Here is a 115343-nt window from a genome sequence, read left to right on the forward strand (position 1 = left end):
GAAAAACAGCAGCATTTACTTTTTGCTTCGCATGATAAAAGCAACGGTTACCGTTACAACACAGCATTCGAAAACAACAAAATTTTCTATCAGGGAAATGTGCAGATCAATGATAAAAATGAAATTCAGGGTTCTGCAGGGTATATCAAAAACGGATTTGGAGCAAACGGATTTTATGCTGCGCCGGGAGATAAAAACTCAACGGAAATTGTTCAGACTACGTTTGCTAATCTTCAGTCTAATCATCAAATTACGGATAGCTGGAAAATTATGCCGAGAATAACATATCGTTACAATTATGATGATTACCGTTATTTAGGAAATTCAAATCTGGCTGTTGGAAGAAGTCAGCATTATACCAATTCTATTGCAGGAGAATTAAACTCTACAGTAAAATTATCTAAAGGAGAAATTGGTTTTGGAGCTGAATTTAGAAATGAAAACATCCATTCATCAAACATTGGAGATCACGATCGCGAAAATGTGGGACTTTATGCAGAATATAGAAGAAGTTTTACTGAAAAACTGGATGTAAATATCGGAACATATTTAAATTACAATTCAGATTACAAATGGCAGATTTATCCTGGAATTGATGCTAGTTATGCGATTACCGATGCATTTAAAATTATTGGAAATGTCGGAACAAGCCAAAGAATTCCGTCGTTTACAGATTTGTATTTGAAACAGACAGGAAATGTTGGAAACCCAGATTTGGATTCAGAAAATGCTTTTCAAAGCGAGATTGGATTCAAGTACAACAAAAGAGCTTTAAGCTTGAATGCCAATTATTTCTATAGAAAAATTGACAATTATATCGACTGGATGCGTAATCTTACCACACAGCCTTGGCAGAGCCAAAACACTGGAGATTTAAACACAAACGGAATCAATTTACGCGGAACTTACAGATTCGATTTCTCTAAAGATTCTAGATTAAATATTCTTTTGGCTTACACCTATTTAGATTCTGAATTCAAAAGTGCGCGTACAGAAACATATTCAAAATATGCAATTTCGTCATTAAAACATCAAATTACCAATACTATAGATTATCAGTTTAAAAATCTATCGGTTATGTTTGCAACTCGTTTTAACGAAAGAATCACAGGACCATCTTATTGGGTAAATGACTTTAGAGTAAGTCAGTCAATTAATAAATTTACAATCTTTTTAGACGGACAAAATATATTCAATGCAACTTATTACGAAGTAGGGGCAGTACCGTTGCCATCACGCTGGTTTACTTTAGGAGTAAAACTGGTTACTTTTTAAGAAGTAAATTTTCAAGAATTCAGATATTTTTTAAAAGCCTGTGAACCTTGTGTTTAGAGGCTTTTTTAGTTTCAGTATAATTCTAAAAAATGAATTAAAACGCATTAGAAAATTTATTTAACAATACAGAATCATGTAAAATTTTCGTTAAATGATATAATAGGTTGTGATTTAATTTGTTGAATTTTACTAACTTACGAATGAAATAATAATCGGGCTTTCAATTTTTGAGGGTGTAAAATTGTAGAAAATGGAAACAAGAAATGAACAAAACGATTTATTCCAAGATGGTATTGATCGTACTCAGGAATCAAACTGGGATCCTATTTTAGGATACCATATGTATTTTCCGAATGGCGAAAATAAAGAAGAATATGTAAATGAAAGTGACAACCCTATTCAGCACACCAATACAGGAGATTGGGGAGATGATAGCGATTATGAAGAACTGAGACATAAAGATAATTCCAATATGAATATTCGTACTTTTGGAAATGAAGAAACAAAAACAGATTAATTTTAAAAAGAGCGGAAAAATACTCCGCTCTTTTGCATATTAGACAGTAACTGATGTTATTCTTGTCAAACCGAAAAAAAGCCAAATTTTAAACGATTTGGCTTTTTTTATTTTTTAAACAGGCAATCGTGTTTTTATTTATATTTGAGAAAGAATTTAACAAATTTACGTTTCATTAGTAGCAAAAAACAGCATTAGAAATTTTTTCATCAAATATCTTAATGGAGCTAATACATAATCTAGACCTTTTTCAAACTGTTTTTAATTCTGCGCCAAATGGTATTGCAGTCTTGAAACCTTTGTATGGTAAAAAGGGTAAAGCTGGAGACTTTACGATATTATTATGTAATGCCTATTTAGTAAACTGGATCGGGAATTCGGATTATAAAAATAAAAGATACAGTGAAGTTTTTTCTAATGTAAACGGAACAGACGTTCTTGAAAAGTTTATTGAAACTTTAGAAACCAGTATTCCATCTAATTTTGAACAATGGTTTGGTACTGAAACCAAAAAACAATGGTTCCGTTTTACTGCCGTAGCTCAAGATCAATTGTTGGTGGTAACGATGGAAGACATCACCGAAAAAAAACAGGCAGAAACTGCATTGAATGAAGCATTGATTGATGCAGAAAAACAAAAAAGACTTTACAATTCTATAATAAACAGCACTCCCGATTTGGTTTATGTATTTGATCTTGATTATAAGTTCATTTATACAAACAAAGCTTTATTAACCATGTGGGGCAAAACAGAACAAGATTCTATTGGCCGCGGATTAAGAGAAAATGGCTATGAAGACTGGCATGCCGAAATGCATGAAAGCGAAATTGATGCTGTTGTGGCCAACAAAAAGCCAATTAGAGGAACAGTTTCTTTTCCGCATGCCGAATTAGGAAGACGAATTTACGACTATATTTTTGTTCCCGTTTTCAACGAAAAAGGTGAAGTAGAATGTGTTGCTGGAACCACAAGAGATATAACCGAAAGTAAACTGGCTGAAGAGAAACTGCAGCAAAATGAGAGCCGTTTCCGTAAAATGATTCATCAGACTCCAGCTCCGACTTTAGTACTTCGAGGAGACGATCTTGTTATTGAGCAGATAAACAGACATATGCTCCAAATGATAGGGCGAGGAGAAGAAATTATAGGCATGCGTCTGATAGATGTATTGCCAGAACTAGAAGGGCAATATGTGTGGGAACAAGTTCTAAAGGTTTATAACGAAGGAATTCCGTTTGATCAAAGCGAAGTTCTAGTGCCTCATAATCGGACAGGAGAATTGAAGAACTACTATTATAATCTGGCTTATCGACCTCTAATAGAAGAAGGAGAGATAACTGGTATGATACAAGTAGCAGTAGAAGTTACTGAGCAAGTGGTGGCACGCCAGAAAATGGAAGAAAGTGAAAACCGTTTTAGAGCCTTAATCAACGCTTCATCTGATCTGGTTTATCGCATGGATGCCGATTGGATGATCATGCATAATCTAGAGGGCGACGGAGAGTTGTCTAGTTCAGGAAAAAAAGGCATCAATTGGCTCGATAAATTTATTCACCCGAGTGATTTGGAGCGTGCTGTGCATCTTATTTCCAAATCGATAGTGGAGAAAAGTATTTTCGAAATGGAACACAGAATTATAAATGAAGATGATACTGTGAAATGGGTGTTTTCTAGAGTGGTTCCGATATTAAACGATAAAGAAAAAATTGTAGAATGGTTTGGTGCTTCAAGCGATATTACTTCGCAGAAAGAACTTCAAAATGTAATTGCAGAAAGCGAAGAAAAATTTAGGCAGCTTGCAGATCTTGTGCCACAAATTATCTGGACATCTAATCCAGAAGGATTTATAGATTATTATAACAGCCGCTGGTACGAATATACTGGTTTCAATGAACATGAATTTGGAGATTCAAGTTGGATGCCCGTACTTCACCCAGACGATGTTTCTTTAGTCTCAAAAACTTGGTATCAAAGTGTTCATGCAGGAACTTCGTATCAGATTGAGTTTCGTTTAAAAAATGCCAATACGGGAGAATACCGTTGGTTTTTGAGTAAAGCGCTTCCAATAAGAGATAAAGAAGGCGTAATTACCAATTGGTTTGGTACTTGCACTGATATTCATGAGCAAAAATCGATTACCGAAAAATTGGAGATTTTGGTGGCAGAGCGTACCAAAGAATTACAGCGTTCCAACGACGATTTACAGCAGTTTGCCCATGTTGCATCCCACGATTTAAAAGAGCCCGTTAGAAAAATCAAAACATTTTTAAGCCGTCTCGAAGATCATCTTAGCGAACAGTTAGACGAATCATCTTCAAAATATATTGAACGAATTCATGTTGCGGCAGACCGTATGTTTACTATGATTGACGGTGTGTTGGCCTATTCTAAAATCAATGCCGATTTGCAAAAAGCAACGGTTGTCGATTTAAATGAAGTGATTAAAAATATAGAAAGCGACCTTGAAATCGCGCTTCAAAAAACAGGAGGTAAAATTTACTATGAAGAGCTCCCTGTGGTTGAAGGAGCTTCTGTATTGCTTTATCAATTGTTTTATAACCTGATTAACAATTCTATTAAATTTGCTAGAGAAGAAGTGTCGCCCCAAATCACAATTAAAGCAAATGAACAAATTGAAGACGGAAGAAGAGTGGCGGTAATTACGGTAGAAGATAACGGAATTGGCTTTGAAGACAATCAAACTGGACGTATTTTTGAAACTTTTACCCGCTTAAATTCCAAAGATCGTTACGAAGGAACGGGCTTAGGTTTGTCTCTCTGTAAAAAAATTGCCGAACGGCATGGAGGAAGTATTAGCGCAACAGGAATTGCTGATAAAGGAGCAGTTTTTAGCATAACACTGCCATTTGAACAAAAAGAAAAAGACATTTAATTAAAACTATGGGGAAAAAGATAATTTTATTGGCAGATGATGATCAGGATGATGCAGAAATGTTTTGTGAAGCACTGGCAGATATAGATGAAAGTATTATTTGTCATTGTGCCGAAAATGGAAGCGAAGCGTTAAAATTACTCGAAAAACAAGAAGAAATTCCAGGGATTGTCTTTCTGGATTTGAATATGCCTATAATGAACGGGTGGGAATGTTTGAAAAGGCTGAAATTGAATGAGAATTATAAAGGAATTCCAGTCGTTATGATTTCTACTTCTTCACATAAAAACGATTTAGAAGCGGCAGCAAATCTTGGTGCTGTATGCTATTTTGTCAAACCAACTGATTTTAAGGATCTAAAAAAGGTTCTTGGATCGATTACTTCAAACCTTGATAAGGGATTAAAAAAAGCACTTTTCGATCTAGAAAAGAATAAATTTCTGCATGTGTTTACTGCTGAATAAGTAAAATACTTTGCTTTTCTATGAAAAAAAAGTATGAATTTCTTTTATAAAAAGGAGTTTGTAAATAAAAACAAATTTATTTTAATTTATTGATTTTTATAGCGTTGTGGTTTTATTAGCGCCATTTTTTTAAAGAAAAAAATAAAAAACACAAATTAAACTTGACTAATTCGGTAGAATTAATATATATTTGTGTCAGAAAAATTAAAAAATGATACTTATCCAGAAAGACTGAGGGAATAGGCCCATTGAAGTCTTAGCAACCTGTTGCCGAATAAGGTGCTAAATCCTTCCGCTTTAAGCGGGCAGATAAGAAAGATTTCATCCGAAAATCTGTTTAAGTTCATCCAATTAAAAATTATTAAAATGAAAGCAGAATCATTTTTATACGCCGGTTATGAGCTTATGAATTCCATTTTCGAAGAAAACAGCTTTGCCTTTTTCTAGCGAGAATAGATTAGTTCTACCAAATTTCCTTCTTTAAATAATTAAAATTCGCTAATGTCCTTTGGCATTGGCCAGAAATTCTTTTGTATAATCTTAAAAACTAAAAATAAAATGAAAAAAATACTATTGGGTTTTGCTTTGTTTCTTGGAGCCGTTCAAACTCAGGCGCAGGAAAGTAATTTACAATTAAAAGGAACTGTTGTCGATACAGTGACACAATATGTTTACTTGCAGAAGTTTCACAATAAAATGTTTACCACGATAGATTCAGCAAAGGTAAAAGACGGAAATTTTAGTTTTAAAACAAAAGTAAAAACACCAGAATTATACGGTTAAAGTGTCAATACAGAAAGCTCGCCTTTGTATGTTTTCCTTGAAAAAGATGCAATTTCGGTAAAACTGAGTCCAAAGAAATATTATACCGCTTCTGTAGTGGAAGGTTCGGCTTCTCAAGATTTATTCGAAACCTATAAAAAGAGCAAAGATGTAGAAATCAGCAAATTCATAACAGAAAATCCAAAATCTATTGTTTCTGCTTATGTATTGTACAGAAACTGGTCTTATAGATTAACGCCAGAGCAGATTACCCAAAACATTGCTTTGCTGGATAAAAGTCTTCAGAATACCACTTACGTGAAAGAATTAAAAGAATTGGCTATTGTTTTAGACGGATTAGCAGTAGGCAAAAAAGCCCCTGATTTTACAACCAATGATCCTGAAGGAAAACCAGTTCGACTTTATGACAATTTAAAAGGAGGTTATACTCTAGTAGATTTTTGGGCTTCATGGTGCGGTCCATGCCGAAGAGAAAACCCAAATATTGTAGCGGCATACAAAGAATTTCATGATAAAGGATTCAACATCGTAGGGATTTCTCTAGATAAAAAGAAAGAAAACTGGATTAAGGGAATTAAGGATGATAATTTAACCTGGACACATGTTTCTGACTTACTTTTCTGGAACAGTGCCGTTGCTAAATTATATGGAGTTAGAGCTATTCCTGGGAATTATTTAGTAGATTCTAAAGGAATAATCGTTGCTAAAAACCTGCACGGAGAAGAATTGCAAGCTACGCTAAAAAGGCTTTTAGAGAATAAAATTTAATAAAGAAATACGCAACCTTGTCATTCCGAGGAACGAGGAATCACACTAGAGAATCCATATAGAAAGTCGTCAATCTTTGTCGAGTTACGTGTGTGATTTCTCCTCCGTCGAAATGACAAAAAGAAGAATAAAACACTTGCAAATACAATTTAGTTAATTAAAATGATAAAGGAAATGAATGCTATTGAACCAACAACAAAACCAACAGAACCTGAGTGTTACTTCTCTAAGTTTAGAGAAAATATAGTAGGAATTGACCACACTTTCGAATCGGTTTACGGAGAACAAAATTTAGTTTATGCAGACTGGGTTGCCAGCGGAAGATTATACACTCCGATCGAAGATATCATGCTCAATAAAATTGGTCCAATGATTGCCAATACGCATTCACTTTCAAGTCAGACAGGAAAAACCTCTACTTATGCCTATCAGCATGCTAGAGATATTATTAAGAAATCGGTTAATGCAAATGAATCTGATGTTTTGGTAACTACAGGAAGCGGTATGACGGCAGCTTTATCGAAACTGCAGCGTATTATGGCGCTTCGAACAAAATCTGAAGAGGACAGACCTGTCGTTTTCATCACACACATGGAGCATCATTCCAATCAAGTTTCGTGGTATGAAACCAATGCCGAAGTTGTGATTTTGCCACCTGATGAGAATAATTTGGTTGACCCAAAAGTTCTTGCTGCAACAATTAAAAAATATGCAGACAGAAGTTTGAAAATAGGTTCATTTACAGCTTGTTCGAATGTGACAGGAATTATTACGCCTTATCACGAATTAGCCAAAATCATGCACCAAAATAACGGACTTTGCTTTGTAGATTTTGCAGCTTCGGCGCCGTATGTTAAAATTGATATGCATCCGAAAGATCCAGATGAACAATTGGATGCAATTTTCTTTTCGCCTCATAAATTTTTAGGCGGACCCGGAACCTGTGGTATTTTGGTTTTTAATGAAAAATTGTACCAATCTGATTTTCCAGATAATCCAGGCGGAGGAAATGTAAAATGGACTAATCCGTTAGGGAAATATTGTTACAGCGATGTAATAGAAGTGAGGGAAGATGGTGGAACTCCAGGTTTTCTGCAAGTTATTAGAACGGCGTTGGCTTTAGAATTAAAAGAGCAAATGGGGGTGGAGAAAATTAGGGAAAGAGAGAAAGAACTGCTTGATCTTTGTTTTTCGAGACTTCAAAAAGTACAAGGATTATCTATTTTAGGAGATTTAACCACAGAGCGAATTGGCTGTGTTTCATTTGTAATTGAAGATATTCATTACAATTTAATCGTTAGGCTTTTAAATGACCGTTTTGGAATTCAGGTACGTGGAGGCTGGTCGTGTGCAAGTACTTATGCGCATTATTTGTTTAATATCAACGAAAAGAAATCGGCAAAAATTACAAATGAATTATTACAGCGAAATCAGACCAATAAGCCAGGTTGGGTTCGTTTATCACTGCATCCAATTACAACCAATGAAGAGCTTTTTTATATTTGCGATGCGATTGAAAAAGTAGCCTTAAATTATAAAAAATGGAAAAAAGATTATAAATATAATCCGGTTTCGAATGAATTTGAGAATCCGGAAATTAAAGATACCATCGCAAGAGAAGTAAATGAATGGTTTAAGTTAGTTTAAGTATAGTTAGTTAAGTATTAAACCCGACAGGTTTTATCTCCAAGTTTCTGGACTGTCGGGTTTTTAAAACTATTTTAATTCTTCATTTTATAAATTTCAGAACCAGCAAGCAGAAAACATCCTAAACCATAATCTTCAAAATCGGGTATTTTATCGTAAGAAAGCGGTTGTCCGTCTTTAGGTTCTTTTCCTGTTGACTGCAGATAACCTAAAAAACCATTTTCGTGAAGACTTTCTGTTGTTATCGCTTTCCAAGCTTTTTCAATTACAGGTAAATACGTTTCTTTTTTTAGAATTCCGTTATTTACGCCGTATGCCATTCCATATACAAATAGTGCAGTTCCAGAAGTTTCTTTTCCTCCAAAATTGGTCGGATCATGAAGACTGACATTCCAAAAACCATCAGCTCTCTGAATCGGCACCAGCGCTGTCGCCATTGCTTTTAAATCTTTTACATATTGTTCTCTGTGAGGCGCATTTTCTGGAATTATAGTCAGTACTTTTGCTAAAGCGGCAATTACCCAACCATTTCCGCGACTCCAATAACAATTTTTACCATTCGGTTCTTTATACGGAGGATCAAAATCGGCATCACGCCACCATAAACCTTCTTTCGCGTTGTAAAGTCCATTGTCTCCGTGTTTATTTCTTGAATACATATACATATCATACATTTTTTCAAAATAGCGATTATCTTTTTCTAAAACACCCAATTTCGCAAAAACCGGCATTCCCATTTGTATAGCATCGATCCATGACCAATCATTGATTTGAGGGGTGTTGAGCAGCATATTGATATTTATTTTTGTATTTTTTAGTTTTTTCGATTCAGGCTCCAAATTATACAAATCAATATACGTTTGCGCGGCGCAGTAATTGTCGGCATTTCGAGTTGTGTTGCCACTGTTGAATCCCCATTTGTGAAATTCAGCCCAAGCGTAAGCATAATCATAATAGGTATCTTTTGGAAAAATCTCATGAAGCGCCATTAAACCTTCATAATAAACAGCGCGAGTCCAGATATTGCTTGATCTTTCCTTATTGGTTATAATCGTTTTTCCAGTGTCTGGCCATTTCTGCATAAAATAATCATTGGCAAGAATCATCTGCTTTAGAATTTGCTTCTTATCCGTTAAATCTTGTGCGGACAGACTTTTTATAGAAAAAATAGAAAGTGCGGAGAGTAATAGTAATTTCTTCATTTTTTATTTTTGGCTGTTAGTTTTGTTCTTTCAGAGGAGTTAGCGTTACAGGGCCTAAAAGTCCTGATAGCATCGGATTCCATTTTGTGGCATCAAATTTTTTGTAATCTTTATCCACCATATTTATTTCGTAGAAAATTTTCCATTCTTTACCTTTCAGCTCCATATCTCTAATTCTATTGGCAGGAAGATTGGTCACTTGAATTTTCAAGCTGTTCTTCCCTGATTTTAGATTTTTAATCTGCAGTTTATATGGAATTGACCAAAGTGTGCCGACAAATTCATCGTTGATCCAAATTTTTGCACTTTCGCGAACGTCCCCCAGATTTAAACTCCAGTTTTGTACTGAAGGGTTGGGATTTTCAAACTGAAGCGTATAAGTTGCAGAGCCAGAAAAAGCTTCAGCATCTGGATTTAATTTTGTCCACGATTCTAAATTAGAAACAACAGTACTTTGAGGTAATTTTGGTCCGCCTTTATCAAAAGTAATTTTCCAATCTCCTTGCAATGGAAATGTTTTAGAATCAGATTCATAGTAAGGCCATTTTTTTTGAGATGCGATTTTTTCTGTCTTTAAAAAGAAAGATTGGCCAGGCTCAATTTTTAGTTTTACAAATGTGTTGTGGTCTTTTTTATGGACAATGGCATTTCCGTATTCCTTAGTTAACGGATCTAAAATAAGGACTTCCTTATCTGCAATCTCAATCGGAATAAAATCATCTATTGTTTCTTTGGTATGATTGACGATATAATATATCTTTTCTCCGTCAATATCTCTTCTAATGAATTTTAATCCTGTATTTACAAGACTTTCGGGTTTAATATTTTTGTTTTCTAAAGCTTTGAAAATGTCTTCAGACGAAACTAGAGATTGGTTGTCTAATAGTATTTTTTTGAGCTTTTGTTCTCGATTTTTGTAATCATATAATCCAGGAACAGACTCAGGTAAACCTTCAAATATAACGCTCGCGCCTGCTTTTTTCAATTCAATTAATTTTTGAAGTGTTTCTAATGGCATTTTTTTACATACTGGAACAATTAAGGATTTATAACTTCCGCCAGATAAAATGATGTTTCCATTTACCACTTTAGCTTGAGCTATAAAATTGTCCGAAATAAAATCGGTGCTGTATCCTTTCTTGATCAGGTTTTTTGTGGTATCATAAAAAGAAGTTCCATGAAGCCATTCTGATAGTGAATGAATTTTGAATTGGAAAAATAAAGTTCCATTTTGGTATTTATCCCAGGCATCAAAAATCGGCCAGTACAATAAAATTTCGTTATCTGCTTTTCCTTGTTGTAAAAGAGATTGGCAATTTGAAATATAAGAGAACAGAGCGGGTGCATCTTCCCAAATTGTATTATTCGAATTAAAATTTACCGATGCATAAAATTGCCATCCTGGCCAAACGGCGCGGTCTGGAGAATAAGTCGATCCATGCAGAAAAATATGATTGACACCATTTAGCATTAAATCTTCCGCTTCAGGTTTGCATTGTGATAATGCCGTTTTAAAATGTTCTCTCAGCCAAGTAAACGTTTCCGACGATACTAGGTTTTTACCAGAAATATGAGCTGCAGACGAAGAAAATTTCAGCATAACAGGGTCAGCATCTCCTTCGCGAATGTCCTCTTTATCACGTCTCAAACCCGGAATATCAAACGGCATAGAGCCAAATGTTTCGCATTCTGGAATATCTGCAGAAGCATACAAATCGATTAAATTTCCTGGAGAACCATGTGCCTGAAGTTTTGTTTTGAAGTTTTTAGAATGTGCCCAGTTAGTCCAAGATTTATCAAATTTATTAAGCAGCAAATCAGAAATAGTCTGACGATAATCGCTTCTGACTCTGTTACCTTCTTCATTGTCGGTTTCATTCAATAAAACAGAAAGTTCTTTCTTTAAATCGTAACCACGCAAGTTTTTAAACTCATCAAAAAAGTTGGGAGTGAAATCGGTTCCGTAGACTTCAAAACTGTCATTAAAAATGGCTCTTATTTTTCCCTCTCTACCTTTGAAAGCATCATTAAACGGAGCAACATAAGCTTTTAAAGCTTCTGTGGAATAGTGATCTAGCGTATATCCGTTTCCGCCGGGAGCCGCTCTTTTTACCTGCTGTCCTGTTTTTCCGCTAAATACGGCATAGATGGTATAATCTGTCTTTTTTGCTTTCCAGTTTAGTAGATTTGGTTGTAGATTACTGGGTAATTTAATACTTGAACCTTCAAGACCTTTATCGTTTATATTTGTCTTTTTGTTTTTAAGATCATTTGTCAAATCAATAATAGATCCGTCATTTCCGTAGGCTACCACATACAATAATTCTGCTGGATTTTTCTCTTTGGCATTGACTATAATGTTTCGATTGAATGTTTCATTTTTTTTAACCTGATATTTTTCGACTATAAGTTTAGTTGCAGCATGATTCAATGTTACGTGCGATCCTCCATAAGGCCATCCAGTTCCTAAAACCATATCGACCTGCATTTTTAAACTATCTGAAACGCGTATGGTGTAATCTAACATGTCCAGCCATTTTGGAGATAAATAATCGATAAAGTTATTTTCTTCTCCTTTTACGCCATAGATTGGAGTGATTTCAACTCCGCCAATTCCAGCGTGATGAAAATCAATAAGGCTTCTTTTTAAGTTAGATTTATCTACTGCACTTCCCATCCACCACCAACGCGCCCAAGGCTGATTCAGGTTGGTAGAGTTTGGCCATGGGGATTTATTTTTTTCTTGCGAATTAGCCTGAAAAAAAGAGAAAAGCAATAGTGTTATTAAGCAGAATCTTTTCATTATTTATGCCGTATTTGACTTTTGTAAAAATAGTTTCTTTCCTACTTTTTAGGTTTAAAAAATACGATAGATTGTCTTGGTATTAAAGTAAAAGTAGAGGGAGCGATTTTAAAAGCTATCCTGTAGCATCCTGTTTTTATTTAAAAATCACTTAAAATTAAATGTGTAAAATTTACACTTATTTGTTGTGTAATTAATATTTTTTTATGCAATTAAATATTAATACTTCAAAAATAATTTAATAAAATTTTTGATCCTGTAATTTTTTATTTCGCAATGAATTAAAGCTTGTAAATCAGGTAGTTGTGCGTATTTTCTGTTAATCAAAACTTAAAATAAAATATAAGATATTGAAAGTTAACAGGATACTACAGGATACTGTGGAAAAGGCTTCTGGATAAATTTGAGTTAGACTAATTAACTAACCAAAACTAAATTTTATGAAAAACAAGCTTAATCTTTTGCTGACTATAGCCTTATTGGTACTGTTGTACTCATCGGGCTATGCGCAAGAAAAAACGGTTACAGGAACCGTTACCGATGCAGCTAAATTATCAATTCCGGGAGCCAACGTAATTGTGAAAGGAACAAGTCGATCAACGAGCACAGACATGGATGGAAAGTTTAGCATTGCTGCTGCACCTGGAGAAACTTTACTTTTTTCGTTTATTGGATTTGTAAAACAAGAAGTGAAAATTGGCGCTGCTACAAATTATACGATTTCTCTTGAAGCAGAAAGTGCCAACTTAAATGAAGTTGTTGTCATCGGTTATGGTACTCAAAAGAAAAAGCTCACAACTGGAGCTATTTCTGGAATCAAAACAGAGAATTTTACAGAGCGTCCAATTTCAAGAATTGACCAAGGTCTAATTGGTCAGGTAGCTGGGGTTCGTGTAAAACAGACTACGGGTTTGCCAGGACAGCCTTTTAGCATAGAAATTCGTGGAGCCGGATCGATTACAGCAGGAAACGAGCCATTGTACGTTATTGATGGATTTCCGATTTATACAGAAGGATCAAATAGCAACGGAACTTTCTCTAACGGAAGTCCGCTAGATAATATGAATCCTAACGATGTGGCTTCTATCGAGGTTTTAAAAGATGCGTCGGCGGCTGCAATTTATGGTTCGCGTGCATCAAATGGGGTGGTTATTATTACAACAAAAAAGGGTAAAAAAGGAAAACCGCAATTTACTTTTAATACCTATGGCGGTGTAAATAAAGAAGCAAATAGAGTAGATATGCTTTCTGCTCAAGGATGGATTGACAGAGCAAAAGTGATGATTGATTCGCAATGGGTTGGGTCTGGAATTGCAGGAGCTTCTGCAAGTCAAACAACGGCAGAAAGAATTGCAGCTTACAATGCAGTAAATCCTACTGCTCCATTAATACCAAGCAACTCAAGATATTATACATATTTGCATGATGACAGATGGGATATGCCTGGACATCCTGGTCTGGACTATATTGACTGGCAGGATAAAGTGTTTCGTACAGGAGAATTCAGCAATTATCAGCTAACTGCTTCTGGAGCTACAGATGCTGTAAACTACTATGTTTCTGCCAACTATCAAAAAAATACGGGATATATTGTCGGAACAGATTATTCTCTTTTTTCTGCAAGAGCAAATATTGACATTAAATTGTCAGAAAATTTTAAAATGGGAATCAACTTAGCGCCTTCTTATTCTATAAAAAATGATCCAGGTGTTGAAGGGAAAGATAATACACTTTTTAAAGCGCTTACTGCAACTCCCGTTTTTGAAAGCACAGAAAATGCTAAGGGTGAAAAGTATACAACGCGATATATGTGGGGAAGCAGTACGACAAATATGCTGAATGCTTTGGCAAGAACAGGAAGAAATTCGATGTATCGAAATTTAATTTCTGCATATGCTAGTTATCAATTTGCTAAAAGTTTTAATTTAAAAAGTACGATCAACTTTGATAACTCAGATAACGTTAACGAAAGTTATACGCCAAATGATGTAATTGCTAGTATTAGAGGAGCTTATAATACATATAGAAGACAAAATCTAGTTAACGAAAATACTTTGACATACGACAGAACTTTCGGAAGCCACAGTGTGAATGTTCTTTTGGGACAATCTTTCAACTCGTACGATATCACAAGATCTACAATGTCTTCTGGAGCACTTTACAATAGTTCAACAATTGAGACATTGCCTGCAGGATCTATTGGTTCTACTAATGCAGAAAAAAATACTTTGCTTTCATTTTTCTCTCGTATTCAGTACAATTTCAAAGAAAAATATATTATAGCAGGAAGTATTAGACGTGATGGTTCTTCTAAGTTTGGTGCAGACAGAAGATGGGGAACTTTCTCTTCTCTTTCGCTTGGATGGAGAATAAAGCAGGAAGCATTTTTGCAAGATGTAGATTGGCTAACTGAATTGAAATTAAGAGCAAGCACAGGTGTTAACGGAAGTAATAACATCGGAAGTTATGCACAATATGCCACTCTTGGAACTTTCAATTATTCTATTGGTGGAGCAGCTGCAGCTGGACAAGGGGCATCTTCTATTCCGAATCCAAGCTTGCATTGGGAGGAATCAAAAAGTGTTGACTTCGGATTGGATTTTGGTTTTATCAAAAACAGACTTTCTGGGACATTCGAATTGTATAGAAAAACAAACAATGAACTGCTGTTAAGAGTTCCAATTCCTAGTGATTCTGGTTTTCCAACATATCAAACCAATATTGGAGAAGTGCAAAATCAAGGATGGGAATTTGAGTTGAATTCATTAAACGTAAAAACGGGCAATTTTGAGTGGAGAACTTCTGCAAATATAAGCCATAACGAAAATAAAGTTCTGGCTTTAGGTCCAGATCAAAGTAAAATTGAAATTAGCAATTCATTTGACGGAGGTGTGCCATTTATCAAATTAGAAGTCGGTAAACCAATGTACACGATTTTCGGATTGAAACAAAATGGAGTTGTAACTCAAGCGGATATCGATGCTGGCGGAACTACAATTGGAGGAAATAAACTGGTTCTTGGAGATCCGAGATATGTAGATCAGAACGGAGATAAAAAAATCAACTCTGAAGACCGTGTTGATTTAGGAAATCCAACTCCAAAATATACTTGGGGAATTACAAATACCTTCAAATACAAAGATTTAGATTTAAGTGTTTTGGTTCAAGGACAAAATGGCGGAACAGTTTACGGATTAACAGGACGTGCTATTGACCGTACAGGAATGGGGTCTGTAGAAAATTCTCTAAGTGTTGACCCAGCAGTAAGAGGAAACTGGAGAACTTCTTTTGGATATCAAGCAAACTCAGACTGGTTGTATAAATCTGATTATGTGAGTGTGAGAAGTATTTCTATAGGATATAATTTAAGACAAGCCTTAAAAGGAATTTCTAGAATCAATAACGCAAGATTGTATGTAACAGGCGAAAACTGGTTCTATTGGAACAAGTACAGAGTTGGTTTCAATCCTGAAGCAGTAAATACTTCAGCAAGTTCAAATAGTGATTTCGCAGTGCCTGTAGATTATGGTGGGGCACCTTTAGCAAAATCATTGGTTATCGGACTAAACGTTAATTTTAATTAAAACAAAATGAAAAAATATATCTTCATAGCAGCAGGTGCTTTACTATTATTTGCACAATCATCTTGTACAGATCAACTGGATCAGCTGCCTTTGTCACAAGGTACAATCGAGAATTTTTATGCAACGCCAGGCGATTTTGTTCAGGCAAGAAATGCAACCTATTCAGTAGCTTTTCACGGACTTTCAGCATACGGTTACGCAAACAGGGTCTTGAATTTGAGTGAAACGCGTTCCGACAATTTGATGGCAACAACTCAAGCGTCACGTGATTGGGAAGGAATTAACAGCTTTTATACTTCTATAAGTTCTAACACTTATGTAAAAGAAGCTTATATGGCCAATTACAATGCCATTTATAAAGCCAATCAGTTACTGGAAAAAATTGCAGAAAAAGGAGATGAAATCTTTACCTCTCCAGCTGATAAGGCATCAATGGCAGCTGAAGCACGATTTTTAAGAGCATTTTGTTATTTCGATTTGTTAAGATGGTTCGGGCGTGTGCCTTTGATCGATAAAACAGTAACCGCTACAGAAGCGTCACAAATACCTAGAACTGAAGTGACAAAAGTATACGATTTGATCATTTCAGATTTACAGCTTGCAATTCCAGATTTGAGTCCATCTTATGATGCTGCTAACTTTGGACGTGTTACCAAATATGGAGCAAAAGCATTACTAGGTTTAGTATACATGACACGCTCAAGTCCCACGTACGGAATAGACGGTGCAATGCTTGGTCTAAATGAATGGGATAAAGCTTATAAAGAATTAAATGATATTAAATTGAGCGGTCTGTATACTTTTAGTACAGAATATGATCCAATTTTTAAATTAGAAGGACTTGCCAACAAAGAGAATGTATTGACAATTCCGTACACACAAAATATTTCGACTCCAGTAGGAGGTAACTTTATGGTAGAAGTGGGTTATGAGCCCTATTTTGCATCTGTAAATTTATCGGCACAAGGAGCTCTAGAGGCAAGACCAATTTCAAAAGGTTTGATGGATATGTTTGCAGCAACAGATAAACGTAAAATATTCGGTATTGCAACAAGTTATACTGTAGCATCTGGAACGTACAAAGGAAGTTATACACAACCAGTCTTTAAAAAATACATTGATCCTACAAGATACGGAAACGGCCGTGAAGACTGGGGAGTAGATTTTATGGTAACTCGTTATACTGATGTCTTAATGTTAATGGCAGAATGTACGCTTCATGGCGGCGGCGGAACTCAGGCAGAAGTTGACGATATTGTAAATAAAGTAAGAACAAGAGCAGGAGTTGCGGCAAATGCTTCAAATATTACTTTAGACCAATTGTTTGACGAAAGACGAAAAGAATTCTTCTCAGAAGGAACAAGATGGTTTGATTTAATCAGATCTGGAAAAGCCGTAACTATAATGAATGCCTGGAGACTTGCTGAAGATACGGAAAATAAAATCAGAACGATTGACAATAACTCTTTGCTGTATCCAATTCCATTGCAAGAGCTTTTGGCTGTTCCTGGACTTTATGATCAGAATCTTGGTTACGATTAATAATAAGCTTTAGAATAATGTTTTTGTTTTTGAAATTAAGCTGTCTATTCAGGCAGCTTTTTTTTCATTTTTTAGACTTATAATGAAAAGTTGCAAATGATGTAGATCGTTCAATTATTTTTAAATTTAAATGTAACTTAAAATCAATGCCAATGACTGGGTTAAAAAAACTTTTATTATTCTCCTTTGTTTTACTTGCAAAATTTTCGGCAGCGGCGCAAATAAAACTTCCTTCTTTGGTTGCCGACAATATGGTTTTGCAGCAGCAAACAAAAGTCAATTTGTGGGGATGGGCTGCTCCAAACGAAAAAATCAGTATTAAAATGGGCTGGTCTGATCTTCCTGTTGATGTTGTTGCCGATGCCGATGGAAATTGGAAAACAACAGTTTCAACGCCTAGTGGAAGTCAGAAAACATACGAGATTACACTTAATGCTTCTAATACAATCACTTTAAAAAATGTACTAATTGGAGAAGTTTGGTTGTGTTCGGGACAATCTAATATGTTTTTTCCTGTGGGAAGGGAAGAAGGGACTTGGAAAACCGGAGTTAAGAATTATGAAGAAGAAGTAAAAAATGCTGCATTTCCAGATATTCGTCTTTTTACCGTGGCGCTAAATGCTTCTCAAAAACCTTTAGAAGATGTTGTTGGAAGCTGGAAAGTATGTAATGCTGAAAATAGTAAAACTTTCTCGGCTGTAGCCTATTTTTTCGGAAGAGATTTATATCAAAAATTAAATGTGCCAATCGGATTAATTTCTACTTCTTGGGGCGGTACAAAGGCAGAAGCTTGGACGGCTCAAAATATTTTAGAAGAAGAAACGGCCTTTTTGCCAATACTTCAGGAAGATGCCAAAAATGAAAAAATCTATCAGGAAAAACTCGAATCATACTATTTGGCTTTAACCAATGAGCGAATTTCTGCCGCAAATGTGTCAAAAACACCATTAAAAAGGCCCAAAAAAGAACCCAATAAAACGTCTTATGTTCTGTATAATGCGATGCTGCATCCGTTGGTAAACTTTACCATTAAAGGCGCGATTTGGTATCAAGGCGAAAGCAATTCGGGAAAAGCCTATTTGTACAGAACTTTATTTCCTGCGATGGTAAAAAGCTGGAGAGACGAGTGGAAGCAAGGCGATTTTCCTTTCTATTACGTTCAGATTACCCCTCATAAAGGACAGAATGCAGCCATTAGAGAAGCACAATTACTGTCGCTAAAAGTAATTCCAAATAGCGGAATGGTAGTTACCACCGATGTTGGCGACGCGCAAAACATTCATCCAATAGACAAACAGACTGTTGGCTACAGATTGGCTTTAATTGCGCGTGCAAAAACCTACGGCGAAAACAAATTGGTTTATTCTGGACCAATTTATAATCACATGAAAATAAAAAAACAGAAAGCACAATTGTTTTTTGATTACGCAGAATCGGGACTAAAAAAGACGGGTGATGTCTTAAAAGAATTTGAGATCGCAGGAGAAGATCAAATCTTTTATCCAGCTGATGCTAAAATTGATGGAAAAACAATAATCGTTTCTGCTGCAAAAGTAAAAGAACCGGTAGCAGTGCGTTTTGCATGGAAAGCCGTTCCAGAACCCAATTTATTCAATAATGACAATCTGCCAGCTTCTCCTTTTAGAACAGACGATTGGGTAGAAGTTGAGAAAATTAAGAATTAAGAATAAGTAATCTGCTCAATCTGTTAGATCTGCGAGAGAATTTAAATAAAAAATAAAATGAATAGAAGGCAATTTATAATCGGGAATTCTCTAGCTGTTATGGCATTATGTCTTCCGTATTCGGCGAAAGCCTTTAATTTTTTAGAAAATCCCAAACTTTCAGATTTCGAAAAAAAACTAAAACCTGTCGGACGTGCTTTAGAGTTTGAAGATTATTACGTTTGGTGCAACAGTCCGATTGAAGGTCCTGACGGAAAAATTCATGTGTTTTTTTCAAGATGGAAAAAATCAAAATCGATGAGTGGCTGGATCAACGGTTCTGAAATAGCGCACGCTGTTGCAGACAAACCAGAAGGCCCTTATGAATATGTGAGCACCGTTTTGGCGCCAAGAGGCGAAGGTTTTTGGGATGCTACGACTTGCCATAATCCAAGCATTCATTTTGTAGATGGCAAATACGCGCTTTTTTTTATGGGAAATTCTAACGGAAAAATGAATACTAAACGTATCGGTTTAGCACTTTCAGATTCGCTTTACGGTCCGTGGGAGCGACCAGACGAACCTTTATTGCTTCCTGGTGAAAAAGGAGAATGGGACGATCTGCTGACTACAAATCCGTCTTTTTTAAAACATCCAAACGGAGAATATTGGCTGTATTATAAATCATTAGATACAGAAAATTACGAGCATCCGAAATTTCCAATAAAAGGAAATAGGAAATACGGGTTGGCAATATCAAAGTCGTTAATGGGACCTTATATAAAATATCCAAACAACCCGATTATCGATTTTTCTAAACTCGGAGACAATAAACAATGCGAAGATGCTTTTGTCTGGTATGAAAATAAAAAATTTAAAATGCTGGCCCGAGATATGGGCGTTTTCGGAATGGATTACGGTCTCTATATGGATTCTGATGACGGAATGCATTGGAATGCGCCTTTGATTTCCTATCAGCCCTTAAATAAATATATCAAGCAGCCCGAAGCGCCCAAACATTTAAACCGTTATGGTCGTGCCGAGCGTCCGCAGCTTTTGTTTCAAAAAGGAAAAGCAACCTATTTGTTTACGGCTTCGCAAGGAGGAAAATATGAAACCTCGTCAGCTTTTATTTTTAAGATAGAATGAAGCACAAAATGTTAAACAATTAAAGTAAAAAAATGGAAAATAATACAATTAGAAATGCTTTTACAATGCGATTGAAATCTGGCTTTGAGACAGAATACAAATTGCGGCATGATACTATATGGCCAGAACTTTTACAATTGCTTTCAGAAAGTGGCATACAGGATTATTCTATATTTCTAGACGAAGAAAGCGGTATTCTTTTTGGTGTTCAAAAATTAAACGCAGCATTTGACCGTTCTAAACTTTCCAGCCATCCTTTAATGAGAAAATGGTGGAATTATATGGCCGATATAATGGATACAAATCCAGATAATTCGCCAAAAGCAAATACGCTCACAGAAGTTTTTCATTTGGATTAACTTGTAAAAATTCATTCAACAAAAAAACTATTAATTAAATACTAATGAAAAATATTTTAAAGGTTTTAGTTTTCATCATTGGCTTTTTTCAAATTTCATTTTCGCAAAATTATGCCAATGATACATTTCCAGATGGAAGCCCGATTACCAATTGGTTTAAAGATTATACTAAAATTCAATTGAAAAATTTAGGGAAACAATACATCATTACTGATTTTGGTGTGGGTAAAGACAGCACTAAAATTCAGACCATTCAGATTCAGAAAGTAATAGACAAAGCAGCCGCAAGTGGCGGAGGAGTAATTGTGATTCCGAAAGGAGTTTATTTGAGCGGCGCTTTGTTTTTTAAACCCAAAACGGCTTTGTATGTTTCGGAAGGCGGGGTGTTGAAAGGATCAGATAATATTGCCGATTTCCCGATTATGCCTTCGCGAATGGAAGGGCAGAATCTAGATTATTTTCCAGCATTGGTTAATGCTTATGGAGTAGATAATTTTTCGATTTCTGGAAAAGGAACGATAAACGGAAACGGTAGAAAATATTGGGAGGCGTTCTGGGAGCGACGTAAAGAAAATCCAAAATGCACTAATCTTGAAGTGTCTAGACCAAGATTGGTTTTTGTGTGGAATTCAAACAACGTGCAGCTTCAAGACGTAAAATTGATTAACTCTGGTTTTTGGACAAATCATTTTTATAAATGCAATAATGTAAAACTACTGGATTTGTATATTTTCTCACCTCATATTGAGATTAAAGCGCCAAGCACAGACGCCATTGATATTGATATCTGCACTAATTTTTTGGTAAAAGGCTGTTACATGTCTGTTAATGACGATGCGATTGCTTTAAAAGGCGGAAAGGGGCCTTACGCAGATCAAGATAAAAATAACGGTCCGAATAGCAATATTATAATTGAAGATTGCAATTTCGGATTCTGCCATTCGGCATTAACAAATGGGAGCGAATCGATTCATAATAGAAATGTCATTATGAGAAATTGTAAAATTGATGGCGCTTCGCGAATGCTTTGGCTTAAAATGCGACCTGATACGCCGCAACGATACGAATATATAAGAGTAGAAGATATAAAAGGAAGTGCCAAAAATTGTCTTGCGATTTTTGCTTGGAAACAATTTTTCGATTTAAAAGGGCGTCCTGATATTCCGCTATCTTACGGAGATCATGTGACTTTAAAAAATATAGATTTGAAATGCGAGACTTTTTACGGAGTAGAAAATGATCCAAATGTTCGTTTGTCCAATTTTACTTTTGAAAACATGAATATCGAAGCAGCAAAAACAGCTGTAGATAAAAGTCTGATTAACGGTGTAACTTTTAAAAATGTGTATGTAAATAAGAAATTAGTGGAATAGTTTCGAATATATTATAAGTATAACAATCAAAATGGCTTCGGTTTTAAACGAAGCCATTTTTTTTTAATTTCTTCACCAGCTTGGATTTTTATTTTGCTACATCAAACTATTTTAGTCTATTTTATCCAGTCGCAATTTTTTATTTTTTTAATACATTCTGCTGCGGTTAATGCATTGAAGTCGGCACCTTTCATACCGGTATGCGTGTGATCTTTAGGAAAAAAAGCTTTTACTTGTTCCTTTCCAAGAGCTTCATATTTTTTAGCAATTTCATCACTTAAATCAATGTAAGTAACATTTTCTTTTGTAGCAATTTCTCTGGACCACTTAACATACGTATCAAATCGTTGTTCTACTTTGTCATTCGGCCATTCGTTTCTTGGAGTTAAACTCAAGACAATCGGAATTGCGCCTTTTTCTTTAGCCTCACGAATCATTTTTGAGATATACCAGCCAAATGTGTAAACTGTTTCCTTGGAACCGTCAGGACGCGTTATTTCTTGAGATTCATTGCCAATTCCTTTTAAAGAACCTCTAAACTTTTCCTTGTCAATTGCACCCGCATCATTATGTCCAAACTGAATCAGGACGAAATTTCCGGGCTGTAACTGATTTTTAACTTCTTCCCAAAGTCCTTCTGTAATAAAAGTTCTGGAGCTTCGACCGCCTCGAGCTTTATTGATAACTTCGACTCTTGCAGTGTCGCAATATTTAGGAAAAACAACACCCCAGCCCACAGCATCTGGACTTCCGTTATCGGCCATGGTCGAATCTCCAATTAAAAAGACTTTATTTTTGGAGGGAAAAACAATTTTAGGATTTTTTAAAATGTAATTTTTTAAAGTGTTTTTACTCTCTTTCAACTCATTAATAATTACCGAAGCCGACATGACAGCGCCTTTTGCCGAAGTATGCGTATGGTCTCTTTTGTAAAAATAAGTATCGGTTATTTTGGATTCGCCCAATTTTTCCATTTCAAGAGCCATCTTTTCATTTAAATTAATGAAAGTCACTTGCTCTTTTTGGGCAACTTGTTTTGCCCAAAGTCCATACGAATGATCATTTCTAGGAACTTTTCCGTCTTTCCAGTCGTTTCTCGGAATTGGCGAACACACAATCGGAATAGCGCCTTTTGATTTTGCTTCGCGAATTATTTTCTGAATATACCAACCATAACTATGTACGATTTCATGTTTTTTCGTCAGGATATTATCGATTTCCTGCGTTTCATTTCCAATTCCTTTAATCGTTCCGCGGGCGCGTAGACTATCGTTTATTGGCCCGTCGTCATTATGTCCAAACTGAATCAATACATAATCACCTTTTTTAAGTTTACTTAAAACTACGGTCCATAAATCTTTATCCTGAAAAGTTCGGCTACTCGTACCACCAAGCGCATGATTTTCTACATGAATTTTGGTAGTGTCCAAAAACTGACCAATAAAATCTCCCCAACCCCACAGTCCGCCATCGCCTTTGCCTTTTCCATTTTTTACAGTCGAATCGCCCACTGTATAAAGTGTAGGTTTAGAATCTTGTTTTGGAGTGAAATTAAAAAATAACACAGCCAGTAATAAAGTGAAAAGTATTTTAAATGATTTCATATTTTTTTTTAATTGTGAGTTGTGAAATGTGAGTTGTAAAATGGGCCTTCGACTCCGCTCAGGCTGACAATCGTTTTCATTTGTCAGGCTGAGCGGAGTCGAAGCCTTTATGGCAAAATCTAAAATCTAAAATCAAACCACAAATCCATTCTAATTCCATCGTCGCCTTTTTTGATTCTAATATTTGTAGGCTGACTTTGCGGACCTTGCTGTTCTAAAGGTTTAAAATCTCTCATAGCTGGAATTTCATACATAAAAGAGATATCACCTTCAGGAAAATCAGGTTGAGGATAACTTCCTGGAAAACCATTTTTAGGAAGATCTGGCGTAAATAGTCTCAAAAATAAATTATCAGATTCGCTGAAAACTTTAAAAGATGAATTACCTGCTTTTAAATTGGCTCCCAATAAATTGGCGTGATAACCTTTAAATTCTGGGTAGATGAGGTTTTCAAAACTTTCTCCTGTAATTGTATTATTGTAATCCTTTTGCCAAAAGCCGTAAGTTGTGCCTTTTATACGGTTTTTCCAAACACGATACGGACCTCTTCCAAACCACTTAATTCCGGTAACTTCTTTTTCAGGAAAGCTGAAAGTAATACCAAAAGCATTGATTTTATCTTCAAAAAAAGCACCATCAAAACCATCTCCGCCTGATGCATTTTTTAAAGCCAGCAATTCCATTTTTAATCTCCCATCGGCTTCCATAATCCATTTTATGGATGACAAACCACCAGAATAATTAACCTGACAGATTGCTTTTTCGTTTTCGTGCGATATTTGAATGTCTTTTAATTTGGCTTTCATACCAATCGGACGCGGACCATTTGTAAGCGGAATCACTTCAGATTTATTGCTGATTTTCTGAATTTCGCCAGTTGAGGCATCAATAACAACCGTTACCTCATTTCCTTTTAATGTAATTTCAGAATTGGTTTTGGTTACCGAAGCTTTTGTTTTTGAATTCTGAGTTGCTAAGAATTTAGAAGCATAAAATTTAGCCTTATGAATAGGCCAGGTCCAAGTGTAGATTTCCTTGTTGAACTGATTGAAAGCTGTAATAGATAAAATATCGCCTTCAAAGAAATTTTGAGGAACAGCAAATTTAATTTTTCTGCTTTCACCTGGATTAGTACTCGGAATTTCGATTTTACCAGAGCTTATTTCTTGAGCTGTTTTATCCGTATATAAAATAGTTGTGTCTGCTTTTAAAACTTTAAATTCCATTTTGCAGGAACTCAAATTACTGAATAAATAATCATTTGTAATTAAAAAAGAACCGTCAAAAGTATCTGTTATCTGTTTGGGCTGAAACTGAATTGGTGCCCAAATTTCTTTTACAGCAAAATAACTTCCTTCTTTTTCACGATGAGGTCCCAGAATTCCATCGGCTGCCAGAGAACCTTTAGAATCAAATTTTTGTTCGCCTTTCCAGTCAGAACGTTTTACCGCTTCGTCGAGCATTGCCCACATAAAACCGCCCGCAAACAAGGGGCTTTCTTTGTATCGATTCCAAAAATCTTCAAGCGCAGCGCCATGTCCGTTATCATAAGTTCCGTGCATGAATTCAGTTGGGAAAAATACATTTTCACCCGAATTAAAGCGATGCATTCCCGTTAAATACGTTGGATAATGATGCGTGTCCCAACCATTAAAATCGGCCCACGGATGGATCACAATTCTTTTCTGCGGATCATTTTCATCAAAAACTCTGTCGACTTCATAATTCCATCCGCCTTCATTTCCGTTATCCCAAATTATGACTGACGGATGATTTACATCTCTTGTAATCATTTCTTTGGCGAGTTTGGTTCCTGTTTGGGTGTCATAAGAGTTTTGCCAGCCTGCCAATTCATTCAAGACAAAAAGCCCAAGAGAATCGCAAACATCCAAAAAATGATCATCTGGCGGATAATGCCCACGAACAGCATTCATATTCATATCTTTAATCAGTTTTACATCAAGCTCGCTTATGCGTTTGCTTGTACTGCGTCCGCCTTCAGGCCAAAAAGAATGACGGTTAATTCCTTTCATGATAATTTTAGTGCCGTTTACGTAAATTCCGTCCTGTTTTTTGAATTCTAAAGTTCTAAAACCTATCTTTTTATGATATTCATGGATAGCGTTTCCATTTTGTTTTAAAACCAGTTTTAAGTCGTATAAATTCGGATTTTCGGGATTCCAAGGTTTAACGTTTTCCCATTTTACCGAAATAGTTTCTTGTATAGTTTTCGCTTTAAGCGGAAAATTAAAAACAGGAAAAGTTTCTTGATCACTTGATATGGATGCTTCTACGATTGTATTTTTTGAAATGTTCTTCAGATTCAAATCAACCGTAAGTGAACCGTCCATTTTTGGATTTACCGCAATATTCTGAATTTGAGTTTTAGGTGAAACTTCCAGCCAAACTGGACGATAAATTCCGCCAAAAAGCCACCAATCGGCTCTTCTTTCAGCATTATTTACAGATTTATTAGCAGAATGTTTCCAAACATGAACTTCTAAAATATTTTTAGAACCTAACTTTAAAAGAGACGAAATATCGTATTTGAATTCATAAAATCCGCCTTGATGAATCGGTCCTGCAATTTTCCCGTTGATTTTTACCTCAGTGTCGGTCATAGCACCGCCAAAAGCGATTAGAATCGTTTTATCTTTGTAATGGGATGGAACATCAAATTCATATTTATAAAAACCTTCTTCTTTGCTGGGCTCTTTCTGATTAAGTTCTTTGTACCAGCGTCCATAAGTGTATTCGCCAAAACCTTCCAATTCCCATTGCGATGGCACATTTATTTTTGTCCAAATTTTGCTGTTATTGCCACCGGTACAATAAAAATCCCACTGTGCAGGATGTTCAAAATCTAGTCCAGAAAGAAAAATTTTATCCGTCTTCTGGGCGTTGGCATTAAAAAGAAAAGCACTAAAAATAAGAAATGCGAGAATGTTTTTTGAAAGCCTGCTGTTCATACAAATTTGGGTTGGTTTGTGGGTCGTTTTCTTTTACCTTTTCTGTGGGTGGAAGAAATTATTATATCAAATCTAATTGTTCGTTTTAGATATTGTATCCTGTACTATGATGTTAAAAATTGTAAGATTGTTCTAAAAATTGGCGTTTTCTTTAAATTTCCAAAATCAGGTAGGTACAGGATACTATCCGATAAAAAAACAAAGAAATTGCAACTACATTATTTAATTGATAAAATAATAAAGGAAAAATTTTATTATTCAGATTTCAATAATTATCAATATGTTCAATTTTTATGAGAATTAAAAAACAAACTATTTGCACTTTAGCTGTCTTGTTTCTGTCATCGACTTTTTTCATTTTTGGACAGGAAAATGCTCCACTTCGTAAAATACATTATGTACCCGAAGGCAATAGTTTTGTTTTGAAAAACGGAACTCGAAAATTCAACAGAGCGCTTTATGGTTCTAATACCGCTTTTAGAGTTGAAACCGGAGACCTTCCTGAATTTGCGATGTACATGCCTGGTATGGGGGGCAATTTTAAATTAGCTCTCGTAAACGGAAAAGAAAGCAAATGGATAACTGAAGCTTCTAAAATTGATACGAGATATGTTTTAGGAACGATGCATTATACTATTGAAGATCCTATTTTAGAAAACGGAAAACTATTTGTAGACGTTGCTGCGTTAAAAGAAAGTGAAGGTTTTATAGTAAAAATATATGGTGAAAAACTGCCTAAGAAAATCAATTTAGTGTGGGCTTTTGGCGGTGCGACAGGAAAGAAATTTAGCCGTGACGGTGATATTGGTGCAGATCCTGAATCAGTTTTTTATTTACAGCCACAATATTGTCTTGGCAATAAGTATACTCTTAAAAAAGAATCTTTCGTTTTAGAATATGGTTCAGAAAGCAACCGACAAAAAACAGGAAATAACAGAACTTTAAACGGTTTTTTTCCCGGCTCAGAAGTTCATTTGGCTAATGCCGATTTGCAGAAAAACCCGCTGGAATTGTTTGATTCTAAAGCTGAGAGATTGTCTTTAATAACTGGAAAAGTGAATTCTGTTTCTGCAAAAGGTGATTATTGGCTTTTTGTTCCAGAAGTGTCAAAAATAAATTATAACCAAAAATCTATTGCTGAACTTTATAATAAAGCAGTTGATGAAACACATTTTTTAGCCAACAGAATTAAAGTAAAAACACCAGACGATTATATTAATACATTAGGTTTTGCGTTGGCAATTGCTTCAGACGGAATTTGGGAAAGTCCTGCGTATCTTCATGGAGCCATTGCGTGGAGGATGTATTTAAATGCGTGGCGTGGAGCTTATACGGCAGATCCTTTGGGCTGGCATGACAGAGCGAAAACGCATTTTACAAGTTACAGCAATTCTCAAGTAATTTCTCCAGAAAGCGGACCCGTAGTTTTTGATGAAGAAAAAAATCTGGCAAGACAAAAAGAAGAAATTGGCACATCGATGTTTAGCAGTGGATACATCAGCCGAAGTCCGAATAAAAATAATGTTGCGCATCATTATGATATGAATCTGGTTTTTTTTGATCAAATGTTTCGTCATTTTAAATGGACTGGTGATACTGCTTTTTTAAAAGAAATGTGGCCGACAATTGAACGACATTTAAATTGGGAAAAAAGAAATTTTGACCCAGACAATGACGGACTTTATGATGCTTATGCGTCGATATGGGCGAGTGATGCTTTGCAGTATAGCGGTGGTGGCGTTATTCATTCTTCTGCATATAATTATTATGCCAATAAAATGGTGGCAGAACTGGCAAAAAAAATAGGAAAAGATGATACACCTTATTTAAAAGAAGCAGATAAAATCTTAAAAGCGGTAAACCAGCAGCTTTGGATTTCGAAAAAGGGAATTTTCGCCGAATATAAAGATGCTTTAGGAAATCGGTTATTGCACGATTCCCCTGGCGTTTGGAGTATTTATCATACAATCGATTCCGAATTGTCAAATCCTTTTGAGAGTTATCAAATGCTGGATTATGTGAACAATCAGATACCGCATATTCCGATTTCGGCAGATGGATTGGATAAAAAAGATCTCTATGTAATCTCTACCACAAATTGGCAGCCTTATACTTGGTCAACCAATAATGTGGCTTTGGCAGAACAATTGCATACTTCGCTGGCTTTCTGGCAAGGCGGACAATCTGAAAAAGCCTATACGATGTGGGAAAGCGCGTTAATAGAAAGTATGTATTTGGGTGCTTCGCCTGGAGGTTTTGAACAGCTTTTGTTTCAGGATGCCATGCGAGGAGAATTGTACCGCGATTTTGCCGATCCAATTGGTATGGCGTCGAGAACTTTGGTTGAAGGACTTTTCGGTATCCAGCCTGATGCTATAAACGAGGTTGTGACTATCCAGCCAGGTTTTCCTGAAAAATGGAATACTGCCTCATTGGAGATTCCAGATATTTCAATTGATTTTAAAAGAGAAAATAAAGAAGAGAGATATTTAATTAAAAATCAGTTTGCGGCAAAAATGAATTTGAAATTGATTTTGAATTCGTCTTTTGAAAGTGTAGAAAGTATCTCAGTCAACGGAAAATCAGTTGCATGGAAATTAGTTGCTGAAAGTATAGGAAAAGTAAAAATCAGTATTGAAGTTCCTTATAATCCGAATTATGAGATTCACATTAAATGGAAAGGAGATGCTTTGGAAGATATTAAAACAAAAGATTTTTATGCAATTAATGAAACTTTAGAATTTAAAACATCAAAGTCGGAGATAATTTCTGTTTACGATCCGCAGGAGCTTTTAAAGGAAGTTTCGAAGGAAAATTATTCGCTTAAAGCGAAAGTAAATTCGGCTGGCAATAAAGTATTTTTTGTGAAATTAAAACAAGGAGAAATGACTTGGTGGAATCCTGTTCACCTGAATGTAAAAGCTGAAAAACAATCAGAAGAAAACAATATCAATTGGGATATGCCTCTGGATAAGACAGCAAAAACAGAAACAGTTCTACTTTCTTCATTTTTTAATGCAAAAGTCACCGATATTTTTAATTACGAATATTTGTCGCCAAGACCTAAAACAGTAACATTACAGCTCCCAAAACAAGGAATTGGAAACTGGTGTTATCCAAATGTGACCGTAAAAATAGATGATTCTGGCCTTCGAGAAAAAGCGAAACAAAATGGCGAAATAAAAATGCCAAATGGGATTACGTTTCAAACACCATCAGATGAAAATCAGAAGAATATTGTTTTCACATCGATGTGGGATAATTTTCCAGAAAGAATCAACATTCCATTAAACGGAAAAGCTTCACATGCTTATTTTATGCTAGCTGGAACAACAAATCCAATGCAGAGCCGAATTGTAAATGGTGAAATTACAGTAAATTATACGGACGGGACGTCGGAAATTCTGCAATTAAAAAATCCAGAAAACTGGTGGCCGATCGAACAGGATTATTTTATTGACGGAAAAGCTTTTACAACCGGTGCGCCAAGACCGCCGAGAGTTTATTTTAAAACTGGTGAGATTTCAAGAGATTTTAAAGATTTTAAAGCTATAAAAGGTTTCAGTAATTATGGAGTGGAAGGCGGTGCAGGAACAATTCTAGATTTGCCTTTAAATAAAAACAAAACTTTAAAAAGCCTCACTTTGAAAACAATTGCCAATGATGTGGTGATTGGTTTGATGGGTGTTACTTTAATTAGGTAATGTGTCAATTAGATAATGAGATAATTTATAGAATGGGGCTTCGACTTCGCTCAGCCTCACACGTAGAGAAACAAAGAAACAAAGTAAAAATGCCTTATCTGTCAGGCTGAGCTAAGTTGAAGCCAACTTGAAACTTGAAACAAAAAAAACTAACCTAAACTAACCACATGAAAAACTATCAGCTCATAACCATATTCTTATTTTCGATTTCGGCATTGGCGCAGAAAATTGATCGAAAGGCTTTGGTAGCAAGGCACAATGTTCAAATTTCGGCTATTGATACTTTGGCGTCTTTAACGGTCGGAAATGGAGCTTTTGCTTTTACCGTAGATGCCACTGGACTGCAGACTTTTCCGAAAACCTATCAAAACGGAATTCCGCTGGGAACGCAATCTGAATGGGGGTGGGATAGTTATAAAAATACAGAGAATTATAAGTTTTCTGAAACCTTAAGAGATTACAAACAATACGGAAGAGATATTTCGTATACGGTTCAAATTAAAGAGCCCAAAAGAAAAGTGGATGCTGTGAACTGGTTTAGACAGAATCCGCATTTACTGCAGTTAGGGAATTTGGGTTTTGAAATTACTAAAAAAGACGGCAGTTTGGCTCAATCGACTGATGTAAAAGCAATTTCGCAAAAGCTGAATGTATGGACGGGAGAAATTGAAAGTTATTTTGAAATTGAAGGAACTCCTGTAACAGTTTTAACAGCTTCGCATCAGGAAAAAGATGAAATTGGCGTAAAAGTAAAATCAGATTTATTGAAAGAGAAGCGTTTGAAAATCAGTTTGCGAATTCCGTTTCCAACTGGCGAATGGGCAGATATGGGAACGAAATATGGAGGAAAGCAGGATTATAAAAGCGAACTTATAGAAAAATCTAAAACCGAAGCCATTGTTACACATAAAATGGACAGCATTTCGTATAATGTGAATTTCAGATGGAAAGGAAATGCTAAAATCAAAAAAGCTTCTGATCATTATTTTGTGGTTGAAGCTTCAGATTCTAATACATTGGAATTAAGCGCGCTTTTTGCTTTGGCGGGAAATAAATCGGTTCAGAATTCTTCGTTTACCGACATTCAGAACAGCAGTATAAAAGGCTGGGAGAAATTCTGGAAAAGCGGTGCTGCCGTAGATTTTTCGGGCAGTACAGATAAGCGTGCCAATGAATTAGAACGAAGAATAATTTTATCGCAGTATTTGACAAAAGCACAATGTACGGGAAAAGTTCCGCCACAAGAAACAGGTTTAACCTATAACAGCTGGTACGGAAAACCGCACTTGGAAATGCATTGGTGGCATGGTGTACATTTTGCACTTTGGGGCCGACCAGAACTGCTGGAGAGAAGTCTCCCTTGGTATCAAAAGGTTTTTGATAAGGCCAAAAATATTGCCAAAAGACAAGGTTTTGAAGGCGCAAGATGGCAAAAAATGGTGGATGCAGACGGAAACGAAAGCCCATCATCTGTAGGGTCATTTTTAATTTGGCAGCAACCGCATTTTATAACCTATGCAGAATTAATGTACAGGGCCAATCCAACAAATTCAACGTTGAATTTATACAGCGAACGTGTTTTTGCGACGGCTGATTTTATGGCTTCGTTTGCTCATTACGATGATAAAAAGGATCGTTATGTATTAGGTCCGGGCGTAATTCCGGCGCAAGAACGTTTTAAAGCAATGGAAACGTTTAACCCAACTTACGAATTGGCGTATTGGAACTGGGCTTTGAAAACTGCTATTGCATGGAAGAAAAAGCTCAATCAGAATGTGCCTGAAAAATGGGAAACGGTTTTGGCTAAGTTATCTAAACTTCCTGTGGCAGATAATGTGTATCTGGCAACAGAAAGCGCTACAGATTCTTATACTAATCCAGAATTTAAAACCGATCATCCCTCTGTACTAGGAACTTTTGGAATGCTTCCTGAAACGTCTCTTTTAGACAAAAAAATCATGAAAAACACTTTTGATCTGGTTTGGAATACTTGGTCTTGGGATAAAACTTGGGGCTGGGATTTTCCGATGACAGCCATGTCGGCCGCAAGATTAAACATGCCAGAAAAAGCTGTAGATGCACTTTTTATGAATGTAACTACTAATACTTATTTGAAAAACGGACATAATTATCAAGCAGAAAGATTAACGCTTTATCTTCCGGGTAATGGAGGTATTTTAACAGCAGTTGCCATGATGTGTGCCGGTTGGGATGGATCGACAGAGCAAAATCCAGGTTTCCCAAAAGATGGCACTTGGAAAGTGAAGAGCGAAGGATTTAAAAAGATGTTTTAATTAAGAGACAGAGTTGCAAAGAGACAAAGGTTTTTATGGTGGCGTGAAAAAAATCTCGCAAAGTCGCCAAGATGCAAAGTTTTTTTACTATATAAATTATATAAGAGATTTTAAGTTTTCTCTTAATTGAACTTATATAGTTTAACTCTTAAACTTAAACTTTGCGTCTTTGCGAGAACTAAACCTTGCGCACTTAGCGTAAACCCTTGCGCCCTTTGCGGTTAAATTTTATAAGCAGTAAATTATGAAGAATAAAGCCTTTTTAATACTATTCCTTTTTGTAAGTCTGAATATATTCAGCCAGAGACAAATGGAAAATCTTGATCGCGGTATAATTGCGATAAAAAACAAAGGTCAGGTTTTTATCAGCTGGAGGTTTTTAGGAACAGATTCTGATGATCTGGCTTTTAATTTATATCGAAAAAATGGCAGAAAAAAAGCAGTATTATTAAACGATAAACCGATTACAGGAGCAACAAATTTTATTGATTCAAAAGCCGATTTGAATGTTGAGAATATCTGGTTTATAAAAACGGTTTTAAACGGAAAAGAATCAGATGCGCCAGGAAGTTTTACGCTTTCTGCCAATGCTTCAGACAAACAATATCTCTCGATTAAACTGAAAGAAATTGAAGGATATATTGCTAACGATCTTTCGGTTGGTGATTTGGATGGCGATGGACAATATGATTTGGTTGTTCATATGACGGGAAAATCGCATGATAATTCACAGGTGGGCATTACAGATCCGCCTATTTTTCAGGCTTATAAGCTCGATGGAACATTTTTATGGCAAATTAATTTAGGAAAAAACATTCGCGAAGGCGCACATTATACGCAGTTTATGGTGTATGATTTAGATGGCGACGGAGTTGCAGAATTGGTTTGCAAAACGGCGGACGGAAGTGAAGACAGTGAAGGGACTGTTGTTGGCGATGCTTCAAAAGATTGGGTTGACCGAGATTCGAATTCGAAAACCTATGGTAAAATTTTAAAAGGGCCAGAATATCTGTCGGTTTTTGAAGGAAAAACTGGAAAACTGATTACAACTGTAGATTATATTCCGGAACGTGGCGATTTAGCAGGCTGGGGCGGAAATGGCGGAAGTGGAGGTAATGATACTAAAGGAAACCGAATGGATCGTTTTTTGGCTTGCGTGGCTTATTTAGACGGCGTTCATCCAAGTGTGGTCATGTGCCGCGGTTATTATGGAAGAACGGTTTTAGCTGCCTGGGATTTTAAAAATAAAAAGCTGACTTCTAAATGGGTTTTCGATAGTAAAAATGCTGAAAATCCATATTCTGGAATGGGAAATCATAATCTTACTGTTACTGATGTTGATAATGATGGAAAAGATGAAATTATCTACGGATCGATGTGTGTTGACGATAATGGACAAGGTTTGTACACAACAGGCTTCAGGCATGGTGATGCCATACATGTTTCTGATCTTGATTTGGATGTTCCAGGTTTAGAGGTTTTCAATATTCATGAAATCGAAAACAAAACAACGGGTCCAGGCGTAACGTTTTTTTCTGCAAAAGATGGAAAAGTTTTATTTACAGATTCTCTTGACGGCGATGTCGGCAGAGGAGTTGCCGACAATATTGACCCAACTAGAAAAGGCGCACAATGCTGGTGGTCGGGCTCTCCGTATTTGCATGATATGAAAGGAAATGCTATTGGAAAAGCGCCAAGTTCTACTAATTTTTTAATTTATTGGGACGGCGACACTTCCAGAGAACTTTTAAATTCGAATTATATTGATAAATACAATGTAGGAAGATTGTTCACGGCTGAAGGCGCGGTTTCTAACAACGGCACAAAGTCGACTCCAGGACTTTCTGCGGATATTTTGGGAGACTGGCGCGAAGAATTAATCTTGAGATCTGAAGATAATAAAGAGCTTAGAATTTATTCTACAACAATTCCAACCAATGTTCGCCAATATACTTTAATGCACGATCCACAGTATCGTTTGAGTATTGCTTGGCAGAACGTAGGATATAATCAGCCGCCGCATACGAGTTTTTATATGGGGTTTGGAATGAACCCAGCTCCAAAACCCAACATTGTTTTAATCTCCTCAAAAAAATAAAATTTAAAAAGAAGATAGTTCTTAAGCGTACTTTTTTGATTTTAAAATGAGCTAAGATTTTTAGTTCCCTACTAATTGTTTTTTTCTTATGATCCCTTAAAATTGTTTCATCTTATAAAATGAAACAATTTTAAGTGTTTGTATTATAAAGTGTTGAATAATAATTGTTTAAATTTATACGAAAATCATAATGCTGGAATAGCAGAATCCAAAATAACTATCGTAATTTTTCCGCCTAGCTAAAATTTAATTCTCTCGAAAGTTCTGCTAAATATTAAAGAATGTTGATTGCAAATTTCCAAAAAGTGCAAAATTAAATCAATATAATCTTATGAGCTATTGGCGGTTTAAAGTTTTTCGTTTAAAGCATTTAGCTCTTTTTCTATTGAGCTGCTGTCTCCATGTAAGTTTTGCGCAGCAGGATACCAGCAGTCTTGCATCTGCAAAAAAAATAAGACTCGATGAAGCCATTTTATTGGGCATTAAAAATAATCGGCAATTAAAACTGGCCAATGCCGATTTGGCTATTGCTAACGAAAATGTCAGTCAGGCAAAAATTGCAAAAGCGCCAAGAATCAGTTTAAATGGTGGATACAATTATATTGGAGATCCTAAACTTTATGAAGGATTTTATGCTAGAAATGTAACCGTAGATTATTACGATCATCAGGCCTTTGCCAATATTGTTTCTTCACTTCCAATTTACGCTGGGAATGCCATTAATACGAGAATTAGTCAGCAGGAATTAATTAGTGAAATGCAGGAATCTGCCGTAAAAATGACAGAAGCCGATGTCAAAAATGCCATTACAGAACAATACTTTACACTCGAAAAATTATACCGACAGATTGAGGTTACGAAACAGAATATTATCAATACCGATATTCGAATAAATCAGCTAAAATCGCGTGTAAAAAATGGTCAGAACCTAACAAGTGATCTTTTAAGAACCGAGTTGCAGCAATCTAATTTTAAGGTTTCAGTTTTTAGAAGTACTAATACCATTCAGCTGATCAGCAATTATTTGGATATATTAATCGGTTTTCCGACCAATACGATTTTGAAACCTGAAGTGGCAGAAAGTATGATTCCGACAGAAAATATGAATCTGCAGGAAAGTTTAGAAGAAGCATTTCAGAACAGAGAAGAAATAAAACGGGCAGGAATAAGAATCAAATTATCGGAATCATCACTGAGTTTAACCAAAAGCGGATTTAAACCGAACTTAAATGCAAACCTGATTTTGAATACAGAATATCCCGCGCAATGGCCCAATTATGTAAACATTCTCAATTACTGGGCGGCAGGACTTTCTTTAAACTGGGATATTTCGAGTTTTTATAATTTGAAACATCGTATAAGCGGTGATAAACTGGAAATTGATAAAAGTAATATCGCTTTAGAAGTAACGAAAGATCAGATTACTACAGAAGTGAAAAATGCATTTGTCAGATATGCCGAAAGCAAAGAAAATATCAAAACCTACAAAAAAGATGTGGAGCTGTCAATGAGCAATTATAAAATTGTGAAAAGCCGTTATGACAACGATTTTGCCTTAATCAGCGAGATTGTAGATGCAGAATTGCAATTAAATAACTCTAGAATTTCACTTGTAAACGCCAATTTAGATTTAATCATTCAATATTACTCACTTCAATATGCAATGGGCAAACTTTAAAATTTTTTGTTATGAGCGAAGCAGATACACAAAATGTAGCGGTTCAGAAAAATGAAAAAAGAAGAAATACAATTCTCACGATATTGTCTTTTGTTTTTTTAATTGCAGGAGGCTTGTGGATTTTAAGTCTGTTCTTCGATTTTAGTTCTTATGAAACCACCAATAATGCTCAGGTTGAAGCTTACATCAATAATGTTGTGGCGCGTGCTACAGGACATATTAAAGAAATACGATTTGAAGCCAATCAGATGGTTCATAAAGGAGATACGTTGGTTGTTTTAGACGACGAAGAATATATTATTAAAGTCAAACAAGCAGAAGCGGATTTGGCTATAGCCGAAGGAAATCTGCATTCGCTGCAGCAAAATATTACGACTTCGATTTCCAATCAAGCTTCGGGAAAAGAGAAATTGGCTGGAGATTTGGCAAGTTTAGAAAAAGCGCAAAAAGATTATCAGCGTTTTAAGAATATGTATGCCGATTCGGCCGTAACACGGAATCAGTACGATCAGGTTATTTCCAAATTAAAATCGGAAGAAGCTTATGTGAAAGCCGGTAAAAAAGGTTTGGATGCCAGCAGCTCGATTACGAAGCAAAGTTCAATTAATCTTGAAGCGGCCACAGCAACCGTCGCTAGAAAGAAAGCAGATCTTGATGCTGCAAAACTTCAATTGTCATATACCGTTATTATGGCTCCAACGAGTGGTTTTGTGGGAGAACGAAATTTGTCTATTGGCGAATTAATCAATGCCAACCAAACCATTGCGACTATTGTGCTGAATGAAAAATTATGGATTACGGCCAATTTTAAGGAAACTCAGATAGAGAAAATAAAACAGGGACAAGAAGTAACCATTACAATTGATGCCTTGGATGGAAAGGAATTTAAGGGGAAAGTTGCTGGTTTTTCTCCTGCTACGGGAGCTAAATTTTCAATGGTAGAACCAGATAATTCAACTGGAAATTTTGTCAAAATCACCCAGCGAATTCCGGTTAAAATTGAATTTGAAACTCCCACAAAAGAGCTTCAGGAAGTTAGACCCGGAATGAATGTAACAGTTGATGTAAAAAAATAAAAGATGTTTGCAGGAAAAAAAGGAAGCGTTTTTACACTGACAGGATTGTATATCCTGACGATTCCTTTTTTTAACGGACTCAATGTTACGACTTATGATAATTCGCAGATATTAGGACATTTCGGACCTTCAACAACTGCTTTTAGTTATGCGGTTTATGTACCGATTTTTGTCATGTTGGCTTTTTTGCCTTTAGGATTGAAATTAGGGAAACAAATCAAGGTTCGCACCATGATTTTATCCGTTTCATTTTTGTCTTTGCTTTTCAATACAGCTTCATTGTTTGCGCCAACAATTGCTTGGTTTGTTGTATGCCGATCTCTTTTAGCAATGGTTTCGGTCATCGGAATATTTGCTTCGATGGTGCCAATTTTATTAAAATACAATCCTGCTCTCAATATGGCTTTGATGTACGGAATTTTTCAGTTCATACAAAAAGGAAGCCAGCATTTGTATCAATATTTGGGAGCGCATTTTGTAAGTTTTCATAATTGGACGTTTGGAATTTATTTCCTGAATGTCAACTTTTTAATCTGTATTATTCTAGCTTGGTATTTTTACAAAGCCGATGTGGCGCCTTTAAAAACCAAATTCCAATTTGATTGGAGAGGCTGGATTATCTTGATTTTATTTTTTGCGATTATTCTTTTTTTATGTGCAGAAGGACAGACTAGAAATTGGTTTAGTGATCCTAAAATAACGCTGGCTTTTGCAGTTTTATTGATTGTAGCAGGAATCTATCTGCTTCATGTTCGTTTTACGGCAGAACCTTTAATCAATCCAGATGTTTACAAATTTAAAAATGTAATTCCTGGCGCCTTTTTAATGTTTTATATCGGATTAATAAATGGAACAGGAAGTGTTGTAACAGGCTATATGACTAATATTTTAGGTTTTGATCCTGTTTTGGGAGCGGTAACACATCTTTCGCTTTTGATTGGATTATGCATCTCGATTCCGCTTTCGACTTATCTTTTATACAAACGCATTTATCTGGCTACGATTTGGGTAATTGGTTTCGCTTGCTACGGAATCTATCATATTATACTTTTTTTCAGATTTTATCCAGGAATAGATGCGTCTGATTTTTATCTGCCTTTAATTTTTAAAGGTTTAGGAATGGGTTTTCTTTTTCCTGTTTCGCTGCTTTACATTTCAGAGGGAATTCCGCCGTTTTTGAGCACATCGCGCATGATGACTGGAATTATTGCTCAGGCTGTTTTTGCTTCTTTACTTGGAGGCGCTGTTTTAGGAACTTTTATTTCGAACATGAATCTACAGCATAAAACAGGTTTAAGTCAGCAATTGAGTCCGATAAATAAACAAGCCGAACAGCAGCTGGAAAACTCAAAAAGGCAATTTTTATTTATGGGATTATCAGATGCTGAAGCGCAGAAAAAAGCAGAGAAGAGTCTTTCAAATCAGACTTCTCAAGCTTCTATACTATTGGCATACAAAGATATTTATCTCGTCATGTCGGCAGTTTGTTTTCTGCCCATTTTTATAATCCTGCTTTTCAAACTTTGGCGAAGACCAATTGGAAGGGTAGAAGTAGAGCCGATACCGATTTGAGGGTGAAGAGTAAAGAAGTAAGAGTAAAGAAGCAAGATTGGAGATTTGAGAGAAGAGAGTTTAGAAATATTGGAGAAGAAAGAAACAAGTTAACGATTTGAATTATATTATGATAGCACAAAAAGACCGTTTTTTATATCGTTTTTGGACGCAAGAGAAAGGACTCAGTGGTATGCTGATTCTGTTGTGTATAATGCATTTTATTGTGATTCCGTTTTTTGGCGGTTATACGCGTTTTATGGTTGCGGTTAATATATTTTGGATGCTATTTCTTTTTGCAGGAATTATAGCTTTATCAAAACATAAAAAACAAGCTTTTCTCATTTCCATAATTCCCTTTCTATTTATTATAACACAATGGATTAATTATTTTGAACATAATATTTTTATTCTATTTGCCGATTTAATTCTCTCAGTTGCGATCATGCTGCTTTTGATCACTTTGGTTTTAATAAAAGTTTTAGAACCTGGTCCTGTAACCACTTATCGCATTGTGGGGTCAATTGTAGTGTACATGCTTTTGGTTCACTTTTGGTCTACGCTTTATTTGTTTCTTTTCCAGCATATAGAAGGTGCTTTTCAAATAGCAGAATCAAATTTTTCGAGTAATAGCGATCAGGCTAGTTTTATGTATTTCAGTTATGTCTGTATTACTTCTACGGGTTTTGGCGAGATTGTGCCTCTTCATCCTTTGGCTCGATCTTTAGTCCAAATCGAAGTGCTAACGGGCGTTTTATATCCTGTAATCTTAATCGGAAGACTGGTTTCTGATGCCAATTTTGCTACTAATAAGACTGGGAAGAATCAAGATTAGAGAAGAAAGAGTAAAGAATAAAAAGTAAAAAGTAAAAAGTAAAGAAGTTAGAGTAGAAATTTATAGAGAGAATTCATTAACAATTCACAATTGACAACTCACAATTACCATTCACCATTAAAAATAATAACCATGAAAACAACCAATTCGACTAAAAAGAAAGAACTCTTTGATACTATTTTGCAGTTATTTTTCATTTTTCTCCTTGTAGGATTTTGTCTTAAATTGCTGTTGCCTTTTTTTATGCCTATAGTTTGGGCTATTATATTATCTGTTGTGTTTTATCCGTTGTTTAATTCGCTGCAGCGAATATTAAAAGGACGTAAAGCATTGGCATCGGTTGTTATCACTGTTTTGATTATTGCTATTATGGTGTTGCCTTTAATTTATTTTTTGAAAGCGGCAACGGGGAATTTTTTAGAATTGAAAAGCAGTTTTGAAGCAGGAACCCTAAAAATTACGCCGCCGGGAGCTTCGATAAAAGAATGGCCAATAATTGGCAAACCACTTTATGAATTTTTACTTTCCTTATCTACAGATTTAGAGCAGAGTGTTATTAAATATCAAGATCAGATAAAAGAATTGTCTTCTAAAATTATGGCAAGTATTTTGAGCTCTGGTGCAGCATTTCTTCAGTTTATTTTATCAGTTATAATTGCTGGCGTTTTATTGGTATCGCCAGGTGGTAAAACTTTCTTTATGAAATTCCTTAAGAAAATTGCAGGCAGTGAAGCAGAAGGAATTATGACTATTTCGGTTTCGACTATTTACCAAGTGGTTAAAGGTATATTGGGAGTTGCGGTTATTCAGACTATTATTCAGGCAATTGGGTTGTTTATGGCAGATATTCCGTATGCAGGAATTTTGACTTTGATCTGTTTGATATTTTCTATTTTACAGATTGGGCCAATTATAATTAACATCGGAGTTATTATTTATCTTTTTTCAACTGGAGATTCTGGTTATGCTATTTTCTGGACTGTTTTTTTCATCATCAGCGGATTGTCAGATAATGTCCTAAAACCGTTACTATTAGGAAAAGGCGCTCTCGTGCCAATGCTTGTTATTTTCCTTGGTGTAATTGGTGGTTTTATTATGTCGGGTTTCATAGGATTGTTTGTTGGGCCAATTGTGTTTTCAATAGGATATAAATTGTTCGTAGCATGGCTGGATGATAATCCAGAACCTGTTGCCGAACCCGAAGAAGATATTGAGATTGTTTAAATTGTTTATTGTGAAATGTGAAACGTGAAATGATACTTCCGTCTTACATTTCACATTTTACATTTCACATTTCACAATTAAAAGAAGTATTTTTGCAGGATTATAATTCTAGCAAATGAAACGTTCCGGTACAGCAGATCTTCCTTTACATTATGGGCATGTTCCATTATGGCTTGCTGAACGAATGTCTAAATTGGGTCTTGCTATCGTAGAAACGATTGCAATGGAATTTTCTACTGCTGAAGTTATAAGTAAATTGAGCAATCCTTTCTGGTTTCAGAGTTTTGGTGCGGTTATGGGAATGGATTGGCATTCGTCTGGAATTACAACTTCGGTACTTGGAGCACTAAAAAAATCGGTTAATCAGCATTCAAAAGAACTCGGAATTTATATCTGCGGAGGCAAAGGGAAATACTCTATGGCAACGCCGCAAGAACTGTTATTTGTTGGTGAAAAAACTGGCCTTGACGGAATTAATCTGGCCAGCTGTAGCAGACTTACCGCCAAAGTGGATAATACAGCCATTCAAGACGGATTTCAATTGTATCAGCATAATTTTATCGTCGACAATAAAGGGCAATGGGCTGTAATTCAGCAGGGAATGAATCCGAATTCTAGAAATGCCAGAAGATATCATTGGCATTCGCAAGATTTAAAGTCTTTTATAAACGAACCGCATACTTTTATTTATGGCGAAAATCAAGGCGCCATTTTAAATCTTACAGCAAATGCTGCCACAAAATCTCGTGAAGGTATTTTAGAATTGGTAAAAGAATCACCAGTCAAAATCATAAAAGAAATGCAGCACCTTTCTATGCCCGCACATCACGATGTGAGAATGGAAGATGTGAATATGAAAAGACTGGGTGCCATGCTTTGGGCTACTCACGAAAACAAACCGGAAGATTTTGAAGAGTTACTGCTCTTAAAAGGAATGGGACCAAGAGCTTTGCAGTCTTTGGCTTTGGTAAGCGAAATCATTTATGGAACTCCAACACGATTTGAAGATCCAGCCCGTTTTTCATTTGCTCATGGTGGAAAAGACGGACATCCGTTTCCTGTTCCCGTTAAAATTTATGACGAAACAATCGATACGCTGCAAAGAGCTATTAATCGTGCTAAAATTGGGAATAGCGACAAACTGAGCGCTATTCAAAAACTATCTGAAATTTCAAGAAAAGCAGAAGAAAGTTTTACTCCAAATTCTAATTTTGATGCTTTAATTCAGAGAGAAAGAGAAGAATCGCATAAATACGGAGGAAGAACCGTTTTTGGCGATGCAAAACCTCCCAAAAAGAAACCTATAAACCCAAACAATCAGCTGGAATTATTTTAAAGAATCATAATTTTCTATCTGCCTTAAGTTATATAAAAAATCAATAATGTCACAAAACGAAAAATCAATTTATACCTTACAATTCATTTTGCTTTGTTTGAGTTCTTTACTGTTTTCATCAAGTTTTAATATGATGATACCCGAGCTTCCAAATTACTTAAGCAGTCTTGGCGGAGCAGAATACAAAGGACTTATTATCTCATTATTTACATTAACAGCTGCAATTTCCCGTCCGTTTAGCGGTAAGCTTACCGATAAATGGGGACGTGTTCCTGTTATGGCAATAGGTTCTTCGGTTTGTGTTGTATGCGGATTTTTGTATCCAATTTTGAGTTCTGTTTCAGGATTTTTGTTACTGCGATTGGTTCATGGTTTTTCAACGGGGTTTAAACCAACATCAACATCAGCTTATGTGGCAGATATTATTCCGCAGCACAGATGGGGTGAAGCACTCGGAATGCACGGATTGTGTTTTAGTATTGGCGGAGCAATGGGGCCAGCATTAGGCAGTATGATTGTGAATGCTTATGGAATGAATGCAATGTTTTACAGTTCGTCGTTTCTGGCTTTTTTATCGATTATTATTGTTTTTAATATGAAAGAAACGTTGGCGACAAAAGAGAAACTCAACAAATCTATGTTTTATATTGGACGAAATGATATTGTTGATAGAAATGTGTTTCCAGCCGGAATTATTACTTTTCTTTCCTACACCGCATTCGGTCTTATTCTAACTTTAATTCCAGATTGGAGCGAACATTTAGGCGCAACGAATAAAGGATTGTTTTTCACAGCTTTTACAGTAGCTTCGGTTATGGTTCGTTTTGGCGCAGGAAAAGTTTCCGATAGGCATGGACGCCCAAAAGTAATCATGGCTGGATTAATCATAACTTCAATCGCACTTTTTGTAATAAGTGCAGGAAGAGATATCAATATGTTATTAGTCGGAGCTGGAATTTACGGCGTCGGCACGGGTATTTTGTCACCAGCAATTAGCGCATGGACTATTGATATGAGCAATCCGGAACATAGAGGAAAAGCGGTCGCCACTATGTATATTTCGATGGAACTCGGAATTGGTTCTGGCGCTCTTTTAGGAGGAACTTATTATAACGATCAAATCAACCGTATACCGCAAATTATCAGATTTGATATCTTGGTGTTAGTTCTTGGGATTGTATATCTTACGTATTGGGCGAGAAATAAAAGAAGAATTAAAGCGTAATTCTAGTGCCTTATTCTTTTTGAATGCCCAACTGTACTTTAAATTTACCATAATAAGGATTGTCGGCCATTAGAGAATGTCCGATGATTAAAATGTGAGTTCCTTTCTGTTTAAGAGGTATTTTCAAGTCCATTCCAAAAGGGCCGTCTGACGTTTTATCAGGAAAAAGAATTTGATTAAAACGAATATTTCCTTTTCCTGCATCTGGAATTATTTGAGCGTTTAATTCGCCCAAATCTTCATTTTTAAATTGAATGTATACTTTTGAATTTAGAGAATCTATATGGCCTTCTGCTGAAAACACATTTGCTTCATTCTTAAAATTCATAGCAATAGTGTCGCCTATTTGTTTATTCTCCTGCTTTTTTTCTTTTTGGACAACAGGTATTGGTGATTCAGCAGGAACTTCTTTGTTTTCCTTTTGCTGACATGAAAAAAAGAAAATGGAAATTAGAAGTACTGACAAATTTTTCATAACAGTATTTTTAGCTTAACATTTCAAAACTTCCAGGTTTTTCTTCGTTCTTATCGTATTCTCCTGCAAGATTTTCATTTGAATCTTCTTCTTCCCAGTCATTTTCATCATACTCTGAGTGAAAGTCATATTCAAGATTATCTTCCAATTCTCCAAGTTCTAAGTTGTAATGATTAGAAGCGGTCAGCCTATTGGTATAATCGCCATCTAGATAATCATCGTAATTTAATAATAGCTGTTCCTCATAAGAATTCATTTCAAATCCAAATTCTTCTGACATGTAATTTTCTGATCTCATATAAATAACTTTTTAATAGATGAATAATCATATCTAATGCTTCAATTAGATTATTCTAAAATTACAGCTTAGACTGCTAGTTGTTTTATATAATTTTCTTACAGTCTTGTCAAATTTTCATCTAACATGATATTAAGTTATAAAAAAAAGACAGGAACTAAAATTTCCTGTCTTTTATAAAGTAATAATTGAATCCGTTTTCAAGGTTTAATTATCAAAGAAATAAACAATCAGCATTTTACATGGCTTCGAACTTTTGTTTAAAGGCACGTGTTTTAATCTTCCATCAAAAAACAGAGAATCTCCTTCTTTTAAAGTATAGGTTTCGTTTGCTATAAGATAATCTACTTCTCCAGATAAAATATACTTGTATTCATAGGCATCAGTTGTAACTTGATCTCTGTAGCTGTTAGGTTCCAAAGTCAGAAATACAATATCGACCGTTGAATTTTTTATGGTGCGCGTTAAAAAACGTTCGTATAAAAATCCGCTAGAACCTTCTTTTTGAAACTGATCATAATCGTCTTTTCTTTTTATAATAACCAATTCTTCTTCTTGGCTGATATCTTTAAAGAATTCGCTGAGGTTAATCTGTAAAGCCGTTACTATACTTAAAAGAACAGTTAGCGACGGAATACTTCTTCCGTTCTCAATCTGCGAAATCATTCCTTTTGTGACCCCGCTTAAATCGGCAAGTTCCTGTAACGTAAAGCCTTTCTCGGTTCTATATTGTTTGATGCGTTTGCTAATCTCTAAAATTACAACTCCTTCCATGTTTAGTATAAGTATACAAAGTTTATTTTAATTAAACATTATTTTACCTTTTGTTTACATATAGTAAACAAAGGTATAGTAATATTGCACTGTAAAAATAAACAAAAAATATGGAATTAATTGTATTTGACATGGCTGGTACTACAGTCCAAGACGAAAATAAAGTTGGCTTAACATTACAGACTGCTTTAAAAGAATTTGGTTATGAATTTTCTATCGAAGAAATCAATGTTGTAATGGGATATGAGAAACCAGTTGCCATTTCGATTTTAATAAATGACGAAAATGTAGATGCATCTTTAATAAATAAAATTCATCAATCGTTTGTAGAGAAAATGATTGCTTACTACAAACAAAGCAACGAAGTTCAGGCTACGCCAAATGCTTATGAAACCATTCAGTATTTAAGAAACAACGGAATCAAAGTAGCTTTTGATACCGGATTTTCTAGACCAATTGCCGATGCGATTTTCGAAAAATTAAATTGGAAACAAGGTGTTGATTTTGATTTCAGCATTACTTCAGACGAAGTAGAACATGGACGTCCTTATCCAGATATGATTTTCAAAGCAATGGAACATTTTAATATTTCTGATGCTTCTTTGGTTGGAAAAATAGGCGATACCATGTCTGATCTTCAGCAAGGAGAAAACGCAAAATGCGGACTTGTGGTTGGAGTTACAACTGGAGCTTATAGCAGAGAAGAACTTCAAAACTACTATCACAATTATATTATTGATAACCTCTCAGAGTTAAAAAACAATCTTTAATTTTTTAATAAATCATGAAAACATTCCTGTATGTTGTTATTGCATTGATCTTTGGTTCTTCGTACGCACAAGAAGTTAAAGGTAAAATTAGTACTGAATCTGGACCATTATATCCGGCTTCCATTTTGATTGTAGAAAAATCAAAAACAATAACCAATGACCGTAATGGTAATTTCTTTATAAAATTAGAACCTGGAGTGTACCATTTAGAAATCTCGAGCGAAAATTATGTTGCAAAACATATTTCGGTAACGGTTTCTAATAAAAATGTTGATTTAGGAAATGTAATAATAGGACAGGAAGAAAAGTTAGATGAGGTAGTTTTAGAGTATTACACTAGCGGAGAGAAAAAGGCAATAGAAATGCGCCAAAAATCTAATGCGATTATGGATGTCGTAAGTGCAGATGCCATGGGCAAGATGCCAGATATAAGCGCCGCAGAAGCGGTTCAGCGAATTCCAGGTGTGAGTATAGATCGAGATCAGGGAGAAGGAAGATATGTTACCGTAAGAGGTACGCCGTCTCAATGGAGTTCGGCAACTATAAACGGTGATCGTATGCCAGCAGCAAAAACTTCGGGAGATTTATTAGGAAATCGTACCGTTCCGATGGATTTATTGCCAACAGAATTTCTGGAATACATTCAGGTAATCAAAGCCATAACTCCAGAATATGAAGGTGATGCAATTGGAGGAACAATTAATTATATTCCGAAATTTTCTCCTAAAAAAGAAACGCTTCGTATTACAGGAAGTATTCCGGTGAACTTGCGTGCCGATGATAAAGTAGGTTTCAATAGTACGGTTTTGTACGGTAACCGATTGTTTAATAAAAAGTTTGGTTTTTTAGTAATGTCCAATTACAATCGCCGTACTTATTCTACAGATGATTATGAAGTAGTTTATGGAAATGAATTGCATAACGTAAACACGCTTGATGTGCGAAATTATCAGGGTGTGAGAACCAATACGGGATTCAATGCTGCGACAGATTTTCGTTTCAACAAAAGAAATAAAATCTATGCAAGAGGCTATTATAGTCAGTTTTTGGACGAAGAAGACAACAGAAAAACGATGCATTATTTTAATAAAACAACGAGTAATGCGGTTTTAAGATGGAGTACAGTAGACTATTTGTTTAAAAATTATGGAGGTGAATTTGGATACGAAAGCAAATTGACCGACAAATTGAAAATGAATGCAAAAGTAGCCGCATATACCTCGTGGGCTGGCTACAACGGACCTTCGTCTGCAACTAAAAACGATCGTGGTTATTATTACGGAAACTGGATTCAAACTGTTAAATATGACAATTTGGTTAAGGTGGATGGCAAAGATTATAAGTTTCTTCAAGGAGACGGACCAGCAGGTTATGTTGGTGATCCAGCAAACAACATTCAGCCGCATTTTGCTACGGCCTACGATCCAGAAAAATACTATTTGGACAGATATGTGACTTCGATTCGTAATGTGGAAGAAAAAGACAAAGTTGCCGCTTTAGATTTTGATTATGATGCCAATGAAGATTTAAAAATCAAATTTGGAGGAAAATTTAGAGATAAAAGAAGCACTTACGACTATCGTTACATTACTTGGATTTACGATACAAAAGCACCGAAAGCGTATTTAAATCAATGGGAAAGAGAACCTTTTCCGACGAATAATTGGTTTCCTGAGCTCAACAATACTTACGATAATTTGAAATTCAATTATCCAACAGAACGTTCTTTTATTGATCCAATGGGAAATCCTGCGATTGCAAAAAACTTAAAATATAATTATCAGGATGCCACAAACTCAAGTTATGCCACAGGTAATTATGATGCAACCGAAAAAGTTTGGGCAGGTTATGCGTCTGGAGAATGGGATATAAACGAAGATTTCCGTTTTGTTGGCGGTATTCGTTACGAAAATACAGCAGTAGATGCCAAAAGTTATGAGTTTAATGATATTACAAAAGTCGTTACGCCAGTTTACGGAACTAAAAATTATGGAGCCTTTTTGCCAATGGCACATTTAATTTACAAACCGTCTAAAAAGCTAGATTTGAGAGCGGCCGTAACCAGAACATTTGCACGTCCGGCTTTTAACGAATTAAGTCCGAGCACCAGAGTAAATCCAGATAATCATACTGTGGTAGAAGGAAATGTGGATTTAAAACCTACTTTTTCTTGGAACTACGATGTAATAGGAAGTTATTATTTAAACAAAAGCGATTACATAACAGGAAGCGCATTTTATAAAGATTTGTCGGATCTGATTTATACACAATCGCATGATGAAATTAGAACAGTTGGCGGTGAAACGTTCTTATACAAAGTCTCAAAACCATTAAACTCTGATAATGCCTTTTTATACGGATTTGAAGTTGGTTTTAATAAAAAGTTTTCTGAATTGCCTGGATTTTTAAGCAATTTTAGTTTAAAAGGAAATTATACTTTTACCAAATCTGAAACCACATTGGAAGGAAGAGGAAATGAAAAAATCGGATTAATGAATCAGTCGCCAAATATTTTCAATGCATCGCTTATATACGAGTATAAAGGATTTGCAGCACGACTAGCAGCCAATTATCGTGAAGCATTTTTAGTTGAGATTCGTGATAATCCAGGAGCAGACCGATATCAGGATAAAGATTTTCATTTGGATATGAACCTTTCGTACACGACGCCAAAGAATATTACTTTTTTCATTGATTTAAATAACCTTAACAATCAGGAATTACGATATTATCATGGTGTAGTTTCAAGGCCAGAACAAGTGGAATATTACGGGTTAAGAGGCCGATTAGGAGCAAGTTATAGATTTTAATATTCAGTAACATACAGATAACATTCAAGCAGTAATATTGCCTATTTTATATTAAGATGAACAGAAGACGTTTTGTAAAACAATCAATGCTGGGGATGATGCCGCTGCTGTTCCCTTCGCCATTTTTATCGCTACTGAATTCAGGTGAAAAAAAATATTTTATTCACGGAATCGCTTCAGGAGATCCAACAGAAAATGCCGTAATAATCTGGACGCATATCAATACTAATTCTATTGGAGATTGTACCGTAGAATGGCAAATTTCGACCGATAAGAATTTTAGAAAAGACATTCAAAAAGGTTTTGTTGCCACCTCACAAGAGAAAGATTATACGGTAAAAGTTGATGTTTTGGGGCTTAAAAAAAATCAGACTTATTATTACAGGTTTATTTATGAGAATGTTATTTCTGATGTAGGAGTTTGTAAAACGCTTCCAGATTCAGCTGTAAAACCTTTGCAGATTGCGATAATAAGCTGTAATAATTATGAGGATGGTTATTTTACTTCTTTCCGTCATATTGGAGAGAATCCAAATATCGATTATGTTTTTCATTTAGGTGATTATATCTACGAGTACGGAACAGGAGAATATTGCAACAAAGTTTTTTTAGAACAAAGCAACAGAATAAATGATCCGCTTCATGAACTCGTTACGCTGGCAGATTACAGAAAAAGATATGCTCTTTATCGTAAAGATAAAGAGCTTCAAAAAGCACATCAGCATAAACCTTTTATCTGTATTTGGGACGATCACGAATTGGCTAACAATGCGTATAAAGACGGTGCCAAAAATCATCAGAGCAACGAAGGAAAATGGACAGACAGAAGCGCGGCAGCGATGCAAGCTTATTTTGAGTGGATGCCCGTAAGAGCAAAATCGGCTGAAGAAATGATTCGCTCCATAAAAATCGGAAACGACGCTAATTTCATTTTTCTGGAAGAAAGATTAGATGGAAGAGACAAACAGCTTATGAGCAATGATCTAGGCAAACAAAGTCCAGACCGAAAAATGATTTCGTACAAACAGTTTAAATATTTATCTGACGAATTAAAAAATAGCAATGCCCGTTGGAATTTTCTGGTCAATCAGGTTATGTTTACGGGGTATAAAAGCAAAAAAGAAGAATCGGTTAAAGAAGAAGATTGGTGGACAGGTTATCCGTATCAGCGAAATAGACTGATTGAAGTTTTTCAGGGATTAAAAAATCCGCCGATTATTTTAACGGGAGATCATCATCAAAGTCATGTTTTAGAATTGTATGCAAAAGATGAGTTTTCAAAAGAGAATTTTGCAGGATGGGAGTTTTTAACGCCTTCGATAACTTCAAAAAATGACGATCGCCTTTCTGAAGAAAAGATAATCAAGAAAAGTGAAATGCTTTATAAATTAAATCCGCACATGGTGTACAATAACATCTCGGCTCACGGCTATTTTATTTTGAATGTGGCGCAGAAAGAAATAAAAATAGATTACAAATTCAACCAAGATATTCTGCTGCCAAATAGTGGAGAAAGAAATGGACCTCAATTTAAAATTGATAATTTAAACAACTTAACAAAAAATGTGTAATTCATGCGTAATGCTGTTTGATGACAGAGAAAGAAGTATTCTTCCTGAATTTACAGCACTTCCTGAACTTAAAAAGGGAGAAATTTTAGTAAAAAACAAATACGCAACTTTATGCGGAAGTGATTTGCATACTTTTACAGGAAGACGAAAAGAACCATCGCCAATAGTTTTGGGTCATGAAATTGTGGGCGAAATTATAGAAATGGCTTCCAATGAACCTTTTTATGATTTGAATGGAAATGTCTTAAAATTAGGAGACATCATTACTTGGACGATTTTTGCAGCGCCAGAAGAAGATGAATTTGTAAAAGATAAAATGCCACAAAAATCGGCTAGTTTATTTAAATACGGACATGTGAAATTTACCGAAGAGGAAAAATTCAACGGAGGTTTAGGAACGCATTGTGTACTTAAAAAGGGAACAGGAATTTTAAAATTGCCTTCATCTATAAACCAAAAATTTGCTCCAATAATCAATTGTGCCGGAGCAACTGCAATGGCTGCTTTTCGATTAATCGATACAATTGAAAATAAAAACGTACTGATTCTTGGTGCTGGAGTTTTAGGTTTAATTGCAGCCTCAATCGCAGATCAGAAAAAAGCGGCTTCGATTACGGTTTTGGATATTGATGATGAAAGACTCACAAAAAGTAAAGATTTTGGTGCGAAATATAGTTATAATGCACAATCGCCAATTGCTGAACTTGAAAATATTACTTCCCAGTTTTATAAAAAAGGTTTTGATGTTATAATCGATATGAGCGGTTCTGTAGAAGCTATAAAAACAGGATTGCAATATAGCGCAATAGGAGCACAGCACATTTGGATTGGAGCTGTAACACCAACAGAAGATATTGCGATAAATCCTGAAACGATGATCAGAAAATTATTGAGCATAAAAGGAATGCACAATTACAATTTTGAAGATTTTGTAAATGCCGTTTCTTTTTTTGAAGATCATTTTGAAGATTACCCTTTTCAAACTTTCATCGAAAAAGAATTTGAACTTAAAGAAACCAAAGAAGCATTTGAATATGCTATAAAACATAAACCTTTCAGGGTTTTAATCAATATTTAAAAATGAGAACAATCTCAAAAAAATACCAAATGCTTTTTTTAACCATGTTTTGCTACCTGTTTTTCTATACGGGCAGACATAACTTTGGGTGGGCAACAAAAGCAATGAGAGAAGATCTCGGAATCTCGTATACTTTTATTGGCTGGATTAGTTTTGCCATGCTGATTGGTTATTCAATTGGACAGTTTATCAACGGAAATCTGGCCGATCGTTTCAGTCCAAAATATTTGGTGCCTCTTGGAGCTTATCTTTCAATTGCTTGTAATTTAGGTATAAGTTTTACGCATTCACCATACATGATTTTGATTTTATGGTTTTTAAACGGTTATTTTCAATCGATGGCATGGGCGCCAGGTGGCAGAATTATTGCCAATTGGTTTTCTAGCGAAGAAAGAAACAAAGCATTCGGAATGTACACCATGGCGGCAGGATTTTCGTCTGCTGTAACTTTTGCGATTTCCATTTACATTACTTCGCTGCATTTAGAATGGAGAATGCTTTTTAGAATTCCCGTTTTATTGCTTTTAGTTTCAGCTACTGTTTTCCTGATATTCATAAAACCTTCGCCAGTTGCAATAGAGAAAAAGTCTGGAGGATTTAATTTCTCTGAAATCAAGAAAAACTATAGCGATGTTTTAGGAAACAAAAAGTTCCGAATTGTTTGTCTTGCATTTGGTTTAGAAAGCATGGCGCGCTACGGATTAATATTTTGGATTCCGGTACACTTTTTAGGAAACGATTGGCAGAAAGATCCTTCCTTAATTTGGGTAACATTCTTGTTGCCACTTGGCATGGCATTGGGCGCCTTTTCTTTTGGACAGCTTTCGACGCATTATTTTAAAAGTAATTATCGCTCCATTTTTTTCGGAATGCTCATTTGTTCGTGTCTTTCCTTTTTATTGTTTTTTACCCATAATGCAAATTTACTTGTAGTAAGTCTGTTACTTATCACCTGCGGATTTTTTGTATACGGACCTCAAGCAAACTTTTGGGCGCTATGTCCAGAAATTATGGGAACAGAAAGAACTGGAACTTCTATCGGAATAATGAATATGTGCGGTTATTTATTTGCCGCTTTAGGCGAACCGCTCCTCGGATTTATAATTGAAAGAACAGGAGAAACTAAATTTCTGTTTGCAATAATTGCTTTAATCTGTCTGCTTTCTTCGCTGATTATTTATACCGTACAAGGAAAAAAGAAGCTTTAAAAATATTGTGTTTATGTTTTGATAATTTTTGTCAGGTGAATTTTTTGCTTGGCAGAAATTATCTTTTTTCATAGGGATTAAAAGAAAAGACGGAAAATATATTGTTTATACTCCTTTTGTTGACTTGGCGGGATTACAAGATATTTTATGTAAATCAAAAAAAGGCCTGATCAACTTAAAAGGATTTGATTTGAAATCAGATTTGTAAAAAACATAAAAAAGCGTTTTATTCTTACTTTTTTGCATCTCTTTAAGGAATCGAATGATAATTATGTTGCAAAAATGTTGATTTGTTGATATTAAAATTATATTTGTGCAAACAAACAATGACAAAAAATTAGCTCAGAAAAGGGAAATATTAAAATTGATGAAACGTATTACAAAGAGCTGTTTTATTCTTTGTATCCAAGACTTGTGAGTTACAGTTATGGTTTTGTCAAAGACAGTTTTCTTGCAGAGGAAGTAGTCGGAAATGTTATGTTGCAGCTTTGGGAAAACCGTGTAAAATTTGAAAAGATAATTGATGTTAAGTCTTATCTCTACACTATGGTTCGAAATGGTTCATTTTTGATCTTAAAAAAAGAACAGAAAGGAACAGAATTGAATAATGAATTATCTCACGAAACTTTAGATTTTGATTTTACTATACTGGAAGAAGAATTATATGCGACTTTGATTCAAGCCCTGAATTCGTTACCAGAAAAATGCAAAGAAGTTTTTGAACTTTCCTGCATAGAAGGATTGAAATACAAGGACGTTGCTGAACAGCTTAATATTTCGATAAATACTGTTAAATCTCAGCGTGCCCGCGCGATAGAGTTATTAAAGGTTAAACTCAAGAATCACTCAGAACTTTTATTCCTTTTATTATTTTTATAAAAAAATAAAAAATCTTTCCACCCATTTTTGATATTTTAAACTCTTAGTTATATAACACTACCTAAAGTGTTAATAACCGATACTTAATATCAAAAAAAATATGTCTCAAGGAAAGAAAGAATTTGTAATCGCATCTCTTATAAGAAAGGAACTTCTTACGGGAGAATTATCGATTGAAGAAAATGCTCTTTTGCAGGAATGGCTTTCTATACCCAAAAATCAAGAATATTATCAAAAAGTTATTGAAATAGAAACTATCAAATCTAAGGAAAGATTTTATAAAACTGTTAATACAGATTTAGCTTTTGAAAGAATTAGAGAAAAAATTGATTTTGGAGAAGCTCCTATAATTTCACTTTTTGGTTATAAAAGGGTGTTAAAATATGCAGCAGTTTTAGTTTTTTTAGCTGCAATTTCTTCTGTTTTCTATTATCTGAACAATGATAGTAAGGAACAAAATCTGGAAGTGGTTGTAAAAAATATACAACCGAAGTATAATAATCCAACGCTTGTTCTCGCAGATGGAACAGTTATTTCCTTAGAACCAAAAAAAGAAAAAATCGTTTCTAAAAATGGCGTGATTTCAAATCTAAATCAGGTTTTGGTTTATGATGCAAAAGATGTTCAAGGAATGGCTTCAGATGGAGAAAATACTTTGATTGTTCCTATTGGCGGCATTTATGCCGTTAAGCTTTCAGACGGAACCAAAATCTGGCTTAACTCAAAATCATCTTTAAAATATCCTGTGAAATTTAGGGGAAATATTAGGGCTGTAACATTAGAAGGTGAAGCCTATTTTGAAGTGGAAAAAAATCCTCATAGTCCTTTTATAGTCAAAACCAAATCTGGAAATGTTACCGTTTTAGGAACACATTTTAATGTAAGTGCTTATCAGGATGACAAAAAATTTGAAACGACACTTGCGGAGGGAAAAGTGAAAATTTCTCAAATAAGTAAAACCGAAAAAAACGAATCTGTTATTTTAAAACCTGGACAGCAGGCTAGTGTTCGTAACGAAACTATAAAGGTGGTAGAAGTTGATCCTTATGGTTATAGTGCATGGAAAGACGGTAAGTTTTATTTCGAAAATGAGAACCTGAAAAATATTTTGGACAAAATGGAAAGATGGTACAATTTTAATGTGAGGTTCGAACAAAAATCATTAGAGCAGATAAAATTCACAGGAATTGTTTTAAAAGACCAACCAATCGATCAATTTTTGGATATAATTAGAAAAACATCGAATGTGAAATATAAAATAACCAAAATCAACCAAACGTATGAAGTAACCATTAGTAAGTAAAAAACACCGGAAAATGTTTGCACCATTTCCCGGCTAGTATTTGTTCAGTCGAAAAAAAGAGTTCGAAATCAATTAACCAACCAAAACATTTTAAAAGTATGAAAAAAAACCTATCCGCAAAAGATTGTGGGGTAAAATCCGCGCTTTGGGATAATTTTCTTAGCATTATGAGGAAATCCATAATATTATCAATATTTCTTTTCAATATAGTTGCTTTCGCTTCTGCACAAAAGATAACTATAAACGTAAAAAATAAGCCAATAGCATCTGTTTTAAAGACAATTACCAAAAAGACCAATATAGAATTTTTTTATAGTGATGACGTTTTTGATTCACGAAGATTGGTGAATATCGCAGTAAATAATGCTGATGTAATGGCAGTTATAAAAGAGTTGATTGGTGATAACTACAAAGCAGAATTTGTAAATAACAAATTGATTGTTATTGCATTAAATCAAAAGGCTCCTGCTTCATCTGTTAATGGAAGCAGTCAGGTAATTAACCAAAGAAAAATCTCTGGAATAGTTACAGATAATATGGGGCTGCCAATAATTGGAGCAACAATTCTGGTAAACGATAACAAGCTGGGTACAGTCACGGATTTTGAGGGAAAATATCAAATAATGGCAAATGAAGGCGATGTGGTGAGTTTTAGTTTTTTAGGATTTGCTGTAAAAAAAATCAAAATTAAAGATCAGATAGTACTTAACGTTACTCTTGAGCCAACTGCAAATGAGTTAAATGAGCTCGTTTTAGTAGGATATGGAAAAATGACCCGTGATAAAATTACAGGTGCTGTAACAAAACTGGATACGAAAGTATTGCAGAATACCCAAAATGTATCATTTGCCGATGCTTTGATTGGTGTAGTTCCTGGTTTGTTTGTTCAAGAAAGTTTTTCTTCTCCAGATTCACCGCCAACTATGTTGTTGCGAGGTGTGGGCTCAATAAGTGCCAGTACAGAGCCATTGATTGTGGTAGACGGTGTTCAGATGCCAAGAACTGGTTTAGATGCATTTATGTTAAATGCAGCCGATATACAGGATATTAGTATTCTGAAAGATGCTGCTGCGACTTCTATTTATGGATCTAAAGGAACAAATGGAGTTCTTATTGTGACTACAAAAAGAGGTACCAGAAACACGAAACTAAGGGTTGCTTTTAACAGCCGTTTAGGAGTCAAATATGCAGATCAGTCTTTTACTAATGACTTAATGAATGCATCTCAAAAGCTTGATTTTGAAGAGTCATTGGGCTTCTATAAAACGAACCCTGCTTTACTTCAAAAAAGAAGAGCTTCTGGTCAGGATTTAAATTGGGCAGGTTTATTACTGACTAACGAAATAAACCGTGAAAATGATATTTCTTTTTCAGGCGGTTCAGACAAGGCAAATTATTACACTTCGCTTACCTACAACAACGTCGATAATATTTTTGGTGGGCATTATAAAAGGTATACGGTGTCAATGCGTGTAGATTATGATTTAAATAGAAAACTAAAAGTGGGATTTTCAGGAAATTTTGGAAACGTAAATGAGGAAGATAAGCGTATAGTGGGATCACCTTTTTCAAATGCATTTCTTTTAAATCCTTGGTTGGCAATTAAAGATGATGCTGGAAATTCATTGCGATTATTGGATGTTGGTAATTCTACTGGAGTTCCTTACAATCCAATATTTGTAAGAGATAATACGAATGCGAATAACAACCGAAAAAATATCGGCGGAAGTGCAAATCTTACCTATTTACCAGTAAAATGGTTAACTTTAAATGGTGTTTTGGGAGCTAATTTCAATACTTCTAAAGGCAATAGTTATGAAAATGTAATCGTCAATGGAGGTGCACTTACTTACAATACGGGTGACAGTAACAACTACACTGGAACACTGACCGCTACTTTAGCACATACATTTCAAAAACATGCATTCGATATGGTTATGGGGTATGAAGTAAACGAGAGTGAGACCAACAGTTTTTCTGTTACAGCAAAGGATTTTAGTTCTGATGCTGTCCAGACAATAAGTGCTGCGAAAACCGTTGGTACAATCACAGAGCGAAAATCTCAAGCTGGTTCTCTCTCTTATTTTTCCCGACTAAATTATACCTTCAATAATAGTTACAACTTTTCACTTTCATTCAGGAGAGATGGTTCTTCTCGTTTTGGAAACAATAATAAATATGCCAATTTCTGGTCTGTAGGGTCTTCATGGGATGTGCATAAAGATTTACTTAATGGAAATAAAACAGTAAGTTCCTTAAAATTGAGAGCTAGTGTTGGAACTTCTGGCAACGACTTTATTGGCGATTTTGCTTCTCAATCATTGTATGGTTATAGAAGTCAAGTTACCTATGCAGGAAGTACGGCTCCATATCTAACCCGAGGTGAAAATGAAGATTTAACTTGGGAGAAAAATTTTAATGTGAATGTTGGTATCGATTACGGTTTCTTTAATAATCGAATCAGCGGAGCAGTTGATTATTATGTTAGAACTACAAAAGACCTGTTGAACAATAAGCCAATATCGCTAGCTTCAGGTTTCTCAGAACTTGTTTCTAATATTGGTGATTTCAGAAATGAAGGTATAGAAATTAGCCTACACAGTGTAAATGTTAAAAATCAGAATTTTACATGGACTACGGATTTTAATTTTGCTAATAATAAAGGAACGGTTTTATCATTATCAGACGACAAAGATATTTTATCAAACTCGGGATCTACTGTTTTTAAGGCAGGAAGTGCTATAAGGTCTTTTTATATTGTGGATTGGGCAGGAGTAAATCCAGCAACAGGCTTCAATCAATACCGAGCACCAGATGGAAAATTGGTAGATTTTAATACTAACAGAACCAATTCGAACACTACGGAAATTAATAATCTTAGACAAATTATTAATAAAACTTCGATTCCTAAGTATTATGGGGGGGTAACGAACACTTTTAAGTATAAAAATCTAGATATGTCCTTTTTGATTTCGTATGCCGCAGGGCATTATGTGTTAAATGAAGGAGTGTATAATTTATACAATAATCCCGCATTCAATCAACATGTTAATGCAGCTAACGCGTGGAAAAATCCGGGCGACCAGTCCGATTTAGCAATAAGACAAGTGTACTTAGTAAGACCAACAGCATCAATGGTATCTGATTATAAAGCATCGTCTCAATTTCTTGAAAATGCCAGTTATATAAAATTGAAAAATATTATGATTGGATATTCTATTGACAAAGAAGTTGCAAAAAAAATTGGAGTAGAGCGTCTTCGATTTTTTCTTCAGGGACAAAATCTTTTCACTAAATCAGCTGTCAGTTATATTGATCCTGAATATGCTACTGCAGCAGGCGGTATTGGACTTTCTTCTTCTATCGTCAGAGGATATTCATTTGGGATGAATGTTAATTTCTAAGAAAGCGAAAGGTCTACATGCACATTTATATAAAAAGGCATATAAAACAAGGGGAAAATCAAATTCTACAGGACAGATAAAAACAATAGTATAGATGAAAACAAATATAAAATTATTCTTTGCCACAGTACTGGTTACTTTTTTAAGTGCTTGTACTGATGATATTATAAATAAAGAACCCTTAGATGAATTGTCGCCTGAAACCCTTTTTCAGACAGATGGAGGTTTTAGAAGTGCTCTAGATGGCGTTTACGGGGTGATGAAACAGGATTTTTTCGGTTATTCTCACGGAATTTATAGTATTCCGGAAGCCATCAGCGATGATGTGGTAGGATCATCCAATTCAAAGGACTATTCTTTTGATGGCAGTTTAGAAAATATTTATCCGCTCGCTTATACCAGTACGACAGGGAATATCGAAGGATTTTGGAAGATATCATATCAAGCTCTCAACAATGTAAATACTATAATTAGACAAGCCAGAAAAAGTACACTTGCCAATAAAAATGCTTTTTTAGGAGAAGCATTAGGCATAAGAGCACTTTTATATTATAATTTATATCGCTTTTATGCTCCGGCTTACAACATCAATAAAACTGCATTGGCGGTACCGTACCGATTTGAAACGGACGCGCTTTTAGATATTAAACCCCGCAATACTTCGGCTGAAGTTATCAACTACATTTTGGCCGATTTAAATGAAGCCGTACCTCTTACTACCAATGTGGTTAACTCTTATAGAATATCCAAAACAGCTATTTATGCATTGCTGGCACGTGTGTATCACGAAACAGGCGATTACAAAAATGCTATTGTATATGCTAATTTAGCCCTGACAGATACCAGATACAAATTAGATACAACTCTTGCTGCACTTCAAAAAGAATGGGATAAGGATGATTCTGGCGAGATTATGTTTAGAATTCGATTTGAAAATAATGAGGTACAATATACTGCAGGAATTTTTGCTATTCCAGTAATGTCAAGTTATCCTTATTCAGTATCAAATGATTTGATAAGTCTGTACGATCAGAATAAAGATCTCCGATTCTCAGTATATTTTAAAACACATCCTACAGTCAAAGGAAGCTATTTTCCAAAGAAACAGGCTGGAACGAGAACAACAAACGCAGCAACATTTGATCCGGGAAACATCGATCTTAAATTAATAAGAGTACCAGAAATGTACCTCATATTGGCAGAATCTTATTTGCAGGAAAATAACAGTGCTGCAGCATTGGCGAATCTGAACAAACTTAGAAGCGCCAGAGGTTTGGGGGATTTTTCAGGAGCAGATTTAAATAAAGAAATCCTAAACGAACGCAGAAGGGAACTGGCATTTGAAGGATTCAGATTCACAGATTTAAAAAGACTTGGTTTAGGTTTCACTAGAGTTGGTGGCGGTGGTTTAGCGCCAAAAGCAGATCGATTTGCTTTACCAATTCCACAAACAGAAATTGATCGTTCGGGAATTCCACAAAACCCTGGATACTAAAACACATTTTAGAGCCCACATTTCTATTTAAATAAAGTGGGCTCTTAATTACATAAAAATATACATCTTAAAAAATGAAGAAAAAACAACTGCTTATTTGTTGGTGTTTAGTCTGTACAATACTTATGGGGTATTCGCAAACTAAAGTAAACCTAAAAATTACTATTCTTAAAAACGGATTTATCTATGATAATAAATTTGATAACAAGAAAGGGAATATTATAATAGAAGGGGATAAGATCAAAGACATTTTATACACTGATGATCTTGCCAAATATCCAGAGGCTACTCTAATTGATATTAGTGGAAAATATGTGATGCCTGGCCTAATTGATTCACACGTTCATCTAGCTACAGCACCAGATCCAGACAGGGCAAAAAATTGTAAATATATGGAGGATCAGCTTTCTAAAATGATTTATGCGGGAATTACCTCTGTAAGAGACATGACTGGAAATGCAATTATTCTTGCAGACTATAAACGTGCCAGCAGCCTTAATCAACTCCCAGCTCCGTCCATTTTTTATGCAGCTCAGTTTGGAGGATCTGGCTATTTTGATGTAGTGAGAAAATATAATAAGGATAAAAACGATAGCCCTTGGGAACAAACTATTACGGAGAAAACCGATATTAAAATTGCCGTTGCAGAAGCGAAAGGAGCAGGGGTTACCGGAATTAAAATATATTCGGACTTGACCTCAGATCTTGTTAGAAAAATTGTAAAAGAGGCAAGACTTCAGGGATTGCAAAGTTGGAGCCATGCTGCAGTTTTTCCTGCAACGCCTACTGATATTGCCAACGCAAAAGTAAACAGCATGTCTCATGCGTTTGATATTCCTTATGATTCTGCTGTTGAAGAAATGAATCGATCTAAAAGACCAGTTATTGATGAAAAAAAACTCGATAAGCTCTTACTGCTAATGAAAAACAACAACGTTATATTGGATGCTACCAATTATATTGGAAACAATAATAAACTCTATGCGGGTGTAACAGTAACCAAAAGAGCTCATGAACTTGGAGTTAAAGTATCTGCTGGAACAGATTGGCCTTATTTATTTGAAAAAGATCATGTTGTTCCATTATTCAAAGAAATAAAGATTCTCACAGACGACTGTGGTTTTACCAATAAAGATGCTCTAATAAGTGCCACAATAATAGGGGCAGAAAGTATTGGTGTGGCGGATAGAGGTGTTATAGCTATTGGAAAACGAGCAGATCTTTATATCACAAATTCAGATCCTGTAAAGCAGATCGAAAACTTGCAAGATGGTTTTATGACCATTAAATCTGGGATTATTTACACTGAAAAAAAGTAAATAGTTCTAAAACTTATTAACGAAATAAATTATAACATATAATGAAAAAATGGTATTGTTTAGGGATCGTAACCCTTGTCTTTAATCTATATACTTTTGCGCAAAAAGCTTCAAATGATTATGTACGTCTTTTTGGAAAAATAACTGAGAAAAACTCTGATTCTCTGCTAGTATTCAAAGGAAGAACTAAAATAAAAAGAATCAATGTTAATAAAGATGGTTCATTTGCTGACACATTGAAAGTAAAGGAAGGTTTTTATGGAATGTTTGATGGTAAAGAACAAGGATTTTTTTATCTCAAAAATGGTTACAATTTAAAAATTACTTTTGATACCAAACAATGGGATGAAACAATGGATTTTAAAGGTAAGGGCGAAATACCAAATAAATATCTGTTTAGGAAAGCCTTATATTCTGAAAAAGCAACTGCAGATAAATCTATATTTAAATTAGAAAACGATGAATTTGTCAAAAAAATAGATGAGATTGTTGCTGGTTACCAAAAAATACTTAAAGAAACTAAGGGGCTAGACGCATCTTTTATTGCTCTTGAAGAAAAGGATTTTGAAGATTTTAAAAAAAGCTGTGTAGATAGATATAATAAGACTACTGGACTGAAAAAGCATCAGGATAAAATTCTGCCAAAAGGAATGGTTTCTCCAAAATTTGTCAATTTTGAAAACTTCAATGGAGGCGCAACATCCTTGGATGATCTAAAAGGGAAGTTTGTTTATATCGATTTATGGGCTACTTGGTGCGGACCCTGTAAAAAAGAAATACCTTTTCTTAAAGTTTTGGAGAAAGAGTTTCACGATAAAAATATAAGCTTCGTAAGTATTTCTACCGATCGTGTGAAAGATCATGATAAATGGAAAAAAATGGTAGCAGATCTTCAATTGACAGGTGTGCAGTTATTTAGCAATGGCGATAGCTCTTTTGAGAAAGCGTATGAGGTAAGCGGTATTCCGAGATTCATTTTGCTTGATCCGAATGGCTGTATTGTCGATCCAGATGCGCCACGACCATCTGACGAAGGGATAAGTAAATGGCTTAAAGAAATGGGAGTTAACTAAAGTTTAAATTGATATAAAAATCGATAAACACAATTCATTTCAATGAGGCATTAACTTATTTTTCAAAATCGCCTTAGTTTTTTATCTTTTTATGGCAAAATTGGATGCAACTCCAGTAACAGATATTGAATCAGTAAACCTTAATGAGCCTATCAAAAATATGGCGATTTAGATAAACTGGTTCTCATCAAGGCTGGCACTTTGCAAGAAAAACAATTTAAATAATTTAATCCCTCTTTACATTTTTTAGCGTCCGTATTAAATTGAATAGATTTAATACAGCATAACTATTGAAAAAATTTAACGGTATTATAGTCTTTTATGTTTTGAATTAGTAAGCAAAAATACAAGACGATTGGGCTGATGTGACAGGCAGCCCTTTTAATCTAATAAAAAATGAAAAAAATAATATTTGCATTTCTATTGTTTACCTGTTGCATTGTTCAAGCACAAATTGTGGAACCTGTAAAATGGAAAACAAGAGTAGAAAAGTTGTCAGAATCTGAGTACAATTTAATTGCCACCGCAACTATTGATACAGGTTGGCATCTATACTCACAATCGGTTCCCGATGGAGGACCAATTGCAACAAGTTTTATTTTTAACCAAATAAAAACATTAGGAAACGTTATTGAAGGAAACGGAAAGACTATTAATGATCCAATTTTCGGAATGACGATTAAATTCTTTGAAAAAACGGCGGTTTTTCAGCAAAAAGTAGAAGTAAAACAAAGAATAGGAACAATCACAGCTACTGTAGAATTTATGGCTTGTGATGATACACGTTGTTTGCCTCCTTCTGAAGCCGAACTTGTTTTTAAAATTCCAGTAGCAGCTACTGCAGAAAAAAAAGCTGTGGCGGAAATAGAAGGTAAGCAAGAATCAAATACTCTAATAGCCGAAGCAGCTCAAACCTCGTATAAAGATTCAGTTAAGGCGGTTAGTGCTGATAAAAAGGATGTAGTAAAGTTATCAGAATTTGCAAAAGGCGGGTCTAAAAGCCAAAAAGATACTAAGGATTTATGGGCAGTATTTTTTATTGCTTTCCTTTCTGGTTTTGCTGCATTATTAACACCGTGCGTTTTTCCAATGATACCAATGACAGTAAGTTTTTTTACCAAACGAAGTAAAAGCAAATCACAAGGAATTCGGAATGCAGTTATTTATGGAATTTCTATTATCGTAATTTATCTCGCTCTTGGAACAGTAGTTACTGGAATTTTTGGAGCAGATGCCTTGAATGCACTGGCAACCAATGTATGGTTCAATATTATTTTCTTTCTGATTCTGGTATTTTTTGCAATGTCATTTTTGGGAGCTTTTGAAATTGTTCTTCCAAGTTCATGGGCAAATAAAGTTGACTCACAGGCAGATAAAGGAGGATTAGTTGGGATTTTCTTTATGGCTTTGGCCTTAGCAATTGTATCATTTTCTTGTACTGGCCCTATTGTCGGAACTTTATTGGTCGATGCAGCTTCTAAAGGTGGTATTGCACCTTTAATAGGGATGCTTGGTTTTTCGCTTGCTATTGCACTTCCTTTTACATTATTTGCAGCATTTCCGGGTTGGTTGAATTCATTGCCAAAATCAGGCGGATGGCTCAATACTGTGAAAGTAGTTTTAGGTTTTTTAGAATTAGCTCTGGCTTTTAAATTCTTATCGCAGGCAGATCTTGTGTCCCAAATGCATTTATTGGAAAGAGAAGTGTTTTTAGCCATTTGGATTGTAATCTTCTTTACGCTGGCTTTATATTTATTTGGAAAAATTACATTACCGCATGATAGTCTAATGTCGAATATTTCTGTAGGAAGATTGTCTTTGGGAATGGCAGTACTGGTTTTTACAGTTTATATGATACCAGGGTTATGGGGAGCTCCTTTAAATTTAATTAGTGCTTTTCCTCCTCCGCAGCAGTATAGTGAATCTCCTTACGGAGTAGGGGGATCAAAGCAAGTCGAGAATTCTGAAACATCTTCGAATTTACCTGATGGCGCACATCTTCTTGCTCCTTACAATATCATGGCGTTTGATGATTATGATAAAGGATTGGCTTATGCAAAAAAAGAAGGCAAACCGATAATGATTGATTTTACAGGATGGGCATGTGTGAATTGTAGAAAAATGGAACAAAATGTTTGGCCTAAACCTGAAGTTTTGGAGATTTTGAAAAACAAGGTCGTTCTAATTTCCCTTTATGTAGATGATAAACGTGAACTTAGTTCTAATGAAGTGGTAGAATCTATATTGCGACCAGATAAAAAATTAAAATATATTGGGCAGAAATGGAGCGAGATGCAGACCATTAGATACAATACTAATTCGCAACCATTTTATGTATTGATGGACACTAAAGAAAATAATCTCGTAGATCCAGTTGCCTATACGCCAGATGTGGAGGAGTATCTAAAATGGCTTAACAAAGGAATTAGCAAATTTAAATAAAAAATAACTAGCGTTTAGTATTAAATTAATGGCTCTTATTTTTTTGACTGTTGATAAGTGATTTTTCAATAAAAACGCCATGTTTTACTCTAATTATTATATTTGTTAATAATGAGTTTTAATCACTAATTATAAAATTATTGTCAACTGAATAAAATACATTTTCAATCTTAAAGAGCCCAAAAGCGATAAGGAATTTTAAAATGAAAGCAAAAAAAGCAATTGTTGCATAAAATAAAATGAGAAAATTTGTGTACTTATTAGTATTATTAGTCACAGTTGGATGTGCAGATCAAGCAGATCTTGGCTATGGCTATTATTATTTATCTGAATATGATGCAGTAGATATTGGCTATCCCGATGGGGCTATCATTTATAAAAGTAGTGCTAAAAACGAATTTGGCGAAATTATCATAAAAGAAACTGTCAAAAATGCTAAATCAGATGATAATTATATCATTGCAATGCAGTTGCCTAAAAATGAGAAAGTGCTAAGATATTTTATAATTGATAAATTTAGCGGTAGAATTTTTGGGCCATTGGATGAGAATTCTTTTAATGAACTGAAAATCAAATTAGGCATTGATATCAATTTTGATTAGAGATTTGTCTGGTAATTTGCTAAGCATCATTTAATTATATATAATACAGATAATTGTCAACTGAAAAATAAAAAGCCTGTAAACAAAGAGTTTACAGGCTTTTTTGTGGAGTCGCCGGGAATCGAACCCGGGTCCAAACAAGCAACTAAAGAGCTTTCTACACGTTTATTTCCTGATTGAATTTTCGATGTTGAGCTAGGCCAGAAACAACCACCCAACACTTATCTTCTTAATTTTCGAAATCCACCCGAAGCTCTTGGATATCTAGGTTTATTTTTACGGTTCCCCTGAACGGAACGCCACAAACCAAGGCTTTCCAGGAGAATCCAGCTTCTCTACCTGGTAGAGACGTGGCGCAATCGTACTATGATTCGGATTATGCAGCTAAAGCGTAATTATTTTCGCCGTGTAAAAGTTCGAGATCTTATATTTACGAGCAAGGTCTCAATGCTCGACGTGCTTACTGTTCAATTCGACTTGCTGTCAAAACCAGTCGACCCCAAAAAATAAGTCTGCAAATTTAGAGTATTTGAAATTACTTTCTACTAAAAATTTAAAAAAATGTCTTAAAGTCGAAAGTCCCAAGTCCAAAGTCAGCATTGGCAAATGTTTTTAAGGCTTTACGACTTTTGACTTTCGGCTTTACGACTATAATTTTACTCTTCGTCTTTAAAATTAAAAGGATAATCTCCAAAGACTGGAGCTAGTTTACGAACCGCATAAGTATTTCTGGTCATCTTATTAGATAACGCGATAATGGTTACACCTTCATTCATCAAAGTAATATAAGATGAGGTATTTCCGTGCCACCAGCCGTTATGGAAATAAAAATTCTGTCCTGTTTCCCAATTAATCATTCTAATTCCAAGACCATAATTTTTAGTTCCTTTGCGTTCGTTGCTGTAACCCGTATAAACTTGTTTCAATAATTCGGGTTTTAAGAAATCTGGCGATTGTCTCGCACGATCAAATTTTAAAAGATCTCTTGCTGTAGAAAAAACATTTTTATCGCCGTAAACGTTGTCTAGATAATCAAAACCAATTTCTACACCATTTCCTTTATAAGAAGGAACGATTTTCTTTCTGTCTTTATCATCATCAAAAACATACGTATTGGTCATTCCAAGTGGTTTGAAAATCATCTGAGACATTGCCTCTTTATAAGTCAAACCTGTAATTTTTTCAATAATAAGTGCCAGCATTGCGTAGTTGGTATTGCAATAGCTAAAACGTGTTCCAGTTCTTGATTCTAATCCAATATCTTTTGTAGCCAGAATATTTAAGATATCCTTGTTTGTTAATTGATTGTGTCTATCCCAGATTGATTTGTCACGATCTGTGAAATAAGCATAATTGCGCATTCCTGTACGATGATCTAATAACATTCTAATGGTACAATCTTCGTATGGAAAGGTTTTTAGAATAGTATTTACCTTTTGGTCTAAGTCAATTTTGCCTGCATTGACCAATTTTAAAACCGCCGTGGCAGTTAGTACTTTACTTACTGAAGCAATTTGTACAGGTGTTTCAGGAGTTATTTTGGTTCCTTCATTTTTATTGGCAAAACCATTATATCTTTCAAATAAAATCTGTCCATTTTTGGCAACCAAGAAGCTTCCGTTCATGGTATTATTAGGCCAGTTTTTATTGTAAAAGTGATTTATTCTGCCAACAACAGAGTTTTTATAAGCCTGTGAAACTTTCGGTTCTGCACCTAACGGTTTCATTTTAGGTAAAGTATCTTCGACTGTCTGAGTAGTATCTATTGCTGTTGTTTTGTTTTGACCACATGAACTTAAAACAAGCATTGAAAAAAGTAATTGTGGTATCTTTGTCTTTTTAAGGAAAATCATTTGCATCGTTCTTTAAAAACAAATATATCGAATTCCATTTTGTTGTATTCTTGGTTCTGGGGCTTTAATTTGTGTTTTTTAACTTTTTTTTAAGAAAAGTAAATTTTAGTCGGTTGTTTTTCAGCTTTTAACGGTTTTAAAACATTCTAAATAGAATTTTTGAAACAAAATTTTAACTAAATTTGTTATATTTGAAACAAATACATTAAAAAAAGTTATATTATTAAATACTAAAAAACCGCATTAAATGAAATTTGGAATCATAAAAGAGAGAAAAAACCCGCCAGATAGAAGAGTTGTTTTTTCTCCAAATGAATTGACAAGACTAAAGCAGCTTTATCATGATGCTTCTGTAAAAGTTGAAAGTTCAGATATCAGAATATTTTCTGATGACGATTATAAAAATATGGGAATTACCGTTGCCGATGATGTATCTGACTGCGATGTTTTGTTTGGTGTAAAAGAAGTTCCTGTAGACGATTTGATTCCAAATAAAGCTTATTTCTTTTTTTCTCATACCATTAAAAAACAGCCTCATAATAGAAAACTGCTTCAGGCGATTTTAGAAAAAAATATCGATTTATACGATCATGAAACGATTGTAAACGAGCATGACCACCGTTTAATTGGTTTCGGAAAGTATGCTGGAATGGTTGGTGTGTACAACGGAATTCGTGCGTTCGGAATTAAATTTGAATTGTTTAAACTTCCAAAAGCAGAATCTCTTTCAGGGAAAGAGGATTTGATAAAGCATTTAAAACGCATTACAATGCCGGCTTTAAAATTTGTGGTTACAGGAACTGGAAAGGTGGGGAGCGGCGCAAAAGAAATTTTGGATGCTATAAAAGTAAAAGAAATTACGATCGATAATTACTTGACAAAAAAATATGCTCAGGCTGTTTATGTACAGTTGGATGTTTTGGAATACAATAAAAGAAAAGACGGTCAGGTTTTGGATTTTACAGATTTTGTGAATCATCCTGAAGAATATGAATCTGATTTTGAAAGATTCACTAAAGTTTCTGATATCTATTTTGCTGGACATTTTTATGCGAGCAATGCTCCGATGATTTTAACTAAAGAAATGCTGAACGCAAGCGATTGTAAATTGAAAGTTGTAGCCGATATTTCTTGTGATGTTAATGGGCCAATTGCTTGTACAGTTCGTTCTTCAACAATTGAAGAACCGTTATATGGATATTTTCCTTTAGAAGATCGTGAAGTTGATTTCTTTCATCCCGCAGCAGTTGCAGTTATGGCAGTAGATAATCTACCTTGCGAAATTCCAAAAGACGCGAGCGAAGGTTTTGGTGAACAATTTATGGAGCACGTAATTCCTGCTTTCTTTAACGGAGATAAAGACGGAATTCTAAAACGCGCCAAAATCACAGAAAACGGAAAACTGACAGAAAGATTTAGCTATTTGCAAGACTATGTTGATAATGGTGAATTGTAAATTGTGAATTATAAATTAAAAAGCCTGAAATTGATATTTCAGGCTTCTTTTTTTTTTCTGAATGATGATAATTAACAATTCACAATTCACAATTAAGTCAAACCATATTTTCAGGTTTTACCCAAGCATCAAAATCTTCTGATGTTACATAACCTAGACGAACGGCTTCTTCTTTTAAAGTAGTTCCGTTTTTATGAGCCGTTTGAGCAATTTCTGCTGCTTTGTAATAGCCAATTTTTGTGTTTAAAGCCGTAACGAGCATTAACGAATTGCTTACTAATTCTTTGATGCGTTTGTGATTTGGTTCGATCCCTTGAGCGCAATGTTCGTCAAAAGAAACACAAGCATCGCCTAGTAATTGTGCCGATTGTAAAAAGTTAGCTGCCATTACAGGTTTGAAAACATTTAGTTCATAATGTCCTTGCATACCTCCAACGGCAATGGCCATATCGTTTCCGATAACTTGAGCACAAACCATGGTTAAAGCTTCACATTGTGTCGGATTTACTTTTCCGGGCATAATAGAAGATCCTGGTTCATTTTCAGGGATATGGATTTCGCCAATTCCAGATCTCGGACCAGAAGCCAACATTCTTACATCATTAGCGATTTTGTTTAAAGAAACCGCTAATTGTTTTAAAGCTCCGTGTGTTTCTACAATGGCATCGTGTGCTGCGAGTGCTTCAAACTTGTTTTCTGCTGTTACAAAAGGATGTTTGGTGAATTTTGCAATGTATTCAGCAACTTTTACATCGTATCCTTTTGGGGTGTTTAATCCAGTTCCGACAGCGGTTCCTCCAAGAGCGATTTCAGATAAATGAGTTAGAGTATTTTTCAAAGCTTTTAATCCGAAGGCTAATTGAGCGGCGTAACCAGAAATTTCTTGTCCAAGTGTTAATGGTGTAGCATCCATTAAATGTGTTCTTCCGATTTTGACAACGTCTTTAAATTCAGTGGCTTTTTTTGCTAATGTCGCGTGAAGTTTTTCTACACCTGGAATTGTAGTTTCAACCACCATTTTATAAGCTGCAATATGCATTCCGGTTGGGAAAGTATCGTTTGATGATTGCGATTTGTTCACATCGTCATTGGCTTTTATGAATTGTTCACCTTCGCCGATTTCAAAACCTTTAAGAACTTGAGCTCGGTTGGCAATTACTTCATTTACATTCATATTGCTTTGTGTTCCAGAACCTGTCTGCCAGATTACAAGCGGAAACTGATCGTCTAGCTTCCCTTCAAGTATTTCGTCGCAAACTGCTGCAATTGCATCTCTTTTTTCGATTGGCAGAACGCCTAAATCATAATTGGCATAAGCGGCAGCTTTTTTTAGATAAGCAAAACCTTCTATGATTTCTTTCGGCATAGATGCCGCTGGTCCGATTTTGAAATTATTTCTCGAACGTTCTGTTTGTGCACCCCAATATTTATCGGCTGGGACTTGAACTTCGCCCATGGTGTCTTTTTCTATTCTGTATTTCATTATGTTGTTTGTAAAATGTTATCTGTAAAATGTGAGTTGTTGGATTTAGCTTGTAATCTTTGAGATTAAAAGGAACACGGATAATGCTGATTTAATTCGTAAAAACGCGGATTAAAACGGATTTTTTATATTGGTGTTTTTTCAAATTTCTTTTGAATATGAGTTCTAGCCCCGATAGGAGTGGAAATCCTTTTATGTTTTTTCTTTAAAAACATAAAAGATTGTAGCGGATAGCGGGAAATAGCTCCTTAAAATACTCATATTCTTCTAATTTAGACAGTTGAATAATATTCGGAAAAAAGGCCTTATTTAAAATGAGTATAAATATACGGATAAATGTTATTTAACGAAAATTGATTTAGATTTTATTGCTGAGAAAAAATATATACCCTACATTTGTCGTAACATTCAAAAATTCCGGAAAACATGTTTGAATTTTCACAGTACTTAGGCTTTTTACTTTTCTTAACCATACTAACTATAGGGTTTTGGTTAATGTTTTTCTTAGTTGGTTTCGTATCTTACTGGGTTACGGGTGCTAGCTGGGAAATGATTAAAGAAAAAAGAGCCAGAAAAAGACAAGAAGAACAATCTATTTAATTTTAGATTGATGTCATAAGAAAAGAACCCACTAGGGTTCTTTTTTTTGTGCTAAAAAAAAGAAATTCCAATACTGAAATTCCAAATTCCAATCCTTTGTGTTTAGAACTTTGTGAAAGTTTTAAACTTTGACAAAGTTGGATAATTAAGTAAATAGGCTTAAAAAGAAAAATTCCAAATCCCAATTGTAAAAATTGGAATTTGGAATTTTTGATATTGAAATTTAAAAAGCTTTATCCTGGAAAATCTCCACCGCCGTCTCCACCGCCGTCATTTCTTGGCTGCGCATTTTTATCTCTTTCACTTTTTGGTTTATTGAAACGGTAAGTGAAGGATAAATTGAATTGACGTTTACGGAATTGGAATTCGCTATACGAAGTCACTCCATCTAAATAAGTGTATGATCTCATTTTTCTGGAATTGAAAACGTCGCTAATGTTGAAAGCAATAGTAGCTTTATCTTTCATAACATCTTTACTTAAAGCAGTATTCATTCCGAATTGCCCTAAGTTTTTACCTTGAGCTGTTTTTTGCTCTCCGTTGTACATTGCTGTCAATTGCCAGTCAATTTTATATGGTAAAGTAACTTTTGAGTTTACTCTTGCAAACCAAGATGTAGCCTGATTGTCTAAATTTTGAACTATAGTATTTCCTTGCGTATCTACGTAACTGTGTTCTCCTGTAGTTTTTACATTAAAGAAATTGAAGTTACTGTTTAATTTCCACCATTTGTATGGAGTGTAATTGAATGTGAATTCGAAACCAAATTTTTGTTCTTTTCCTAAGTTAATAGGCTGACTTTTGATTACTGGAGTACCATCAACTACTTCACCTGGCGCAGGAGTTACCACTTCACCATCAGCAGTTACATAATCACCAGTAGGAGATCTTACAAAGCTGAAAACGTCTTTTGTATCTTCAAAATAGGCAGATGTATTGAAGGTTACTTTATCCCATTTTTTAATATAACCAATATCATATTTATCTGTTAAAGATGGGTCTAAGTCTGGATTTCCTTGAAAGATATTAATGTTGCTCGCATAATTTACAGCAGGGTTCATGAAACGACCTCTTGGTCTAGACAAACGTTTACTATAACTTGCAGAAAAGTTGCTTTGATCTGAGATTTCATAACTAATAAAAGCACTTGGAAACAAGTTGTTGTATTTTTTAGTATTGAAATTACTGTTGTCTAGTAAGTTAACATGAATATCTGTGTCTTCCCATCTTAGCCCAAATAAATAAGAGAATTTATTTGCTTTGAAGCCATATTGAGTGTAAAGTGCATTGATATTTTCTTTGTATTCTAATGTGTTTGATAAATTAGGATCCTTTACTGGAACATTATTTTCGATGGTAGTTACATAATATTCATTATTCAAATCTCCAAAACTTCCTTTGTAACCTGCTTCAAATTGCCCTCCTTTACCTAATGGAAGAACATAATCGGCTTGAAATAATACTTGTTTTTGTATTTGATCGTTTAGTGTATTATTGAAATTTGGTGAAGCTGTTATGGTGCTATAACTGTCATCTGTATTTCTCGAAATAGAAAGATCTGCAGTAAGTTTATGTCCTTTATCATTGAAATTTTTAATAAAGTTCGAAGTATACTCAAAGTTTTCACTTCCAGTATCAGCGTCATTTAAACGATACGATGTTCCTGTATAATTATGTGCAGCATCGTAGTTGTAATAATTGATCAAATCTCTATCGTCACCAGTGTTTTTTTGGTAATTGATTGCATTCGTCCAAAATGTAGAAGGAGTCAGTGTCCATTCAATACCAGCTCTTCCATTAAATCCGTTTCTGACACGTTTTGTATCACGGTCTTCGTCTAAATAACTTTTTGTTACTTTGTTTTGATCAAAATATTCTGAATTTGTTTTACCAGCTCCTTCTGTAGTTCTATAGTTGTAACCAGCAGTAGTAAAATAGTTTAACTTTTCAGTTTTATAGTTTAAGTTGGCACTTGCGCCATACGTTTCTGGTAAACCGGTTGAGGCAATAAAAGTTCCGTTAAAACCTTGGTTTTTACCTTTTTTTAGAATAATATTGATGATTCCAGAACCACCTTCTGCATCATATCGAGCTGATGGGTTTGTAATTACTTCTACTTTATCAATAGCATCTGCAGGAAGCTGTCTTAAAGCTTCTGCTATATTTATAGCTTGCGATGGTCTTCCGTCAATTAAAATACGAATATTGTCGCTTCCTCTTAAACTTACATTTCCTTCTGTGTCAACCGAAACAGATGGAACGTTGTCTAAAACGTCACTAACGCTTCCGCCTTTTACAATCATATCTTGACCAACGTTGTATACTTTTTTGTCCAGTTTGATCTCGACAGTCGATTTTTCGGCGCGAACTACAACTTCGTTCAATTGTGCAGCATCTTCGGATAGGTTTACGACACCTAAATTGGTGTCATCTTGAATGCTTTTTTGCTTAATTTCAGTCGATTTGAATGAAATAAATTCCACTTTTATATCGTAAGTTCCCGGCGCGACTGCAACTTCAAATTCTCCTTTCGGGTTTGTAATACCACCAGCAACAACTTTTGTGTCATTTGGTTTGGTAAGCGAAATTGTAGCATATTCTAATGGTTGTTTGCTTACTTTCTCGAAAACTTTTCCAGTGACTTTTACTTTGGGTCTGCCGCCCGGACCTTGTTGAGAGTAATTGTAAAAACTTGTAAACAAGAATACAAGTAATACAGCAAATTTGATTTTTTTCATTTTCTGGTTTTCTTTTCTCTTTAGACGGCAAATGTAGTTTTTGGTTTAAAGAGAGAAATCACAAAAAAATGTTAAGAGGGTATTTTAGAATCAATCTAAAAAAGAAGCAACAAGTTCAGGATCTCTTCCAATTATTGCTTTTCCCTCTTTTACAACAATAGGGCGCTCAATTAAAATAGGGTTTTCTACCATTGCATTGATAATCTCATCATTACTTAAGGTCTTGCCTTTGAAATTTTCGATCCAGATTTTTTCTTTGGTTCTGATTAACTGAATTGGTTCAAGATTTAATTGTCCTAGCAATGTTTTTAGCTGTTCAAAAGTTGGAGTTTCGGTTAAGTAAGGTATAATTTCAAAATCTTGCTTCGATTGTTCGATAAAAGCAAGGCAGTTTCTCGATTTTCCGCATCTTGGATTATGGTAAATTTGTATCATTTTGTTATATTTAATCGTTTCAAATATTCTTACAATAAAAAAGGGGTATTTTAGCAATACCAAAAGTAAGATTAACTTATCGAATTTGAATTCTCATTTTTTTAAAATTTTAACTTTATGTTTTTAGAACAAGGGATTAAACCCGAAAATAAATTTTGGAAATATCTTTTAGGATCTGTCTTTATTATTTCAGCTTCTTTTATAGGGCAAATTCCAATTACAGCAGCTGTATTTTATAAAACATTTAAAGATCATGTCGCTTTTCCTACTACCAATGAGGGAATAATGAAAATGTTTGAATCTAATACCACTCTTTTTCTGGTAATGATTTCTTTTATTTTTGCTTTTGCAGGTATCTATTTTGTGGTAAAGTATATTCATCATCAAACTTTATTGTCAGTTACAACTTCAAGACCCAAAGTAGATTGGAAACGAATTTGGTTTTCTTTCATTTTATGGTCATTTTTCTCCGTGCTCAGCTTTTTGTTTGTATATTTAAGATCTCCAGAGCAATTTGTATTGCAGTTTAAATTAGTTCCTTTTTTGACACTGACAGTTTTAGGATGCGTTTTAATTCCTATTCAAACTTCTACTGAAGAGTATGTTTTTAGAGGTTATTTAATGCAAGGGTTTGCCAATTTAGCTCAAAATAGATGGTTTCCACTCGTAATGACTTCTGTTATATTTGGTTCGATGCACTGGACAAATCCAGAAGTTGAAAAAATGGGGAGTATTATCATGATCTATTACATTGGAACAGGATTGTTTTTAGGAGTTATCACTTTGATGGATGAAGGAATGGAATTGGCACTCGGATTTCATGCCGCAAATAATCTTGTTGGAGCTTTATTGGTTACTTCAGATTGGACTGTTTTTCAAACAAACTCTCTATTTAAAGATCTTTCAGAACCTTCGGCGGGAATAGATGTAATTCTGCCAGTTATAGTTATTTATCCAATTCTGCTTTTTATTTTCAGTAAAAAATATGGTTGGACCAATTGGAAAGAAAGATTAACAGGAAAAATTAATAATGTCGAAATAAATGCTTAAGAATATGCAAAACTTAACTCATAATAACGTTCACAATTATTTCAAACTAAATGGATATCATTTAAATGCAAAAGATTTGTGTCGTGTCGCTTATAGTTTTATCAAAGAAGGAGATAGCTACGAACAATCTATTGGAGAGTTCTTTTTAGATTGGTTTGATAAAAAGGATTATATCGAAATGACAACTTCTGGAACAACAGGTCTTCCAAAGTTGGTTAGATTACAAAAACAATCCATGATTCAGTCAGCGTTGGCTACGGGCGATTTTTTTGATTTAAAACCAGGAGACAAAGCTTTATTGTGTCTTCCAACCCAATTTATCGCTGGAAAAATGATGCTGGTTCGCAGTTTGATTTTAGGATTAGAATTAGATGTGGTTTCGCCAAGTCTGCATCCATTGCAATTCAATACAACGAGATACGATTTTGTAGCAATGGTGCCGCTTCAAGTTCAGAATTCTATTGAAGGGCTTTCTAAAGTGCGAAAACTTATTATTGGAGGAGCAAAATTAGATTCGGCTCTCGAAGAAAAATTATTGCCACTTAAAACAGAAATCTACGAAACGTATGGAATGACCGAAACGATTACACATATCGCTGCAAAACGTTTAGGCGATTCAGTTTTTTCGATTCTTCCAAATGTGAAAATATCTCAGGACGATCGTCAGTGTTTGGTGATTAATGTAGCCTCTATTTCTGATGAGCCAATTGTGACTAATGATTTAGTCGAATTGCTAAACGAACAGCAGTTTAAGTTTTTAGGCAGAATTGACAACGTAATCAATAGTGGAGGGGTAAAGTTGATTCCAGAGCAGATTGAAGCGAAATTGATCGGAAAAATAAACAACAGGTTTTTTGTTACAGGACTTCCAGATACTACTTTAGGAGAAAAATTAGTTTTGGTTGTAGAAGGAGAAAAACAAGAATTTGCTCCTGATTTTTTTGATGTTTTAGGAAAATATGAAAAACCAAAAGAAATAGTTTTTGTTTCAAAATTCAAAGAAAACGAAAACGGAAAGTTGTTGCGAAAGCCTACTTTACAAGATTAAATTCCAATCTTTTAAATCCCAAGTTTTCGTAATCTTGTCATTTCGACATAAGGAGAAATCTTTGCAAGTAACTCCGCTCCAATAGACAAATCTTTTTGGAGTTTCTAACGAAGATTTCTCCTTATGTAGAAATAACAAAGCTATATGGAATAAAAAAAAAACCAAACTCCAAGTTTTAAGATTGGAATTTGGATTTTTTTATTTTAAGTATTCCGAAATAATTTGGAATTTATTTTTTGCGTTCCAGCAAAGCCATATAGAAACCATCAAAACCAGATTCTGAAGCTAACATTTTACGGTCTTCAATAAAAGTAAATTGCTGTCCGATTTCTGTTTTTAAGAATTTCTCCACTTGCTCTTGGTTTTCTGATGGAAGAACAGAACAAGTTGCATAAACTAATTTTCCGCCTGGTTTTACAATTTTAGAATAGCTTTCTAAAACTTCACTCTGAACTTTACGAATATTATCGATAAATTCAGGTTGTAATTTCCATTTAGAATCAGGGTTTCTTTTTAAAACTCCTAATCCGCTACAAGGTGCATCAATTAAAACACGGTCTGCTTTTTCGTGTAATTTTTTGATCACTTTTGTGCTGTCGATAATTCTGTATTCGATATTAAAAGCACCATTTCTTTTTGCTCTTAATTTCAATTGTTTCAATTTGCTTTCGTATAAGTCCATTGCAATTAGCTGCCCTTTATTTTCCATTAAAGAAGCCATATGCAATGTTTTTCCGCCTGCACCAGCACAAGTATCAACTACGCGCATTCCAGGTTTTACATCCAAAAATCCTGCAACTAGCTGAGAGTTGGCATCCTGAACTTCAAAAAGACCTTGTTTAAATGCATCTGTCAAAAATACATTGGCTCTTTCTTTTAAAACAAGAGCTTCTGGCTGGTCTTTTAAATATTCAGTTTCAATATTTAAGTCCATTAAAGTATTGCGAAGACTTTCTTTAGTACCTTTTAAAGTATTGGTTCTAAGAATAACTTTTGCTGGCTGATTTTGTGCCGCAATTTCTTTAGCCCAAACTTTTTCTCCAAGTTCTTTTACGCCCAATTCATCCATCCAATCTGGAATAGATTCTTTGATAGCTCTAGTCTTAGATAATTCATCAAAACGTCCTTTTATTTTTCTTTCAGGAGTTCCTTCCAATTGTCTCCAATCTGGAATTGGATAACCGCGTAAAACAGCCCAAACCGCAAACATTCTCCATAGATTGTCTCTGTCATAAGGTTCTTTTACTTCGGCAATTTCTGCGTATAATCGTTTCCAGCGAACAATTTCGTATATGGTTTCAGCAACAAACTTCCTGTCAGAACTTCCCCAACGTTTGTCTTTTTTTAATGCTCTAGCTACCACTTTATCGGCATATTCTCCTTCGTTGAAAATTGCATTTAAAGAATCAATGGTAGTATAAACTAAATTTCTGTGTAATCTCATTTCTATATTTTGAGTTGCAAAGGTACTATTAATTGATTGAAAGTTAAATTTTTAATACTGAATCTTACTTTAGACTTTCACTAAATGAAAAAAAACACTCTAATTTAGAGTGTTTTTTGAAATTATTGTTGAGCTTTTTATTCTTTTGAAATAATTCGCGTTAATCCAATATTTTCTGGAGCATGAAGCACCATTGGGAATTTTTCTATCTTAACAGAACTACTGTCCAAACCGAAAGCTCTTTCTTCAGACAAACTCAGTTTTTTGATGAAGAAATAAGAATTCATGATAATGTTTTCATGCCATCTTAAGTCGTTGTCATTTGATAAGAATTTCTCAGACAATACAAATTTAAAGTCTCCAATAATATTGTTTTTGTTTAAAGATTCGTAACGGCTCGTAATATCTACCTCGCCACGTTTTACCATGTCTTTGATAACTTCTCTAAACATCAAATTGATTTTGGTTGGTTCTCTAAAACCTAAGTTGAAATCAATTCTATAAATATCATCTTTCGCAATTTCTGTTACTTTATATTGCGTTTTATAAGGTTCAGTCAAAATATTCACGTGAACAAACCAATAGATATCAGCTCTTTTTGGTCGTTTTTGAAGAATAGAATAAATGATTTTTTCCTCGAGTTCATCAACGCGGTTAGCATTAGTCATATAAACCAAATGCGTAGCGTATTTTGGAATAGATAAATCTTGGCTCAACTCTACAAGAACTTGTTTGTAATCGTCAACCTTAACCACTTTCGTATAGTTTTTGTTGATTTTCTTAGCTAAATACCAGATAGTCATTACAGAAATCAATAAACTAGCAATGATTAATGTTACATAACCGCCTTCTGCAAATTTGGTAATATTAGCGAAAAGGAAACTGAACTCAATCAATAAATAAATAGTAATCAACGGTACCATGAAGTACAGTTTTACACGTTTCATAATTAAGTAGTAATTTAATAATATGGTAGTCATGATCATGCACAAAATGATGGCAAGACCATAAGCATGCTCCATATTTCCTGATTTCTCGAAATGTAAAACGATTCCAACACAACCAAAAAACAATAGCCAGTTGATTGACGGAATATATAATTGACCTTTTACTTCAGTAGGATATTTGATTTTTACTTTTGGCCAGAAGTTCAGACGCATTGCTTCGTTGATCAAAGTAAACGAACCAGAAATAAGCGCTTGAGATGCAATTACAGCTGCAAGAGTTGCAACTACAATTCCGAATGGTAAAAACCAATGTGGCATAATTAAGTAAAACGGGTTTCCGTTTTCACCACCTAATTGCTGTAATGTGCTTCCTTCATGGTGAATTAGATAAGCTGCTTGTCCGAAATAGTTTAAAACTAAAGTCGTTTTTACAAACATCCAGCTAATTCTGATATTTTTTCTACCACAGTGTCCCATGTCAGAATACAATGCTTCTGCTCCAGTTGTACATAAGAATACGAAACCTAGAACGAAGAAACCATCAGGGTGTATCGATAATAAATGATAAGCATAATATGGATTGATTGCTTTAATTACTTCAGGATAATTCGATACTTGAATAGCTCCTAAAGTCCCCAGCATGGCAAACCAGATTAACATCATTGGAGCAAAGAATTTACCAACCAATTTAGTTCCGAACTGCTGAATGGTGAATAAAACGAATAGAATTGTAATTACGATATACACAATAGTTTGTGTTTCCATCGTAGGGTAGAATGCTCTAATTCCTTCTACAGCAGATGAAATCGAAATTGGCGGAGTTATAATTCCGTCAGCGAGCAGGGCACTACCTCCAATAATGGCGGGTACTATGAGCCATTGAATTTTTGTTTTTTTGACTAATGCATATAGGGCAAAAATTCCTCCTTCACCGTGGTTGTCTGCACTTAAAGTAATAAGCACATATTTAATTGTAGTTTGTAATGTTAAGGTCCAGAACACACAAGAGATACCTCCTAAAACAATATCAGCATTTATCGTGTGATCGCCTAATATAGCCTTCATTACATACAATGGAGAGGTTCCAATATCTCCATAAATAATCCCTAAAGTAATTAATAAACCCCCAATAGACAACTTACTATGTAAGTTTTTATGCGATGCGCTCATGTTAATTTTATAAAAAGACGGTTGCAAATTTACTGTTTTAAAACAAATTAGAGGCATTTAAAATTAAAAAGATAAAAAAAAGCACAATCGTAAAATTGTGCTTCTCTTTTTAAATATTATTTATTCTAAAATTAACCTCTTCTGCCGTTCCCTCTAGAACTAGAACCATTATCTCTTTGGCTCTGTCCGCCTCTTGATTCTTGGCTTACTCTAGAAGATTCCTGGCTCATTCTTGGAGATTCTGAACGCTGACTTTGCTGTGGTCTAGCTGAATAATCTCTATTGTTGCCACTAGATTGGTTTTCTGAGTAACTTCTTGAACTTCTTTCAACTCTTGGGGCAGATGTCTCACGATTAGAATACCCTCTTGATGAGCTAGAGGTATTACTGCTTCCGTAATCTACTCTTTGGGTATTTTGTGTTCTTCGAGTAGTCTCAGCTCTTTGTGAGTTATTTACTCTAGTTGAATAATCACGATTTGTGCTTCTCTCAGTATTTACACTTTCAGAACTTCTGCCTGTAGAGTTGTAACCTCTGTTACTATTGCTATTACCGTAGCTATTGTTACTTCTGTCTACAGTAGGTCTGCTTGTTGTGTTTTTATTATCAGCGTATGTTCTGTTAGAAATTCCGTTATCAGAAGTTCTACCTGTATAATTTCTGTTTGTATTATATGTATTTCTGCTAGTTTCTCTGCTCGCAACACGTCTTTGATCTAAATCATATCTGTTGGTTGTGTTAGCATGTCTTTCTGCAAAGCTATAGTTCGGACGCATTCTTTCGTAACCATAAGTACGTCTTGTTTCATAAATCGCAGGAGCTGAATAGCTTCTTCTAACATTTACATAGTTGTAATGGTTGTTCACGTTAATATAAACATTTACATTATTTCTATATCTGTAAACTGGATAAGGATTCCATGCTCTATAATAGGTTGGGTAATAGCCCCAATACCAAGTTGAGCAGTATGGTCTGTAATTTGTCACCCAGAAAGAAGAATAGATAACAGGAACCACGCTATAAACAGGCTCATAAATGTAATTTGCTCCATATAAATAGGTGTTACCTACAACCTGAACACTTACTTTGTTGTAATTGTCTCTCTCAACATCAATAGTTGCAATATCTTGATAAACATCACGATCTAAAACAGCTTGAATAATTACAACGTGTGTTCTGTTTTCAACACTCTCAATAACACGAAGATAATCTACTTCGTTATCGCCATTAAGGTCTAAGTTTGATATTTGATATTTTGGATCATTTAAACGTCTTTCAAAATCTTGAAGGTTAGCTGATTCTCCAAACATCGAAGCAACAGCTCTTAAATCTAAGTTATCGCTTATATCTGAATTTTTTGCATATACAGTAGTCTGGCCTTGTACAGCACAAGAACTAAAAACTAAGGCTGATATCGCTATTAAAAGTAAATTCGCTTTCATGGCTAATTTGTATTAAATTATTTGTGATAGGAGATATCCAATTACTGTGCCATAAAATTTGAAGGTAATTGTCACGTGTGTAAGTGGTTGATTGTTAGTTTTTTAATTTTGAATAAATGTTTGTAAAGAGTTTTTTTGCATAAAGTTCTGTAAATGAAACAATAAATAGCCTCGCCAAAAAAAATGGGAAAATTAATTTTCTATGTGGGAATTAATTGTATTTTAGCGTTAACCAAATTTTAAATTTCCTATGAAAAAACTCGCTTTATTTTGTGTTATTTTTATTTTGCTGATGTCTTTTAAGACATTTAACTATAAAACTGACGTTGTTTACAATAATGGCTTCACATCAATGACAATTGATACATTATTTAAAGACAGAATTAGTATTAGAGCGATTTTAATTGATAAAAATAAAGTTTGGTACGGAGCAGATAATTCTCGTTTTGGTTATTATGACTTGGATAAAAAAGAAAAGTTTGAAGAACATATTTACCGCGATACGCTTAAATTGGAATTTAGAAGCATAGCGCAAACTTCAAAAGATATTTTTTTGCTGAGTGTTGCAAATCCAGCACTTCTTTATTCAGTTTCAAAGAAAGACCGCAAAGTTAAATTGGTTTACAAAGAAGTTAATCCGAAAGTTTTTTATGATAGTATGCAGTTTTGGAACGATAAGGAAGGAATTGCAATTGGCGATCCGACAGAAGATACATTCTCGATTATTGTAACACGTGACGGTGGAGAAACGTGGACAAAATTACTGTCTGATAAATTGCCAACAAATAGTACTGGAGAAGCGGCTTTTGCTGCAAGTAACACTAACATTGTTATAAAAGGAAATGATACATGGTTAGTTTCAGGTGGAAAAAAAGCACGTGTTTTTTATTCTCCTGATAAAGCAAAAACATGGAAAGTTGTAGAAACTCCTATTGTGCAAGGAAAGCAAATGACAGGAATTTTTACTGCCGATTTTTATGATTCTAAACAAGGTTTCATTGCAGGAGGAGATTACGATCTTCCTAATAATAAAGCTAATAATAAAGCTTTTACAAAAGATGGTGGTAAGACTTGGCAATTAATTGGTCAGAATATGGGATTTGGTTATGCATCATGTATCCAATATGTTCCTGGAGGTAATGGAAGAGAAATTGTTTGCGTAGGCTCAGAAGGAATACAATATTCTCAAAATGGTGGAGAAAACTGGATGCAGCTTTCTACAGATAACAGATTTTTTACCATTCGTTTTGTAAACAGAAATACTGCCATCGCAGCTGGACATAATAAAGTAGTTCGACTGAATTTTAAATAAAAAAATAAGAACCCTAAATAATAAAGTAAGTATTATTATATAGGGTTCTTATCGCTGTTGTTTTGTTATGCTTAGTCTTTATTGCCTTTGTCTCGATATTGTTGCAATAATTTTCTATTAAAGTCGTCTTCTGATTTTTTAAGCAGTAATATTTTTTTTGCCGGAAGTATTTTTTTTAGACTATTCGTGTATTTTTCTCGAAGCTGATATATTTCCTTATCTGTACTTTCAATCTGAGATAATAATGTTGCAGCATCTTTATCTGAAAGATTTGCTAGATTGTCATCTTTAAGCTTTTTAAGATACGTTTTCATTTTTAAATACTTTAATTCATATTGCTTATCGTCGTAAGCATTATAAATTGGCCAGAATTTTTCTGCTTCGGTTGAAGTTAATTCTAATTCTGTTGTCAAAAATGACACTTTAAAAGCTTTGATTTTTTCTCGCTTTTCATCAATTTTTCCGCTTTGGGCAAAAATTGAAAGACTTGTCAGAAATAGCAGGAGTGGTAAAATGTTTTTTATTTTCATTGTTAAGCTAAGTTGTTGAGTTAAGTTTGATTTAATTTTGTTCTGAAATTAAGTGTTCTAAGTTTGGACTTGTTGCCAAGATATCTTCTAATGTTTCGTCTTCCAAAGTAACATCGTTGCCTAATTTTTCAATATCACTGTCATCTAAGGTTTGAATTAAATCGTATTGGCTTATATTGGAGTGATAAGATAAATAAGTTTCTAAAGTAGCCTCATCAAGTTCGTTTGAACTGGCTTTATAATTATTTACGATTGGTATTAATAATGCGAAACCAATTACTGCTGCGGCCGCTAGCGAAATGGTTTTGCTACGTTTGTAAAAAGGAATTACTTTAACCTCTTTTTCGTCTAATTGTTGTAAAACCTTTTCTGGAAAATTATCAAAATAATTGTCTGGGGTTTTAAAACCAGATTTTATTTTGGGTTCGTTTTCTAATTTAAATGTTTTCATGATACTTATAAGATAGTTTTTGTTACAAAAGGTTTAATTTGATGTAACATATAATTCAATTTTTTTTACTGCGTGATGATAAGATGCTTTTAAAGCTCCAACAGATGTTCCTAAGATTTCTGCGATTTCTTCATATTTTAATTCTTCAAAATATTTCATTTTGAAAACTAATTGCTGTTTTTCTGGAAGTGTTACAATTGCTTTTTGAAGTTTGATTTGAATTTCATCTCCATCAAAATAAAGATCGGCTTTTAAACCATCAATAGTTTTGTTTTGCAGATCTTCAGACGAAATGCCACTTAATTTTGCTTTTTGAGATAAAAAAGTCAAAGCTTCATTGGTAGCAATGCGATACATCCAGGAAAAAAGTTTACTTTCTCCTTTAAAGTTTTTAAGATTTTGAAAGACTTTTACGAAAGTGTTCTGTAAAACATCATCAGCATCATCATGATTCAAAACAATGTTTCGAATATGAGAATACAGAGGACGCTGATAATCAGACAGGAGTTTTTGAAACGCAACATTTTGCGTTTCAGGGGTTAATAATTGTTTTATAAATTCTTTCTCGTCTATCAAACTTTTTGTTTTGTAAACTTTTTTAATAGAAGTTAGACAGAATTTAAAGCAAAAGGTTTAATAAGCCTTTGAAATTATTTAAAATTCTGAGTCTTCTTCTTGTGCAGGTGTTTGAGCAGGAGCAGGAGCTGGTGCGGCTGGTTTGCGTTTTACAGGTTCTGTGCGTGGCTGTTCTGTACGTGGCTCGCTTGTAGTCTCGCCAGTACTCTCTGGAGCATAAACAGGCTCAGTAACAGTTGCAGCAGGAACTACTTTAGGTTTTATAGGGAAATAAATCTCAGTTACTAATTTTGAAGAAGCTTTTACATCCAATTTACTTAGAGTCAAGATTTCAAGATGCGACCAGCTTAAATCTGGAATAATTTTTTGGTTATTAATGTAAGCAGTTGTTTTAGCTATTGCTTCATTTCTATGAGAGTAATCTCCAGTAAGAGTTGTTTTTACAGCGTCAAAACCATTTAACTTTCCAGCTAAAATATCGCTTCCTGAACTAGTTGAAATTTCTTTGTTAATAGGCAGACAGATTGAAATCTTTGCTAAACCAGTTTTGGTGTCGTACGTATGATAAATGATAAAAGGCTTTCCTACCGCAGATAAACCATTTGTTTCGCTAAAGTGGATAAGCTTCGGAATTACAATTCTAGCATTTTTGCTTATTTTGGCAATTTCGCTAGTAAAAGTCTGCTTGATATAAGGAGTTTCTGTTTTCTTTACCACTCCGTCTACTGTAACAGCAAAAGTTTTGGTTTCGTAGTCTAAGTTTTTATCAATATTGGCTAAACTTTTTTCGTAAATAGTTCCAATAACTCTATCTGAACCTCCATGTAATGCGGTATATATTTTAAACAAAAAGCTCATTGTTCCTTTTCCTTTCCAAGTAACTTTTGTTTTTCCGTTCAAAGTATCTTTTAAGGTCCAGTTTACATTAGCTTCTGTACCATCAAATTGCATTTTTTGGTCAATGCTTTCGCCATCTTTTGTTTTAAGGATAATAGAATTTCCTTTTCCATCAACACCATCCCAATAAAATGTAGCGCCATTTCCGCTTGTTTTATTAGCATAAGTCATTTTGATAGAAGGATCTTCAACTGACCATGATTCAAAATCTTCGTAATTTCTAAAGTCGTTTAAGTAGTTATAAACCGTTGCACGAGGCGAATTGATAACTTTACTTCTTTCTACAGAAAAATCTCCTTTCTGAGTAGCAACAAAAACAGTAAGAGCAATAAAGCTTAAAAGTGCAAAAAGAAATAAATACTTTAGAATTTTCATGGTAGATTGTTTGGTTTCGGTAAAGTTATAAATTTATCATGAGTCTTACTAATAACCCATAATGATTAGGTTTATTTTATGGCAACCAGAATAATTTATCTTTTTAAAAATATTTTAATTAGGAACAAAAGGACAATAAAAAGCAGAAAGGCTAGGAGTACTTTGTAATTTCCTTTATAAAAGACTTTATGTAATTTTAAATCTTTTCGATAAGCAAATATCATAATGATTACAAAAGCGATAAAAAAGCATACTCCAAATAGTATTTGTCCTTGACTAAACATAGTTATAAAAATTTTTAGCAAATTTAGAGATTTGTAAACGATTTGCTGCTAAATTGCCTTTTCATTTCATTCAATAAATTTTCAGATTTATTAGAAAGTGACTTAAATTAGCAAAAAAAAGAAAACTACTATATGAAAAAACAACTTGAAGCCGTAACCGAATTTCACACTGCTTTTAAAATTGGCCATAGCGCAACTCCAATTGCCGATGTAGGAGCAGAGAAAAAATTACTTCGTTATAATTTAATGAAGGAAGAAAATGAAGAGTATTACGAGGCAGTTCAAAATAATGATTTGGTTGAAATTGCAGATGCACTTGGAGATATGATGTATATTTTGTGCGGAACAATTATAGAACACGGACTTCAAGATAAAATAGAAGCTGTATTTGATGAAATCCAACGCAGTAATATGAGTAAATTGGGTGAAGACGGAAAACCAATTTATCGCGAAGACGGAAAAGTAATGAAAGGTCCAAATTATTTTAAACCTGATTTTTCGAAATTGTTGTAAAAGAATATTTTTAAACACATAGAATTATAGCTTTTAGAAATCTATAAAGGCGTTGCACTTACATTAAAACACATAGCTATGTGTTAAGAAACATGTTTCTTTTGATTATTCTCTTTGCCTTCCTATAAAAATCTATAATTCTATGTGTTTAAAACAAACTTTGTCAAATAGTAATAAAATGAAAAACCCGATAAAACTAAATTTATCGGGTTTCTTCTTATAATGGTTTTGGATTATTGAACTTTAACTGTCCATCCGTAAGTGTCTTCAGAAAGTTTATTTTGAAGATTTGTTAATTTTTCTTTTAAGAAAGAAGCATAAGAATTCTCGATTGGAGCCATTTCGAAGTATTCGTCTTTATAAGAGAATCCTTTGATAACGCTAATAACCGCAGCAGTTCCTGCTCCAAAGATTTCTTTTAGAGATCCGTTTTTGGCAGCTTCAACCAATTCTGAAACAATTACAGGACGAACTTCAACTTTTAATCCTTCTTTTTCTGCCATCGCAATTAAACTTTTTCTGGTAACACCATCTAAAATTCTTTCGCTTGTTGGAGCAGTTAATAAAGTATCATTAATTCTGAAGAAAACATTCATTGTTCCAGCTTCTTCTAGTTTTGTATGTGTTGCATCATCTGTCCAGATAACTTGTTGGAAACCATCTTTGTTTGCCAAGTTAGTTGGGTAAAACTGAGCAGCGTAGTTTCCGGCAGCTTTTGCAGCACCGATTCCACCATTTGCAGCTCTACTGAAATGCTCAGCAATGATAACTTTTACTTCACCTCCGTAATAAGCTTTTGCAGGAGAAAGTAAAATCATAAATTTATATTCGTCAGAAGGATTTGCGATAACTCCAGGACCTGTAGCAATCATAAATGGACGAATGTACATACTAGCTCCGTTTCCTCTTTGAATCCAATCTTTATCTAATTTCAATAATTCATTTAAACCATCCATAAAAATAGCTTCAGGAACTTCTGGCATTGCCATTCTTACAGCCGATTTGTTGAAACGGTTAAAGTTTTCATCTGGTCTAAACAACCAAACATCATTATTGTCATCTTTATAAGCTTTCATTCCTTCAAAAATTGCTTGTCCGTAATGGAAGACTTTTGAAGATGGATCCATTAAAATAGGAGCATAAGGCTTAATGACAGGATTTTGCCATTGCCCGTTTTTAAAATCGCATTCGAATAAATGGTCTGTAAATACAGCACCAAAACTTAAGTTGTCAAAATCTACTTCATTGATTTTTGTAGAAGCAGCTTTGATGATTTCAATTTTGCTTGTTTGAGTTGTACTCATAGTTATGTAAGTTTTTTTGTGAGATATTTTTCACTGTCGAAAAAACTAAAGTGATGATATCATGTAAAATAGAATTTATTGAATGCAAAATTAAGTAAAAATCTGTAAAATGCTTAGTGAAAATTCATTATTTATAGCTTTTGACTGAGATTTATTTATCCTATAATAAACTCAAATATTTGATTGGTTTTTATAAAGATTTTATGAAAAAAGGATGGTTTTTTGAGGCTTTACGCATTAGTTTTGATTAAATTTGATTATTAAAATGGCTTTAAAACCAATAAAGGGTCATTGTAAAATTCTGAAAAAAGTGAAAAGAGAAATAATTAAAACGCTAGATGGTTCAACTACAATTCGTTTACCTGAATGGGACGAATGTTATCATTCTAAACATGGAGCGATTCAGGAAGCAAAACATGTTTTTATTAAAAACGGACTTTCTTTATTTGAAAATCCGATAAGTATTTTAGAAATAGGTTTTGGGACTGGGTTAAATGCTTTTATCACCTATTTGGAAGCCATTAGAAAAAATCAGAAAATAGATTATATTGGAGTAGAAGCCTATCCGGTTGATGCAGACGAAATCTTGGAAATGAATTATGCTGATGAGTTGGATGCATCTGAATTTTATAACATTTTTGAAAAAATGCATAAATCGCAATGGAATGAAAAGACAGAAATTTGCGACCTGTTTTCGTTAACCAAAAGGAAACAATTTTTTCACGAAATAAGCGATTTTGAAATTTTTGATTTGATTTACTTTGATGCCTTTGGATATAGAGTGCAGCCGGAGCTTTGGAGTACTGAGATTTTTCAGAAAATGTACAATAGTTTAAAACCAAATGGCGTTTTGGTTACATACGCTGCTCGAGGAGTTGTTAAAAGAAGTATGATTGAAGTTGGTTTTACCGTAGAAAAATTAACAGGACCTCCAGGGAAAAGAGAAATGTTTCGAGCTTTTAAGAAGGTTTAAATGAGTTATTTAGAATAATTCTACATTGATTTATATGTTTTAAGAAAACGTATTCGTTGCTAAAGTTTTTAAAAAAATAAGTTAAATGTAGTGTTTATGTTAGTTATTTGTTTAAATTTGGTTCGAGTTTAAAAAAATAGATAACCCCCGAAAATCTTATTTTATTATGTCAAAAATGATGTTTGATTACACGAAATCAATACTTGAAAGAGTTAGTTTCGATCCGATACTTTTCTGCAAAGAGTTAGAAAAAGCTATCAAAACACTGTTACCTTACGAAATGGAACAATTGCAAGAGTGGTTACTGAATTTCGTTGTCGGAAAACCAGAATTAAAACAAAGTCTACAACTAATTAAAGTATAAAAAGAAAGGAGCCAAATTGGCTCCTTTTTTATTGCGCTTTCTTTTGTAATGGACTAATGATTTGAACATTCTGAAAAACAATTGCGCCTTTTACGACGCCTGCAATTGTAGATCTTAATGCGTCAATGATTTGCATCTTTAATTCGCTCTTTGGGTAAATTAAACTTACCTCTCGAGCCGGTTTTGGCTCCTTAAAGTTTCGGAGCTTCAGTTTATCGGATTCTTTTAAGTCTAAAGTGTGCAAGTACGGAAGTAACGTTGTACCAAGGCCTTCGTCTGCTAATTTAATTAAGGTTTCAAAACTTCCGCTTTGAATCTGGAAATTACTTTGATCGGCGTCTGAAACGTTTTTGCACAAATTCAAAATACCATCTCTAAAACAATGTCCGTCTTGTAAAAGCAGGATTTCATTCAGGTTTAAGTCGGCAACTTCTATTTCTTCTTTCTGGAAACTAGCATGATGTTCCGGAATATAAGCTACAAATGGCTCAAAATATAAAACAATTTCCTTAATTTTTTCGTCTTCAAGCGGCGTTGCCGCAATAGCCGCATCGAGATGTCCGTTTTTTAGTTTCAGGATAATTTCTTCTGTATTAAGCTCTTCAATAAGGAGTTTAACTTTTGGGTATTTTTTTATGAAATTATTCAAAAACATTGGTAAAAGCGTAGGCATAATAGTTGGAATAATTCCTAAACGAAATTCTCCGCCAATAAAACCTTTTTGTTGCTCTACTATATCTTTTATACGATCAGCTTCGTTTACGATATTTTTTGCTTGATTTACGATTTTTTGTCCTATATCGGTAAGCTGAATCGGTTTTTTACTTCGGTCAAAAATTAAAATATTAAGTTCTTCTTCAATTTTTTGTATTTGCATACTAAGAGTAGGCTGAGTTACAAAGCATTTTTCTGCAGCAAGTGTAAAATTTTTATGCTCAGCAACCGCTAACACATATTGCAATTGAGTTATAGTCATGTTGATAGTAATTTGTGATGCAAAAATAAGAAAATATAATTTTTATTTATGTTTATTTTAGTAAAGTTACTCTAAATTTGTAGTAAATTAGTGTAAAAAATTAGATTATGAAGACAAATATTTTAGGATTACCAGTAAAAGAGTCAGAATTATTAGTAAAAGAACTGAATGTGTTATTATCAAATTTTCAAGTCTATTATCAAAACTTGAGAGGAATTCACTGGAATATTCGTGGAAAGCGTTTTTTTGATTTACATGTGAAATTCGAAGAATTATACACTGATGCACAATTGAAAATAGATATGATCGCAGAAAGAGTTTTGACAATTGGCGGAACGCCTCTGCATACTTTTGAAGATTATATTAAAAATAATAAATTGACGGTTGGAAAAAATATTTCTAACGATGAAAAAGCAGTTCAATTGATTGTTCACTCTTTATCAGATTTATTAAAAATTGAAAGAGAAATCTTGAACAAATCTGACGAAATTAATGACGAAGGAACCAATTCTATGATGAGTGACTTCATTGCAGAGCAAGAAAAAACAATTTGGATGATGAATGCTTGGTTAGAAGAATCGTTGTAAAATATTGGTTTTTAATAAAATAGAAGCAGAATGGAATGAAAATTGCATTCTGCTTTTTTGTTTATGTTAAATTTCTATAAAAATTTCTTTGATTTTATTTGTTTAACGCTATTTTTGCTTCAATGAAATTTATAGCTCGCATATTATTATTCATATTTATTGCCTTCTTATCGACCCCGACAATTGTTCAGGCGATTAAGAAAGGAAATAATACTGCTATATCTTTTAGTATCACTGAAGAAGAAGTACATAAAGAACTTAAAAATGTAGTTCACCCTACTATTCTTGAGCATGAAGTTTTGATTCCGGTTTACATCGAGAAAAAAACAATCATTTCTGAAAACATTGTCAAACTAGACAACATCTCTCCGAGCATTTTTGCTCCACCACCTAACGTAGCATAATACTTCCGATTATTTCGAACTTTAGCCGCATTTCTATCGAGATGGGGTAAATCTTTAATGAATAATTTTTTTAGTATTATATTATGACAAAAAAAATCAATCTTTTTGCCAACCTTAAATCTGATTTTGCCTCAGGTTTAGTGGTTTTCTTGGTGGCTCTTCCGTTGTGTTTAGGTATTGCAATGGCTTCTGGAGCACCATTATTTTCTGGAATTATTGCTGGTGTTGTGGGTGGTATCGTTGTTGGATATTTAAGCCAGTCGCATATTAGTGTATCAGGTCCAGCTGCTGGGTTAACAGCTATCATTTTAACCGCAATTACCGATTTAGGAGCTTTCGATGTATTTTTAATGTCTGTTTTTATTGCTGGATTAATTCAATTAGCATTAGGATTTTTAAAGGCAGGAAGTATATCAAACTATTTTCCGACAAACGTAATCGAGGGAATGTTAGCGGGTATCGGAATTATTATCATTTTAAAACAAATACCGCACGCTTTTGGTTATGATGCAGATTTTGAAGGAGATCAGGCTTTTGTTCAAAATGATGGAAGTAATTCATTTTCATTTTTGTTTGACGTCTTAAATCATATTCACTTAGGGGCTGTAGTAGTTTCTGTAGTTTCATTGGTAATCTTGCTGGCTTGGGATAAAGTTCCTTTCTTAAAAAGAATAAAACTAGTTCCTGGAGCTTTGGTTGCTGTAATTGCCGGAGTTGTTTTAAACGAAATATTTGTATCTACAGGAAGCACTTTGGCAATTGCGAAAGAACATTTGGTTTCTTTGCCAGTTCCAAAATCTTTTGATGACTTTAAATCAATTATAATCACCCCAGACTTTACTGCTGTTACAAATCCGCAAGTTTGGGTAGTTGCTATTACAATTGCCATTGTCGCTTCTATTGAAACTCTTTTGTGTATTGAAGCTTCAGATAGAATGGATGTACAAAAACGTTATACCAATACCAACGTAGAATTAAGAGCGCAAGGTGTTGGTAATATGATAAGTTCTCTTTTAGGAGGTTTGCCAATGACTTCTGTGGTTGTAAGATCTTCTGCGAATAATAATGCAGGCGCAAAATCTAAAATGTCAGCCATTATTCATGGTGTACTTTTATTAATAAGTGTATTGTCTATACCGGCAATTCTAAACAAGATTCCATTGGCAACATTGGCGACTGTTTTGATTTTGGTTGGATATAAATTAGCTAAACCAGCAACCTTTATGCATTTCTGGGAAAAGGGGAAATACCAGTTTGTACCTTTCATTGCAACTTTGGTCTTTGTTGTTGCGACAGATTTGCTAAAAGGTGTTGCGTTGGGAATTATCATCAGTATTATTTTTGTTCTAAGAGGAAACTTGAAAAGAGCTTATGTTTTCAAGAAAGAAGAATATGAAGACGGTGATATTATTCATATCGATTTAGCGCAAGAAGTTTCGTTTTTAAATAAAGCAGCGATTAAACAAACATTGAATCACATTCCTGAAAATTCTAAAGTGATTATCAACGCTCATGATACGGAGTACATTGCGCATGATGTTTTAGATTTAATTCGTGAATTTAAAGAGACGAGAGCGGTTGATGAAAATATTAAAGTGAAGCTTAAAGGTTTCAAAGAAGCTTACGAATTGGAAAATACGCCAGAAAATAGTAATCATGTTACGATTGAACATTATTATGATGTGGCAAAAAGAGAACTGGTTCAAAGAGAGGTTGTTAAAAGCGAATAATTAAAATAAGGTGTTTTTAAGGCAGAAGAAATCTCAAATTTTAGGTAACTTTACATTTAAGTTCTTTTTTTGAGACTATTATAAATTAGAAATCACCACACAAAAAATAAAAAAAATGAGAAAATTTTATGAGCAGTTATTAGAAAATAATAAAAAGTGGGTTGAAACTTCATTAGCAAAAGATCCTAATTATTTTGCCGATTTAGCAAAAGGACAATCACCGCCTTTATTATGGATTGGATGTTCTGATAGCCGTGTTCCTGCAAACGAAATTGTCGGTGCAAAACCAGGAGAAGTTTTCGTTCACCGTAACATTGCTAATATGGTTGTGCACTCTGATATGAACATGCTAAGTGTATTAGATTATGCTGTAAATGTTTTGAAAATTAAGCATATTATTGTGTGCGGACATTATGGATGCGGTGGTGTAAAAGCTGCGATGGGACATCAATCTGTTGGAATTATCGATAACTGGTTACGTCATATTAAAGATGAATACCGTTTGCACGATAAATACTTGAATTCTATTGAAAACGAGGAAGAGCGTTTTAATGCTTTTGTTGAAATCAATACGAAAGAACAGGTTTACAACTTAGCAAAAACATCTATTGTGCAGAACGCTTGGAAAAATGGCCAAGATTTAATGCTTCATGGATGGGTTTACGGATTAAATTCAGGTTTTGTAACCGATTTAGATGTAAACATCGCTTCGAATGATGAGCTTGATGAAGTGTACCAATTAGATCTTTAATAGATAGAAATAGAAATCGCCCTTAAAAGGGCGATTTTTTTTATTCGTTTCATTTAATCAAAATAGTACATTTCATATATTGACCCAGAATACCAGTACTCGCGAATATCATAGTAAGTAGAATTGTTTAAATAATTTGTAAAAAAACGATAACAATTATCTGTGTCAGAATAATAAATTATGCTTTTATAATTATCAATCATATATCTTGTAGGATAATTTTTTGTGCTACTCTGTTCGTACAATGGTTCTATTGGAATGTTAATATTGTGATAGTATTTGAGTATTTTTTCTTTACTTGTTAAATCAGGAATGTTTTTATTTTGATTGTGCAAAAAGATTACATTTATTTCTTTATAAAATAAAGAATCATTCCTAAAAAGATAAGTAATAATTGTATTGTCTAATTCTTCTTTTAGATAATCAATATTTTTTTTCTTTTTAATTGAATCTTCCTTGTCGAATTTCCATAATTGGGTTGGACACCTTTTTCCTTCATTATTTATTTCTGGTTTTACATTGGAATACATGTCATATCTCGCAATAGATTTAATAGTATCGTCAACATTGTTTTCATTATCTAATGTTGCGATGTATGAATATTTATAGAAACCATTTTTAATTAAATCTTGTTGAGTTATTTGTTTGGTTAAGAAATGATTTATCGTGTCTTTTTTTTGACAAGTTATAAGTGTTAGCGCAACTAAAAGTATGACTATATTTTTCATATCAAGTTATTGTTAATCCACATTCTTGTAATTCTTTTAATATATCTCTCACTTTGTTTATTGGCTTGCCTTCTGTTCTTTGAGGGGAAACATATCCATTTGTATTATCTCTTTTGTAATGTTGATATAAAGTTTGTTCATCTAGATAAACAGGTCCGTTAACTGGGTATGTATATTCTGCAAGACTAAACCTAGGCTCTGTACTTAAAGCAAATCCTAAAATTTTTATTGCGTAATCAGCAATTACAGCTGCTTTTCCTGGTACAAAACCTACTGCGGCAGTTGTAATTCCTAAAAGACTTAACTTATTGTTTAATTCATTCCTGTTTTCGGAAACTTTTAAATAGGTATAATTTACATAGGTTCTTCTATTGCAAATGGAAGCTTGTTTAATGTACTCGTGAAATTTTTCTAGTAAATATATTTTCCCATTTCTAAATGTAATTTGCTTGTTTTTTATTACCAGATTATGGAGCTCCTTTTTGTCAACGCATCGCTCTAATTCTTTTCGTATTTTGGTAGAAGAATCTAAAATATGTTCTCCATTTACATACTTTAATCTAAATGTTGTATTGACTTTTTCTCCTTTTATTATACGTCCTTTATTATCCATGTAAATGGTTAGGGCACTCAAATAGCAATTTCTTGGAGTTGTTGAAACATCACCTCTTTCAACAGGATCAGTGTAACATTTATTTAATTCTAAAGATGTCAAGGCAGTGATACAATGAAATAACCCATTTATTTTCATTGATATGCTTTGTGTATAGTAAGATCTGTATAAATCTCTATATTGATATTCTTCCCAAGGTTCAGGTACAATATCTGGCTCATAGTTGCCAAAGCTAATAGATGGTCCCATGTTTATAATTTTACTGTTTTAGTAAAAATATTTTATCACAATCAGATTAATAGCTAGTAAAAGACAAAAAAGTAATAAAATAAGTCTTTTCTGAGAAAGCTTTAAGCAGCTTAAAAGTACTATAAAAAAAAATCACCCTTTTACACGGCGGTTTTTTTATTCGTTTTCGTCTAAATTCTCATTAAATGCCGATGGCAGCATTGTTGGAATAAACTTTATCAATATTGGCAAAAGTAAACTTCCTCCAGGAAGCAAGAATATTGTCAGTGACGGAATGGTTTTACAAATATCCAAAAGCTGTTTTTTTACCTTTTTCTTTTCTTTTGCATCTAAATCTCTCGTTGTAGAATAGGCGAGTAGCACCATTAATTCTTTACTCTGAACGATTTCTTTAATCAGCCTGTTTTTGTTTCGTATGATTAGTTTGACTACACTATGTGTCATTTGGTCATAAAAGTGCTTAACAGGATTGGAATAATTAAAGTATGGAATCTTCTTTTTATGAGTTGTGATAAAAGTATTGGTTGTATCCATACTTTTTGTTACAAAATCGTCAGAAACTCCCATTGTTGAACCTAAGGCGTATAGAAAATAAGACTCTTCGTTTTCAACTACACCATCACTCCATAAAGCCATTCCGGCCATATCTATTAGGTAATAATGTTCAAGTCTATTTTTAAAATAGTCAAGATTTAAAGTTTCTAAAGTCTCAACCGTAACTTTCGAAAATTTGGAATAGCGTATAGAAGCTTCAAAAAGCTTGATTAAAAGATCATCATGCTGAGATTTTACTGTTTTGGTTTTTAAAGCCAAACCTACAATTCCGAGAACGGTTTCTTCAATTCTTTTTAAATATTTTTCTGGAATTTCTCCATGTTCCAAATATTGTCTAAAGGCCAAAACATCAATAAACAAAAGCGCATTGGTTACCAAATGTGAGAAGTTTTTGCTGATGATGCTGTCATTGGTTTGGACTCTCTGGTCAATAATGTTTTCTAGAGATAGAGAAGGAGTATCTTTTGGCAATAAAATTTTAAATAAATTAAATCCTTCTGGATTCATTTGCTTGTAGAACTTTAAAGCTTCAGAAATAAAATTTTTAGGTTCCGAATTTCTTTTCTCTAAGCAAAAAACATGATATAGAGTATTAAGTAAGGCTACTTTTGAAATTTCGGTTTTAAACCAGCCTTTTATCGGAATAGGAACTTGCGAATCTATAGCAATAATATGTCCGTAAATAAATCCCGTTTCTCTTACTTTATAGTAAAACGAATCTACAGTTTCAAAAGGAATTGCTTCTGAAAACTTCTGTTCACTAAAAAATTTATCGATCCAGCCTGGTGCTGATGGGTTAATCATGGACTTTATTTTGCTGATGCAAAGCTATGCCTTTTTCTTGTTTTAGGATTCATTTTAAAATGAAATAACCGCTAGATTTTGTTAAAAATAGCGGTTATTATGATTTTTCTTATTTGATGATTCCTGCGCAGGCAACTCTTCCTCCAGCATTTCCAGTTGGCTGAGTTGTAAAATCGTCTGTTCCGGCATGCACAATTAAACCTTTGCCAAGAACATCTTTATTAGAGTCTCCACATCCAACGCACCATTCGTCAGTAGTTAATGTGATAGATCCGTTACCTTTTGCATCAGCGGTAAAGTTTCCAATATCACCTTTATGATATTCTCCAACTCCCCATTTTCCATGTTTTTTGAAAGTTGGATTCCAATGTCCTCCGGCAGAACTTCCATCTGCAGAACTACAATCTGCTTTTTCATGAATGTGAATTGCGTGAACTCCAGGTTCTAATCCAGTGATTTTTGCTGTAAAAGTTACTTTACCATTTTTCTCAACAAAAGTGGCAGTTCCAGCTACTTTGCTGTTGCTTTTTGGTTCTAATGCAACAGTCAGAGTTTTAGCGTCATTTGATTTGTTATTTGTTTTACAACCAATGATTAAGGCTGTAATTATAGCGAAAGAAACAATTAGTTTTTTCATATCTACGGGCATTTTTAGTTAAAGATTAAGTAAATTTAACATAAAATAACGGAATTGATTAACTCTAAAAGTTAAAAAAAAGTCAAACTATACGTTATAATTTGATATTGATTGAGTTAAAAACCGAAAATATTGTTTAAATTCGTATAGGTTTTTAACGAATAATTTCTGAAAACCATTTGTCTAATTCGCTCACATTTAATCCTTAATGTTATGATGAAAAAGATTTTTACCCTCGTTTTTTTTAGTTCGTTTTTAATTTCCTGCAAATGCGCAAAAACGGATGCAGTTTCTAAGCTTGATGGAACTTGGGAATTGAATTACATTTCTGGACCACGAATTGCTTTTGATGGATTATACCCAAATAAAAAACCAACCATACAATTTGATACTAAAACAAATCAGGTTTCTGGTAACGCAAGCTGTAATTCATACACAGGGAAATTGGTTGTTGATAGCAACAAAATTGATTTTACTCAGCCAATGGCAGTAACCAAAATGATGTGTTTGGATGGATTGCAAGGAGAACAAACTTATTTGAGTACGCTTCAAAAAATAACTTCTTACGATGTAACTGATGATGGTAAGACCTTGAATTTTATTTCTGGAGATATTGCCATGATGCGTTTTACTAAAAAATAGTGTTATGAAAACTACGATGTCTGTTTTACTGTTTTTGATTGTAATTAACTTTTCGGTTTCTGGACAGGAAAAAACAAAAAAAGAACTTAAGCAAGAAAGGGAACTCAAGAAACAAAATGAAATTAAAGCGCTTATAGATAATCGGAATTTTGTTTTTGAAGCTCAAAAAACAACGCCTCAAGGCGGGAGATTAATTCAGCTAGACTATAATACTTATTTTTTAAAATTTAAAGTTGATAGCACAACTTGCGATCTTCCCTTTTTTGGACGTGGTTATAATGTTGGTTATAATACCGATGGTGGTATAAAATTTGAAGGGAAGCCGGAGAATATTAGAGTCGAAAGTAAAAAGAATAATACCATTCTAAAGGCAACAGTAAGAGGTAAAAGTGATGTCTACGATTTAACCTTTTCTATATTCTATAATGGTAGTACAACACTTTCTGTGAGTAGCAATAATAGAGGTCCAATTAGTTATGATGGAGTGATATATGCTCCAAAAACAGCAGAGAAACAATGATTTAATTCAATACTAAACTTGTCACAAATTCGTCTGAATATATGGTAAGAATCTTTCTTTGGTTATTAAAGTGGCAGTTTTCGATTTTATTTTTCTTTTTTGGTGTGTTCAGCGTATTTGGTCAGGATTTGGAACCCAGAGTGTATGCAAATGTTCCTAAAGGTTTAAATGTAATTGCTGCAGGCTATGTTTTTATGAACGGAAATGTGCTGACAGATCCTTCTCTACCTATAAAAGATTTTACGCTTCAAAGCCACAATATGGCTGTAAATTATATCAGAACTTTTGGTATGGCTGATAAATTGGCTCGTATACAGGTAGCGCTACCTTTTACGTTTATGGATGGATCTGCTGTAATTAGTGACCAGCTGATTACTGGCTCAAGAACTGGTTTTGCAGATATGAAAGTGCGTTTCGGAATTAATTTGCTAGGTTCTCCTGCACTTGATAAATCTGAATTCAGAAGTTTTGAGCAAAAAACAATTCTTGGAGTCAGTTTGGTTACTTCAATTCCAACCGGAAGATATTATGGCGATAAACAAGTAAACATTGGAACAAACCGCTGGGGCTTTAAGCCCGAAATAGGGGTGTCGAAACGATTTGCTCATGTTTATGCCGAGGCCTATGGCGGGATGTGGTTTTATACGGACAATAATGATTATTTAGGAAAAAAATTAGAGCAAAAACCAACCTATAGCCTTCAGGCGCATGCAAGCTATTATTTTAAAAACCAAATGTGGGTTGGCTTCAATACGACTTGGTTTTTTGGAGGTCGAACTATTACTGATGGAGTTTCAGATGATAGCCAGATTGACAACTGGCGAGTAGGAGGAACTTTTTCTACTCCAATTGCAAAAGGACAGTCGATCAGATTTCAATATCATGTAGGAGCATATACCAACAACGGACTGAATTATTATGCCTTATCAGCAGTTTATCAATATTCTTTCTTTTAAAATCTTGATTATGATTTAATGTGTTTAAAATCAGTATATTTGAGTATGCATATATTTTTAAAAACAAATTTAAAATTGAAACTATGAAAAAATTAAGTCTTATTCTTATCATGGCAGTAGCCTCATTTTCATCTTATGCGCAGTCTTCTTACAAAGAAGATTTAGAAGTAGTACAAAGTGTTTATGGAAAATCTAAAGCTGACCTGGTAAAACAGTACATGAATTTATCTGACGCACAAGCGGCAGCCTTTGCAAAAGTTTACGATAATTATGAAACGTCGCGAAAGGCTTTAGGGCAGACAAAGTTTCAATTGATAAATGATTATGCGGCTAATTACGAAACTTTAACCGATGCTAAAGCTGATGAATTGGCAAAAGCTACTTTGAAAAACCATGTTGATTATGAAAAGCTTTACTCTAAAACTTATAATCAGGCAAAAAAAGCAATTGGTTCAATAAATGCAGCAAAGTTTATTCAGCTTGAGGTTTATCTTCAAACTATAATTAGAAGCGAAATTTTAGAAGCTATTCCATTTATTGGTGAAATGGATAAAAATAAGACTAAAACGATGTAAAATATTCATCTATAAAAAAAGCGGGAATCAATTTGATTCCCGCTTTTTTTTTATTTTTCAGTTTTAACTTTGTAAATTTCATTTACCATTCCGTCGCGGAAACTATCCAAAGTAAGTTCCCAAAACATAATTCCGCCTAATTTTTTTGCTTTTGCGTATTCAGCTTTTGCTTTGATCGATTTTAAATCATCCGATGTTGCAAAAGTTTTAGTCGAAGCGTTGTACCAATATGGTGCTTGAGCTTTTTCATCATAAAAATATTTCCAGCCGTTTGCTTCTGTGTAGGTTGTAGCGTAGTTTTTAAAGTCAACACCTTGAAAGTGTTCTCCAGCTTGATACAATCCATTATTGATGTTTTCTACATTTTTCCATTGTCTGGTATAAAATGCGCCTCCAATTACTAATTTTTCAGCAGGAACTCCTGCTTTCAATAAAAATTCAACAGCTCTATCTGTAGATTCTTCTTTCGGATTTGTGCTATATAATGGTGTATGATGTCCCGTAACTTTTGAATATCCGTTTACTAAATCGTAACTCATGATATTAATGCGGTTTACATAAGGAGCAACAGCTTTCCAGTCGATAGACTCATCTAAACATTTTTGAAAACCTCCAGCGGCAAAACTTAGTTCATATTTTTTTCCTAATGTTGAACGTAAAATTTTAAGAAGTTCTGTAAAATTAGGTTTATCAGCAGCTTGATATAAATGACCTGGAAGTCCTTCAATTGATGGGTATTCCCAATCTAAATCTAAACCATCAACTTTAAAATAGTCACTTACTTCTTTTACAGATTTTGCAAATTTTAAGCGCCCTTCAGCAGTAGAAAAAGCTTCTGAACAAGGTTCGCAGCCTCCCCAGCCACCAAGTGATAAAACGATTTTAAGTTGAGGATTTTTCGCTTTAAGAGAAACTAAATGTTTGATTGTAAGAGAATCTTTTGCAGAATCGACACTTAGTTTGCCATCTTTTAAATGACAGAAACTAAAAATAATCTGATTTAATTTTCCTACCTCGTATTGATCAATAAGTTGAGAATCGCCAGTGTAATAGGCAATAATGTCCATTTTTTTATTTTTCTGTGCGAAGGCGGCAGTGAAGCAAAAGCACAATAAAAATGATGCAATTAGGTTAATTTGTTTCATTATTTTGTTTTTTATAGTTTTTAGAATGTTAAATATAATGCAATCCATTTGATGTTTGACTATTCTCTATGAGTCGGAGAGCTAATTTTAACAAATATTTTGCAAATAGCTGCAAAATTATTGCGACTTGTAGGAAATGCCTTTTACTGAAAATTGTAAAAAAATAAACCCGCACAGTTTCGGACTTGTGCGGGTTTATAACAAATTAAAAGCTAAAAACTATCTTTATATTAGAAGCAGTATGTGTTTTCTGCTACTAATTTTGCTGCAATTTTTTCTCTAAGTGCCACAACATTTGGCAGGTTAGTATATTTAGTGAAACGTTTAAGTCCCATTAACATCATGCGTTGTTCGTCACCTTCAGCGAAAGAAGCGATTCCTTCTTTTCCTCTTAAGTTTACAATATCTACAGCTTTGTACAAGTATAATTTTGCCATAGCGATTTGCTCTTGAACTTTATCTTCGCCTTGAGCTTTTGCTAACTTTTCAGTTCTCAAAATTGTACTTTCAGCCATGTAGATTTCAATCAAGATGTCAGAAGCCGCCATCAATAATTGTTGGTGAGCATCTAATTCAGGACCATATTTTTGAACAGCGCTACCAGCAACCATTAAGAAAACTTTCTTAAGGTTAGCGATAATTCCTTTTTCTTCAGAGAATAATTCAGAGAAATCTGGAGTATCAAAAGATGGAATTCCCATTAATTCTTCTTGAACTTTCATTGCTGGTCCAAGTAAATCAACGTGACCTTTCATTGCTTTTTTGATTAACATACCTACAGAAAGCATTCTGTTGATTTCGTTTGTACCTTCATAGATACGAGCGATACGAGCATCTCTCCAAGCACTTTCCATTGGAGTGTCTTCAGAGAATCCCATTCCACCAAAAATTTGAATTCCTTCGTCAGAACAAGATTGAACGTCTTCAGAAACTGCTACTTTCAAGATAGAACACTCGATAGCGTATTCTTCAACACCTTTTAATTCTGCTTCTTGATGAGAAGTTCCTTCTGCTTCACGAGCAGCAATTCTGTCTTCGATGTCTTTTGCAGCACGGTAAGAAGCACTTTCTCCAGCATAAGCATTAGTAGCCATTTCAGCCAATTTAGAACGAATAGCTCCAAAAGATGCAATAGGAGTATTGAACTGAATTCTTTCGTTAGCATATTTTACAGCTCCAGAAGTAACCCTTCTTTGAGCATCTAAACAAGCAGCAGCCAGTTTAATACGTCCAACGTTTAACGCGTTCATTGCAATTTTGAAACCGTTTCCTCTTTCAGACAGCATGTTTTCAACCGGAACTTTTGTTTCATTGAAGAAAACCTGACGAGTAGAAGAAGCACGGATTCCTAATTTATGCTCTTCCTCATTCATAGAAATTCCGTTTGAAGGATCGTTTTCTACGATGAAACCTGTAATATTTTTATCGTCTCCAATACGAGCAAAAACGATGAAAACGCTACAGAAACCCGCATTCGAAATCCACATTTTTTGACCTGTGATAGAGTAGTATTTTCCGTCTTCAGATAAAACTGCTTTTGTTTTTCCTGAGTTAGCATCAGATCCTGCACCTGGTTCAGTTAAGCAATAAGCTCCAAACCATTCTCCAGAAGCCAATTTCGGAACGTATTTTTTCTTTTGTTCTTCAGTACCGTAAAGTGTAATTGGCATAGTTCCAATTCCAGTATGTGCACCAAAAGCAGTTGAGAACGAACCTGTTGCTCCAGAAATGTAGTCACAAACTAACATTGTAGAAACAAATCCCATTCCTAATCCACCGTATTCTTCAGGAACTGCAACTCCTAAAAGTCCAAGTTCACCAGCTTTACGCATAGAAGCTTCTGTATAAGCGTAATCTTTTTTCTCAAAACGATCTTTATGCGCCCATAATTCTTTGTCCACGAACTCTTTTACAGAGTCACGCATCATTAACTGCTCTTCCGAGAAATCTTCTGGTGTGAAGATGTCCTCGCATTTTGTTTCTTTAACTAGGAATTGACCTCCTCTTGTTTTGTCGCTCATGACTTTTTGTTTTTTAGATTGATAGGATGAAAAAGAGGCAAGAAGCAAGAAGAAAGATTTTAACCTAACTTATTGATGAAGCCTGTAGTCATCTTTTGAAATTCAATTATTTTGTTTTCTAATTTTTCTGTTTTTTCTTTTGTTAGATAGTCGTTTTGACAAGCTATTAACAATTGTGTTTGCAATTCAAATGACGAACCTAAACTAATATTCAAATAATGCTGAAAGTGTTTATTTCCTCTGTTAGAGCCCTCAGCAATATTTGAAGGCATTGAAACAGAACATCGATTCATTTGACTTGTCAAACTATATGTTTCTGACTTTGGAAAAGAGGAAGTTAGTTTATAGATATCATTTGTAATTTCCATAGCTAAAATCCAAATTTTCAAATTCTTAAAATTGTGTCTCATGTTTTTTTGAGGCAAGATAAGAAGAAAATTTAAAAGTAAGTTTTTTACTACTTTTTGAAATACACTTTTAGAATATCTACATTCCAAATGTAAGTCTTGCTTCTTGCTTCTTTCTTCTCAAAAAAAAACTACAACACCTCGTAAATCCCTGCAGAACCTTGTCCAGTACCCACACACATCGAAACGATTCCGTATTTATTACCTCTGCGTTTCATCTCGTCGAATAACTGAACAGAAAGTTTAGCACCTGTACATCCTAGAGGGTGACCTAAAGCGATTGCTCCACCGTTTACGTTTACGATTTCTGGATTGATGTTTAGTTCACGAGTAACTGCTAAAGCTTGTGAAGCAAAGGCCTCGTTTAACTCGATTAACTCGATATCGTTTAATGTTAATCCCGCTTGTTTCAAAGCTTTCGGAATTGCTTTTACAGGACCAATACCCATAATTCTTGGCTCAACACCAGAAGAAGCAAAGTTTACTAATCTGGCAATTGGCTCAAGGTTTAATTCTTTTACCATTTCTTCGCTCATGATTAGAACGAATGCAGCACCGTCGCTCATTTGAGAAGAGTTACCAGCCGTTACACTTCCGTCAGCAGCAAAAACTGGTCTTAAACCTGCTAAAGCTTCTTTAGAAGTTCCTGCTCTTGGTCCTTCGTCTTTGTTTACAACGTATGATTTAGTTTCTTTTTTACCATTTTCATTGATGAAAGTCTGCTCAACAGTAATCGGAACGATTTGTTTGTCGAATTTTCCTTCTGCTTGTGCTTTTAAGGCTTTCATATGAGAGTTGTAAGCAAACTCATCTTGATCTTCTCTAGAGATTTTGTATTGATTGGCAACCGCTTCAGCAGTTAAACCCATTCCCCAGTAGTAATCTTCGTGACCTGCAGCCGCAACTTTATAATCCGGAGTTGGTTTGTAACCTCCCATCGGAATATAACTCATACTTTCTGCACCACCAGCGATGATACAATCTGCCATTCCTGATTGGATTTTAGCAGTAGCCATTCCGATAGTTTCTAATCCAGATGCACAGTAACGGTTAACTGTAACACCAGGAACGTCTTCTACTTTTAATCCCATCAAAGAGATCAAACGTCCAACGTTAAGACCTTGTTCCGCCTCCGGCATGGCATTTCCTACCATAACGTCGTCGATACGTTTTTTGTCGAAATTAGGCAGTTCGTCCATCATAAACTGAATGGTTTCTGCAGCTAATTCATCAGGTCTTTTAAATCTAAAAACACCTTTTGGAGCTTTTCCAACTGCTGTTCTATATGCTTTTACTATATATGCTGTTTTCATTTGTTTTTGTTTTTTAAGATTGGTAGAAGCAAGAGGCAAGAGGAAAGACAAAACTTTGTTTTGAAGTCTTGCTTCTTGGCTCTTTCATCTTATTCTCTAATTACGAAGTGGTTTTCCTTTAGTTAACATATATTGAATACGCTCCAGAGTTTTTCTTTCTGTACATAAACTCAAGAAAGCTTCACGTTCGATATCTAATAAATATTGTTCAGATACTAAAGTTGCTTCAGATAAATCACCACCAGCCATTACATAAGCCAGTTTGTTAGCGATTTTCTTGTCGTGCTCAGAAATGTATTTTCCAGCCTGCATTTGGTCAGTTCCAACTAAGAACATGCCTAAAGCTTGTTTTCCTAATACTTTAACATCCGTTCTTCTGATTGGTTGTGTGTAACCAGCTTCAGCCATTAACAAAGCATGTTTTTTAGCTTCAGCAATCTGACGATCTTTGTTTACTACGATAATGTCTTTTCCATGTTGTAAAAGTCCAGTATCAAAAGCTTCGTAACCAGAAGTCGAAACTTTAGCCATTGCGATTGTCAAGAAATACTCTTGAAGAACGTTCAACTCCACATCGTTTTTGCGGAATAAATCAGATGCTCTTAAAGTCATTTCTTTAGAACCACCACCACCAGGGATAACTCCAACACCAAATTCAACTAATCCCATATAAGTTTCTGCAGCAGCTACCACTTTATCAGCATGTAAGCTCATTTCGCATCCACCTCCAAAAGTCATTCCGTGGGGTGCTACTACAACTGGAATAGAAGAGTAACGAACGCGCATCATTGTATCTTGGAACAATTTAATTGCCATGTTCAATTCGTCGTATTCTTGTTCAACCGCCATCATGAAAATCATTCCGATATTAGCTCCAACAGAGAAATTCGCTGCTTGGTTACCAATAACTAAACCTTGATATTCTTTTTCAGATAAGTCGATTGCTTTATTGATAGCTTGTAGAACGTCACCACCAATTGTATTCATTTTAGATTGGAATTCTAAGTTCAAGATTCCGTCTCCTAAATCCTGAATGATTGCACCACTGTTACTCCAAACTTTTTTGCTTTCGCGAATGTTGTTCAGAATAATGAATGAATCTTGTCCAGGAACTTTTACTTGAGATTTTGTTGGAATATTATAGAAATAAGTAGCTCCTTCTTTTACAGTATAGAAACTGTCGCTTCCAGAAGCCAACATTTCAGTAACCCATGCAGCAGGCTCTAAACCTTCAGCTTTCATGATTTCAATTCCTTTGGCAACACCAATAGCATCCCAAATTTCGAATGGACCATTTTCCCATCCAAAACCAGCTTTCATGGCATCATCAATTTTGTATAATTCGTCTGAGATTTCAGGAACTCTGTTTGACACATAAGCAAACATTCCGGCGAAACTCTTACGGTAGAATTCTCCTGCTTTGTCAGTTCCTTTAACTAATACTTTAAAACGATTGATTGGTTTATCAATAGTTTTTGTTAGTTCAAGCGTAGCAAAATTTGCTTTTTTCGCAGCGCGGTATTCTAATGTATTTAAGTCTAAAGAAAGAATATCTTTATCTACTTTTTTGTAGAAACCTTGTCCAGTTTTACTTCCTAACCAATTATTTTCCATCATTTTATTGATGAAATCAGGAAGTTTGAACAATTCGTGCTGTTCGTCGTTCGGGCAGTTTTCGTAAATACCGTTGGCAACATGTACCAAAGTATCCAAACCAACAACGTCAACCGTACGGAAAGTAGCTGATTTTGGACGACCAATTACTGGTCCTGTCAATTTATCAACTTCTTCAATCGTTAATCCCATTTCTTTTACAAGGTGGAATAAACTCTGGATTCCGTAAATCCCAATTCTGTTTCCAATAAACGCCGGAGTATCTTTAGCAACAACTGAAGTTTTTCCTAAGAATTTAGATCCGTATTCGTTTAAGAAATCCAATACTTCAGTAGAAGTTTTTGGACCAGGAATAATTTCAAATAATTTTAAGTAACGCGCAGGGTTAAAAAAGTGAGTTCCGCAGAAGTGCTGTTGGAAATCTTCGCTTCTTCCTTCACTCATAAAATGAATTGGAATACCAGAAGTGTTTGAAGTAACCAAAGTTCCAGGTTTACGGAATTTCTCGATTTGTTCAAAAACTAATTTCTTAATGTCTAAACGCTCTACAACAACCTCGATAATCCAGTCAACATTAGCAATTTTTGCCATATCATCTGTTGTATTTCCAGTCGTAATTCTGTTTGCGAATTTCTGACTGTAAATAGGAGATGGTTTTGATTTTAATGAATTCGCCAAATGTTCGTTTACCACACGGTTACGAACGGCTTTACTTTCAAGTGTTAACCCTTTTTTAGCTTCAGCTTCGGTCAGTTCACGCGGTACAATGTCAAGAAGTAAAACTTCGACACCAATGTTAGCAAAATGACAAGCTATACCTGAACCCATAATTCCGGATCCAATTACAGCAACTTTTTTAATTGTGCGTTTCATATTTGTTATTATTTGTTTTTTTACAGAATCAGGACAATCAAAATTGATTACTTTTCTTCTGTGTTTTCTGTTTGATTAAATATGTTTTTATCGTGAATCAGTTCATTGATGATTTCAGAAACTTCGATAAAATGATTCAGCTTTTCTTCTGAGACATGTTTTCTAACGGTTTCATTAAATTTTAGAACTGTATTTTTAGATAAATCTCTTTTTTCTTTTCCAAAATCGGTCAGGTAAATCAAAACACCTCGGCCATCGCTTGGGTTTTTTTTGCGAACAATCAAACCTTTTTCTTCCATAGATTTTAAGGTTCTTGTTAAGCTGGTGGCTTCCATTCCCATTCTTGGGCCAAGAGCCGTTGATGGAGTTCCTTCTTCCTTGTCCATACTTAAAAGAGCAAATCCAGTCGCCATTGTGGCATCGTATTTAGCAGCTTCTTCATTATACATTCTTGAAACAGCTTGCCATGTCGCTCTTAAAATATAATCTATCGTTTTGTCTTTCATAGGTAACTATATCGATTTCAAATATAATTAAAAAATACTATGCATGCATATAATTTTTTAATAATTTTTTGGTTAGTTATAAAATATCCCTGATTTAGAGGGTTTTGGTGGTTTATTTTAAGTGAAATATACTATTCTTTTTTTAGATTTTAACATTTTTAATGCGGTAAAAATCTTTTTTTAGTTTTTAAAACGCATTTATTTCTGTATTCTGTAAAAAATTATGCATTTATTTCAGTTGGTTGTTCTGAATCATATCGCGAAATAGCGTCCTGAAGTATCTTTTTCATACGATTTCTCAGACCTTCTGGTCTTAAAATCTCCAAACAGCTTCCAAAACCTAATAAAAGCCTTTCCATCTCGTAATTTGGGATTACATATATGTGTATAATGACGCTTCCATCTTCGTTTTCTTTAATTAAACGCTGAGATTCGTGCAAAGGTTTTGTAAGTACATAGGGCGCGTTCGAAGCATCAACCCATAATTCGATACGCCGTGCGTTTAATCCCGAATTTACGGTAACACCAATTACATCTTTATAATAAATGTCGGCATCAAAATCTTCTTCTAAATAAGGATGATTAAAATCGTAATCAATCGAAATGATTCTATCTAACGCTAAATTGGTAATCGGCTGAGATGCTTTTTTCTTTCCGACTAAAAACCAACGGTTGTTGAATTCCTTTAATACAAAAGGATGAAAATGGAATTTTGTTTCTTCTCTGGATTTAAAAGATTTATAAGTAATAATCAGAACCATTTTCTTGATAATCGCTTGATATATTTCGTCCAGATAATGCAGTCCTTTTAGTTTCTCATTTTTATCCAAATAAATAACAGGTTTGGTATGCGATTTCTCAGCATAGATTTTATCTTCTAATCTTTGTAGAATATCGGACACATCATTAAATAAAGAGAAATCTTTAAATTGTTTCAGCATTGAAACCGTTTCAGTCAAAACGTTCATATCTGTTTCCGTCAGTGGAATATCGGTTATCGAAAAATCTTCGTCTTCATATTTATAATACTTTTTATCATAAACGACGATCGGCGCATTATAACCCAATTTCTCGCTCCGCATCAATTGAATATCCATTTGGATCGTTCGCTTGCTAATTGGGTTTTGTCGTCCTTCATATTCAGATAAAGCTTCAGAACATTCTTCTATTAAATCTTCGAGAGTCCATTGCCTGTATTTATTTTGCAGACATTTATCGATGGTTTTGTAGCGAATTAAGGCGTTTTTGTTTTGTGACATTGCTTTTTGTGTTTTTTGCTCGCAATCCCGATAGCTATCGGGAGCGAAGGCGCTAAGTTTTTATTTTTTAATGCCACTTCTGATAGCTATCGGGATAAAGGATTAAAATGATTTTCCTCATTTTTTGTCATTTCGACGAAGGAGAAATCTCCACAAGTAACTCCGCAACGAGAATTCAATCTTTGTCGAGCTTCTCGCGAAGATTTCTCCTTCGTCGAAATGACAAACTGAACGTTTAATTAATGCCTTAAATAAAAACTTTGCGTCTTTGCGACTTTGCGAGATTCAATTTTTTAGCTTAATAACTTTATTTCTTTCTCAATATTAGCCCAAGCTTTTCCCTCATACAAACTCCTAAATTCATTAGTCTGAAAAATAAACTCATTCTCCAAAAAATGCTTCAACGCTTTTGCACGTCCAGGTTTGTATAGAAAATCAGGATAAATGCGATATTCTTTTCTGATTTGTTCGAAGTAAATTTTATAATCTTCCCAATCTTTAGCGAGGATTTTTAAATCAAAATCGATTAACCAGTTAATGTCTTCAATTTCATTTTGCTGATGTTGCTGTGTGGCGCAGATCGCATCAAAAACCAATTGCTTATTTAGATTGCTATTTTCAGGTAAAACAGCCAAAGCATATTCAGCACTTTTAAGTTCGTTATCTTTTTTAGAAGCCGAATACACAAAATCATGATAAAAGATTGAAAATAATATTTCGTTTGGATTTTGAAGTTTATGACGATACGCTTCAAAACTTTCAATCATTTCTTTTAAATGCGTGAAATTGTGGTAATGCCTTGATTTTTTGGAATATGCCTTTTCTAAATCCAACCAGTTTTGCTGAATTTCATTGGCTGAAAAACCAATATTAGAAAGTAAATCAGAATAAATTTCTTTTAAATTCATCTTGTTTTTTACTCAAATTTAAAATTCTTTTTTTACTGCGCAAAATAATTGCGTAGTAGTTTTGAAATCTTTGCTCAAGAAATAAAACAATAACCATTGTCTAATTTTAAAAACCAGAAATTATGAAATTCAATTTTTTAGCAAAAGAGAAAAACAATATAGTTAATCACGAAAATGCAACGGCTTTTTCTTTAACATCAGAAGACGAATTATACACAGCAGTTGTAACAACAAGCTTAAGTGCTTCATTTTATGAAAAAGATACAACTCGTTTAGAAAGAATCAAAAACTTGATTAAAAAATGTAATCCAGTATTTGTTGCAAAATTGGCAGTTTATGCACGTAACGAAATGCACATGCGTTCAGTGCCATTAGTTTTGGTTGTAGAATTGGCTAAGATTTATTCTGGCGATTCATTAATCAGTAAAATGATAACTCACGTGATTCAGCGTGCAGATGAGATAACAGAATTATTAGCATTTTACCAAATGGCAAATGAACGAAATGGCGTTAAGAAATTAAACCGTTTATCAAAACAAATCCAAAAAGGTTTGGCAGTTTCATTCAATAAATTTGATGAATACCAATTGGCAAAATACAATCGTGATGGTGCGGTGAAATTAAAAGACGCATTGTTTTTGGTTCATCCAAAAGCAAAAGATGAAGCACAGCAAGCGATCTTTAATAAAGTTGCGAGTAACACTTTGCAAACGCCATATACTTGGGAAACTGAGTTGTCGCAATTAGGTCAAATAAAGTTTTATAACGAATTTGAAAAACAAAGAGCATTTACTCAAAAATGGGAAGAATTGATTGATAGCGGTAAAATAGGTTACATGGCTTTGTTGCGTAACTTACGAAATATCTTAGAAGGGAATGTTTCTGGTTTTCATATGCAAAAAGTATGCGATTACCTTTCTAACGAAAAAGCAGTCGCAAACTCAAAACAATTGCCTTTCCGATTTTTAGCAGCACATCGTGAAGTGAAAGACTTGAATTCTAAATATACTTCAATGGTTTTAGATGCCTTAGAAGATGCTGTTATGGCAAGTTCACAAAACATAAAAGGTTTTGATGTAAACACATCAGTTGTAATCGCTTGTGACGTTTCAGGTTCAATGCAACAGCCAATTTCACCAAAAAGCAAAGTATTGCTTTATGATATCGGTTTGATGTTGGGTATGTTAATGCAAAGCCGTTGTAAAAATGTGGTAAGCGGTATGTTTGGTGATCGTTGGAAAATAATCAATATGCCAAAACGAAGCATATTGGCCAACGTTAACGAATATTACAAACGTGAAGGTGAAGTAGGTTACGCTACAAATGGTCATTTGGTTTTGGAAGATTTAATCGCCCGAAAAGAAATTGTAGACAAAGTAATGTTGTTTACAGACGTTCAAATGTGGAATAACGCGTACACAAAAGACTCATTTGCAAATTCATGGAACCGATACAAAAGTATCGCTCCGAATGCAAAATTGTATTTGTTTGATTTGGCTGGTTACGGCCAGTCGCCAATAAACATCGAAAAAAACGATGTATATTTAATAGCCGGCTGGTCTGATAAAGTGTTTGATGTTTTGAATGCTTTAAAGGATAAAAACAGCGCTTTGAATTACATTAATCGAATAGAATTGTAAATTTTCAATCTACTGCGCAAAATAATTGCGCAGTATGATTTGAATATTTGTAAAAGAAATAAGTTCATTGAAAATAAGAATAAAAAGCAAGTGTCGTAGATAAGTGTTACTTCGCTGTTAACGACGTTGTCGCGGGTTCGAGCCCCGCCACTTCCGCAAGAAAAAAAATTTAAAAGGAAGTGTAGCTCAGTGGTAGAGCACGTAAATTTCATTTATCGTTTGTTGCCTTGTTTTAAAAATAAAAAAGAATGTCGTAAATAAGAGTTACTTCGTCTCAAATTTGGGGAGGAATAGCAAAGTTGTAAAATCAGCAAGGTTATCCAGTTCGACTCTGGCAAGACAAGCCCCGTTTCTCTTATTGCTTTTTACTTCTTTTTAAAACTGAAAAATGTCGTATATGAGAGCTACTTCGTTTAGGTTGAATATTAACTCTTATAAATTATTACTTTTTCAAAAAATAAGATGCCGTCTATAAAGCGCTACTTCGTTGGTTGATAATATTAGGTTCGAATCCTAAAGTCGCTTATAGAATATTGCTCTTAAAAAAAGAGTGTCGTCAGGAAATGGTTACTTCGTTCCAAGAAAATTAGACCATTCCTAAGTGTTACCTCTTTTAAAAATTAAAAAATGAATGTTGAAAACATCAATTAAATAAAATTAAAGACACAGCGTGTCATTTCGACTGAAAGGAGAAATCACACTCGGGACTCGACAAAGATTGGCGACGTTCTGTGCGGAGTTTCTAGTGTGATTTCTCCTTTCAGTCGAAATGACAAAAAAAAAGAGAAAATCATTTTAATCCTCATAATCTGTGGCTTGAAAAAGAAAAACCTTTGCCCCTTTGTCCCTTAAAAAAACAAAAAAATGAAAACACAAATAAACGGAACAGATATATTAGAATTAGGATTCCCAGAAGGAAAAATAATCGGGATTGCTTTAAAAATAAATAGCAAAAGAAACGGGTTCACAAAAGACGAAATGATCACAAATTTCAAAAACGTCTTAGAAACTCCGGAAAATTATATAGACGATAAAATCTTCAGCAGACTGGCTGTGGCTTTAATCGAAAAATCGAATGAAAAACCAGAAGATTTCATTGCTTTAAATCAGAATCCGAATGCCTATTCGGCTTATGGATTGGATCATATCGAAGACGGAGCCAGAAAACAAATGGAAGTTGCCATGAAACTGCCTATTACGGTTGCCGGAGCTTTAATGCCAGACGCGCACCAAGGTTACGGATTACCAATTGGCGGAGTTCTAGCCACAAAAAATGCCATTATTCCGTATGGTGTTGGTGTTGATATTGGATGTAGAATGGCGTTGTCGGTTTACGATATTCCAGAAGATTTTTACTTTGAAAACGAAGCGAAATTCAAAAGAGAATTAATTGCGAATTCTATTTTTGGAGCAGGTCACGGATTTCACGGTCAGCACAAATCAGATCATGCGGTTTTGGAAAATGAAACTTTCAATATGAATCTGTTTGTGAAGAACTTGAAAGATAAAGCCTGGTCGCAATTAGGATCTTCGGGTGGTGGAAATCACTTTGTTGAATTCGGAATCATGGAATTTGCGCAAGACGATGCCGTTTTGAATATCCCAAAAGGAAAATACGTCGCTTTGTTAACGCATTCCGGTTCACGCGGAATGGGTGCGACCATTGCAGGTCATTATACCAAAATCGCCAAAGACGAATGTAAACTTCCAGAAGTTGCCAAAAATTTAGCGTATTTAGATATGAATTCGCAATTAGGTCAGGAATATTGGTTGGCGATGAATTTGGCGGGAGATTACGCTTCGGCTTGTCATGAGATTATCCATAACAAAATGGAGCGCGCTTTGGGTGCGACGATTTTAGCCAAAGTCGAAAACCACCATAATTTCGCCTGGAAAGAAATCTGGAACGGTGAAGAAGTGATTGTGCATAGAAAAGGAGCAACTCCAGCAGGAAAAGGCGTTATGGGAATCATTCCGGGAAGTATGACCGCACCGGGATTTTTGGTGAGAGGAAAAGGCGAGGAGAACGCCATTAATTCGGCTTCACACGGAGCAGGAAGACAAATGAGCAGGACCCAAGCCATAAAAAACATCACACAAACCGAAATGAAATCCATTCTGAAAGATCATGGCGTTACGCTTATCGGAGCCGGTCTTGACGAAGCCCCAATGGCGTATAAAGATATCAATCAGGTGATGGAAGCGCAACAGGATTTAGTGGATGTTGTGGCAAAGTTTACACCGAAATTGGTTAGAATGGCTGATGATGGAAGCCGAGAAGACTAGTGGTCAGTGATCAGTTTTTTAGTGTTCAGTCTCGGTCACAGTTTTCAGTGTAGAGGTGCACTGCAGTTCGTCTAACGCTTTGTGGTGATTTTAACCGCAAAGTTCGCTAAGATTTACGCAAGGTTCGCAAAGGTTTTTCCTCATTTTATGTCATTTCGACGGAGGAGAAATCTCCACAAGTAGCTCCGCAACGTGAGTCCAATCTTTGTAGAGTTTCTCGCGAAGATTTCTCCTTCGTCGAAATGACAAATATTACGTTTAAAAAATAAAAAATAATTAAAGGTTCAGAGAGGAAAAAAACTTAGCACCTTAGCCTCTCAGAACCTTAGCAACTTTAAAAAAATGAATTATATAGACATAGGAATCAACCTAACCAACAAACAATTCCAAAACGACATAGACGATGTCGTACAAGATGCGCTCGACGCCGATGTATCGCAAATGATACTCACGGGCACCAGCGTACGAAATAGCGAAGAATCTGCGAAGATTGCGAGACAGTATCCAGGCGTGCTGTACGCTACGGCGGGAATACATCCGCATGATGCGAAGAGTTTTGATGCCCAGAGTATTTCGAAACTCAGGAAATTATTAGAACTGAAACACGTGGTTTCGGTTGGCGAATGCGGACTCGATTTTGATCGTGACTTTTCGCCCCGAAACAAACAGGAAGAATGTTACAAAGCCCAGCTCGAATTAGCGATCGAAGTACAGAAACCTTTGTTTTTGCACGAACGAAGCGCTTTTAATTCTTTTATGAATATTACCAAAGACTATTTGCCGCAATTACCAAAAGCCGTCGTGCATTGTTTTACGGGAACGCTGCAGGAAGCCAAAACCTATCTCGATAACGGATTTTATCTGGGTTTTACGGGAGCGATTTCAGATGCCAAACGTTTCAGCCATTTAAAAGAAGTCATTCAGTACGTACCGCTCGACCGAATGATGATTGAAACCGATGCGCCGTTTATGCTTCCTAAAAATGTCCCGAACAGCCTCTTGAAGAAATACCACGAACGCCGTTGCGAACCTGCTTTTCTGCCGTATGTTGCCGGAACAATTGCACAGTTTAAAGGTATTACTTTAGCTAAAGTAGCGGAGGAAACGACTCGAAATTCTAAAAGCTTTTTTGGGATTAAGTCTTAATTATAAAGATTATTTGTTGGCTTTTAAATCAGGTGTTTTTACTTGATTTAAGGGCTTTTTGTTTATATACATTTGACGGAATAAAGAAATAGAATTCTTTAAGTATATTTAAGTGAGATTTAGGCTTTTTGAATATATTTATCTTTCGTAATGTAGAAAAATATGAGTTTTACTTTAAAAGTGTTAAAAGCAGGTAATGGCGATTGTCTTCTAATTCGTTTTTTAGATGATAATAATGAGTATAAGAATATTCTAATTGATGGAGGTAATAAGAAAAGTGAATATAAAAAGTATCTAAAACTTGAAATTTTAGATATACAAAAAAGAGGCGAAAGTATTGATTTGCTAATAATTACCCATACAGATCAGGATCATATTAAAGGTATTTATTATTTATTATCAGATAGTAAAATTGATAAAAGTATAATCAAAGAAGTATGGTTAAATTCATTTTATCCCAAGAACGAAAGCTCTGAAAATAAAGATATTAGTTTTTTAGAATCATGTAAAGTACAAGAATTAATCGATAAGCTAAAATTAGTTAGAAAATCTAATATTTATTTACCGACTTTTGATTTTTATAATTTTCATGGAATAGAATTAACTCTTCTCTCTCCCTATAAAACAGATATAGAAAAATTAGAAATAGAAAATTCTAAAAATTATCCACGAGATATTTCATTAGATTCCAAAGACTATCATTTTTCCATTCGAGAATTAATAGAAAAAAACACTAAAATATTTATAAGTAAACAGGAAGATTTAGATTCCAAAATAGAAAATAGGGTTAGCATAGCTTTTTTGATTAAGTTCGAAAAAAGAAGTATTTTGTTTTTAGGAGATGCAAATCCGGATGTAGTGGTGAAATCAATTAAAAAAATATTAATAGAACAAAAGTTAGAAAAACTAAAAATAGACTATGTAAAGTTATCTCATCATTGTAGTTACAGGAGTTTAAGTTTTGAATTATTAAATATTTTGGATTGTAATAGGTTTATTATTAGTACAAATGGTGGGAAATCTAATTTGCCAAACAAATTAGGTATAGCGAAGATTTTATCAAGGGATAGAAATTTTTCAATTGTTGATTCTTTTATTTTTAATTATAAAGAGGTAGTTGATGAAATGAAATTT

General features: G+C 34.4%; 88 protein-coding genes, 1 other RNA gene and 1 riboswitch (2 of these 90 cut by a window edge). Of the genes, 56 read left to right on the forward strand and 33 right to left on the reverse strand.

Annotation, left to right across the window (positions count from 1 at the left end):
* The 7 genes from AC5ZCW_RS07780 to AC5ZCW_RS07810 all read left to right on the forward strand — a co-directional run.
* Window positions 1–1275, forward strand: the 3' portion of a protein-coding gene (locus AC5ZCW_RS07780; RefSeq protein ID WP_496118929.1) for a TonB-dependent receptor plug domain-containing protein. The gene continues 588 nt to the left of window position 1, outside the view; 1275 of the gene's 1863 nt are visible here — the last part of the coding sequence; the start codon falls outside the window, past its left edge; the stop codon is at window positions 1273–1275.
* 250 nt (window positions 1276–1525) lie between these two features.
* A complete protein-coding gene (locus AC5ZCW_RS07785) occupies window positions 1526–1792 on the forward strand; it encodes a hypothetical protein (protein WP_343541546.1) in 267 nt (88 codons plus the stop codon).
* A 221-nt stretch (window positions 1793–2013) separates the two neighbouring features.
* Window positions 2014–4686: a PAS domain-containing sensor histidine kinase gene (locus tag AC5ZCW_RS07790; RefSeq protein ID WP_496118932.1), complete on the forward strand. Its 2673-nt coding sequence runs from the start codon at window positions 2014–2016 to the stop codon at window positions 4684–4686.
* Between the two features lie 8 nt (window positions 4687–4694).
* Window positions 4695–5150: a response regulator gene (locus AC5ZCW_RS07795; RefSeq protein WP_496118933.1), complete on the forward strand. Its 456-nt coding sequence runs from the start codon at window positions 4695–4697 to the stop codon at window positions 5148–5150.
* 215 nt (window positions 5151–5365) lie between these two features.
* Window positions 5366–5466, forward strand: a riboswitch (SAM riboswitch).
* Window positions 5467–5708: 242 nt separating this feature from the next.
* Window positions 5709–5933 carry a DUF4369 domain-containing protein gene (locus tag AC5ZCW_RS07800; RefSeq protein WP_496118935.1) on the forward strand — a complete coding sequence of 75 codons (225 nt, stop codon included), beginning with the start codon at window positions 5709–5711 and terminating at the stop codon, window positions 5931–5933.
* 24 nt (window positions 5934–5957) lie between these two features.
* On the forward strand, window positions 5958–6701 hold the full coding sequence (locus AC5ZCW_RS07805; RefSeq protein WP_496118937.1) for a TlpA family protein disulfide reductase: 744 nt from the start codon (window positions 5958–5960) through the stop codon (window positions 6699–6701).
* Window positions 6702–6875: 174 nt separating this feature from the next.
* Window positions 6876–8348 carry an aminotransferase class V-fold PLP-dependent enzyme gene (locus AC5ZCW_RS07810; RefSeq protein ID WP_496118939.1) on the forward strand — a complete coding sequence of 491 codons (1473 nt, stop codon included), beginning with the start codon at window positions 6876–6878 and terminating at the stop codon, window positions 8346–8348.
* A gap of 74 nt (window positions 8349–8422) precedes the next feature.
* On the opposite strand, the gene AC5ZCW_RS07815 is transcribed toward AC5ZCW_RS07810, so the two are convergent.
* Window positions 8423–9550 carry a glycoside hydrolase family 88/105 protein gene (locus AC5ZCW_RS07815; RefSeq protein ID WP_496118941.1) on the reverse strand — a complete coding sequence of 376 codons (1128 nt, stop codon included), beginning with the start codon at window positions 9548–9550 and terminating at the stop codon, window positions 8423–8425.
* 16 nt (window positions 9551–9566) lie between these two features.
* On the reverse strand, window positions 9567–12353 hold the full coding sequence (locus AC5ZCW_RS07820; RefSeq protein ID WP_496118942.1) for a glycosyl hydrolase: 2787 nt from the start codon (window positions 12351–12353) through the stop codon (window positions 9567–9569).
* Window positions 12354–12793: 440 nt separating this feature from the next.
* On the opposite strand from AC5ZCW_RS07820, the gene AC5ZCW_RS07825 reads away from it, so the two are divergent.
* The 6 genes from AC5ZCW_RS07825 (at window position 12794) to AC5ZCW_RS07850 (ending at window position 22024) form a co-directional block, all read left to right on the forward strand.
* A complete protein-coding gene (locus AC5ZCW_RS07825; RefSeq protein WP_343541559.1) occupies window positions 12794–15937 on the forward strand; it encodes a SusC/RagA family TonB-linked outer membrane protein in 3144 nt (1047 codons plus the stop codon).
* A gap of 6 nt (window positions 15938–15943) precedes the next feature.
* Window positions 15944–17479: a RagB/SusD family nutrient uptake outer membrane protein gene (locus tag AC5ZCW_RS07830; RefSeq protein WP_343541561.1), complete on the forward strand. Its 1536-nt coding sequence runs from the start codon at window positions 15944–15946 to the stop codon at window positions 17477–17479.
* 152 nt (window positions 17480–17631) lie between these two features.
* Window positions 17632–19164 carry a sialate O-acetylesterase gene (locus AC5ZCW_RS07835; protein ID WP_343541563.1) on the forward strand — a complete coding sequence of 511 codons (1533 nt, stop codon included), beginning with the start codon at window positions 17632–17634 and terminating at the stop codon, window positions 19162–19164.
* Between the two features lie 57 nt (window positions 19165–19221).
* A complete protein-coding gene (locus AC5ZCW_RS07840) occupies window positions 19222–20292 on the forward strand; it encodes a glycoside hydrolase family protein (protein ID WP_343541564.1) in 1071 nt (356 codons plus the stop codon).
* A gap of 32 nt (window positions 20293–20324) precedes the next feature.
* Window positions 20325–20651: an L-rhamnose mutarotase gene (gene rhaM, locus AC5ZCW_RS07845; RefSeq protein WP_281633421.1), complete on the forward strand. Its 327-nt coding sequence runs from the start codon at window positions 20325–20327 to the stop codon at window positions 20649–20651.
* 44 nt (window positions 20652–20695) lie between these two features.
* Complete coding sequence (locus AC5ZCW_RS07850) at window positions 20696–22024, forward strand: rhamnogalacturonidase (protein WP_496118944.1); 1329 nt, start codon at window positions 20696–20698, stop codon at window positions 22022–22024.
* Window positions 22025–22140: 116 nt separating this feature from the next.
* Here AC5ZCW_RS07850 and AC5ZCW_RS07855 read toward each other — a convergent pair whose 3' ends face one another.
* Entirely contained in the window at window positions 22141–23628 is a 1488-nt protein-coding gene (locus AC5ZCW_RS07855) for a rhamnogalacturonan acetylesterase (RefSeq protein WP_496118946.1), read from the reverse strand.
* A 119-nt stretch (window positions 23629–23747) separates the two neighbouring features.
* Window positions 23748–26597 carry a glycoside hydrolase family 2 protein gene (locus AC5ZCW_RS07860; RefSeq protein ID WP_496118947.1) on the reverse strand — a complete coding sequence of 950 codons (2850 nt, stop codon included), beginning with the start codon at window positions 26595–26597 and terminating at the stop codon, window positions 23748–23750.
* Between the two features lie 293 nt (window positions 26598–26890).
* On the opposite strand from AC5ZCW_RS07860, the gene AC5ZCW_RS07865 reads away from it, so the two are divergent.
* The 10 genes from AC5ZCW_RS07865 to AC5ZCW_RS07910 all read left to right on the forward strand — a co-directional run bounded on the left by AC5ZCW_RS07865 (window position 26891) and on the right by AC5ZCW_RS07910 (window position 43618).
* Window positions 26891–30301, forward strand: a complete 3411-nt coding sequence (locus tag AC5ZCW_RS07865) for a DUF4450 domain-containing protein (RefSeq protein WP_496118949.1) — start codon at window positions 26891–26893, stop codon at window positions 30299–30301.
* Between the two features lie 167 nt (window positions 30302–30468).
* A complete protein-coding gene (locus tag AC5ZCW_RS07870; RefSeq protein WP_496118951.1) occupies window positions 30469–32595 on the forward strand; it encodes a hypothetical protein in 2127 nt (708 codons plus the stop codon).
* A 244-nt stretch (window positions 32596–32839) separates the two neighbouring features.
* Window positions 32840–34693 carry a rhamnogalacturonan lyase gene (locus AC5ZCW_RS07875; RefSeq protein WP_496118953.1) on the forward strand — a complete coding sequence of 618 codons (1854 nt, stop codon included), beginning with the start codon at window positions 32840–32842 and terminating at the stop codon, window positions 34691–34693.
* A gap of 331 nt (window positions 34694–35024) precedes the next feature.
* Entirely contained in the window at window positions 35025–36371 is a 1347-nt protein-coding gene (locus tag AC5ZCW_RS07880) for a TolC family protein (RefSeq protein ID WP_496118955.1), read from the forward strand.
* Window positions 36372–36382: 11 nt separating this feature from the next.
* Window positions 36383–37447, forward strand: coding sequence for an HlyD family secretion protein (locus tag AC5ZCW_RS07885; RefSeq protein WP_496118957.1), 1065 nt, complete (start codon window positions 36383–36385; stop codon window positions 37445–37447).
* A gap of 3 nt (window positions 37448–37450) precedes the next feature.
* Window positions 37451–39019, forward strand: coding sequence for an efflux MFS transporter permease (locus AC5ZCW_RS07890; RefSeq protein ID WP_496118959.1), 1569 nt, complete (start codon window positions 37451–37453; stop codon window positions 39017–39019).
* A gap of 109 nt (window positions 39020–39128) precedes the next feature.
* Window positions 39129–39833, forward strand: coding sequence for an ion channel (locus tag AC5ZCW_RS07895; RefSeq protein WP_343541581.1), 705 nt, complete (start codon window positions 39129–39131; stop codon window positions 39831–39833).
* A gap of 132 nt (window positions 39834–39965) precedes the next feature.
* A complete protein-coding gene (locus AC5ZCW_RS07900) occupies window positions 39966–41057 on the forward strand; it encodes an AI-2E family transporter (RefSeq protein WP_343541582.1) in 1092 nt (363 codons plus the stop codon).
* A gap of 115 nt (window positions 41058–41172) precedes the next feature.
* On the forward strand, window positions 41173–42393 hold the full coding sequence (locus AC5ZCW_RS07905; protein WP_496118961.1) for a DUF763 domain-containing protein: 1221 nt from the start codon (window positions 41173–41175) through the stop codon (window positions 42391–42393).
* A 46-nt stretch (window positions 42394–42439) separates the two neighbouring features.
* Entirely contained in the window at window positions 42440–43618 is a 1179-nt protein-coding gene (locus AC5ZCW_RS07910; RefSeq protein WP_202003360.1) for an MFS transporter, read from the forward strand.
* Between the two features lie 10 nt (window positions 43619–43628).
* Here AC5ZCW_RS07910 and AC5ZCW_RS07915 read toward each other — a convergent pair whose 3' ends face one another.
* The 3 genes from AC5ZCW_RS07915 to AC5ZCW_RS07925 form a co-directional block, all read right to left on the reverse strand.
* A complete protein-coding gene (locus AC5ZCW_RS07915; RefSeq protein ID WP_496118962.1) occupies window positions 43629–44093 on the reverse strand; it encodes a hypothetical protein in 465 nt (154 codons plus the stop codon).
* A 10-nt stretch (window positions 44094–44103) separates the two neighbouring features.
* Window positions 44104–44391 (reverse strand): hypothetical protein, encoded by a 288-nt coding sequence (locus tag AC5ZCW_RS07920; protein ID WP_281633406.1) that lies wholly within the window; start codon window positions 44389–44391, stop codon window positions 44104–44106.
* Window positions 44392–44598: 207 nt separating this feature from the next.
* Window positions 44599–45165, reverse strand: coding sequence for a helix-turn-helix domain-containing protein (locus AC5ZCW_RS07925; RefSeq protein WP_496118963.1), 567 nt, complete (start codon window positions 45163–45165; stop codon window positions 44599–44601).
* A 110-nt stretch (window positions 45166–45275) separates the two neighbouring features.
* Here AC5ZCW_RS07925 and AC5ZCW_RS07930 point away from each other — a divergent pair, with 110 nt between their 5' ends.
* The 13 genes from AC5ZCW_RS07930 to AC5ZCW_RS07990 all read left to right on the forward strand — a co-directional run bounded on the left by AC5ZCW_RS07930 (window position 45276) and on the right by AC5ZCW_RS07990 (window position 65119).
* Window positions 45276–45935 carry an HAD hydrolase-like protein gene (locus tag AC5ZCW_RS07930; protein WP_496118964.1) on the forward strand — a complete coding sequence of 220 codons (660 nt, stop codon included), beginning with the start codon at window positions 45276–45278 and terminating at the stop codon, window positions 45933–45935.
* Window positions 45936–45949: 14 nt separating this feature from the next.
* Window positions 45950–48745, forward strand: coding sequence for a TonB-dependent receptor (locus AC5ZCW_RS07935; protein ID WP_496118965.1), 2796 nt, complete (start codon window positions 45950–45952; stop codon window positions 48743–48745).
* 56 nt (window positions 48746–48801) lie between these two features.
* Window positions 48802–50316, forward strand: a complete 1515-nt coding sequence (locus tag AC5ZCW_RS07940; RefSeq protein WP_496118966.1) for an alkaline phosphatase D family protein — start codon at window positions 48802–48804, stop codon at window positions 50314–50316.
* Window positions 50309–51394: a zinc-binding dehydrogenase gene (locus tag AC5ZCW_RS07945; RefSeq protein WP_496118967.1), complete on the forward strand. Its 1086-nt coding sequence runs from the start codon at window positions 50309–50311 to the stop codon at window positions 51392–51394. The genes AC5ZCW_RS07940 and AC5ZCW_RS07945 overlap by 8 nt, the downstream gene beginning before the upstream one ends.
* A gap of 2 nt (window positions 51395–51396) precedes the next feature.
* A complete protein-coding gene (locus tag AC5ZCW_RS07950) occupies window positions 51397–52602 on the forward strand; it encodes an MFS transporter (RefSeq protein WP_343541597.1) in 1206 nt (401 codons plus the stop codon).
* A gap of 387 nt (window positions 52603–52989) precedes the next feature.
* The gene (locus AC5ZCW_RS07955) at window positions 52990–53481 is read left to right on the forward strand and encodes an RNA polymerase sigma-70 factor (protein ID WP_343541976.1); all 492 of its coding nucleotides are present in this window, start codon (window positions 52990–52992) and stop codon (window positions 53479–53481) included.
* A gap of 100 nt (window positions 53482–53581) precedes the next feature.
* Window positions 53582–54784 carry a FecR family protein gene (locus tag AC5ZCW_RS07960; RefSeq protein WP_343541599.1) on the forward strand — a complete coding sequence of 401 codons (1203 nt, stop codon included), beginning with the start codon at window positions 53582–53584 and terminating at the stop codon, window positions 54782–54784.
* A gap of 98 nt (window positions 54785–54882) precedes the next feature.
* Window positions 54883–58188 (forward strand): SusC/RagA family TonB-linked outer membrane protein, encoded by a 3306-nt coding sequence (locus AC5ZCW_RS07965; RefSeq protein ID WP_496118968.1) that lies wholly within the window; start codon window positions 54883–54885, stop codon window positions 58186–58188.
* Between the two features lie 94 nt (window positions 58189–58282).
* Window positions 58283–59683 (forward strand): RagB/SusD family nutrient uptake outer membrane protein, encoded by a 1401-nt coding sequence (locus tag AC5ZCW_RS07970; protein WP_343541602.1) that lies wholly within the window; start codon window positions 58283–58285, stop codon window positions 59681–59683.
* 74 nt (window positions 59684–59757) lie between these two features.
* Window positions 59758–61002: an amidohydrolase family protein gene (locus tag AC5ZCW_RS07975; RefSeq protein ID WP_496118969.1), complete on the forward strand. Its 1245-nt coding sequence runs from the start codon at window positions 59758–59760 to the stop codon at window positions 61000–61002.
* Between the two features lie 41 nt (window positions 61003–61043).
* Window positions 61044–62075, forward strand: a complete 1032-nt coding sequence (locus AC5ZCW_RS07980) for a TlpA family protein disulfide reductase (RefSeq protein ID WP_496118970.1) — start codon at window positions 61044–61046, stop codon at window positions 62073–62075.
* Between the two features lie 396 nt (window positions 62076–62471).
* Window positions 62472–64517, forward strand: a complete 2046-nt coding sequence (locus tag AC5ZCW_RS07985) for a protein-disulfide reductase DsbD family protein (protein ID WP_496118971.1) — start codon at window positions 62472–62474, stop codon at window positions 64515–64517.
* 239 nt (window positions 64518–64756) lie between these two features.
* The gene (locus AC5ZCW_RS07990; RefSeq protein ID WP_496118972.1) at window positions 64757–65119 is read left to right on the forward strand and encodes a DUF3997 domain-containing protein; all 363 of its coding nucleotides are present in this window, start codon (window positions 64757–64759) and stop codon (window positions 65117–65119) included.
* Between the two features lie 103 nt (window positions 65120–65222).
* Here the strand turns inward: AC5ZCW_RS07990 and ssrA are convergent.
* Together ssrA and AC5ZCW_RS08000 are read right to left on the reverse strand one after the other, a co-directional pair.
* Window positions 65223–65620: a transfer-messenger RNA gene (gene ssrA, locus AC5ZCW_RS07995) on the reverse strand.
* A 155-nt stretch (window positions 65621–65775) separates the two neighbouring features.
* Window positions 65776–66978, reverse strand: a complete 1203-nt coding sequence (locus tag AC5ZCW_RS08000; protein WP_343541609.1) for a serine hydrolase domain-containing protein — start codon at window positions 66976–66978, stop codon at window positions 65776–65778.
* A 241-nt stretch (window positions 66979–67219) separates the two neighbouring features.
* On the opposite strand from AC5ZCW_RS08000, the gene AC5ZCW_RS08005 reads away from it, so the two are divergent.
* The gene (locus AC5ZCW_RS08005) at window positions 67220–68428 is read left to right on the forward strand and encodes an NAD(P)-dependent oxidoreductase (protein WP_496118973.1); all 1209 of its coding nucleotides are present in this window, start codon (window positions 67220–67222) and stop codon (window positions 68426–68428) included.
* A gap of 97 nt (window positions 68429–68525) precedes the next feature.
* Here AC5ZCW_RS08005 and fumC read toward each other — a convergent pair whose 3' ends face one another.
* On the reverse strand, window positions 68526–69911 hold the full coding sequence (gene fumC, locus AC5ZCW_RS08010; protein ID WP_343541612.1) for a class II fumarate hydratase: 1386 nt from the start codon (window positions 69909–69911) through the stop codon (window positions 68526–68528).
* 426 nt (window positions 69912–70337) lie between these two features.
* Here fumC and AC5ZCW_RS08015 point away from each other — a divergent pair, with 426 nt between their 5' ends.
* The gene (locus AC5ZCW_RS08015; RefSeq protein WP_111288649.1) at window positions 70338–70511 is read left to right on the forward strand and encodes a hypothetical protein; all 174 of its coding nucleotides are present in this window, start codon (window positions 70338–70340) and stop codon (window positions 70509–70511) included.
* A 233-nt stretch (window positions 70512–70744) separates the two neighbouring features.
* Here the strand turns inward: AC5ZCW_RS08015 and AC5ZCW_RS08020 are convergent, their stop codons facing one another.
* Together AC5ZCW_RS08020 and arsC are read right to left on the reverse strand one after the other, a co-directional pair.
* Complete coding sequence (locus AC5ZCW_RS08020; protein ID WP_496118974.1) at window positions 70745–73249, reverse strand: TonB-dependent receptor; 2505 nt, start codon at window positions 73247–73249, stop codon at window positions 70745–70747.
* A 90-nt stretch (window positions 73250–73339) separates the two neighbouring features.
* The gene (arsC, locus tag AC5ZCW_RS08025) at window positions 73340–73684 is read right to left on the reverse strand and encodes an arsenate reductase (glutaredoxin) (protein ID WP_496118975.1); all 345 of its coding nucleotides are present in this window, start codon (window positions 73682–73684) and stop codon (window positions 73340–73342) included.
* A gap of 117 nt (window positions 73685–73801) precedes the next feature.
* On the opposite strand from arsC, the gene AC5ZCW_RS08030 reads away from it, so the two are divergent.
* Together AC5ZCW_RS08030 and AC5ZCW_RS08035 are read left to right on the forward strand one after the other, a co-directional pair.
* Complete coding sequence (locus tag AC5ZCW_RS08030) at window positions 73802–74734, forward strand: CPBP family intramembrane glutamic endopeptidase (RefSeq protein WP_496118976.1); 933 nt, start codon at window positions 73802–73804, stop codon at window positions 74732–74734.
* Window positions 74735–74738: 4 nt separating this feature from the next.
* Window positions 74739–75782, forward strand: a complete 1044-nt coding sequence (locus AC5ZCW_RS08035) for an AMP-binding protein (protein ID WP_496118977.1) — start codon at window positions 74739–74741, stop codon at window positions 75780–75782.
* 229 nt (window positions 75783–76011) lie between these two features.
* On the opposite strand, the gene AC5ZCW_RS08040 is transcribed toward AC5ZCW_RS08035, so the two are convergent.
* From AC5ZCW_RS08040 to AC5ZCW_RS08050, 3 genes are all read right to left on the reverse strand, one after another.
* On the reverse strand, window positions 76012–77226 hold the full coding sequence (locus AC5ZCW_RS08040; RefSeq protein WP_111379012.1) for an RsmB/NOP family class I SAM-dependent RNA methyltransferase: 1215 nt from the start codon (window positions 77224–77226) through the stop codon (window positions 76012–76014).
* 137 nt (window positions 77227–77363) lie between these two features.
* Window positions 77364–79343, reverse strand: a complete 1980-nt coding sequence (locus AC5ZCW_RS08045; protein ID WP_343541622.1) for a KUP/HAK/KT family potassium transporter — start codon at window positions 79341–79343, stop codon at window positions 77364–77366.
* 131 nt (window positions 79344–79474) lie between these two features.
* Complete coding sequence (locus AC5ZCW_RS08050) at window positions 79475–80785, reverse strand: hypothetical protein (RefSeq protein ID WP_496118978.1); 1311 nt, start codon at window positions 80783–80785, stop codon at window positions 79475–79477.
* 250 nt (window positions 80786–81035) lie between these two features.
* On the opposite strand from AC5ZCW_RS08050, the gene AC5ZCW_RS08055 reads away from it, so the two are divergent.
* The gene (locus AC5ZCW_RS08055; RefSeq protein ID WP_343541626.1) at window positions 81036–82097 is read left to right on the forward strand and encodes a beta propeller repeat protein; all 1062 of its coding nucleotides are present in this window, start codon (window positions 81036–81038) and stop codon (window positions 82095–82097) included.
* A gap of 71 nt (window positions 82098–82168) precedes the next feature.
* On the opposite strand, the gene AC5ZCW_RS08060 is transcribed toward AC5ZCW_RS08055, so the two are convergent.
* The 4 genes from AC5ZCW_RS08060 to AC5ZCW_RS08075 form a co-directional block, all read right to left on the reverse strand.
* On the reverse strand, window positions 82169–82627 hold the full coding sequence (locus AC5ZCW_RS08060) for a sensor of ECF-type sigma factor (protein ID WP_496118979.1): 459 nt from the start codon (window positions 82625–82627) through the stop codon (window positions 82169–82171).
* 31 nt (window positions 82628–82658) lie between these two features.
* The gene (locus AC5ZCW_RS08065; RefSeq protein ID WP_496118980.1) at window positions 82659–83078 is read right to left on the reverse strand and encodes a hypothetical protein; all 420 of its coding nucleotides are present in this window, start codon (window positions 83076–83078) and stop codon (window positions 82659–82661) included.
* Between the two features lie 33 nt (window positions 83079–83111).
* Window positions 83112–83654, reverse strand: a complete 543-nt coding sequence (locus AC5ZCW_RS08070; RefSeq protein ID WP_343541630.1) for an RNA polymerase sigma factor — start codon at window positions 83652–83654, stop codon at window positions 83112–83114.
* A gap of 78 nt (window positions 83655–83732) precedes the next feature.
* Entirely contained in the window at window positions 83733–84926 is a 1194-nt protein-coding gene (locus AC5ZCW_RS08075; protein WP_496118982.1) for an SRPBCC family protein, read from the reverse strand.
* 416 nt (window positions 84927–85342) lie between these two features.
* Here AC5ZCW_RS08075 and AC5ZCW_RS08080 point away from each other — a divergent pair, with 416 nt between their 5' ends.
* Window positions 85343–85723 carry a pyrophosphohydrolase domain-containing protein gene (locus tag AC5ZCW_RS08080; protein WP_496118984.1) on the forward strand — a complete coding sequence of 127 codons (381 nt, stop codon included), beginning with the start codon at window positions 85343–85345 and terminating at the stop codon, window positions 85721–85723.
* Window positions 85724–85956: 233 nt separating this feature from the next.
* Here AC5ZCW_RS08080 and AC5ZCW_RS08085 read toward each other — a convergent pair whose 3' ends face one another.
* A complete protein-coding gene (locus tag AC5ZCW_RS08085) occupies window positions 85957–87027 on the reverse strand; it encodes a branched-chain amino acid aminotransferase (protein WP_343541641.1) in 1071 nt (356 codons plus the stop codon).
* A gap of 310 nt (window positions 87028–87337) precedes the next feature.
* Here AC5ZCW_RS08085 and mnmC2 point away from each other — a divergent pair, with 310 nt between their 5' ends.
* Both mnmC2 and AC5ZCW_RS08095 read left to right on the forward strand, forming a co-directional pair.
* Window positions 87338–88000, forward strand: coding sequence for a tRNA (5-methylaminomethyl-2-thiouridine)(34)-methyltransferase MnmC2 (gene mnmC2 / locus AC5ZCW_RS08090; RefSeq protein WP_496118986.1), 663 nt, complete (start codon window positions 87338–87340; stop codon window positions 87998–88000).
* A 166-nt stretch (window positions 88001–88166) separates the two neighbouring features.
* Window positions 88167–88364, forward strand: a complete 198-nt coding sequence (locus AC5ZCW_RS08095; RefSeq protein WP_095928926.1) for a hypothetical protein — start codon at window positions 88167–88169, stop codon at window positions 88362–88364.
* Between the two features lie 28 nt (window positions 88365–88392).
* Here the strand turns inward: AC5ZCW_RS08095 and AC5ZCW_RS08100 are convergent, their stop codons facing one another.
* Window positions 88393–89340, reverse strand: coding sequence for a LysR substrate-binding domain-containing protein (locus AC5ZCW_RS08100; protein ID WP_496118989.1), 948 nt, complete (start codon window positions 89338–89340; stop codon window positions 88393–88395).
* A gap of 107 nt (window positions 89341–89447) precedes the next feature.
* On the opposite strand from AC5ZCW_RS08100, the gene AC5ZCW_RS08105 reads away from it, so the two are divergent.
* From AC5ZCW_RS08105 to can, 4 genes are all read left to right on the forward strand, one after another.
* Complete coding sequence (locus AC5ZCW_RS08105; RefSeq protein WP_111379024.1) at window positions 89448–89927, forward strand: Dps family protein; 480 nt, start codon at window positions 89448–89450, stop codon at window positions 89925–89927.
* Between the two features lie 122 nt (window positions 89928–90049).
* Window positions 90050–90331 carry a hypothetical protein gene (locus tag AC5ZCW_RS08110; protein ID WP_343541647.1) on the forward strand — a complete coding sequence of 94 codons (282 nt, stop codon included), beginning with the start codon at window positions 90050–90052 and terminating at the stop codon, window positions 90329–90331.
* A gap of 83 nt (window positions 90332–90414) precedes the next feature.
* On the forward strand, window positions 90415–92061 hold the full coding sequence (locus tag AC5ZCW_RS08115; protein WP_496118992.1) for a SulP family inorganic anion transporter: 1647 nt from the start codon (window positions 90415–90417) through the stop codon (window positions 92059–92061).
* Between the two features lie 115 nt (window positions 92062–92176).
* Window positions 92177–92812 carry a carbonate dehydratase gene (gene can, locus AC5ZCW_RS08120; protein WP_111288601.1) on the forward strand — a complete coding sequence of 212 codons (636 nt, stop codon included), beginning with the start codon at window positions 92177–92179 and terminating at the stop codon, window positions 92810–92812.
* 53 nt (window positions 92813–92865) lie between these two features.
* On the opposite strand, the gene AC5ZCW_RS08125 is transcribed toward can, so the two are convergent.
* The 4 genes from AC5ZCW_RS08125 to AC5ZCW_RS08140 all read right to left on the reverse strand — a co-directional run bounded on the left by AC5ZCW_RS08125 (window position 92866) and on the right by AC5ZCW_RS08140 (window position 96398).
* The gene (locus tag AC5ZCW_RS08125) at window positions 92866–93540 is read right to left on the reverse strand and encodes a hypothetical protein (RefSeq protein WP_496118994.1); all 675 of its coding nucleotides are present in this window, start codon (window positions 93538–93540) and stop codon (window positions 92866–92868) included.
* Window position 93541: 1 nt separating this feature from the next.
* Complete coding sequence (locus AC5ZCW_RS08130) at window positions 93542–94402, reverse strand: hypothetical protein (protein WP_496118996.1); 861 nt, start codon at window positions 94400–94402, stop codon at window positions 93542–93544.
* 156 nt (window positions 94403–94558) lie between these two features.
* Window positions 94559–95761, reverse strand: a complete 1203-nt coding sequence (locus tag AC5ZCW_RS08135; RefSeq protein ID WP_496118998.1) for an LETM1-related biofilm-associated protein — start codon at window positions 95759–95761, stop codon at window positions 94559–94561.
* Between the two features lie 109 nt (window positions 95762–95870).
* The gene (locus tag AC5ZCW_RS08140; RefSeq protein ID WP_008468500.1) at window positions 95871–96398 is read right to left on the reverse strand and encodes a superoxide dismutase family protein; all 528 of its coding nucleotides are present in this window, start codon (window positions 96396–96398) and stop codon (window positions 95871–95873) included.
* A gap of 213 nt (window positions 96399–96611) precedes the next feature.
* Here AC5ZCW_RS08140 and AC5ZCW_RS08145 point away from each other — a divergent pair, with 213 nt between their 5' ends.
* The 4 genes from AC5ZCW_RS08145 to AC5ZCW_RS08160 all read left to right on the forward strand — a co-directional run bounded on the left by AC5ZCW_RS08145 (window position 96612) and on the right by AC5ZCW_RS08160 (window position 99091).
* Entirely contained in the window at window positions 96612–97040 is a 429-nt protein-coding gene (locus AC5ZCW_RS08145) for an META domain-containing protein (RefSeq protein WP_496119000.1), read from the forward strand.
* Between the two features lie 4 nt (window positions 97041–97044).
* Window positions 97045–97560 carry a DUF4251 domain-containing protein gene (locus AC5ZCW_RS08150; protein WP_343541658.1) on the forward strand — a complete coding sequence of 172 codons (516 nt, stop codon included), beginning with the start codon at window positions 97045–97047 and terminating at the stop codon, window positions 97558–97560.
* Between the two features lie 41 nt (window positions 97561–97601).
* The gene (locus AC5ZCW_RS08155; RefSeq protein ID WP_496119003.1) at window positions 97602–98516 is read left to right on the forward strand and encodes a transporter; all 915 of its coding nucleotides are present in this window, start codon (window positions 97602–97604) and stop codon (window positions 98514–98516) included.
* Window positions 98517–98599: 83 nt separating this feature from the next.
* Window positions 98600–99091, forward strand: a complete 492-nt coding sequence (locus AC5ZCW_RS08160; RefSeq protein ID WP_198856478.1) for a hypothetical protein — start codon at window positions 98600–98602, stop codon at window positions 99089–99091.
* A 50-nt stretch (window positions 99092–99141) separates the two neighbouring features.
* On the opposite strand, the gene AC5ZCW_RS08165 is transcribed toward AC5ZCW_RS08160, so the two are convergent.
* The 8 genes from AC5ZCW_RS08165 to AC5ZCW_RS08200 all read right to left on the reverse strand — a co-directional run bounded on the left by AC5ZCW_RS08165 (window position 99142) and on the right by AC5ZCW_RS08200 (window position 109137).
* The gene (locus AC5ZCW_RS08165; RefSeq protein ID WP_496119005.1) at window positions 99142–100158 is read right to left on the reverse strand and encodes a glycoside hydrolase family 18 protein; all 1017 of its coding nucleotides are present in this window, start codon (window positions 100156–100158) and stop codon (window positions 99142–99144) included.
* A 308-nt stretch (window positions 100159–100466) separates the two neighbouring features.
* Window positions 100467–102257: an acyl-CoA dehydrogenase FadE gene (locus AC5ZCW_RS08170; RefSeq protein ID WP_496119007.1), complete on the reverse strand. Its 1791-nt coding sequence runs from the start codon at window positions 102255–102257 to the stop codon at window positions 100467–100469.
* A 59-nt stretch (window positions 102258–102316) separates the two neighbouring features.
* Window positions 102317–102667: a four helix bundle protein gene (locus AC5ZCW_RS08175; RefSeq protein WP_343541667.1), complete on the reverse strand. Its 351-nt coding sequence runs from the start codon at window positions 102665–102667 to the stop codon at window positions 102317–102319.
* Between the two features lie 128 nt (window positions 102668–102795).
* Window positions 102796–103977 carry a thiolase family protein gene (locus AC5ZCW_RS08180; protein WP_091491817.1) on the reverse strand — a complete coding sequence of 394 codons (1182 nt, stop codon included), beginning with the start codon at window positions 103975–103977 and terminating at the stop codon, window positions 102796–102798.
* Window positions 103978–104073: 96 nt separating this feature from the next.
* Window positions 104074–106464, reverse strand: coding sequence for a 3-hydroxyacyl-CoA dehydrogenase/enoyl-CoA hydratase family protein (locus AC5ZCW_RS08185; RefSeq protein ID WP_496119010.1), 2391 nt, complete (start codon window positions 106462–106464; stop codon window positions 104074–104076).
* 47 nt (window positions 106465–106511) lie between these two features.
* Window positions 106512–106970, reverse strand: coding sequence for a MarR family winged helix-turn-helix transcriptional regulator (locus tag AC5ZCW_RS08190; protein ID WP_274253820.1), 459 nt, complete (start codon window positions 106968–106970; stop codon window positions 106512–106514).
* A 221-nt stretch (window positions 106971–107191) separates the two neighbouring features.
* Window positions 107192–108229, reverse strand: a complete 1038-nt coding sequence (locus AC5ZCW_RS08195; protein WP_496119012.1) for a helix-turn-helix transcriptional regulator — start codon at window positions 108227–108229, stop codon at window positions 107192–107194.
* Between the two features lie 293 nt (window positions 108230–108522).
* Window positions 108523–109137 (reverse strand): HD domain-containing protein, encoded by a 615-nt coding sequence (locus AC5ZCW_RS08200; RefSeq protein WP_496119014.1) that lies wholly within the window; start codon window positions 109135–109137, stop codon window positions 108523–108525.
* Window positions 109138–109259: 122 nt separating this feature from the next.
* Here AC5ZCW_RS08200 and AC5ZCW_RS08205 point away from each other — a divergent pair, with 122 nt between their 5' ends.
* The 4 genes from AC5ZCW_RS08205 to AC5ZCW_RS08220 form a co-directional block, all read left to right on the forward strand.
* The gene (locus AC5ZCW_RS08205) at window positions 109260–110777 is read left to right on the forward strand and encodes a TROVE domain-containing protein (RefSeq protein ID WP_496119016.1); all 1518 of its coding nucleotides are present in this window, start codon (window positions 109260–109262) and stop codon (window positions 110775–110777) included.
* 864 nt (window positions 110778–111641) lie between these two features.
* On the forward strand, window positions 111642–113063 hold the full coding sequence (locus tag AC5ZCW_RS08210; RefSeq protein ID WP_496119018.1) for an RtcB family protein: 1422 nt from the start codon (window positions 111642–111644) through the stop codon (window positions 113061–113063).
* Between the two features lie 342 nt (window positions 113064–113405).
* Entirely contained in the window at window positions 113406–114209 is an 804-nt protein-coding gene (locus tag AC5ZCW_RS08215; protein WP_496119020.1) for a TatD family hydrolase, read from the forward strand.
* A 162-nt stretch (window positions 114210–114371) separates the two neighbouring features.
* Window positions 114372–115343 carry the 5' portion of a ComEC/Rec2 family competence protein gene (locus AC5ZCW_RS08220; RefSeq protein ID WP_496119022.1) on the forward strand. Its footprint extends 78 nt past the window's final position, so the window shows 972 of its 1050 coding nt (coding positions 1–972); its start codon is at window positions 114372–114374; the stop codon falls past the right edge of the window.

The sequence above is a fragment of the Flavobacterium sp. PLA-DH12 genome, from assembly GCF_059511845.1.

What these genes read in the sequence shown, in the direction of transcription:
- AC5ZCW_RS07790 (WP_496118932.1), top strand. Translation starts at nt 2,014, where the DNA reads ATGGAGCTAATACATAATCTAGACCTTTTTCAAACTGTTTTTAATTCT.
- AC5ZCW_RS07910 (WP_202003360.1), top strand. Translation starts at nt 42,440, where the DNA reads ATGTCACAAAACGAAAAATCAATTTATACCTTACAATTCATTTTGCTT.
- AC5ZCW_RS08005 (WP_496118973.1), top strand. Translation starts at nt 67,220, where the DNA reads ATGAAATTTGGAATCATAAAAGAGAGAAAAAACCCGCCAGATAGAAGA.
- AC5ZCW_RS08190 (WP_274253820.1), bottom strand. Translation starts at nt 106,970, where the DNA reads ATGAAAGACAAAACGATAGATTATATTTTAAGAGCGACATGGCAAGCT.
- AC5ZCW_RS07795 (WP_496118933.1), top strand. Translation starts at nt 4,695, where the DNA reads ATGGGGAAAAAGATAATTTTATTGGCAGATGATGATCAGGATGATGCA.
- AC5ZCW_RS08150 (WP_343541658.1), top strand. Translation starts at nt 97,045, where the DNA reads ATGAAAACTACGATGTCTGTTTTACTGTTTTTGATTGTAATTAACTTT.
- AC5ZCW_RS07885 (WP_496118957.1), top strand. Translation starts at nt 36,383, where the DNA reads ATGAGCGAAGCAGATACACAAAATGTAGCGGTTCAGAAAAATGAAAAA.
- rhaM (WP_281633421.1), top strand. Translation starts at nt 20,325, where the DNA reads ATGGAAAATAATACAATTAGAAATGCTTTTACAATGCGATTGAAATCT.
- AC5ZCW_RS07905 (WP_496118961.1), top strand. Translation starts at nt 41,173, where the DNA reads ATGAAACGTTCCGGTACAGCAGATCTTCCTTTACATTATGGGCATGTT.
- arsC (WP_496118975.1), bottom strand. Translation starts at nt 73,684, where the DNA reads ATGATACAAATTTACCATAATCCAAGATGCGGAAAATCGAGAAACTGC.
- AC5ZCW_RS07890 (WP_496118959.1), top strand. Translation starts at nt 37,451, where the DNA reads ATGTTTGCAGGAAAAAAAGGAAGCGTTTTTACACTGACAGGATTGTAT.
- AC5ZCW_RS07850 (WP_496118944.1), top strand. Translation starts at nt 20,696, where the DNA reads ATGAAAAATATTTTAAAGGTTTTAGTTTTCATCATTGGCTTTTTTCAA.
- AC5ZCW_RS07985 (WP_496118971.1), top strand. Translation starts at nt 62,472, where the DNA reads ATGAAAAAAATAATATTTGCATTTCTATTGTTTACCTGTTGCATTGTT.
- AC5ZCW_RS08205 (WP_496119016.1), top strand. Translation starts at nt 109,260, where the DNA reads ATGAAATTCAATTTTTTAGCAAAAGAGAAAAACAATATAGTTAATCAC.
- AC5ZCW_RS07975 (WP_496118969.1), top strand. Translation starts at nt 59,758, where the DNA reads ATGAAGAAAAAACAACTGCTTATTTGTTGGTGTTTAGTCTGTACAATA.
- AC5ZCW_RS08125 (WP_496118994.1), bottom strand. Translation starts at nt 93,540, where the DNA reads ATGAAAAATATAGTCATACTTTTAGTTGCGCTAACACTTATAACTTGT.
- AC5ZCW_RS08050 (WP_496118978.1), bottom strand. Translation starts at nt 80,785, where the DNA reads ATGAAAGCGAATTTACTTTTAATAGCGATATCAGCCTTAGTTTTTAGT.
- AC5ZCW_RS08045 (WP_343541622.1), bottom strand. Translation starts at nt 79,343, where the DNA reads ATGAGCGCATCGCATAAAAACTTACATAGTAAGTTGTCTATTGGGGGT.
- AC5ZCW_RS08040 (WP_111379012.1), bottom strand. Translation starts at nt 77,226, where the DNA reads ATGAGATTACACAGAAATTTAGTTTATACTACCATTGATTCTTTAAAT.
- AC5ZCW_RS08160 (WP_198856478.1), top strand. Translation starts at nt 98,600, where the DNA reads ATGAAAAAATTAAGTCTTATTCTTATCATGGCAGTAGCCTCATTTTCA.
- AC5ZCW_RS08135 (WP_496118998.1), bottom strand. Translation starts at nt 95,761, where the DNA reads ATGATTAACCCATCAGCACCAGGCTGGATCGATAAATTTTTTAGTGAA.
- AC5ZCW_RS07920 (WP_281633406.1), bottom strand. Translation starts at nt 44,391, where the DNA reads ATGAGATCAGAAAATTACATGTCAGAAGAATTTGGATTTGAAATGAAT.
- AC5ZCW_RS08075 (WP_496118982.1), bottom strand. Translation starts at nt 84,926, where the DNA reads ATGAAAATTCTAAAGTATTTATTTCTTTTTGCACTTTTAAGCTTTATT.
- AC5ZCW_RS08105 (WP_111379024.1), top strand. Translation starts at nt 89,448, where the DNA reads ATGAAGACAAATATTTTAGGATTACCAGTAAAAGAGTCAGAATTATTA.
- AC5ZCW_RS07940 (WP_496118966.1), top strand. Translation starts at nt 48,802, where the DNA reads ATGAACAGAAGACGTTTTGTAAAACAATCAATGCTGGGGATGATGCCG.
- AC5ZCW_RS07835 (WP_343541563.1), top strand. Translation starts at nt 17,632, where the DNA reads ATGACTGGGTTAAAAAAACTTTTATTATTCTCCTTTGTTTTACTTGCA.
- AC5ZCW_RS07925 (WP_496118963.1), bottom strand. Translation starts at nt 45,165, where the DNA reads ATGGAAGGAGTTGTAATTTTAGAGATTAGCAAACGCATCAAACAATAT.
- fumC (WP_343541612.1), bottom strand. Translation starts at nt 69,911, where the DNA reads ATGAAATACAGAATAGAAAAAGACACCATGGGCGAAGTTCAAGTCCCA.
- AC5ZCW_RS08170 (WP_496119007.1), bottom strand. Translation starts at nt 102,257, where the DNA reads ATGAGCGACAAAACAAGAGGAGGTCAATTCCTAGTTAAAGAAACAAAA.
- AC5ZCW_RS07950 (WP_343541597.1), top strand. Translation starts at nt 51,397, where the DNA reads ATGAGAACAATCTCAAAAAAATACCAAATGCTTTTTTTAACCATGTTT.
- AC5ZCW_RS07865 (WP_496118949.1), top strand. Translation starts at nt 26,891, where the DNA reads ATGAGAATTAAAAAACAAACTATTTGCACTTTAGCTGTCTTGTTTCTG.
- AC5ZCW_RS08095 (WP_095928926.1), top strand. Translation starts at nt 88,167, where the DNA reads ATGTCAAAAATGATGTTTGATTACACGAAATCAATACTTGAAAGAGTT.
- AC5ZCW_RS07855 (WP_496118946.1), bottom strand. Translation starts at nt 23,628, where the DNA reads ATGAAATCATTTAAAATACTTTTCACTTTATTACTGGCTGTGTTATTT.
- AC5ZCW_RS08195 (WP_496119012.1), bottom strand. Translation starts at nt 108,229, where the DNA reads ATGTCACAAAACAAAAACGCCTTAATTCGCTACAAAACCATCGATAAA.
- AC5ZCW_RS08185 (WP_496119010.1), bottom strand. Translation starts at nt 106,464, where the DNA reads ATGAAACGCACAATTAAAAAAGTTGCTGTAATTGGATCCGGAATTATG.
- AC5ZCW_RS07965 (WP_496118968.1), top strand. Translation starts at nt 54,883, where the DNA reads ATGAAAAAAAACCTATCCGCAAAAGATTGTGGGGTAAAATCCGCGCTT.
- AC5ZCW_RS08055 (WP_343541626.1), top strand. Translation starts at nt 81,036, where the DNA reads ATGAAAAAACTCGCTTTATTTTGTGTTATTTTTATTTTGCTGATGTCT.
- AC5ZCW_RS08140 (WP_008468500.1), bottom strand. Translation starts at nt 96,398, where the DNA reads ATGAAAAAACTAATTGTTTCTTTCGCTATAATTACAGCCTTAATCATT.
- AC5ZCW_RS07860 (WP_496118947.1), bottom strand. Translation starts at nt 26,597, where the DNA reads ATGAACAGCAGGCTTTCAAAAAACATTCTCGCATTTCTTATTTTTAGT.
- AC5ZCW_RS07960 (WP_343541599.1), top strand. Translation starts at nt 53,582, where the DNA reads ATGTCTCAAGGAAAGAAAGAATTTGTAATCGCATCTCTTATAAGAAAG.
- AC5ZCW_RS08000 (WP_343541609.1), bottom strand. Translation starts at nt 66,978, where the DNA reads ATGCAAATGATTTTCCTTAAAAAGACAAAGATACCACAATTACTTTTT.
- AC5ZCW_RS07870 (WP_496118951.1), top strand. Translation starts at nt 30,469, where the DNA reads ATGAAAAACTATCAGCTCATAACCATATTCTTATTTTCGATTTCGGCA.
- AC5ZCW_RS08215 (WP_496119020.1), top strand. Translation starts at nt 113,406, where the DNA reads ATGAATTATATAGACATAGGAATCAACCTAACCAACAAACAATTCCAA.
- AC5ZCW_RS08175 (WP_343541667.1), bottom strand. Translation starts at nt 102,667, where the DNA reads ATGAGACACAATTTTAAGAATTTGAAAATTTGGATTTTAGCTATGGAA.
- AC5ZCW_RS07825 (WP_343541559.1), top strand. Translation starts at nt 12,794, where the DNA reads ATGAAAAACAAGCTTAATCTTTTGCTGACTATAGCCTTATTGGTACTG.
- AC5ZCW_RS07815 (WP_496118941.1), bottom strand. Translation starts at nt 9,550, where the DNA reads ATGAAGAAATTACTATTACTCTCCGCACTTTCTATTTTTTCTATAAAA.
- AC5ZCW_RS07830 (WP_343541561.1), top strand. Translation starts at nt 15,944, where the DNA reads ATGAAAAAATATATCTTCATAGCAGCAGGTGCTTTACTATTATTTGCA.
- AC5ZCW_RS07895 (WP_343541581.1), top strand. Translation starts at nt 39,129, where the DNA reads ATGATAGCACAAAAAGACCGTTTTTTATATCGTTTTTGGACGCAAGAG.
- AC5ZCW_RS07900 (WP_343541582.1), top strand. Translation starts at nt 39,966, where the DNA reads ATGAAAACAACCAATTCGACTAAAAAGAAAGAACTCTTTGATACTATT.
- AC5ZCW_RS08130 (WP_496118996.1), bottom strand. Translation starts at nt 94,402, where the DNA reads ATGGGACCATCTATTAGCTTTGGCAACTATGAGCCAGATATTGTACCT.
- AC5ZCW_RS08035 (WP_496118977.1), top strand. Translation starts at nt 74,739, where the DNA reads ATGCAAAACTTAACTCATAATAACGTTCACAATTATTTCAAACTAAAT.
- AC5ZCW_RS07970 (WP_343541602.1), top strand. Translation starts at nt 58,283, where the DNA reads ATGAAAACAAATATAAAATTATTCTTTGCCACAGTACTGGTTACTTTT.
- AC5ZCW_RS08165 (WP_496119005.1), bottom strand. Translation starts at nt 100,158, where the DNA reads ATGGACATTATTGCCTATTACACTGGCGATTCTCAACTTATTGATCAA.
- AC5ZCW_RS07915 (WP_496118962.1), bottom strand. Translation starts at nt 44,093, where the DNA reads ATGAAAAATTTGTCAGTACTTCTAATTTCCATTTTCTTTTTTTCATGT.
- AC5ZCW_RS08080 (WP_496118984.1), top strand. Translation starts at nt 85,343, where the DNA reads ATGAAAAAACAACTTGAAGCCGTAACCGAATTTCACACTGCTTTTAAA.
- AC5ZCW_RS07980 (WP_496118970.1), top strand. Translation starts at nt 61,044, where the DNA reads ATGAAAAAATGGTATTGTTTAGGGATCGTAACCCTTGTCTTTAATCTA.
- AC5ZCW_RS08015 (WP_111288649.1), top strand. Translation starts at nt 70,338, where the DNA reads ATGTTTGAATTTTCACAGTACTTAGGCTTTTTACTTTTCTTAACCATA.
- AC5ZCW_RS07880 (WP_496118955.1), top strand. Translation starts at nt 35,025, where the DNA reads ATGAGCTATTGGCGGTTTAAAGTTTTTCGTTTAAAGCATTTAGCTCTT.
- AC5ZCW_RS08110 (WP_343541647.1), top strand. Translation starts at nt 90,050, where the DNA reads ATGAAATTTATAGCTCGCATATTATTATTCATATTTATTGCCTTCTTA.
- AC5ZCW_RS08020 (WP_496118974.1), bottom strand. Translation starts at nt 73,249, where the DNA reads ATGAAAAAAATCAAATTTGCTGTATTACTTGTATTCTTGTTTACAAGT.
- AC5ZCW_RS07785 (WP_343541546.1), top strand. Translation starts at nt 1,526, where the DNA reads ATGGAAACAAGAAATGAACAAAACGATTTATTCCAAGATGGTATTGAT.
- can (WP_111288601.1), top strand. Translation starts at nt 92,177, where the DNA reads ATGAGAAAATTTTATGAGCAGTTATTAGAAAATAATAAAAAGTGGGTT.
- AC5ZCW_RS08100 (WP_496118989.1), bottom strand. Translation starts at nt 89,340, where the DNA reads ATGACTATAACTCAATTGCAATATGTGTTAGCGGTTGCTGAGCATAAA.
- AC5ZCW_RS08155 (WP_496119003.1), top strand. Translation starts at nt 97,602, where the DNA reads ATGGTAAGAATCTTTCTTTGGTTATTAAAGTGGCAGTTTTCGATTTTA.
- AC5ZCW_RS07945 (WP_496118967.1), top strand. Translation starts at nt 50,309, where the DNA reads ATGTGTAATTCATGCGTAATGCTGTTTGATGACAGAGAAAGAAGTATT.
- AC5ZCW_RS08115 (WP_496118992.1), top strand. Translation starts at nt 90,415, where the DNA reads ATGACAAAAAAAATCAATCTTTTTGCCAACCTTAAATCTGATTTTGCC.
- AC5ZCW_RS08085 (WP_343541641.1), bottom strand. Translation starts at nt 87,027, where the DNA reads ATGAGTACAACTCAAACAAGCAAAATTGAAATCATCAAAGCTGCTTCT.
- AC5ZCW_RS08210 (WP_496119018.1), top strand. Translation starts at nt 111,642, where the DNA reads ATGAAAACACAAATAAACGGAACAGATATATTAGAATTAGGATTCCCA.
- AC5ZCW_RS08145 (WP_496119000.1), top strand. Translation starts at nt 96,612, where the DNA reads ATGATGAAAAAGATTTTTACCCTCGTTTTTTTTAGTTCGTTTTTAATT.
- AC5ZCW_RS07800 (WP_496118935.1), top strand. Translation starts at nt 5,709, where the DNA reads ATGAAAAAAATACTATTGGGTTTTGCTTTGTTTCTTGGAGCCGTTCAA.
- AC5ZCW_RS08180 (WP_091491817.1), bottom strand. Translation starts at nt 103,977, where the DNA reads ATGAAAACAGCATATATAGTAAAAGCATATAGAACAGCAGTTGGAAAA.
- AC5ZCW_RS08030 (WP_496118976.1), top strand. Translation starts at nt 73,802, where the DNA reads ATGTTTTTAGAACAAGGGATTAAACCCGAAAATAAATTTTGGAAATAT.
- AC5ZCW_RS07820 (WP_496118942.1), bottom strand. Translation starts at nt 12,353, where the DNA reads ATGAAAAGATTCTGCTTAATAACACTATTGCTTTTCTCTTTTTTTCAG.
- AC5ZCW_RS07935 (WP_496118965.1), top strand. Translation starts at nt 45,950, where the DNA reads ATGAAAACATTCCTGTATGTTGTTATTGCATTGATCTTTGGTTCTTCG.
- AC5ZCW_RS07840 (WP_343541564.1), top strand. Translation starts at nt 19,222, where the DNA reads ATGAATAGAAGGCAATTTATAATCGGGAATTCTCTAGCTGTTATGGCA.
- AC5ZCW_RS07810 (WP_496118939.1), top strand. Translation starts at nt 6,876, where the DNA reads ATGAATGCTATTGAACCAACAACAAAACCAACAGAACCTGAGTGTTAC.
- AC5ZCW_RS07875 (WP_496118953.1), top strand. Translation starts at nt 32,840, where the DNA reads ATGAAGAATAAAGCCTTTTTAATACTATTCCTTTTTGTAAGTCTGAAT.
- AC5ZCW_RS07990 (WP_496118972.1), top strand. Translation starts at nt 64,757, where the DNA reads ATGAGAAAATTTGTGTACTTATTAGTATTATTAGTCACAGTTGGATGT.
- AC5ZCW_RS08060 (WP_496118979.1), bottom strand. Translation starts at nt 82,627, where the DNA reads ATGAAAATAAAAAACATTTTACCACTCCTGCTATTTCTGACAAGTCTT.
- AC5ZCW_RS07930 (WP_496118964.1), top strand. Translation starts at nt 45,276, where the DNA reads ATGGAATTAATTGTATTTGACATGGCTGGTACTACAGTCCAAGACGAA.
- AC5ZCW_RS08065 (WP_496118980.1), bottom strand. Translation starts at nt 83,078, where the DNA reads ATGAAAACATTTAAATTAGAAAACGAACCCAAAATAAAATCTGGTTTT.
- AC5ZCW_RS08200 (WP_496119014.1), bottom strand. Translation starts at nt 109,137, where the DNA reads ATGAATTTAAAAGAAATTTATTCTGATTTACTTTCTAATATTGGTTTT.